Genomic DNA, 109,777 nt, shown 5'->3' with positions numbered 1-109,777 from the left:
TGGTCAGGTTGAGGTCAAGCGCCGCGCCGCCGGCCGCCACCTGCACCCGGTCGCCATGGCCATGCTGCGCCGTGACGTAGGCATTGAGCTGCTCGCCATAGCTGTAGTCATTGATCACGCCCAGGCGCACGCTGGCCAGCGAGTCCACGCCGGTAAAGCGCCACTGCGAGTCCTGCTGGGTGTAGAAGCAGTTGCGCGACATGGCCACCGGCGTGGTGGTGTACAGGAAGTCCGGCGCATCCTCGCGGCCGGCACCGACCGCGGCGTTGATCTCGCCGTGGCGCACCTGCTGCAGCACGCGCGCCCAGTTGCGTATCTCGTAACGCACGGCGATGCCGGACTCGGCGAAGATGTCGCGCGCCAGCTCGATGAAGATGCCCGGCCGCTCGGCGTCCGGCGCGCAGTTGATCGGGCACCAGAGGTCGGCGGCGATTACCAGGGTTTCGGCGCGGGCCGATGGAGCAAGGCCCACACCGGCGAGCAGCAGGGCGAACAAGGTCGGAAGACGACGACACAGATCCATGTGGCGACCTCAGGCGGGAACACGCCCCTCTTTTATCATCGTCAGCCTTCGCTGCGCACCCTCTTCACCGCATCCAGCCAGCCGGCGTAGAGCTTGCTGCGGTGCGCATCGGCCATGCGCGGGGCGAAGCGCTGCTGACGATGCCAGTGCCCGGAGATTTCCTCCAGGTCGCGGTACAGCCCGGCCTGCAGGCCGGCCAGGTAGGCCACGCCGAGCGCCGTGGTCTCGGTCACCACCGGGCGTTCCACCGGCACGCCGAGCACGTCGGCGAGGAACTGCATGACCCAGTTGTTGACCACCATGCCGCCGTCCACGCGCAGCGCGCTGGGCTCGGCGGCGCCATCCTGGCGCATCGCCTCGAGCAGGTCGCGAGTCTGGTAGCACACCGACTGCAGGCCGGCAGTGACGATCTCCTTGATCCCGGTGTCGCGGGTCAGGCCGAAGATCGCACCACGCGCCTTGGGGTCCCAGTACGGTGCGCCGAGGCCGGTGAAGGCCGGCACCAGGTACACGCCGCAGGCATCACCGGTCTGCTCGGCCAGTATCTCGGTATCGCGTGCATCGCTGATCAGCTTGATGCCGTCGCGCAGCCACTGCACGGCGGCGCCCGCGACGAAGATGCTGCCCTCCACCGCGTAGGTGACCTTGCCGTTGAGGCGGTAGCCGACCGTGGTCAGCAGGCGGTTCTTCGACACCACCGGCGTGGCGCCGGTGTTCTGGATCATGAAGCAGCCGGTGCCGTAGGTACTCTTGACCATGCCGGCATCGAAGCAGGCCTGGCCGATCAGCGCGGCCTGCTGGTCGCCGGCCATGCCCAGCACCGGGATGGCGGCGCCGAGCAGCGCGGGCGTGGTGGTACCGAAGTCGGCGGCGCAATCGAGCACCTCCGGCAGCAGGCTGCGCGGAATGCCGAACAGCTGTAGCAGCTCCTCGTCCCACTGCTGGCTGTGGATGTTGAACAGCAGCGTGCGCGAGGCGTTGCTGGCGTCGGTGCGGTGCGACTGGCCATCGGTCAGGCGCCACAGCAGGAAGCAGTCGACGGTGCCGAAGCGCAGCTCGCCGCGCTCAGCGCGCTCACGGGCGCCGGGCACGTTGTCGAGGATCCAGCGCAGCTTGGTCGCCGAGAAATACGGGTCGATCAGCAGGCCGGTCTTCTCCGCGACCTTGGCTTCGTGGCCCTCGGCCTTGAGCCCGGCGCAGTAGTCGGCGGTACGCCGGTCCTGCCAGACGATGGCCGGGTGGATCGGCGTGCCGGTGGCGGCATCCCACACCACGGTGGTCTCGCGCTGGTTGGTGATGCCGATGGCCAGCACCTCGTCGGCCTTCAGCCCCTTGCTGGCCAGCGCCTCACGGCAGACCTTGAGGGTGCTCAGCCAGAGCTCTTCGGCGTCGTGCTCGACCCAGCCATCCTGCGGGAAGTACTGCTTGAACTCCTGCTGGGCGCTGGCCAGCGGCAAGCCCTGGGCACTGAAGACGATGGCGCGCGAGCTGGTGGTGCCCTGGTCGATGGCAAGCAGGTACTGGGACATGCACTGTTCCTTGTTGTTATGTGTGATGACGCAGGCGGAGGCGATCAGCCCCGGCCGATGGCGGCGAAGCTGCCCTGGGTGTGCTGGGCCAGTACCTCGGCCGCCAGCTCCACCTCCAGGCCGCGCCGGCCGGCGCTGACGTGGATGGTCGGATGATTGCGCGCGGACTCGTCGATGAAGGTGCGCAGGCGTTTCTTCTGCCCCAGCGGGCTGATGCCACCGACCAGGTAGCCGGTGCTGCGCTGGGCCTGCTGCGGGTCGGCCATGTCGGCCTTCTTGGCGCCGGCAGCGTGGGCCAGGGCCTTGAGGTCGAGCGTGCCCGCGACCGGCACCACAGCCACCAGCAACTCGCCCTTCTCGGTGGCGGCGAGCAGGGTCTTGAACACCCGCGCTGGGTCCAGATTCAGTTTTTCCGCAGCCTCCAGGCCGTAGGACGGCGCCTTGGGGTCGTGGTGATAGCTGTGCACCTGGTGCTCGGCCTTGGCCTTTTTCAGCAGATCGATGGCAGGAGTCATGTTCGAATGTGAAAATCCGCAGACAGAATTCGCGTACCTTAACGGAAAAATCCGCCGGCAGCAGTGTTTAACGTCGCGCCGCGACGGCCCGCCAGACCACCACCGTGCATGACAGACCTGCAAGAGTCGCCAGCAGGCAGCAGCTCGCTATAATCCGCCGATCATAAAAAGGACCGCCGATGAGCCTCCCGCCCCGCCAGCAGAGCATCCTCGAACGCACCCGCGAGCGCGGCTACGTCAGCATCGACGAGCTGGCCCAGGCCTTCGCCGTCACCCCGCAGACCATCCGCCGCGACATCAACCAGCTGGCCGAACAGGGCCTGCTGCGGCGCACCCACGGCGGCGCGGCGAGCGAGGCGTCGAGCATCCAGAACACCGCCTACGCCATGCGCGCCGGGCAGATGCGTGACGAGAAGCAGCGCATCGCCGAGGCCATCGCCACGAGCATTCCCGACCACGCCTCGCTGTTCATCGGCATCGGCACCACCACCGAGGCCATCGCCCGCGCCCTGCTCGGCCACAAGCACCTCAAGGTGATCACCAACAACCTGCACGTGGCCGCCACCCTGGCCGACAAGGCCGACTTCGAAGTGCTGGTGGCCGGCGGCAGCGTGCGCAGCGACGGCGGCGTGGTGGGCCAGGCGGCGGTGGACTTCATCCAGCAGTTCCGCGTCGACTTCGCCGTGATGGGCATCAGCGGCATCGACGAGGACGGCAGCCTGCTCGACTTCGACTACCAGGAAGTGCGCGTGTCGCAGGCGATCATCGACAACGCCCGCCAGGTGCTGCTGGCCGCCGACTCCAGCAAGTTCGGCCGCAACGCCGTGGTGCGCCTGGGCTCCATCGCCCTGGTCGACCACCTGTACAGCGACGCCACTCCGGCCCCGGCCATCGTGCGCCTGCTGGCCGAGCAGAAAATCCAGCTGCACATCGTCTAAAACCGACGACAACCTCTCTCTTGCGATGACCGGCCAGTGCCAAGGCTGGCGCCGGCACACGCACTCGGCTAGCATATTTTCGAAATCGAACATTTAAAGTTCATATTACAACTTACGGTACCCTTGCATGCCGCTCAGCCAGACGCCTCCCATCGCCGAAATCTACGACCTGGCCGTAATCGGTGGCGGCATCAACGGCGCCGGTATAGCCGCAGATGCGGCCGGGCGCGGCCTCTCGGTGTTCCTCTGCGAGCGCGACGACCTGGCCCAGCACACCTCCTCGGCCAGCAGCAAACTGATCCACGGCGGCCTGCGCTATCTCGAACACTACGAGTTCCGCCTGGTGCGCGAGGCGCTGGCCGAGCGCGAAGTGCTGCTGGCCAAGGCGCCGCATATCGTCAAACCGCTGCGCTTCATCCTCCCCCACCGCCCGCACCTGCGCCCGGCCTGGATGATCCGCGCCGGCCTGTTCCTCTATGACCACCTGGGCAAGCGCGAGAAGCTGCCGGCCTCGCGCAACCTGCGCTTCGGCGCTGGCAGCCCGCTCAAGGCGGAGATGACGCGCGGTTTCGAATATTCCGACTGCTGGGTGGACGACGCCCGTCTGGTGGTGCTCAACGCCATGGCCGCCCGCGAGCGCCGCGCCCATGTGCATACCCGCACCCGCTGCGTCAGCGCGCGGCGCAGCAAGGGCCTGTGGCACCTGCACCTGGAGCGCGCCGACGGCAGCCTGTTCTCCATCCGCGCACGCGCGCTGGTAAATGCCGCCGGCCCCTGGGTCGCGCGCTTCCTGCAGGACGACCTGAAACAGAAGCCGACCTATGGCGTGCGCCTGATCCAGGGCAGCCACATCGTGGTGCCGCGCATCCATGACCAGGAGCAGGCCTACATCCTGCAGAACGAGGACCAGCGCATCGTCTTCGTCATCCCCTGGCTGGAGCGCTTCAGCCTGATCGGCACCACCGACCGCGAATACCAGGGCGATCCGGCCAGGGTGAAGATCAGCGAGGAGGAAACCGACTACCTGCTCAAGGTAGTCAACGCCCACTTCAAGCAACAGCTGTCGCGCAGCGACATCCTGCACACCTATTCCGGCGTGCGCCCGCTGTGCGACGACGAATCCGACCAGCCCTCCGCCATCACCCGCGACTACACCCTGGCTTTGGCCGGCGCACCGGGCGAAGCACCGCTGCTGTCGGTGTTCGGCGGCAAGCTGACCACCTACCGCAAGTTGGCCGAGGCGGCCATGGAGCTGCTCGCCCCGACCTTCGCCCACCTGTGCCCGGCCTGGACCGCCAAGGCGCCGCTGCCCGGTGGCGAGAACATGGACAGTCGCGAGGCGCTGGCGGACAAACTGATCGCCCGCTTCGGCTGGCTCGACCGCGAACTGGCCCTGCGCTGGGCCGGCACCTACGGCAGCCGCACCTGGCGCCTGCTCGATGGCGTGCAGCAGCAGAGCGAGCTGGGCGAGCACCTGGGCGCCGGCCTGTATACCCGCGAAGTGGATTACCTGCGCCGCGAGGAATGGGCCGTAGAGGCCGAGGACATCCTCTGGCGCCGCACCAAAGTCGGCCTGTTCATGACGCCCGGCCAACAGGCCAGGCTGCGCGACTACCTGCTCGCCTGCAGCCAGCCACAGCTCAGCGTGCCGGTCGCCTGATCACAGCGGCGACTGCAGCGCGTCGCCCTCCAGGCGCTGGGCCAGCTGCGCGTCATCCAGGCGATGGGCGCGCAGGTGCGGCAACACCGCAGCCAGCAGCGGTTCCTTGAACGCCGGCTGGAAGCGATGGGCCAGCCCGGCGATCAGCTTCAGCTCGCTGCCCTTTATATGCGCAGCCACATGCACGCCGTGCATCACCGGCAACAGCGGGTCGGCGGTGCCATGCACCACCAGGGTTGGCACCTGCAGGTGTTCGAGCATGGCGACCCGGCTCGGCTCGGCCAGGATCGCCAGAATCTGCCGCTGCACACCCTGCGGATTGAAGGCGCGGTCGTAGCTGCGTGCGGCCTCGGCCAGCAGCTGCTGGCGATCCACCGCCCGGGTCGGGCTGCCGAGCGCCGCCAGCAGATCGGCCTGCTGCTCGAGGGCCGCGGCGCGGTCGGGCGCCTCGCGGCGCGCCAGCAATTGCAGCAGATGCGCATCCGGCGCCGGCAGCCCCGGCGCGCTGGTGCTGGTCATCAGCAGGGTCAGGCTCTCCACCCGCGATGGCGCCAGGTCGGCCATGTGCTGGGCGATCATCCCGCCCATGCTCGCCCCCAGCACGTGGAAACGCTGGATGCCCAGCGCGTCCATCAGGCCCAGCGCATCGCCGGCCATGTCACGCAGCGAATAGGGTGCGTTGGCGCCCAGGCCCAGCTGATAGCGCAGCGCCTCATAGGTCAGGTTCGCCGCCGGCGCCTCACCGATCCAGGCAGACAGGCCGACGTCACGATTGTCGAAGCGAATCACCCGGAAGCCCTGCTGGCACAGGCTCGCCACCACCTCGTCGGGCCAGTGGATCAGCTGGCCACCGAGGCCCATGACCAGCAACAGCGCCGGGTCGCCGGGGCTGCCGATGCTCTGGTAGGCCAGGCGCACCTCGCCGACATCCGCCGTGGCGGTCGGCACCTGTACCTCGCATCGGTTCGCCGCATAGGACGGCAGGCCGCACAATAGCGCGGCGAGGAAGAGTAGAACTCGCATCGACAACATCCGGAACGCAGAACCCCAGTGACGCGCGAGTCTGCGGATGTTCGTTCGAGCGCGCTGCCACAGTTCGGTGACAGTTTGATGAACGGCGCCGAACGGTAGTGACTCAGGGTTTGCGCAGTTGCCGGCGTGGCCACATCAGGCTGAACCGCGCACCACCCAGGTAGGTGCCGCGCCCGACGTAGGCCCGCCCACCGTGCCAATAGACGATGCGCCGCACGATGGACAACCCCAGGCCGTGGCCACCGGAGGCGCGGGTGCGGCTGTCGTCCAAGCGCAGGAACGGCGTGAACACTCGCTCCCAGGCCTCGTCCGGCACGCCGGGGCCGTCGTCCTCGATGTCCACCCAGCAGCGCTCCGCATCGATCCGGTAGCTCACCCGCACCCGCGACTCGGCGTGGCGCATGGCGTTGCTCACCAGGTTCTGCAGGGCGCGGTGCAGGTAGCGCGGCTCGGCGTCGACCATGGCCGTGTCGTCCGGGCCATCTTGGCAGGGGCCGCGGTCCAGGCGAATCTGCGCACGCAGCGGCCCCAGCTCGCCCATCACCTGATCGATCAGCTCACGCAGGTCGACACGCTGGAAGTTCAGCTCCGGCGAGCCCTGCTCCAAACGGGCGTAGACCAGCATCTCGTCGACCAGCTTGTCGAGGTCCTGGATGTCGCCATCCATGCCCTCCAGGTACTTGTGCCGCGCCTGGTCGGTCTCGGCGTCGGCGATCATCTCCAGGCCGAAGCGCAGGCGCGCCACCGGCGTACGCAGCTCGTGGGACACGGCACGAACCATCTCGCGCTGCACGCTGACCAGGCGCTGCAACTGCTCGGCCATGGCGTTGAAGGTGGCGGCCAGGCGCCCTACCGAGTCGGCGCCCTGGGACGGCGCACGGGCGTCCAGGCGGCCGCTGGCCAGTTGGCTGGCGGCGCTCTCCAGCCCCTGCAGGCGCAGCTCCAGGCGGCGCACCAATAGATAGAGGATGAGCCCGGTCAGGCTCAGGCCGAGGACGCCGATCAGCACCAGCAGCTCGGTCGGATAGGGATTCATCTGGTAGATAGGGCCGACTTCCAGCACCCAGGGCGTACCGACCATGCCGGCGATCACGCGGATGGCGTCGCCACCCTTGCCCAGCGCCAGCACCGTATCGCCCTCGTCGACCCGGCGCTGCTGGTCCTCGTCCAGGTCGACCTTCTCCAGGGTGACCAGGCGCAGGTCGAAGCCGAACTGCTTCTCTTCCTTCAGGGCGGCCAGGCGCTTGGGCTGCTCGACGATGGGATAGCGCACCAGTTCGTCCATCAGCAGGTAGACGGTGGCGCGCGCCAGCTGCTCGCTGACCTGCTCGATTTCGGTGGTCAGCACCAACTGCTGCTGGGCGCTGACCAGGGCAAAGACCCGCGCCTCGTGCGGCCCGGCCTGCTCGACCAGCACCTGGCCATTGAGCAGGCGCCCACGGGTGCGGCCATCCAGCGGCACGTCGGCCAGCGCCTGCAGTTCCAACGGCACGCCGAGCAGGCGCGTCCAGGTGATCAGCGCGCGGCGGCGGTCGACGTCGTCCATCGGCTGCAGGCTGTCCGCCATCAGGCGGAAGGTGCCGCGCGCCAGCTGCTCGCGGTACTGGTCGCTGCGCACCTCGTTGGTCAGCTGCAGGGCGCCGACGCCGAGCAGCGCCACCAGCACCAGCGCGGCGATGATGCCGCCATAGATGCGTAGGAAGATCGAGTTCATTGCAGGGCTTGCGCCGCCTCGGCGACGAACAGGTAGCCCTTGCTGCGCACCGTCTTGATCAGGCGCGGGTGCTCGGGGTCGTCACCGATCTTCGGCCGGATGCGCGAGATGCGCACGTCGATGGAACGGTCCTGGCCGTCGTACTCGATGCCGCGCAGGGCGGTGAAGATCTCCTCGCGGGAGAGGATGCGTCCGGCGTTGGACACCAGCAGCCAGAGCAGGTCGAACTCGGCGCTGGTCAGCTCGATGCTCTCGCCACGCAGCCAGGACTCGCGCATGGCGCTGTCGATCACCAGCGGACCGAATTCCAGGCGCCGCTGGTTCTCGGCCGGCGCATCCACTACTTCGCTGCGCCGCAACAGGGCACGGATGCGCGCCAGCAGCACACGCGGGCGCACCGGCTTGCACACGTAGTCATCGGCGCCCATCTCCAGGCCGAGCACTTCGTCCATATCGTCGGTACGTGCGGTGAGCATCAGGATCGGCCCGGCGAACTGGCCACGCACCTTGCGGCAGATGGACAGGCCATCCTCACCCGGCAGCATCAGGTCGAGCACCACCAGGTCTGGCTGCTCCTGAAGGATGCGTGCCGCGGCCCGGGCACCATCGGACTCGATCGCCACCTGCAGACCATTGCTCTGCAGGTACTCCTGGGTCAGCTCCGCCAACCGCTGATCATCCTCGACGATCAGGATCTGCCAGGCCTCTTGCTCCACGACTTCTCTCCAGCGCAAACGCCATTAGTGGCGGCATTGTAACAACCGAACGTCGTTAGCACAGCGCGTGCCAAAAACACTAGATATTGTGGTAGCGTGCGCCGCGTCGCCACACCGGCAAATGTCCGCAAAGCCGTTCGCCGGCAGCGACGAACGGTAGGAGCCAGTGATCTCGGGGCCTGCCGCGCGATGCAGCAAAAAGACCCACAATTCACCCACAAGTTATCCACAGAAAGCCCCCCTGCACTTCCCTTGCAAAGCCCCCAATAGCGCATTATCTTGTATCCCCATCGCGCCTCACCCCTACATGTAGTGGGTAACCCGAGGCCAGGGACACTAAAAAGAAAGAATGCAGAGGGGCTCGATCCACGCGCTACCGGTAGCATTTCAGCCCAGTCGCCACCGCTTGCGACTGCAGGCAGCACGGACCGCGCAACCCTTCCCCCTGTATTCACAGAACGACCGCGAAGTCGCGGGTCGCGACCACTACAGATAGTGGTCATGACCAACCGGCTCCGCAGGGATTCAGTTGCCAGGACGGCCCTCGAGTCATCCTCAACTGCCGTAAGTTTTCTCGATGTCTGGCCGGACGCCGGATGTCGTGACGTTTTGCAATGGAATGAACACGCGGCACCCCTGGTGTCCAAACCAATTAGAAGTGGAGAACCTCATGCACACCGACACAACTCGCGAGAATCCGCAGTCCGTGGCACCCCAGGCCGGCGAGTCCAGCCAGGATCTGGCCGCCACCGCTCCGGGCCAGCTGCGCGTGATCAAGCGCAACGGTACTGTCGTGCCTTACACCGACGACAAGATCACCGTGGCCATCACCAAGGCGTTCCTCGCAGTTGAAGGCGGCAATGCCGCCGCCTCGTCGCGTATCCATGAGACCGTCGCGCGCCTGACCGAGCAGGTCACCGCCACCTTCAAGCGCCGCATGCCGTCCGGCGGCACCATCCACATCGAAGAGATCCAGGACCAGGTCGAACTGTCCCTGATGCGCGCCGGCGAGCAGAAGGTCGCCCGCGACTACGTGATCTACCGCGAGTCCCAGGCCGTCAAGCGCAAGAACGCCAGCGCCGATGACGTCGCCGTACCGCACCCGAGCATCCGCGTCACCAAGGCCGACGGCAGCGTGCAGCCGCTGGACATGGGCCGCCTGCAGACCATCATCCGCGAAGCCTGCGAAGGCCTGGCCGAAGTCGACGGCTCGCTGATCGAGTCCGAAACCCTGAAGAACCTGTACGACGGCGTAGCCGAGAAGGACGTCAACACCGCCCTGGTGATGACCGCCCGTACCCTGGTCGAGCGCGAGCCGAACTACTCCTACGTCACCGCCCGCCTGCTGATGGACAACATCCGCGCCGAGGCCCTGGGCTTCCTCGGCATCGCCGACAGCGCCACCCACCACGAGATGGCCGACCTTTACGCCAAGGCCCTGCCGGCCTATGTCGAGAAAGGTTCCGAGTTCGAGCTGATCGACGCCAAGCTGAAAGAGTACGACCTGGCCAAGCTGGGCGCCGCCATCAACCACGAGCGCGACCAGCAGTTCACCTACCTGGGTCTGCAGACCCTGTACGACCGCTACTTCATCCACAAGGACGGCATCCGCTTCGAACTGCCGCAGGTGTTCTTCATGCGCGTGGCCATGGGCCTGGCCATCGAAGAGCCGAAGAACCGTGAAGAACGCGCCATCGAGTTCTACAACCTGCTGTCCTCGTTCGACTACATGGCGTCGACCCCGACCCTGTTCAACGCCGGCACCCTGCGTCCGCAGCTGTCCTCCTGCTACCTGACCACCGTGCCGGACGACCTGTCGGGCATCTACGGCGCCATCCACGACAACGCCATGCTGTCGAAATTCGCCGGCGGCCTGGGCAACGACTGGACTCCGGTGCGCGCACTGGGCTCCTACATCAAGGGCACCAACGGCAAATCCCAGGGCGTCGTGCCCTTCCTGAAAGTGGTCAACGACACCGCCGTCGCCGTGAACCAGGGTGGCAAGCGCAAGGGCGCCGTCTGCGCCTACCTGGAAACCTGGCACCTGGACATCGAGGAATTCCTCGAGCTGCGCAAGAACACCGGTGACGACCGCCGCCGCACCCACGACATGAACACCGCGAACTGGATTCCGGACCTGTTCATGAAGCGCGTGTTCGACGACGGCCAGTGGACCCTGTTCTCCCCGTCCGAAGTGCCGGACCTGCACGACCTGACCGGCAAGGCCTTCGAAGAGCGCTACGAGTACTACGAAGCCCTGTCCGGCTACGGCAAGATCAAGGTCTTCAAGACCATCGCCGCCAAAGACCTGTGGCGCAAGATGCTGTCCATGCTGTTCGAAACCGGCCACCCGTGGCTGACCTTCAAGGACCCGTGCAACCTGCGCAGCCCGCAGCAGCACGTGGGCGTGGTCCACAGCTCGAACCTGTGCACCGAGATCACCCTGAACACCAACAAGGACGAGATCGCAGTCTGCAACCTGGGCTCGATCAACATGGTCAACCACATCGTCGACGGCAAGCTGGATACCGAGAAACTCGGCCGCACCGTGAAGACCGCTGTGCGCATGCTCGATAACGTCATCGACATCAACTACTACTCGGTACCGCAGGCGCGCAACTCCAACCTCAAGCACCGTCCGGTCGGCCTCGGCCTGATGGGCTTCCAGGACGCCCTGTACCTGCAGCACATCGCCTACGGCTCCGACGCGGCCATCGAGTTCGCCGACAAGTCCATGGAAGCGATCAGCTACTACGCGATCCAGGCTTCCTGCGACCTGGCCGACGAGCGCGGCGCCTACTCCACCTTCGACGGCTCGCTGTGGTCCAAGGGCATCCTGCCGCTGGATTCCCAGCAGATCCTGATCGAGGCCCGTGGCCAGAAGTACATCGACGTCGACCTCTCCGAGTCGCTGGACTGGGCCCCGATCCGCGAGCGCGTGAAGAAAGGCATCCGTAACTCGAACATCATGGCCATCGCGCCGACCGCGACCATCTCCAACATCATTGGCGTGTCGCAGTCGATCGAACCGACCTACCAGAACCTGTACGTGAAATCGAACCTCTCCGGCGAGTTCACCGTGATCAACCCCTACCTGGTTCGCGACCTGAAGAACCGCGGCCTGTGGGACAGCGTCATGGTCAACGACCTGAAGTACTACGACGGCTCCGTACAGCAGATCGAGCGCATCCCGCAGGACCTCAAGGACCTGTACGCCACCGCGTTCGAAGTGGAAACCAAGTGGATCGTCGACGCCGCCAGCCGCCGCCAGAAGTGGATCGACCAGGCTCAGTCGCTGAACCTGTACATCGCCGGCGCCTCGGGCAAGAAGCTGGACGTGACCTACCGCATGGCCTGGTACCGTGGTCTGAAAACCACCTACTACCTCCGTGCCCTGGCCGCCACCAGCACCGAGAAATCCACCATCAACACCGGCAAGCTCAACGCCGTGTCCAGTGGTGCGATCGACGAGGGCAGCTTCGCTGCTCCGGCCGGTCCGGCTCCGGTACCGAAGGCCTGTGCCATCGACCAGCCCGACTGCGAAGCTTGTCAGTAAGGGAAGTCGCGCGCATCTGAGCGGCGCCCGCGTTGTTGCCCGGCAGGTCCGCCCCCATCACGTGCACTAGCACGCTCAGGGGCTCGGACCAGCCTGGCGCCTAGCGCTCACTCGCTCAGCTACGCGCTTGCACCGGGTTGCCGAGGTTAGAAGCCACAGCAGCTCGGTTTCCCCTCACGGGGACCGGGGCTCAGCCCCAAGAACATCTCCCCTCGCCCGCCTCGCGGGCCTGGGCGCCACCAGTCGGGTGGCACTGTTTGACCCTTGCGTGCAGATCGCAACGGAACATAATCAGAATTACTGGACATTCATACAGGCCGCACAGAAACCCGGCCCGATGACCAAGCAGGAGACCACCATGCTCAGCTGGGACGAATTCGATAAAGAAGAAGGCGCCGAAGCCGCCGCCAAACCCGCCGCTGCCGTAGTCGGCGCCGCCGCCGATCAACTGGACGACGATGCCGCCGGCTCCGTCGAGGAAGCCCGCGCCGTATCGGCCGACGACTCCGACGCCGTCGCCCGCGCCAAGAAGGCCCTGAACGACCTGGACATCCAGGAAGGCCTGGACGATCTGGAAGGCTCCGCCGCCCGCGTACACGTCGGCGACAAGCAGATGATCAACGCCCGCGCCGACCTCAACCAGCTCGTACCCTTCAAGTACGACTGGGCCTGGCAGAAGTATCTGGATGGTTGCGCCAACCACTGGATGCCGCAGGAAGTGAACATGAACGCCGACATCGCTCTGTGGAAGAGCAAGGACGGCCTCAGCGAAGACGAGCGCCGCATCGTCAAACGCAACCTCGGCTTCTTCTCCACCGCCGACAGCCTGGTTGCCAACAACCTGGTGCTGGCCGTGTACCGCCTGATCACCAACCCCGAGTGCCGCCAGTACATCCTGCGCCAGGCCTTCGAGGAAGCGATCCACACCCACGCCTACCAGTACTGCATCGAATCGCTGGGCATGGATGAAGGCGAGATCTTCAACATGTACCACGAGATCCCGAGCGTGGCGAAGAAGGCCTCCTGGGGCCTGAAGTACACCCGCTCGATCTCCGATCCGAAGTTCGAAACCGGCACCCCGGAAACCGATCGCCAGTTCCTGCGCAACCTGATCGCCTACTACTGCGTTCTGGAAGGCATCTTCTTCTACTGCGGCTTCACCCAGATCCTCTCCATGGGCCGCCGCAACAAGATGACCGGCACCGCCGAGCAGTTCCAGTACATCCTGCGCGACGAGTCCATGCACCTGAACTTCGGTATCGACGTGATCAACCAGATCAAGATCGAGAACCCGCATCTGTGGGACGCCCAGATGAAGGACGAAGCGACCCAGATGATCCTGCAGGGCACCCAGCTGGAGATCGAATACGCGCGTGACACCATGCCGCGCGGCGTACTGGGCATGAACGCGGCCATGATGGAGGACTACCTCAAGTTCATCGCCAACCGTCGTCTGACCCAGATCGGCCTGAAAGAGGAATACCCGGGTACCAACAACCCGTTCCCGTGGATGAGCGAGATCATGGACCTGAAGAAGGAGAAGAACTTCTTCGAGACTCGTGTGATCGAGTATCAGACTGGTGGTGCGTTGAGCTGGGATTGATTCCTGGGTCCAGACCGTTAGGACAGATTAGAAGCGCTTTACCTGAGAATGGATGTCCGGGGTAGCGAGAGAAACTAAAAGCCCCGCCTAGTGCGGGGTTTTTTTTAAGGAAAAAAATGGCTGATCTAACAAAGAAAGTCTCGATCAAATACTCCGAAAAAAATCGCTACAGCAATTTTGGCCCCTGCCTTAGAAAAGTTCATATAGATGGATTTCGAGGCATCAACAAAATTGACCTGACGTTAGATTTCCCCATAACAGCAATCTCAGGACTGAACGGCGCAGGAAAAAGCACGCTAGGGCAGCTAGCAATTTGCGGGTACAAAAAGCCATCCACCGCAACTGAGTATAAACGTCAATACATCAAAGACTTTTTCCCAATCTCACCCGCCGACCCCAAGCCAATATCTGACGACGCAAAAGTCATCTTTCACTACGAAACAGATGACTATAAAAAAACGCAAGAAGTAACAATATCCCGTGCAAACTCAGCATGGTCAGGCTACAAACGACAACCAGAAAGGCACTGTTACTACGTAGGATTCACCGTATATATTCCTAAAGTAGAGAGGCGCGATCTTAGTGTGTATGGCGGCAGCGCACTTGAGTTCACAGAAAAAAGAGAGATTGACAAAGAAGTCATAAAGAAAATGGCCAGAATAATAGGCCACAAATATGACGACGTAACCTTTCAAGGTGTCTCACACAAAGAAAAAATATCCGAAATCGGAATAGCTTCGCGCCTTGGCTATTCGTACTCTGAAAACAATATGGGTTTTGGCGAGGGCCGGATTCTTTATACGATCGACAAGCTAGAAACCTCACCCGAACAAAGCCTTTTCATCCTAGAGGAGCCAGAAACCTCGCTACACGAGAGCGCCCAACATGAGTTCGCAAAGTACCTTATTGACGTTTGCGATAGGCGCCACCATCAAATAATACTTTCAACACACTCCAGCGTAATACTTAACGCCTTACCTCCAGACGCACGAAAGCTGATCACCCGAGATGCAAATGGCGTTGAGCTCCGAAACAAAATATCTGCCTGTCATATCAGAGCCATTCTTTCGTCGGGCCATGTCAGAAATCTAGACATTTGCGTCGAAGATATTTTTGCAAAAATCCTACTCACAGAAGCGATACGAACAAAAAGAAAAGACATACTAAAAGCAATTGCGATACATGACATTGGCGATAAAGATGCGGTCAGAGAGGCCGTACACGTTCTAAACAAAACCGGAAAGAAATCCGTCGCCGTTCGCGATGCAGATGTAGGCCCCGACATAAAAAATCATCTTCTATCATTCCCAGGGACTCAACCACCAGAAATAGAAGTTTTCACCCATGAAACTGTTAGTGCCGCGATAAAAGACAAGTACGGTATTGATATAAACTGGATACTTGATCGCGACGATATCAGCGACCACCACAAAATTGCCAAACACATAGCCCAAGAAGCAGAAACTGAAGAAGAAGTCATTCGGAGCTTCGCAATTGAGAAATATATAGGCGAAATATCTACAGAATTTGACAACTTAATCCACCAAATTCAAAAATATCTTTGAAGCTTCAAAAGGCATGTTTTCTCACCTAGCTTTTTTCGCTGAATAAAACCTCTCTTTTCGCCCTTACGGCGAGTTACTTTCTCTTGCGTGCCCAAGAGAAAGTAACCAAAGAGAAGGGCACCCCGACATCCGGGTCTGGCGGCTGCGCCGCCAGACTTCCCTCCCTCCGGTGCCGCTCCGGGGGCCGGCGCACAAGGGGCGTCCCTGCCCCTTTACGCCTCTCGCCGCATCCATGCGGCTCGTCCCCCTGCGCAACACCTCCACTCGGCCTCCTGACGGGTTCGGACTCCGAGTTGCTTGGTAGCCCTTTCCACTTTCTTGCGGACTCGCTTTTCGCTTCGCTCCCACCCGCCAGGCCTAGAAGCATTCGAACGGTCTATACCTCGCCCGATTACTCACGTGCTATACCGGCTCGGCTATCGCGCGGGGCCGCCGTGGCAGCGCGGTCCACGATGAGTCCAATAACAACAAGGGAAAGAGCAGATGAACTACTCAGCGATTGATTGGCAGCTCGACGATGGCCTGCTGAAACTGACCCTCAACCGCCCAGAGCAGATGAACGCCTTCACCATCGAAATGGCCAATGAGCTGGAGCACGCCTTCAACCGCGCCAGCCTGGACGATGAAGTTCGCGTCATTCTGGTAACCGGGGCGGGCCGCGCGTTTTGCGCAGGTATGGATCTGTCGAAGGAAGGCAACGTCTTCGGCCTGGACGAAACCCTTACGCCCAGCCTGGCGGACATGCATGAACGGCTCGATAGCGCAGATATCCATGCCGGCGTACGCGACACCGGTGGCCGTGTGACCCTGGCCATCCATGCCTGCCGCAAGCCAGTGGTCGCTGCCATCAATGGCGCTGCCGTTGGCATCGGCGCCACCATGACGCTGGCGATGGACTTTCGCCTCGCCTCGGAAAAAGCCCGCATCGGTTTCGTCTTCGGCCGCCTGGGTATCGTCCCCGAAGCCTGTTCGAGCTGGTTTCTGCCGCGTATCGTCGGCCTGCAGCAAGCGCTGGAGTGGGTCTATACCGCCGACATCTTCGACGCCCAGGAAGCCCTGCGCGGGCGCCTGGTACGCTCGGTTCATTCGCCAGAAAACCTGTTGGAAGAAGCCGAGGCCTTTGCCCTCCGGCTAGTGCAGGACCGCTCACCCGCCGCCATCGCGCTCAGTCGCCAGATGCTCTACCGCAACAGCGCGCAAGCCCATCCGCTGGAGGCGCACCGCATCGACTCGCTGGCGATGTTCTACACCAGCATCGGCGACGGCAAGGAGGGCGTGGCCGCGTTCCGCGAAAAGCGCCCGGCACAGTTCAGCGTCAAGGCTTCCAGCCTGCCGCCGTTCTATGACGAGTGGATGGCCCGAGAGGAATAGCCGCGCATATCGCTCCCAGGCAGCAGCGTGGGAGTGATCAAAACCGAAAACAGAACTAAAGCGTGCAGAGCCCACCCGGCACTGCCATCACCCAATCCCGCACCGCCCGAATGGCCGGATCATCCCGCCGGCTCTCCGGGTACACCAGAAAGAACGGCTTGCCCTCCACCTCCGGCCCGAACGGCTGCACCAACCGCCCTTCCCTCAGCTCATCCTCGATCAACTGCCGGCTCATCAGTGCCACCCCCTGCCCGCCGATTGCAGCCGAGACCGCGTGGGTCTCGTCGGAGAACACCAGCCCGGCGCTGACATCCAGCCCCGGCACCTTGGCCTGTTTCTGCCACAGCGCCCAGTCCAGCGGCGACGAGACGACAGCCTGATTACGGAAGTGGATCAGCGTGTGCCGAGGCAACTCCGCCGCATCCTGCAGGCCGAGCCGCGGGCTGCAGGCCGGGATGAAGGTGTTGTCGAACAGCTTCTCCGCCACCAACCCCGGCCAGCGGCCGTCGCCGTAGCGGATGGCGATGTCCGCGGTGACGCCATCCAGCGCCACCGGCTCGTGCGAGGCGTGGATGCGCAGGTCGATATCCGGATGGGACTCGCGCAGCAGGCAGACCCAGGACAGCAGCCAGCGCACCGCCACCGCCGGCGTGGTGCTGAGGGTGATGGCCTGGCGACAGGGCAGCGCGCTGAGGCGCATGGCCGTGGCACTGATGCTGTCGAACGCCGATTCCAGCGTCTGCTGCAGTTCGCGGCCCTGGGCGGTGAGTTCCAGCTGGCGTGGCTTGCGCAGGAACAGCGCCACGCCGAGCGACTCTTCCAGGGCGCGAATCTGGTGGCTGATCGCCGTGGCGGTCACCGAGAGTTCTTCCGCGGCCTGCTTGGCGCTCTCGTGGCGAGCGGCGGCCTCGAAGGCGCGCAGGGCCGAGAGCGAGGGTAGCCAGCGCTGACTCATGGATGAGTTCCTCTCAGGCATAGCGAAAAATAATGATCGTTTGTCGCCAATATTTGTCGGCCATAGCCTGAGTCTGCTGCGAAATACAGATGAGCACAACTTCAAGCAGGAGACTCGACATGCCGCACATACTGCACCTGGATGCCAGCGCCCGCCCCGGCCTCGCCGGCAAGGACCTGCACGGCTCGCACAGCCGCAACCTGAGCCAGCGCTTCGTCAGCCAGTGGCTGGCCCGCCGCGCGCAGGACAGCCTCACCTACCGCGACATCGGCCAGAACCCACCGACCATCATCGACCACGACTGGATCGCCGCCGCCTTCACTGCGGACGAACAACGTGAGCCGTGGATGAACGAAACCCTGCAGGAGAGCGAGCTGCTGATCGACGAGCTGCTGGCGGCGGACGTGCTGGTGATCGGCACGCCGCTGTACAACTTCAGCATGCCGGCCGCGCTCAAGGCGTGGATCGACCAGATCGTGCGCACCGACCGCACCGTGGCGTTCGACGCCAGCAACCCGCTCGACCCGTACATCCCGCTGCTGGCCGACCGGCCCCGGCATGCGGTGATCCTCACCGCCCGTGGCGGGGTCGGCTTCGATGCGGGCGGGCAGATGGCGCACATGAACCATCTGGAGAGCAGCCTGATCACCGCCCTCGGCTTCATCGGCATCACCCGCGTGCACCAGATCGCCATCGAGGGCCAGGAAGTCGGCGGCGAACTGCTGGCTGCGTCGGTGGCCCAGGCCATGAGTCAGGTGGATACGCTGGTAGCAGAACTGCAGCGGGAGCTACAGGAGCAGCGCACACCGGAGCTCGCCTGAGGCAGCGCATCGGCAAGCACCAGCTTCACCACCCGCGCCAACCTGAACACGGCTATGGCAGCTGCATATCCTCGCCAGCGGCCTGCATCTGATCAAACGTCTCATCCAGCCGCTGCAGCAGCAGCGGCGCGTTGGCGCTTTTGCGGGAAACGATCAGGCGAATGGGCAGGCTCTCTACGGTGGTGTATGGCAGCGGTGGCAGCCCGCTCTCCTCGAGGGTCTGCTCGATCGGCAGCTGGTAGTCCAGCAGATAGTCGCCCCGCCCACGGCGAAGCAACTCCAGCGCCGACGCGCGATGATGGGTACGCAGTTGGATGATCTCGTGGGCCGGATCGAGCAGCAGTTCACGGGTATGCGGCCAGTAGCTGTAACCGCTGAGCATGATCATGACCTTGCCGGCCAGCCCCTCCGGCACTTTGGGCGCGGGCGTATCAGGGCGGCGGTACAGGTTGAGCCTGACCTCGGCCAGCGCCCGGTCTGACTCCAGGACGTGGCCTCTGAGCTCCTGTTTGTTGGGTGCTCCGGCCCACAGGTCGACACGCCCCTCACGCAGCTCGTTGTATAGCCTCGCGATAGGCATGCCACGGAAGTCCGCCGTGTAGCCACTGCGCTGCAACATGCGCGTCAGCAGATCGTGGAGCGGCCCCTGCGCGCGACCGTCAGGCGTGGTGTAGATGGACGGCGGGAAATCGTAATAGCCCACGATCACCACTGGCAGATCTGCACGGCAAAAACCGCTGAGCAAGGCAAGCAACAGCACTGAACATCTGAGTTTCAACATACGTCCCGAGCCTTTGTAGGTCTTATTTTCAGGGGAGTATCGAACAGGTACCTCGGCGGAATGCTCCCGCGAGGCGAGCAGCGCGCTTCTCCACGACACCGGAAACGATCTGCACCTTGTAGATGGCGCGCGGCGGCATGACCGATGCTGCGAAGAGCGTTTTGATCCTCCCACAAGTCGCCGGAGCCGGCTACTCACTGGATTGCGCCGGCGTTTTTGCACGCCAGTTCCCCGCGCCTAGCGCGCGGATGCCCTACCCTGCGCCAAGCCCACTGCGAAACAGCCCATGATGAGCGACAGCAGCAACCTGATCCTCTTCCTCGCCACCCAGCTCGTGTTGCCGTTCGGCCTGGGCTACCTGTATTGCCGGCGCAAGGGCATCCCCAGCGATTCCTGGCAGGCTGGCGGCATTTACCTCATCGCCCTGTCGGCCGCGATACTGCTGTTCACCGGCCTGGTCGGCCTACCGACCCACGTGAAGAATGTCGGCTTCGTGAGCAACCGCCCCATGGGCCTGGCCTGCGGCGCCATCGGGATCGCTGGCGGCATGCTGATGGGTCTTCTCGCCCGCCGCTTCGAGAAGCGAAGCTGACGGCCCCTCCCATCCCGCGAAGGAACACCGTACATGGACGTTCGTTTACTGCCCCAGCTGGAGTTCGGCAACGTCCACTTCTACCGGGTCGTCACCCTGCTGTTTCTGCTGGTCATCGTCGGCATCACGCTGACGGGAGTGGCCGACGGCGAAGTCGCCCTCTTCTCGCTCCTGCCCCTCGTCGTGCTGGCCATGCTGTGTCGTTTCGGCATTGAGTGGCTCAGGGTCAGCCGATGCCAGCCGGCGTTCATCCACGACGACGAGCTGGTGCTGTGCGGCGACGACAGCAACCTCAGGGTTGAGCTGACGAAGATCAGTTCGGTCCGCTCCAGGCACAGCCTGTTCATGGTGCGGCGCTATCGCTCCTGGTCGGATCACCTGGCGTTCGTTCAGCTCACCCTGAATGACGGCACGCGCCTCTGCACCCTCGCCGAGAGCGCCATCTTCGAATTCCCGCCCGCCAAGAGCACCGTGCGAGCGCTGGAGGCGGAGATTCTCGCGGCCAAGATGAGGGACATCGCCAAGCGCCAGCCGAGTGCCGATGGCAGCAGATAACCCGCTCCGGCGCTCAGCACACTGCTGAACGCCCCCGGGGCACACTAGAGAGAAACGCCCGCCGCCTTGGCCCGCGCGGCGTGCAGCTTCTTGTAGCTCTCGACCAGACGCAGGTGCTTGTCTAGACCCTCCAGCTGCATGCTGGTCGGCGTCAGACCGAAGAAACGCACGCTGCCGTCCACCGAGCCCAGGGCCGCATCCATGCGCTCGTTGCCGAACATGCGGCGGAAGTTGGCTTCGTAGTCGGCCATGTCCAGGTCGTCGTCCAGCTGCACTTCCAGCACCACGTTGAGCGCCTGGTAGAACAGGCCGCGCTCGACGGTGTTGTCGTTGTACTGCAGGAAGGCCTCGACCAGCCCCTTGGCCTGCTCGAATTTCTTCAGCGCCACGTAGATCAGCAACTTCAGCTCGAGGATGGTCAGCTGGCCCCACACGGTGTTGTCGTCGAACTCGATGCCGATCAGCGTGGTGATGTCGGTGTAGTCGTCGACCTCGCAGTTCTCCAGACTCTTGAGCAGGGACTTGAGGCGCAGGTCGCTCAGGCTGTGCAGGTTGAGGATGTCGGAGCGGAAGATCAGCGCCTTGTTGGTGTTGTCCCAGATCAGGTCCTCCACCGGGTAGATCTCCGAGTAGCCCGGCACCAGGATGCGGCAGGCGTTGGCGCCGAGGTCGTCGTACACGGCCATGTACACCTCCTTGCCTAGGTCTTCGAGGATGCCGAACAGGGTCGCGGCTTCCTGGGCGTTGGAGTCTTCGCCCTCACCGGAGAAGTCCCACTCGACGAACTCGTAGTCGGCCTTGGCGCTGAAGAAGCGCCAGGACACCACGCCGCTGGAGTCGATGAAGTGCTCTACGAAGTTGTTCGGCTCGGTCAGCGCGTGGCTCTCGAAGGTCGGCTGCGGCAGGTCGTTGAGGCCCTCGAAGCTGCGGCCCTGGAGCAGCTCGGTGAGGCTGCGTTCCAGCGCCACCTCGAAGCTCGGGTGCGCGCCGAAGGAGGCGAACACGCCGCCGGTACGCGGGTTCATCAGGGTCACACACATCACCGGGAATTCGCCACCGAGGGAGGCGTCCTTGACCAGCACGGGGAAGCCCTGCTCCTCCAGGCCCTTGATGCCGGCGACGATGCCGGGGTACTTGGCCAGCACTTCCTGCGGCACGTCCGGCAGGGCCAGTTCGTCTTCGAGGATCTCGCGTTTGACCGCACGTTCGAAGATCTCCGACAGGCACTGCACCTGCGCCTCGGCCAGGGTGTTGCCGGCGCTCATGCCGTTGGAGAGATACAGGTTCTCGATCAGGTTGGACGGGAAGTACACCACCTCGCCGTCCGACTGGCGCACGAAGGGCAGCGAGCAGATACCGCGCGCCTTGTTGCCGGAGTTGGTGTCGTACAGGTGCGAGCCGCGCAGCTCGCCGTCCGGGTTGTAGATCTCCAGGCAGTGCTCGTCGAGGATCTCTTCCGGCAGCGCGTCCTTCGGACCCGGCTTGAACCACTGCTCGTTCGGGTAGTGGACGAAGGGCGCATTGGCGATCTCCTCGCCCCAGAACTGGTCGTTGTAGAAGAAGTTGCAGTTCAGCCGCTCGATGAACTCGCCCAGCGCCGAGGCCAGCGCGCTCTCCTTGGTCGCCCCCTTGCCGTTGGTAAAGCACAGCGGCGACTGGGCATCGCGCACATGCAGCGACCAGACGTTGGGCACGATGTTGCGCCAGGAGGCGATCTCGATCTTCATGCCCAGGCCGGCGAGGATGGCCGACATGTTGGCGATGGTCTGCTCCAGCGGCAGGTCCTTGCCGAGGATGCGCGTGCCCTCGCCTTCGGTCAGTGCCGGGATCAGCAGGGCCTGGGCGTCGGCGTCGAGGTTGTCGACTTCCTCGATGATGAAGTCTGGGCCGGTCTGCACCACCTTCTTCACGGTGCAGCGGTCGATGGAGCGCAGGATGCCAACGCGATCCTTCTCGGAAATGTCCGCCGGCAACTCGACCTGGATCTTGAAGATCTGTTTGTAACGGTCTTCCGGGTCGACGATGTTGTTCTGCGACAGGCGGATATTTTCCGTTGGGATGTTGCGCGTCTGGCAGTACAGCTTGACGAAGTAGGCCGCGCACAGCGCCGAGGACGCCAGGAAGTAGTCGAACGGCCCCGGCGCCGAGCCATCGCCCTTGTAGCGGATGGGCTGGTCGGCGATCACCGTAAAGTCATCGAATTTGGCTTCGAGACGGAGGTTGTCGAGAAAGTTGACCTTGATTTCCATGGGGTTACCAGACGCAGGCAAGACGAATGGCCGCCATTATCCGGCTTTTGCGTGGGAAGTCTTGCCCCGGCGACGGCCTGCCGCGCCAAGGGCGCTACAATGCCGGGCCAACCCGCCGCAAAGCCGTATGCCGATGTTCACCCTCAGCCACCTCAATACCCCGCCGCCCGAGTCCCTGAAGAGCCAGGTGCTGCAGATGGTGGTGGACTACTTCAGCGACCTCAGCCCGGCGCCGCTGACGCCGAGCAACCCGCTGTACCAGCTGTACCAATACGTGATCGGCTTCGAGGTGCACCTGTACCTGCAGGCCATGGGCAGCGAGCCGGACAGCAGCGCGCAGCTGATCCTGGCCCTGGACGATGAAGACCCGTCCCAGGTGCTGGGCTTTGCCCTGTACCTGCCGAGCAAGGACGATCCCGAAGCCTGCACCCTGCTGTACACCGCCGTGCAGGCCAGCCACCGCCGCCAGGGCATCGCCCGCGCCATGCTGGAGCAGATGCAACTACTCCACCCGCACGCCGCACTGACCTGCGTGGCCAGCCGGGTGCCGACCTTCACCGCCCTGGGCTTTCGCGTACTCGGCGCACGCGGCCCGCAGGTGCTGATGAACAGCCGCGACCACGCCTCGGACGGCCTGGTCGCCGTGCAGGACCTGACGCCGATCTTCCACTCCAAGGAAGTCGGGCAGATCCACACCTACCTGGTCAAACAGCACGGCCAGAAGGCCATGCGCGATGCCGAAAAGCAGCGTGACCGACTGCTCGATCAGCTAGCCCGGCAGGCGCAGGAGCTGGTGCGCGGACGCCTGATGTAGGTTCTTGCATTCGTGGCCTGGGTCGGTAAGGTGTCGCACGCTGGCACATTGATAGCGTGCCGGTCTTACCAACACTCAGGAACGAGTAATTTATGTCCAAGAAAATGATGTGTGCAGCGGCGCTCGGTGTGGCTCTGCTGTCGGGTTGTGCATCCGTACCGATGGAATCCGCCGAGAAGGATCAGGCGCTCAAAGCCTTCCCAACCCCGCCGCAGGACCAGGCTGGCCTGTATATTTTCCGTGACTCCTCGCTCGGCCCGGCGCTGAAGAAGACGGTCAAGGTCGACGGCGAAGTCATCGGCGAAACCGCGATCAACACCTACTTCTACCGCACCGTCACCCCGGGTGAGCACGTGCTGGCGACCGAGTCGGAATTCGGCGACAACAGCCTCACCCTCAATGCCGAAGCTGGCAAGAACCACTACGTGCGCCAGTACATCAAGTTCGGTGTATTCGTCGGTGGTGCCAACCTGGAACAAGTCTCCGAAGCCGAAGGCCGCAAAGCCGTGGCAGAGACCGAACTGGCCCGCTAAGCGTGCCGCACCGGAGGTGGGCGCCAGCCCACCTCTCCCGCAGCTACGACTTCCGCCCACTCACCGCCAGCACTAGACCCAGCAGACAGGCGCGCAACGACGGCCCTGACCTGTCGGAAAACAGCGCAGCCCCTAGCTAAGCTGATCGATCAGCACCGCATTGGTATAAATCAGGCTGCCGTCGCTCGCCCGATGACCGACCAGGTGGAACTGGCCTCGCCCCTCCTGGGCGCTCAGGTAGACGCGGAAGCGGCAATCGCTCAGCGGCCCACAGTCATCCGGCGGCACCAGCTGCAGGTCGGCGAGATCGGCATCGATCATCATCTCCTGCTCATGACGCTCCTGCAGGCTAGCCTCGGCCTCTTCCAGACGCAGGTGGTTGTCGCCACCAATGTAGAAATGGAACCCACCCAGCGGCGTGGAGCGCTGGGCGTTGTCGGGCTTGCACCAGCCCTCGATGGTCAGGGAACTCATGACCTACCTCCTCGCGCAGGCGCGCGGCAGTGGATCTTCGACTCTGCGACTGCACATGGCGGCCACCGTCACTCAGTAGAATCCTCAAGCGCTCTGATCGTTCCGCTTAGATTTATCGGGCTCATCGCCAGCTAGAATCCTCGGCAATCGCCGCGAAAGGAGTCCGCCATGCGTACCACATCTCCAGTAGCCCTTCTGCTCGCCCTCACCCTGGCGGGCTGCGCCGGCAGCAGCCGCGACGAGCATGTGCAGATGCGCCTGCAGGCCAGCCCGCGTAATGCCGGGCAGATCGCCCAGGCGACTCTGGTACCACGCGATGCACAGACCGACGTGACCGCCTTCGTCAGCGGCGTGCCCATGGGCATGACCCTGCCGGTGCGCCTGTACGCGTTCATCTATACCGGCCACTGCGGCCAACTGGGCGCCAAGCCCGCCTACGGGCTGAACAACACCGTGCGTACCTTCCACAAGGGCCCGCTCGACGGCTGGAACCTGTCGCGCAGCGCCAAGGTGCCACTGAGCACCCTGCAAGCCACGCCGCACGCCCTGGTGCTGCGCGCACCGTCGTCCGATGGCGGCCAGGACCTGTTCTGCGGCGACATCCCCTGATTGCCCAGGTTTGCGAGCTCCGCCCGCAGCCAACGCGCGGGTCGAGGTAAGCTGCCTGCGCCCAGCCGGCAACCCGGCTTTTCACCCTGAAGAAAGGACTCCTCATGACCCGACGCCTCGCCACGCTGGCCATCGGCCTCTGCCTGGCCACCCTCGCCCACACCGCCGCTGCGGACGAAAGCCAGGCGCACTATCGCGGAGCGATCTCCTGCATCGACCGGCTGTTCTGGGATCACGGCTACGACGACGGCGATAGTCAGCGGCTGAAGATGATCAACGAGTTCCTCGCCCACTACCGGCTCCCCGTCTACGACGAAGTCATCTACAGCCACGGCAAGGCCATCGAAGGCGACGCCGCCATGCAGGCCTACATGGCCGGCTACGACCTGTGCTCGCAAGACACCGAGTATGTGATTGCCCTGGGCAAACGCTACGGCCTGGAATTGCCCGAAGAGTAATAGTCACAGACGCAGCACAGGATTTCTCCATCATCCGACTGAGAAACGTGGCCTCTTCCAAATCAGCTAAACGATCATTGCTTTAATCTCTCCGGCTCAATAACCGCCCCCAAAGAGACCACCATGACGAAAAGGATTTCGCTACTGGCCGCACTCCTGCTACTGACTGCAGGCTGCGAAACGTCAGAGAACACGCTGATCGAGGCACAACTGAAAAAGGCCGTAATGAAGGCCGAGAACATGGCTATCGAAGACTCGGAACTGATAAGCGGTGACTGCCGAGAAAAGCCAACCACCTGGCGTGCCCCCATTAGCTCGCTGACCCAGGACATTCGCGTGCAACGCTGCAACATCGTCTACTACTACCTAGCCAGATATGCCGCCGTGGAAGGCGATGTAGCTCCCATAGCTTTCGTTCCCTCCAACACCTTCCTCGGCACGGAGAATCTGACCACCAGAGAGAAGGTCTACGCCGATTAAACACATATCCTGACAGTCACAAGGCAGCTACTCAGCATGCATTGTGATTGGTTTCTCCGTTCACCAAGCCGCAAATCAGGTTCACCACATCAGCACCATCCGGCACCTCAGGGTGCCACCCTCCCCCTTGCCCGTTACAATGCGCGCCTTGCCGTGCCACGCCTATAAAGAAGAAACACCATGTCCCTGCCCAAGAACCATCTGGAACTGCTCAGCCCTGCCCGCGATGTGACCATCGCCCGGGAGGCCATCCTGCATGGAGCCGATGCCATCTATATCGGCGGGCCGAGCTTCGGCGCGCGGCACAATGCCTGCAACGAGGTCAGCGATATCGCCGAGCTGGTGAAGTTCGCCCGCCGCTACCACGCGAGGGTGTTCACCACCCTCAACACCATCTTCCACGACGATGAGCTAGAGCAGGTGCGCACGCTGATCCACCAGCTATACGACGCCGGCGTCGATGCGTTGATCGTGCAGGACCTGGGCGTGATGGAGCTGGATATTCCGCCGATCGAGCTGCATGCCAGCACCCAGACCGACATCCGCACCCTGGACCGCGCCAGGTTCCTCGACCAGGCCGGCTTCTCCCAGCTGGTATTGGCGCGCGAGCTGAACCTGCAGGAAATCCGCAGCATCGCCGATGCCACCGATGCCTCCATCGAGTTCTTCATCCATGGCGCGCTGTGCGTGGCCTTCTCCGGCCAGTGCAACATCTCCCACGCGCAGACCGGGCGCAGTGCCAACCGTGGCGACTGCTCGCAGGCCTGCCGCCTGCCGTACACCCTGAAGGACGACCAGGGCCGCGTGGTGGCCTTCGAGAAGCACCTGCTGTCGATGAAGGACAACAACCAGAGCGCCAACCTGCGCGCGCTGGTCGAGGCCGGCGTGCGCTCGTTCAAGATCGAGGGGCGCTACAAGGACATGGGCTACGTGAAGAACATCACCGCCCACTACCGCAAGGAACTCGACGCCATCCTCGAAGACCGCCCGGACCTGGCCCGCGCCTCCAGCGGCCGCACCGCGCACTTCTTCCTGCCCGATCCGGACAAGACCTTCCACCGCGGCAGCACCGACTACTTCGTCACCGACCGCAAGGTCGACATCGGCGCCTTCGACTCGCCGACCTTCACCGGCCTGGCCGTCGGTAACGTGGAAAAGGTCAACAAGCGCGACCTGATCGCCGTCACCCATGAGCCGCTGTCCAACGGTGACGGCCTCAACGTGCTGGTCAAGCGCGAGGTGGTGGGCTTCCGCGCCAACATCGCCGAGCTGAAGAACGAATTCGAGGAAGACGGCGAGAAGCGCTACCGCTACCGCGTCGAGCCCAACGAGATGCCCGAGGGCCTGTTCCGCCTGCGCCCCAACCATCCGCTCTCCCGCAACCTCGACCACAACTGGCAGCAGGCGTTGCAGAAGACCTCCGCCGAGCGCCGCATCGGCGTGAGCTGGAAGGCCGAGCTGCGTGAAGAACGCCTGCAGCTCACTGCCACCAGCGAGGAAGGCATCAGCGCTCAGGCGGAGCTGCCCGGCCCGTTCGGCGTGGCCAACAAGCCGGAGCAGGCGCTCGACGGCCTGCGCGACCTGCTGACCCAGCTCGGCACCACCGAATACCACGCGCTGGACGTGGCGCTGGACGCCCCGCAGGCGTTCTTCGTGCCCAACTCGCAGCTCAAGGCGCTGCGTCGCGAGGCCGTCGACAAGCTCACCGAGGCACGCGTCGCCGCTCACCCGCGCGGCAGCCGCAAGGCCGAGACCACCCCGCCGCCGGTGTACCCGGAGTCGCACCTGAGCTTCCTGGCCAACGTCTACAACCAGAAGGCCCGCGACTTCTACCACCGCCACGGCGTGCAGCTGATCGACGCAGCCTACGAGGCCCATGAGGAGGAAGGCGAAGTGCCGGTGATGATCACCAAGCACTGCCTGCGTTTCTCCTTCAACCTCTGCCCCAAGCAGGCCAAAGGCGTCACCGGCGTGCGCACCAAGGTGCAGCCGATGCAGCTGATCCATGGCGACGAGGTGCTGACCCTGAAGTTCGACTGCAAGCCGTGCGAGATGCACATCATCGGCAAGATGAAGGGCCATATCCTCCACCAGCCGCAACCGGGTAGCGCGGCCCACAGCAAGATGGTCGCCAGCATCAGCCCGGAAGACCTGCTGAAGACCATCCGCAACAAGCCGACCGGCTACAGCCACTGACGGGCCGAAACCGGCGCCTCACGGAGAACGGATTCGAGGTGATGCGATGAGAGAGATGGATATCGGCCGGGTCGCCCGTGACTCCGGCCTGCCGGCCTCGACCCTGCGCTACTACGAGGAAAAGGGCCTGATCCGCTCCATCGGCCGCAACGGCCTGCGCCGGGTGTTCGACGAATCGGTACTGCAGCGCCTGGCGCTGATCGCCCTGGGCCGCACGGCCGGCTTCTCGCTCGATGCCATCGCCGAGATGCTGGCCGCCGAGGGCGGCCCGGCCATCGACCGTGAGCAGCTGGAGCGCAAGGCCGACCAGCTGGACCAGACCATCAAGCGCCTGTCCGCCATCCGCGACGGCCTGCGCCATGCTGCGGTATGCCCCGCCGAAAACCATCTGGCCTGCGCCAAGTTCCAGCGCCTGATGGGCCTCGCCGCCAAACAGGTGGCCAGGGAGAAGCCGGAGAAGTTCTGAGCCTCAGGCGCTGAGCATCTCGATCTCGCGGATCTCGAAGTCACGACGCAGGTAATCCATGCGCCGCTCGCTGAACTCGCGCATATGCGGCAGGGCCGTGTGCTCGGCGAAGGCCTCTGGCGACGCCCACACCTCGAAGAAGATGAACAGGCTCGGGTCCTGGGCATCGCGCAGCATGTGGTACTGCACACAACCGGCCTCGGCGCGGCTGGGCTCGACATAGGCGCGGAACAGCTGCTCGAAGGCCTCGGACTGCTCGGGCTTGGTATGGGCGTGAAGGATAAAGCCGTACATGGTGCGCTCCGTGGTAGGTAGGTAGTGGGCACACCCTAGCGCAATAGAGCCGCCGGCATTCATGACTTGTCAGCAACAATCATTTGCTCGCCGGCGTCTGTTTCGCCACCGCCTGGCTGCGTAACCTGCCGGCCATTCGATATGCCCGGAGGCTTCCATGAAAAAGATCCTGCTCCTCAACGGCGGCAAGCAGTTCGCCCATTCCGACGGTCGCTACAACGCCACCCTGCACGACGCTGCCGTGGCCTTCCTCGACCGCGCCGGTTTCGACATCAAGACCACCTTCATCGACGGCGGCTACGACATCGACGAAGAAGTGCAGAAGTTCCTCTGGGCCGACGTGGTGATCTACCAGATGCCCGGCTGGTGGATGGGCGCGCCCTGGACCGTGAAGAAGTACCTGGACGAGGTGTTCACCGCCGGCCACGGCAGCCTCTACGCCAACGACGGTCGTACCCGCTCTGACGCCTCGCAGAAGTACGGCAGCGGCGGCCTGATCCAGGGCAAGCAGTACATGCTGTCGCTGACCTGGAACGCCCCGCAGCAGGCCTTCGACGACCCCACCGATTTCTTCGAGGCCAAGGGCGTGGACGCGGTGTATTTCCCCTTCCACAAGGCCAACCAGTTCCTCGGCATGAGCGCCCTGCCGACCTTCCTCTGCACCGACGTGATGAAGGTGCCGAACATCGAGCGCGACGTAACGCGCTACGAGCAGCACCTGGCCGAGGTGTTCAACATCGGCTGATCACGGCGCGCCGAACAGCGCCGTCCAGTAGATGCCGGCGTCGCTCTTCGGGTCCACCGCGTAGGCGGCGCCCACTTCGCTGAACTGCGGGCTCATCAGGTTCGCGCAGTGGCCGGGGCTGGCCAGCCAGCCGGCGACCACCTTCTGTGCGTTATCCAGGCCGGCGGCGATGTTCTCGCCGACCTGCTGCCCCGCGTAGCCGGCCAGTTCGGCGCGGTCGCCGGGGGTGCGGCCATCGCGGTCGCGGTGATCGAAGTAGTTGTTGTTGGCCATGCTGCGGCTGTGGCCCTCGGCCACGCCGCCGAGGGTGGCGTTCCAAGCCAGCGGCGCGGCGACGGCGAACGATTGCTCCCCGCACTGACGCGCCTGGCCACGGGCGACGTTGATCTCCGCCAGCAGCTTCTGCCCTTCCGCCTGCCAATCACCCAGGCGTCCGCCGAGCAGCGGGCGCGCCAGCACGATGCGCCAGTCGCGGTCGGCGCGGCTCACACCAACATCGACGAACTGCGGGTCGAGCACCACGCGGCAGAAGCTCTCCTGCAACGCCTGCATGGCCGACGCCGCATCGCGCGGCCCGGAGAGGGTGATCGCCTGCACGTTGACCATGGGGTAACCGGCGCGCGCCAGGGCGTCCGCCAGGTCGGCGCTGCCAGCGGCCGGCAGCACCAGGCGGATATCGGCGGTCAGCGGCGGCAGCTCGGGCGAGGCCTGGTCCGCGCAACGCTGCACCTGGCTGCGATAGGCGTTGATCGATTCGATCAGCTGGGCCTCGTCGGCGGCCTGCACAGCCGTGGCCGACAGGCCGAATGCCAGAAGGGTGAAGCGCAGTACGGACGACATCGAATGCATTGGAATCCCCCAATTTCTTATAGGCCCATCATGCCGCGTCTAGCGGCGGCAGGAAATGCCAGGCTTGCCGGGTGAAGACCAGCAGACTACCGTCGCGTTCCCGAGCAATGGAGTGCTGCCATGGACAAGTCCTTCGCTATCAACCGCGCTAACTGGGACGAGCGCGCCGACCTGCACGCCGCCTCGCCGGATTACCAGGCGGAAATCTTCGCCAGCGATCCGGCCCACCTCTCTGGCGTGGTGCGCTTCGATCTGCCGCGCCTGGGCGATATCGCCGGCCTGCGCGCGGTGCACCTGCAATGCCATATCGGCACCGACACCCTGTCGCTGGCGCGCCTCGGCGCGCAGATGAGCGGCCTGGACTTCTCCCCCGCCTCGCTGGCCCAGGCACGCCGCCTGGCGCAGCGCGCTGGCGCACAGATCGACTACGTCGAGGCCTCGGTCTATGACGCCGCCAGCGTATTGCCGCCGGCCAGCTTCGACCTGGTCTACACCAGCATCGGCGCACTGAACTGGCTGCCGCGCATCGACGACTGGGCGCGCAACGTCGCCACCCTGCTCAAGCCGGGCGGGCGCCTGTTCCTGCGCGAAGGACATCCGCTGCTGTTCGCCCTGGACCAGGAGTGCCAGAACGAGCTGGTGATTCGCCACCCCTACTTCGAGCACGTGCAGCCGATGGTGTGGGACGACGACAGCACCTACGTGCAGACCGAGCGGGCGCTGACGGCAACCGTCACCCACGAGTGGAACCACGGGCTCGGCGAGATCGTCACCGCCCTGCTGCGCCACGGCCTGGATATCAGCGGCCTGGAGGAACACGACAGCATCCCCTGGGAGGCGCTGCCGGGGCAGATGGAGATGGGTACCGACGAGGAATGGCGGCTGCACAGCGGCCGCGAGCGTGTGCCGCTGAGTTACACGCTGCAGGCGATCAGACGTAGATGCTGATGCCGCCTTTCTCCTGCAACCAGTCGCGGTAGGTGGTCAGCGAGTTGGTCTGCTGACCATCCTTGGCGCCGACGAAGCTGGTGCTGTCGCCGAGGCCGGCGTCGATCAGCTTGTTGACTTGTTCCAGCAGCTTGGCGGCACCGTCGCGATCCATGTCGGCGACATCCGGCAGCTGGATTTTGCCGCTGCTGCCGGTACTTGTCTGATTGCCGCTGGTGGCGGTGCTGGCGCCGGATTGCAGGCTGCCGCCGCCGTTCAGCGCGCGCAGCAGGCCACCCTCGCTGCGGGCCACCATCAGGTTGGCCAGGCGACGCAGCTCGGCGATCGGATCGCTGGAGCCCTCGCTGGCCTTTTCCTGGGTGCCAGCCGAAGTGGCGGTGGTCTTGCTGGCGCTGGCGAGGTAGCTGGCCAGCGGCGAAGTGCTGTTGATGGTAGTCATGGCGGGTCCCTGCAGAAGTCCGTTGCCCCTGCGTTTGCAGAATGCGGGCCACATCGCTGCAGACCGCATTCTTGAAGGGTTCACCCTGTTTCTTCGACGGCCCGGACAGGAAAGCCCTTGCCGGTCGGGGCAAGGGCTTGCCGCCTCAGCCCGGATGGCCGTCGACCCGCGCGCTCCAGTACATCGCCGCGTAATGGCGCAGGAAGATGACGAAGGCCAGGCACCAGCCGGCCGCCGCCAGCCACAGGCCATAGACACTTACGCCGGCCAGCAGTACGCGGCATAGCGTGGCGCCGTGCAGCAGAGCAAAGGCCCAACTAATGGCGCGCGGAGGCGTCAGCGGGCGCCCGGTGTGACCGAGGCTGACGCGAGCCAGCATGGCCAGGATCAGGCCGCCCATGGCACCGACCGCCAGGGCATGGCTGGCCAGGCTCGGCTGCCGCAACAGGCCCAGGTGCCACAGCGCCATGCCCAGCGCCGCCACGGCCATCCAGGCATAGGCCAGGTGCAGTGACCAGAGCAGCGGCACACGCCAGATACCAGGGTGGTACCACAGGCGCAGGCGCCAGCCGTGCAGGCCGGCCACCGCCAGGAACAACGGCGCCAGCAGCGGCGCGGCCTGCAGATTGATGCCGGCGGCCGTCAGCGCAGCGATAACCAGCGAGCCTCCGAGCAGGCTCCACATCAACCAGGGCTTGGCCGCCGCCTGGCTGGGCAGCCCCAGGCCACGCTGGGTGAAGAACGGAATCACCCGCCCGCCGATGATGCCCATCAGCGCCGCCACCAGCCACAGCGCGGCCAGCGCGCCACGGCGTTGCAGACCGTCATCACCGAGGGCCAGGCCATACAGGGTCAGCCCCTGGCAGGCGCCGAGCAGCGCCAGCACCACGACGATCGGCGCGTTGTTCTTCTGCCGCGCCAGGAACACCAGGCGGCCGAAGGCGAACAGCAGCGCCACGGCAAAGGCCAGTTCGATGGCGGCCAGGGCGAGTAGCGGCAATGGCAGGAACCAGGCCAGACGGCCGGCGACCCAGAGGCCGAACAGTGCGACCAGGGGGCGCCCGGAGAGGCTGGGCAGGCCGGTCCAGGTCTGTACGGCGGTGAGCAGGAAGCCGGCGATGATCGCCAGGCCGAAGCCGAACAGCATCTCGTGGCGGTGCCAGGCCAGCAGGCCGCCCAGCGGCTGCAGGCTCGCATGCCCGGCCAGCGCCGCGCCCCACAGCGCTACCGCGAGCAGGGCGAACAGCGCGCCACCGAGGAAGAACGGACGAAAGCCCAGGCGCCAGATCGGCGCCACGGCCAGGGCAGTGTTGCGATCAAGCAGTTGCACAGCAGGCCTCGCCTTCCTGTTTACGCAGGTAGTGTTGGGCGATCAGGCGCATCACATAGCCGATCTTCAGCAGCGTCGGGCCGACGACCACGCCGGAGTGGGCGATCACCAGGGCCGGGATGCTCAGCTGACCCTCCATGCCGTAGCCGGCGCCGATACCCGCCAGCAGCATGAGCATGCCGGCGATCAGCAATTGCGTGGACACTTTCAGGACATTCTGCGGGCAGCTCAGGTACTCGATCATGGCGGCGTCTCCCTTGAGAGTCGGGGCGAAAAGCCCCTTTGCCATTTCCATATCAGGACTCGTGCCAGAAAATATATTCAATATAATCAATAACTTATAAATTACATGTCGAAATGACACAGCCTTCGCACAGAGTCATATCGACACGGCAAGGTCAAAACGACAGCAAAACTGGCAAAAACCGGGTTCCTGCTGGCAGCATGCAGCGACACGGACAGTCGAACGGAGCCGCAGGATGTCCAGCCTTGCCACCCTCACTACCCCGCGCCTGACCCTGCGCCCGCTGCAGCTGGCCGATGCGCCAGCCATCCAGGCGCTATTCCCGCAATGGGAGATCGTCCGCTACCTGGCCGACCGCGTGCCCTGGCCCTACCCCGCCGATGGCGCCCTGAGCTTCATGCGCGACGTGTCGCTGCCGGCCATGCGCGAGGGCCGCGAATGGCACTGGAGCATCCGCCTGACGGCGCAGCCGGAAACCCTGATCGGCGTGATCAGCCTCAGCGACGAACCGGACAACAACCGCGGCTTCTGGCTCGACCCACGCCACCAGCGCCAGGGCCTGATGCAGGAAGCCTGCGCGGCGGCCACCGCCTACTGGTTCGAGGTGCTGCAGCGCCCCGTGCTGCGTGCGCCCAAGGCCGTGCCCAACATCGCCTCCAGCCGCATCTCCGCCCGCGGCGGCATGCGCCTGGTGGAGGTGATCGAGAAAAACTACGTCAGCGGGCGCCTGCCCTCCGAGCTGTGGGAGATCACCCGCGAGGAATGGCTGGCGCACAACGCTCGCGGGAACCCTGGCGCCGCGACGGAGCCCTAACTGGGTAACCCTGCGAGAGGCCCGACCATGGCCGACGACGAACCCCTGCCCCACGACAACGACGATTCCCCCACCGGCCAGGACCTGCCGGAAGAGGTTCTGGAGAACCTCGAAGAGGTCGCGCCGCTGCCCGCCCCGGTGCCCGAACCAGGCCCGCTGCTGCCGAAATAGCCGCTTCGTTACCGCTGCGCTAGGTCGACCGGCGGTAGCCCCGTTCGTCCCTCATCCCTGAATCCACCAGCCCGGGTGCCGATAATTCGCTCGCGTGCCGAATCGCTGATTGCTGTCAGCGGCCCCTCGCGAGCGGAGACTCGATGCCGCCTGGATTCGCCCCGTCCGTGGGCGCTGTGTCACGAATTCCGGGATCACCATGACCAAGCCTTTTCTCGTTCGCCATCGGCGCCCGCTGGGTGTCGCCTCTCTTCTCGTCGTCCTGCTGCTCGCCGCCGGCGGCTACTGGTGGGCCCAGCGCCCGCAGCCTGCGCCGGCCGGCGATGTCGCCAGCCGCATGCTGGCCGAGCTGCAACATGACGCCAGCCCGTGGACGGCGCAGCGCGCCGACCTCTCGACCCTGGTCGGCGACATGCGTGGCGCGCGCATCGCCAGCGCCGCACTGAGCGACGAGGCGGTCTACGTCAGCACCCTGGATAGCCGCCGCTACTGGCTGGCCGACCAGTCCGGGCGCGTCGGCGAGATGATCCTGCGCGACTACGGCAATGGCGCCGCGCTGTTCCCGGTCGGCCTGTTCGATACCGACGGCGAGGCCCCCTGGTACCGCGATGCGCTGGCGCAATGGCCGCTGCTGTTGCTGATCCTGCTCGGTGCCGGCCTGGCCACCTGGAAACTGCGCCCGCAGACCCGACTGAAGCACCAGACCGGCGTCAGCTTCGCCGATGTGGTCGGAGCGGCAGAGGCCAAACAGGCGCTGCGCGACGTGACCCGCTACCTGCGCGACCCGGCCGCCTTCGCCGCCCTCGGCGCGCGGCCGCCGCGCGGCGTGCTGCTCACCGGCGAGCCCGGCACCGGCAAGACCCAGCTGGCCCGCGCCCTGGCCGGCGAGTGCAACGCGCATTTCATCCAGGTCACCGGCAGCGATTTCTCCTCGATGTACTTCGGCGTCGGCATCCACAAGGTCAAGACGCTGTTCCGCACCGCACGCCAGCATGCGCCCTGCATCATCTTCATCGACGAGATCGACGGCATCGGCCGGCGCGCCGAGCAGAGCCGCGCCAGCGATGCCGAGAGCAACCGCATCATCAACCAGTTCCTCACCGAGATGGACGGCTTCGCCGCCGACAGCGGCGTGCTGGTGCTCGGCGCCACCAACTTCCCCAACTCGCTGGACCCGGCCCTGCTGCGCGAAGGGCGCTTCGACCGCAGCATCGTCGTCGGCCTGCCGAGCCTTGCCGAGCGTGAGCAACTGCTGCGCCTGTACGCCGGCAAGGTGCGCGCCAGCGCCGACCTCGACTTCGCCCAGCTGGCACGCAACAGCGTCGGCCTGACCCCGGCGGCCATCGCCAGCATCGTCAACCAGGCCGCCCTGCTTGCCGCCCGCGACGCCAGCGCAGAAGTGGCCATGCGGCACTTCGTCGACGCCCTGGAAACCTGCCGCATCGGCGAGCAGCCGGCCGGCGTCAGCCCGCTCTCCGAGGCCGAGCGCACGCGCATCGCCGTGCACGAGGCCGGCCACGCGCTGGTCGCCGCGGCGCTGGGTTGCGGCCGCGTTGAGAAGGTCACCATCCTGCCGCGCGGCCAGGCCCTCGGCGTCACCCTGGTCACGCCGACCGAGGACAAGCGCCTGCACCTGGAGTCGGAGCTGCGCGCGCGCATTCAGATGCTGCTGGGCGGCCGGGTCGCCGAGCAGCTGCACTTCCGCGAGGTCTCTTCCGGCGCCGGCCAGGACCTGCACGAGGCCAGCAAGCTGGCGCTGTCCATGGTCGGCTCGCTGGGCATGGGGCCGAAGGGCTCGCTGCTCAGCCTGCAGGCGGTGCGCGAGGCGCACCTGGACAGCGACCCGCGCGAGGCGCTGGAGGCGGCGGATCAGTTGCTGCACGAGCTGAACCTGCAGTGCACCGAGCTGCTGCGCCGCCTGCGCCCGGCGCTGGAGCGCATCACCCGGTCGCTGCTGGAACACGAGACGGTGCCCGGCGAGGACGTGTTGAAGGCCATCGCACCGCTGCTCGAGGTGCCGCTGCAGGTACCGCACGGCGGCAGCGTGCCGCACCTGGAACGTGTCGCGGCCAGCGACTACAAGGGCTTCGACCCCATGTACGACCTGGCCCAGACCGACGACGAGACACCGGACGACGGGCCCTGCATGGCTTGAAGCGGTCGCATCGGAACGGCAACAGCCCCTAGAATGGGCGCCTTAACTCAAGGAGATACCACCATGCCCCGCGCATCTGCCCGTCACATCCTGGTTGCCAGCGAAGCCAAGTGCAACGAACTGAAAGCCGCCATCGAAGGTGGCGCCGACTTCGCCCAGGTCGCCAAGGACAACTCCACCTGCCCGTCCAGCCGTGACGGCGGCAACCTCGGTTCCTTCGGCCCCGGCCAGATGGTCCGCGAATTCGACCAGGTGGTGTTCAGCGCCCCGGTCGGCGTGGTCCAGGGTCCGGTGAAGACCCAGTTCGGCTACCACCTGGTGGAAGTCACCAGCCGCCAGGACTGATCCACCCGCCCGGCTCCTGGCAGGCCGGGCAAATTGCGGGAGCGTTCTGCCGCCGACGGCTGTCTTCACCTATGAAGCCGTCCCGGAGGATGCTCCCATGCCAGCCCGCTCCCCCCTCCTGCTCGCCCTGCTCCTTGCCGCGAGCGCCCACGCCGCCGAACCACTCGACAGCGCCGGGCAGATCACCGATGACCGTTACCATGCCGTGCTCGCCGGCGACTGGCGCTCGGCCGAGAATCGCCTGCGCGACCCGGGCCGGCGACCGATGGAGACCCTGCGCTTCTTCGACCTGTCTGCCAGCCAGACGGTGATCGAGATCAGCCCTGGCGACGGCTGGTACAGCGAGCTGCTCGCGCCCCTGCTGCGTGACAAGGGCCAGTACACCGTGGCGCTGGCCAGCGGTGGCGACGCACCGCTGCGCGACAAGCTGGCCAAGGCCGGCCAACCCTACGACCGGGTGAAGATCCACGACTTCGACGGCAAGACGCCGGTACTGGGCGAGCCACAGTCGGCCGACCTGGTGATGAGCTTCGACGACGCCCAGGACTGGGCCGGCGCCGGCAACGAGATCGCCATGTACGAAGCCGCGTACCAGGTGCTCAAGCCCGGCGGCAAGTTCGGCGTGGTGGCCTACCGCGCGGAGAGCGGCGCCAAGCCCGAGGCCGCCGAGCAGACCGGCTACCTGCCCACCGACCATGTGGTGCAGAAGGCCAAGGATGCCGGCTTCGTGCTCGCCACCCTGGAGCAGATGCACAGCAACCCGCGCGACGACCGCGACCGCCCGGCGCAGCAGCCCGGCCAGGAAAAGGCCAGCTACCAGGAAGTCGGCGAACCGGACCGCATGACCCTGCTGTTCGTCAAGCCGAGCGGGCCACGCCCCTGAGGCTTGCTTTTCCACACCGGGTGGGGACACTGCGCAGCTGACTTATTCAGGAAGCCCCGCATGGACCGCGCCGCAGCCCCACCCCGTTCGAAACTCCGTATTGCCCTCGCCATCCTCGCCCTGCTCGCCGCAACCGGCCTGGCCTATGGCGGCTGGCTCGTCCTGCCGGGCTTCCGCCCACTGTTCGACAGCTTCGGCGACAACATCCCCTGGCTCAGCCGCTGGGCGGTCGAGCACCCGCAGGGCATCTGGACCGCGCTACGCGGCGTGTTGGCCCTGAACTTCGCCGCGCTCTGCGCCTGGCTGTTCATCCGTCGGCGCTGGGCCTCGACCGCCCTCAGCCTGGCCACCACCTGCACCTGGCTGGCCCTGGTGCTGCTATTGGTCACGCTCTACCTGCCGATGTTCACCATCGCCGTCTGAAAGCTAAGTCGTTAGAATCACCCCCCTCAGTTCGCCCCGTCATGCGGGGCTCCGTCAGACGTAACCCGCGAGAACTCCGTCATGGGCGCACAGTGGAAAGCCAAACCTAAAGAAGCCGCAGCCAACGCCAGGGGCAAAATTTTCGGTCGCCTGGTCAAGGAGATCATGGTCGCCGCCCGTAACGGCGCCGATCCGGACACCAACGCCAAGCTGCGCGTCGCCGTCCATGCGGCCAAGAAAGCCTCGATGCCCAAGGACACCCTGGAGCGCGCGATCAAGAAAGGCGCCGGCCTGCTCGGTGAGACCGTCAACTTCGAGCGCACCACCTACGAAGGCTTCGCCCCGCACCAGGTGCCGGTGATCGTCGAGTGCCTGACCGACAACCTGAACCGCACCGTGGCGGAAATCCGCGTGCTGTTCCGCAAGGGCCAGATGGGCGCTTCCGGCTCGGTGGCCTGGGACTTCAGCCATGTCGGCATGATCGAAGCCTCCACCGACAACGGTGCCGACCCGGAGCTGGCCGCCATCGAAGCCGGTGCCCAGGACTTCGAGCCGGCCGATGAAGGCGACACCCTGTTCATCACCGAGATGACCGACCTCGACGCCGTGTGCAAGGCCCTGCCGGAGCATGGTTTCACCGTCAACTCGGCGAAGATCGGCTACATCCCGAAGAACCCGGTCAGCGGCCTGAGCGACGCGCAGATGGAAGAAGTCGAAGCCTTCCTCGAAGCCCTCGACAACCACGACGACGTGCAGAACGTCTACGTCGGCCTCGCCGGCTAATCGCCACGCGTGAGCCGCAGCCAGTTCCACCAGCAACACGCTGCACGCGCCGAGGCCGAAGCCCGGCGCCTGCTGCAGCAGCGCGCCGAACTCGGCGCGCGCTGGCTGGACTGGGTGGCCGCCGAGCTGTACCGCCTCTCCCCGCCCGAATACGCAGCCATGGTCCGCCGCGAGCTGCAACGCCTGAACGACACATGAAACTGCTCCACATCGCCGCCGTCTGCCTGTTCGACGACGCCGGCCGCCTGCTGCTGGTACGCAAGCGCAACACCCACGCCTTCATGCTGCCCGGCGGCAAGATCGAGGCGGAAGAAACGCCGCTGGCCGCCCTGCGCCGCGAACTGTACGAAGAGTTGCAGCTGAGCCTCGACGAGGCTGCCCTCACCCCGCTCGGTCGCTTCCGCGCACCGGCCGCCAACGAGGCCGATACCGAGATCGACGCCCAGATCTATCGCGCTCGCCTGCCCTACCCCGTCAGCCCCGCTGCCGAACTGGAAGAGCTGCGCTGGCATTCGCTGGACGCCAGCGCAACTGCCGACCTGGCGCCGCTGCTGCACCTGCACGTGCTACCAGTCCTACGCCACCCGACGCCTGCCTGAGCCGCCTGCGCCATTCGCAGCTATGCTCAGAGCATCACAGCGTGCAGGCTGGCGCAGCCTGGGAGGTGGAGATGACCGTCGACCCGATCCGTTCGAACTGAGTCTCCCATTTCCGAGGATTACGCCATGAGCAAAGGTCTGGATAGACACAAGGAGGCGAAGAAGAAGCCTCTGAAAAGCGCCCAGGAAAAACGCCTGGCCAAGCGCAGCAAGAAGTCCGGCTCCACCCTGCTGGGTAGTCACGCCCCCTCCAGTTGATCTTCCCCCGTTGATCCCTTCCGCACCCGGCCCACGCCGGGTGCTTCGTTTGCGCCATCGCAAAAACGGTCTGGCCAGCCGCCAGTACCCATTCGTCCAGAACCGAGCGCAACGCTGAACTTCCCGAGACAGACGGGTCGGAACCCCGACCGCTTCGTTTGCCGCAAGGAGGACCCGATGCTCGACCTGACCACCTGGAACCTGACCATCCCCGCCACCGAATCCGCCACGCTGATCAGCACCCAGCGCCTGAACAAGGGCTACAGCAGCCAGTACTTCCGCCCGCAGAACGACCGCAGCGTGCGCTTCTGGGTACCGGTCAACGGCTCGCACACGGCCAATTCGCGCTACCCGCGCAGCGAGCTGCGCGAGACCTGGCCCAACGGCGAGCTGCGCAACTGGTACCACGGCGATGCCGACAACCTGCTCAGCGCCGTGCTGACGATCAACCAGGTACCGAGCAAGAACAAGCTGGTGATCGGCCAGATCCACAGCACCAACCGCCCCGGCGATGTCGGCGAACCGCTGGTCAAGCTGCAGTACCACTTCCGCCCGGAGCTCAACAGCGGGCGCATCGAGGCGCTGGTGCGCAAGCACCCGGACGATGCCAAGGTGCAGAACATCGCTCTGGTCAACAACGTGACGCTGAACGAGCGCTTCGCCTACCGCCTGCGCCTGACCGCCAGCGGCCGCCTGGGCATCACCGTGTACAGCGACGACGACAACGGCGCCTATTACCGCCAGATCGCCTCCAGCTGGAGCCGCCAGCCGCTCTACTTCAAGGCCGGCGCCTACGCCCAGGACAACTACGGCAGCAGCGCCGAGGGCGGCCGCGCGACCTTCTACCACCTCAACAGCGAGCACCGCCGACCCTGAGCCGGCATTGACCCAGAGCAACACGGCCCGTGCCGGCCATCGCCTAGGATGGCCGGCGACACCTTGGGCCGGCTGTGCAGGCCCGTTATCCAGACAGGAGGTTTGCATGAGCATCACTTCGTCCACCATCTGCTCCGCCGCCGACGCCCTGCAGGGCCTGGTCGGACTCAACAGCAAGAACGGCCTGCACATCGTGCGCTTCAGCGAGGACTCCTTCGGCCTGGACGTGCCCGAGGAGACCATCCAGCCCTGCGCCGAGTTCGTCTGGCAGCCGCTCAAGGGCGCGCTGATGACCCTCAGCCGCGAGCGCCTGGGCCTGCTGCTGGAGCAGCGCATCGACGATCGCCTGAACATCACCGAACCGCTGCGCGTGTACCTGCACCGCTGCGACCTGCCGGAAATCATCGCCGAACGGCGCAAGACTTGACCGAAACGACCTGAGCTTCTGCGTTTTTGTCCGATATGTACGGGCGTGCCATTTCCTATGCTTGAGGCCACAACAAGAAAGGAGTGGCACGCATGTTCGATGTGGCGATCAACAACGGCCTGTTCTTCGACGGTAGTGGCGCCCCCGGCGCCATCCGCCACCTGGGCATTCGCGGCGGCAAGCTGGTGGCGATCAGCAGCGAGCCGCTAGAGGAAGGCGCGCATCAGACCATCGACGCCCGCGGCCAGTGGGTGATGCCCGGCTTCATCGACATGCACACCCACTACGACGCCGAGCTGGTGGCCGCCCCGGCCCTGCGCGAGTCGGTGCGCCACGGGGTGACCACGGTGATGATCGGCAGCTGCTCGATCAGCATGGTGCTGTCCGGCGCCGAGGACTGCTCGGACATGTTCACCCGCGTCGAGTCGGTGCCGCGCGAACACGTGCTGCCGCTGCTGCAGGCACGCAAGACCTGGAACACCCCGGCCGACTATGCGGCCTTCCTCGACAACCACCCGCTCGGGCCGAACATCTGCTCCTTCCTCGGCCATTCCGACCTGCGCGTGGCCGTGCTCGGCCTGGAGCGCGCGGTGGACGCCAGCGTGCGTCCCAGCGACGCCGAACTGCAGCAGATGGAGCGCCTGCTGGACGAGGCGCTGGACGCCGGCCTGCTCGGCCTCTCCAGCATGACCAACCCCTGGGACAAGCTGGACGGCGAGCGCCAGCGCTCCAAGTCGCTGCCCTCGGTGTACGCGCCCTGGCGCGAATACGTGCGCCTCAATCGCGTGCTGCGCAAGCGCGGGCGCATCCACCAGGGCGCGCCGAACCTGGTGACCAAGCTCAACGTGTTCGCCTTCCTGTGGGAGAGCATGGGCCTGCTGCGCAAGCCGCTGAAGACCACGCTGATCACCCTGATGGACGTCAAGGCCGATCCCTGGCTGGCGCCGATCCTCGGCCCGCTGACGCGCACCCTGAGCCGCCTGACCCGCGCCGACTTCCGCTGGCAGACCCTGCCGGTGCCCTTCGTCACCTATGCCGACGGCATGGAGTTCGTGGTCTTCGAGGAATTCCCCAGTGGCGAGGCAGCGCTGCACCTGGCCAGCCAGGACTTGCGCAGCGAGCTGTTCCGCGACCCGGAATACCGCCGGCGCTTTCGCGAGGACGTCGACAAGCGCTTCGGCCCGCGCGTCTGGCACCGCGACTTCGACGACGCCTGGATCGTCGACTGCCCGGACCAGGCGCTGGCCGGGCACAGCGTCGGCGAGCTGGCCCGCGCCCGCGGCATGCATCCCGGCGACCTGTTCCTCGACCTGCTGGTGGAGCACGGCCCGCGCCTGCGCTGGCGCACGATGATCGCCAACCACCGGCCCAAGGTCGTGGAGAAACTGGTGGCCGAGCCGGCCACGCTGATCGGCTTCGCCGACTCCGGCGCGCATATCCGCAACATGGCCTTCTACAACTTCGCCGTGCGCCTGCTCAAGCTGGTGCGCGACGGCGAGTCACGCGGCAAGCCGGCCATGCCCATCGAACAGGCCATCTGGCGCCTGACCGGCGAGCTGGGCGAGTGGTTCGGCGTCGATGCCGGCAGGCTGGCGCTGGATCGCCGCGCCGACCTGGTGATCGTCGACCCGCAGCACCTGGACGCCAGCCTGGAGGCCTACCACGAGGACGAGATGGAAGGCTTCGACGGCCTGCGGCGCATGGTCAACCGTGGCGAGGCGGTACGCGCCACGCTGATCAACGGGCGCATCGCCTATCGCGATGGCGAGTTCGCCACCGACCTCGGCCAGGCCCGCGGCTACGGCCAGTTCCTGCGCGCCAATTAGGGTTTTACTGGCTCCACGGCGCGCAAGGCATTGCGACTGTGCGCGCCGAAGTGACGGAACAGCTCGACCAGCAGCTTCTCCAGCGCCGGGTCGGGCTGCACCTGCTGCAGCTGGTTGCCCTCGCTGAAGCCCTGGGCGGCACTGCCACGGGCCATCCACTCGCCGATCAGGCCGTCGAACTCATCGGCGCGATCATGCGACTCGGCCGCCACCACCTGGGCCGCGTAGTCCACGTCGAACGGCGGGTAGGCGTCGTCGCCGGCGCGGTCGGCATAGGCGGTCAACAGCGGCGCCTGTAGTTGTCCCTCGCCGAGCAGCGCCTGCATGCGGTCGAACTGGTACTGCTCGATGGCGGTATGCCGGTCGGCCACGCGCTTGATCGCCGCCTCGCGGTCTTCCGGGTAGCCGGCCTCGGCCTTGGCCGCGATCAGCACCATGCCGCTGGTGCTCACTCCCGGCAGCACGCTGGCGTGGTAGGGCTGGGTCAGGTCCTGCAGGTAGTGCATGGCCCAGCCGAGGAAACGGTAGCCCCAATACGGATGGCCGCTGCTGAAGGCCAGGCGCGCCAGGCCGCTGTACTGGTACACGCGCCAGTGCGGCAGCGTCTGCGCCAGGTACGGCGCGGCGGTGAAGATCAGCGACGACTCGTGGTAGTAGCCGATGTGGAACGGCGCCTGCGAGGAGTATTCGAAGCGTGCATCGCCGAACGGCTGCGGCCCGAAGTTGTAGCGTTGGCCGACGGCGCCGGGGTTGTCGCTGAACAGGTTGATGTCATGGCCATAGTCCGGCTCGTCCGCGGCGCTGGCCAGCACCTGCAGCGCACTCACCTGCTCGCCATCCTTGAGCGCCAGGTAGCGCCAGTTGGTCCAGGGGCCGACCTTGTGGAACACCAGCACGTCCTGGCCGCCGAGCAGCGGCCGGCCGCCGGCATCCTGCCCAGGCAATTGCTGGATGAAGCTGGCCAGCTTGATATCCGGGTTGATGCGCAGGGCCTGGAGGAAGGCGGTGCGGCGATCGCCAGCGCCAGCGGCCTGCCAGCGCAGCTCGTCCGGGCGCGCCGGGTAGTAGGAGAAGTGCTCGCGGGCGTAGCGCTCCTGCTCGTCCAGCAACTGCTCGATGGCCGGCGCCTGGTCGCTGAGGAAGGCCTCCAGCGGCTCCACCTTGACCTCCTGGCGCAGCTCGGGCTGATCCTGCAGGGACAGCAGGCTGCCCAGCGAGTGGTTGGACCAGGCCAGGGCATGGCTGGACAGGCCGGCCAGCAGGCCGGCACAGGACAGGGCAACGAGTGACTTCACGGCGGCTCCGATGCGTGAGGCGAATCGACCAAGGCTAACCCCGGCAACGCCGGCGAGCACTGTCAGACCGCGCCAGCGGCACTCACCGATCGGGCATCAAAGTAGTACGGCAGCGGCCAGGCCACCCAGCACCAGCAGGGCCACGACCACCAGGCCGATGCCCAGGGCCGGGCTTCCAGACGTGGCGGCCGACGCCGGCGCGGCCTGCGCCTGGGCAGCGGCATGCAGCGGGTTGACCGTTGCGGCGCCGGCGCTGGCCGGGCGTGGCTTGGCCTGCGGCTTGGGCAGATCGACAGCGCGCACGAACACTGTGGCGTCCTCGCTCTCCTCCTCTGCCACCTGGGCCTCGACCTTGGGTCCGATCACCAGCAGCGTCACCGAGCCCATGCGCACCTGGTCACCGGGCTTGAGCACCGCGGCCTCGGTCTTCTCGCCGTTGACCAGCAGGCCGTTGGCCGAGGCCAGGTCCTTGACCTCCAGCACCTCGTCGCGCAGGAAGAACTCGCAGTGGCGGCGCGACAGCTGGGCGTCGCTGAAGCACAGCTCGCACTTGACCGAGCGGCCGAAGGTCATCGAGCCGCTGACGTGGAACTTCTTGCCCTCGTGCTCGCCCTGGACCACCTGCAGGAACCAGCGCTGGCCGGCCTCGGCGCGCGGCTTGGCCTTGCCCGGGTCACTCAGCAGCAGCTCGACCTCGCCCAGGCGCACGCAGTCGTCGGCGCGCAGCTGGTAGCGGCTGGCGATGCGCTCGTCGTTGACGAAGGTACCCAGCTCGCTGTCGCAGTCACTCAGGTAGTAGTGACCGTTGTCCTGGCGGATTTCGGCGTGGAAGGCGCCGATCCCGGCGTCTTCCAGGACCAGGTTGTTACGCCGGTCCTGACCCACGGTGAAGCGTTCCTCGACCAGCCAGATGGGCGCCTGGCGGCCGTCCTTGAAATGCAGCTTGAGCATGGGTGTGGGTCCTACTGACCGAAGATGTTGTTCCAGGCGCGTTTGATCGGGTTGTTGTTGCGCTCGCGTTCCTCGCGGGCCGCCCTGTCGGCAGCGGCGCGGGCATTGGCCGCGCGGGCGTCGGCCAGCAGTTGCTGGTGCTCGCCCTGCATCTGCAGCAGCTCCGGACTCTGCGGCTCGGCCTCCAGGCCACGCTCGATCATCGCCAGCGCGCCGGGGAAGTCGCTGCGCCGGTAGGCCGTGCGAGCCAGGTCGCGGTACAGCAGCGCTACGCTGTTGAGGCCGGCCAGGGCATCGGCGTTGTCCGGCGCCCAGCCGAGGATCTGCTGGTAGTAGTACACCGCGCTGTCCTCTGCGGGCAGCAGCAGGCGCTTGTCGGCGATGCTCTGCTCGGCCAGCTCCAGGTAGCGTGCGATGCGCGCCTGCAGCACCTTCTGCAGGCCGGCGAGCACGCCCGCGTGCTGCGGATCGATGGCCAGGGCCTGGCGGTAGTAGTAATCGGCGCTGTCTTCCGCCGGCTCGGTCAGTAGGCCGTCGGCCAGGCGCTGCTCGGCGAGGTCGGTGAGGACCTTGATGCGTGCCTCGCGGATGCGCTGCAGGCCGGCCAGGGCAGCGTCGTTGTCGTCGTCGATGGCCAGCACCTGGTTGAAGTACTGCTCGGCGCTGTCCTGTGCCGGCTCGATCAGCTGGCCGGCGGCGAAGCGCTGCTCGGCCTGGTCCAGCAACGCGGCAATCTCCCGCTGCTGCTTGATGTACAGGCCGGCGGAAGTCAGGGTGCCGATCAGCACCAGCACGCTCAGCACCACCAGCAGCGGCATGTTCGAGCGGCGCTTGCGCGGCGCGACGGGCGCCGGTGCGGCCGCTTCGGGCAATGTCAGCGCCGGGCGAATCTGGGTTTCGTCCAGGTCGCTGAGCTCCACCTCGTCGAGGGCGGCGAGCAACGCGCGGCAATCGGCGAAGCGCTCGTCGGGCGCCTTGGCCAGCATGCGCGACAGCACGCCACGGAAGGCACCGAGGCTGTCCGGCAGGGGTGGCGGCTCCATCTGCACGTGGTTGACCACGGTCTGGGTGTAGTTGCCGCCGCGGTAGGGATTGCTGCCGGTGAGCATCTCCAGAAGGATCACGCCCAGGCTGTAGATGTCGCTGCGCGCATCCAGAGGCTGGCACTGGGCCTGCTCCGGACTGCTGTAGGCCGGGCTGCCGACGGCGATGCCGAACTGGGTCAGCTCGCTATCGATGTCCAGGTCCTTGGCCACGCCGAAGTCGGTGAGCACCGCGGTGCCGTCGGCACGGAACAGCACGTTGGCCGGCTTCACGTCACGGTGCACCAGGCCCTTGTCGTGAACCACGGCCAGGCCGCTGGCGATCTGCCGCACGATCTGCAGGGCCCGTTCGGGGGCAAACAGCTCACCCTTGTGCCGCGCCAGGTCGCCACCGGGCAGGAACTCCATGGCCAGGTAGTAACGGCCGTCGTCCAGGCGGTCGATGTCGTGGATGGTGATGATCGACGGATGATTGAGCGAGGCGACTATGTGCGCCTCCCTGACGAAGCGCTGGCTGAAGGCCTCGTCCTCGGCGCTGTGCAGCACCTTGATCGCCACCTTGCGGCTCAGCGATTCCTGGGTGGCCAGGAACACTTCGGCCATGCCGCCCTTGCCCAGTTGGCCATGAACCCGGTAGCCGGGAATTTCAAGCAGAGTGGTGCTCATGAGGTGGTCGATCAGTGCTTGCGGGAGTTGAGCCAACGGCTAAGGAAGTTGCGAGGCTTGGCGTCGATCTTCGTCGATTGGTCCAGGCGGCGCCCCAATACTATGCAGCTGATATTGTCCTTGCCGCCCAGCTGATTGGCCAGCCCTATCAGCTCCTCGACCAGCACATCGAGCGTCGCCGCGCCGGCACACACCTGCTGGATCTGCTCATCGCTCAGCTCGCCGGTCAGGCCATCGCTGCACAGCAGCAGCAGCTCTCCGGGTGCCAGGCTGCCCTGTACACGGCCGACCTCGAGGACCTGCTCGCCCTGCCCCAGGCACTGGGTGACGATGTTGCGCCGCGGATGCACCCGCGCGTCCTCGATGCTCAGCTCGCCGGCATCGATCATCGCCTGCACCCAGCTGTGGTCGCGGGTCAGGCGGGCGATGCCCTCCAGGCTGATGCGATAGGCGCGGCTGTCGCCGATCCAGGCCACCTCGAAGTCGGCACCGGAAAAATGCGCGGCCACCACGGTACTGCCCATGGGCCGCCCGGCCTCTGCCTGGGTAGCGCCGAGGATCGCCTGGTGGGCACTGTGGATGGCGTTGGCCAGATCACTGCCGGCGACGACGGACTGGTGCAGGGTCTCCAAGGCCAGCGCACTGGCGACCTCGCCGCACTGGTGCCCGCCCATGCCATCGGCCACGGCCCAGAGACCGAGCTCGGGCCGGCACAACACGGCGTCCTCGTTATGCCCGCGAACCCGACCCGCGACGCTCTGCGCCGCGAACCCCAGGGACTGCATCGACATGGCTGTTGCTTACCTTCCAAATCTGCACTGGCGTGCATGATGCTGCGCCGTGCCGAGGCTGTCAGCCCGAAGCACGCGAACTGTTAAGCAGTCGTCAGCGGTTGCGCTGTATCTCGTAGTCGCTGCTCCCCGGATAGCGCTGCACCTCGATGCCACTGGGATACTCGATGCTCTGCCGGATGCCGCCGCTCTGGCGTACGCTGGAGCCGCCCTGGATCTGCACCTCGCGGCCATAGCCCTGTCCGGGCACCGCGTGCCCGCCGTAGACGTCGTAGCTCTGGCTGCGGCTGGACGAACTGACGCTGCCGGAAGCGCCAGGGCTGACGTATTCGATGGGGATGGGCTGGCGCGCCGGCTCACCGGCCATCGCCAGGCCGCTGAGCAGGACGCTCAGCAAGATCATGCTGCGCATGGCGGCTCTCCTCTCGTTCATTCACCTTCGATGCTACGCGCGCTCGCCACGACGCAATAGTCCTGGCCAGCTGCCACGATTGGCAGCGCGGATAACGTCGCTATCATGCGGCGCTTTTCCGGGATGCCGTATCCATGCCCCTGCGCTGTGCCCTGCTGTTGCTCTGCTGCTTCGCCCTACCCTCTCTCGCCGAACCACCCCGCACCTTCGCCGAGGCTAAGAAAGTCGCCTGGCAGCTGTACGCCAAACAATCGGTGGAGTTCTACTGCGGCTGCCGCTACAGCGGCAATCGGGTCGACCTGAAGAGCTGCGGCTACCAGCCGCGCAAGAATCCGCAGCGGGCGGCGCGCATCGAGTGGGAGCACCTGGTGCCAGCCTGGGTCATCGGCCACCAGCGGCGCTGCTGGCAAGAGGGTGGGCGCAAGCACTGTGCGCGCAGCGACGAGACCTTCCGCCGCGCCGAAGCCGATCTGTTCAACCTGGTGCCGAGCATCGGCGAGGTCAACGGCGACCGCAGCAACCTGCCCTTCGCCTGGCTGCCGCAGCAACCCAGCCAGTATGGCGCCTGCCCGATGGTGGTGGATTTCAAGGCCGGCAAGGCGATGCCCAGGCCCAAGGTGCGCGGAATGATCGCCCGCACCTACTTCTACATGAGCCAGCGCTACGGACTGCGCCTGTCGAAACAGGAACGCCAGCTGTTCGAGGCCTGGAGCCGAAACTACCCGATCGAACCCTGGGAGCGTCAGCGCAACCAGCGTATCGCCTGCGTGATGGGCTGGAGCAACCCCTTTGTCGGCAACGTAGACCTACGTGCCTGCCCGAGACCACTTACCGGAAAACGCAGAAATGATTAGGAAAATCGGAGCTTTGCCTGTACGGTATCCGCACTGTGCTGCATGTGTCACCGCAAATCGACCGGTTTAGATCTCGGTCCAACCTACCTCGGTTTCTTTACTCTTTGCACTCAGTCATGGCCTTGGGCATTTCCAACGCTGTGTTCACTTTGTTCAAGGAGATATTCCATGTCCGCACGTCAAACTGGCACCGTCAAGTGGTTCAACGATGAGAAAGGCTTCGGCTTCATCACCCCGGAAAGCGGCGCCGACCTGTTCGTTCACTACCGTTCGATCCAGAGCGCTGGCTTCAAAAGCCTGAAAGAAGGCCAGAAGGTTTCCTTCATCGCCGTTCAGGGTCAGAAAGGCATGCAAGCCGACGAAGTACAGGTCATCTAACGACCGGTACCTCGCCGCAAAGAACCGGCCTCAGGGCCGGTTTTTTTATCCCTGCAATTTTGTCAGCCGCCAGAGGAATTCCATGAGCACCAAGAAAGCCATTCAGCAGCCCAAACCGCAAGCGGCCGTAGCCACCAGCGAGTCCCTGGACGCCCAGATAGCCGCCTTCCTCAACTCCGGTGGTGAGATCCAGCAGATCGCCAAAGGCGTCAGTGGCCAGTCCTGGAGCACTCCCAGCCGCCACATCGTGATCAGCAAGAAGTAAAGGCGACACCCGACCGGCATACTGGCACTTTGCCTAACAGTTCCTTGCCGATCTGAACAAAGCCCTGCATCCTTGGCTCATAAGAACGATAAAGAGCCATGAGCCGGGGAGCCGCGCTGATGTTCAAGCGACTGCGCAACGACTTTCAGCTGTCCATCATCACCCTGATGGGCATCATCGGCGTGCTAGGCATCACGCCCTATGCGGCCTACCGACTGACCCACGGCAACTTCCTGGTGGGCATCGCCGACAGCGTCATCGTGCTGTCCACGCTCTTCGCCGTGATCTACGCCTGGCGCACCGGTGACACGGAAAAGCCCGGCCTGTATCTGGCTGGCGTGTTCACCATCAGCGCCACGCTGATCGCCATCAACCTGGGCGTCAACGGCCTGTTCTGGATCTACCCGCTGATCCTCTTCAATTTCTTCATGGTCACCCCTGGCAAAGCCATTATCGCCACCCTGCTGGTGCTAGCCGGCCTGGTCGGCCACGCCCTGTGGATACCCGGCAGCGTGTTCGAGAGCCACTACCAGATGGTCTCCTTCCTGGTGACCAACGGCATGGCCGGCGTGCTCACCTTCATCTTTGCCTACCGCACCCGCACTCAGCGCGACCAGCTGCAGGCGCTGACCATCCAGGACCCACTGACCGGCGCCGGTAATCGCCGGGCGATGAACGAAGAGCTGAAGATCGCGGTGTCCAGCCGGCGCCGCCATGGCCGCAGCTACGGCGTGCTGGCCATGGACCTGGACCACTTCAAGCAGATCAACGACCAGCACGGCCACCAGGCCGGCGACCAGGTGCTGATCGACTACGTGAAGCTGATAAAGAGCTCCTCGCGCCACGAGGATCGCCTGTTCCGCTTCGGCGGCGAAGAGTTCCTCCTGCTCCTGCCTGATACCGACCTGGCGGGGCTGGAAGCCGCCGCGCAGCACCTGCTGCACACGGTACGTGACAGCCTGCGCGGGCCCGGAGGCCCGGTCACCATGTCCATCGGCGGCGCCATGCTGCGCGCTGAAGAGCCCTGGAGCCACTGGCTGCAACGCGCCGACCAGTGCCTGTACCAGGCCAAGAGCGCCGGACGCGACCGCACCATCATCGACCGTCCGGCAGTCAGCGACCTGGCGCCCAGCCACTGACTAAAATGTAATCAGGCCAATGTCGGCCTGAGCCATCGCTCGGCCGGGGGACCGATGCGCAGAAGATGGGAGGTGTGCCATGAATCGGCATTACTACATCAGCGACAACCTAGACGATCTCGAGCAACTGGAAGGCGAGCTGGAAGCCCGCGGTATCAACAACGAGCAGATCCATGTGCTCAGTGAGCGGGACGCCGAGGTGGCCCAGCACCAGCACCTGCACGAGGTACCGTCGATCCTCAAGCAGGACGTGGTTCACTCCGGCTCGATCGGCAGCCTGGTCGGCATCGCTCTGGCAGCGCTGGTCCTGCTATTGGCCTGGCTAAACGAGTGGGCAACGACTGCGGCAGGCTGGGTGCCGTTCATGTTCCTCGCAGCGGTACTGCTCGGCTTCAGCATCTGGGAGGGCAGCCTGTTTGGCATGCAGCATCCCAATAGCGCCTTCCGCTCATTCGCCGACCGCCTGCACGAGGGCAAGCACCTGTTCTTCGTCGATGTCAGCCCGGCGCAGGAGCCGATCCTTCACCAGGTCGTGGCTTATCACCCCGATCTCGAACTGGCCGGAACCGGCCAGGCCAGCCCGGATTGGGCCGTTGCCCTGCAACATCGCTGGCATCAGTTCCGCCGCATGATGTGAGTTGTCGGGTGCACAGGATTAGAATGTGCGACCGGCCACCCATCGCACCTTCAAGGCGTCCCTGCGCACCCATGATGATTCGCCTGCTTCTGCCCCTGGTCGCCGGCCTGCTGTTCGCCGGCGTGGCCAGCGCCGCCCAGGTCAGACTGGTGACCGGTGACGACTATGCGCCGTTTACCGGGCAAAGCCTGCCGGCAGGCGGCATGCTGACCGAGCTCGTGCAACGAACACTGCAGCAGGCAGGGCACCAGACCAGCCTGGCGTGGCTGCCATGGAAGCGCGGCTACCGGGCTGCGCTCAAGGGGCAGTTCGATGCCACCTACCCCTATCTGGCGAGCGGCGAACGCGAGGCGGATTACCTGTTCTCGACGCCGCTGTATGTCACCACCCGGCACCTGTTCAGCCGGGCTGGAGATGCATGGGAGCCCGACGATAGCGCGCGACTGATGGGCAAACGCATGTGCCTGCCACTGGGCTGGCAACCCCCAGCGTCCTTCGCCAGGCTGCTGGAAGCCGGACAGTTGCACCTGCACGAACCCCAGGATCTCACGGCTTGCGCCAGGCTGGTCGAGATGGGCCGCGACGACTTCTTCATCGCCGACAGTCTGCTCGGGGAGCGCGCCATCTTCCTGTCAGGTACTGGCAGCGCCAGCTTCAATATCTCTCGCGGTAGCGTCGGCAGTAGCAGCCTGCACCTGCTGGTGCCGCGCAATCGCAGCGACGCCCAGCAGCTGATCGATCAATTCGACAGCGCCCTGCGTCAGCTGCAGGAAAGTGGCGAGTATGCGCGCATCATCGAGGCCCACCGCAAACATGCACTGAGCGGGCGCTAGGCTCGATAGCCCGCTCCTTCTAGGGAAACAGGCTACCCGCGAAATAACTGTCAGCCGCGATTGGCTGCGTCGATTATCAGCTGCTTCATCTCTGCCACCGCGCCCTTGAAACCGACGAACAAGGCATGGGCGACGATGGCGTGACCGATATTCAGCTCGTGCACACCGGCAATCGCGGCCACCGGCTCGACGTTGTGGTAGTGCAGGCCATGACCGGCGTTGACGATCAGGCCGTGGGCCAGCCCGCAGGCGACGCCATCGCGGATACGCGCCAACTCGCGGGCGGCCTCTTCCGGGGTATGCGCATCGGCGTAACGGCCGGTATGCAGCTCGATGGCCGGGGCGCCGATGCGCCGAGCCGCCTCGATCTGCCGCTCCTCGGCATCGATGAACAGCGACACCTCGCAGCCCAGCTTGGCCAGGCGCTGCACCGCTGCCTTGATGCGCTCCTCCTGCCCCGCCACGTCCAGACCGCCTTCGGTAGTCAGCTCCTGGCGGGTCTCCGGCACCAGGCAGATGTGCTCGGGGCGGATCTGCTCGGCGAAGTCGAGCATGAAGTCGGTGACGCCCATCTCGAAGTTCATGCGCGTCTGCAGCACCTCCTTGAGCAGGCGCACGTCGCGCTCCTGGATGTGCCGGCGATCCTCGCGCAGGTGCACGGTGATGCCATCGGCACCGGCCTCCTCTGCATCCAGGGCCGCCTTGACCGGATCGGGATAGCGGGTACCACGAGCCTGGCGCAGGGTCGCGACATGGTCGATGTTGACGCCGAGGAGGATGCGGTTGGCTTCAGTCACGGGCAGATTCCTTGAGAGTCATGAAGAGTTCGCGGCTGACCAGAGGTCGACCGCCCAGATGAGGAGCCAGGGCCTGGCGCATCAGGCGTTTGGCCGCAGCCAAGGCACCGGGGGACGACCAGTCCGCCTCGGCCATGGCCAGCAGATCGGAGCCCTGGAACAGACCAGGCTGCAACTGCCCCACCTGCTCCAGGCCAGCGTCCGGCTGCAGACGGTACAGGCCCTCGGCGGCAATGGGCCGCCCGGCGATATCGATATGCAGGGCGAAACCATAGCCCAGCTCGTCCAGCAGGCGCCATTCGAAGGCGCGCAGCAATGGTTCCAGCGGCGGATTGGCGGCCAATGCCTGCAGGGTCAGGGCATAGTGCTCGAACAGCGCGGGATGGGCGTCCTCGGCGGGCAGCAGGCGCAGCAGCAGTTCGTTGAGGTAGAGGCCGCTATACAGCGTCTGCCCCTGCAGCCAGGTGGCGAGACCAGCGGCCTCCAGGCGGCCGACGTTCTTCAGCTCGCCGCGCCCTCGCAGCTCCAGCTCCAGCGGGGCAAATGGCCGCGCCAGGCTGCCGGCCTTGCCACGCGCGCCGCGCAGCACAGCACGCAGCCGCCCCTCGGGAGTGAGGAAGTCGACCAGCGCGCTGGTTTCCTTGTAGGGCCGGCTGTGCAGGACGAAAGCCGGAAGCGCGCCGGTGAGCATGGGGTCAGAAGTCGGTGTAGCCCAGGGAGCGCAGCGCCCGCTCGTCGTCGGACCAGCCGCCCTTCACCTTGACCCAGAGATTGAGCATCACCTTGGAGTCGAACATGGTCTCCATGTCCTTGCGCGCATCCTGGCCGATGCGTTTGATGCGCTCACCCTTGTCGCCGATGATGATTTTCTTCTGCCCGTCGCGCTCCACCAGGATCAGGCCGTGGATGTGCAGAATGCGGCCTTCCTGCTTGAACTCTTCGATTTCCACGGTGATCTGGTACGGCAGCTCGGCACCGAGCTGGCGCATGATCTTCTCGCGGATCAGCTCCGCGGCAAGGAAGCGGCTGGAGCGGTCGGTGATCTGGTCTTCCGGGAAGAAGTGCTCGGACTCCGGCAGGCGCTCGCCAACCAGGCGTTCCAGCGTGTCGAGGTTCTGCCCGTGCAGCGCCGAAATCGGCACCACCTCGGCCTGCGGCAGCTGGGTGGCCAACCACTCCAGGTGCGGCAGCAGCTCGCTCTTGTCTTCCAGACGGTCGGCCTTGTTGACCGCCAGCAGGATCGGACACTGCACGTACTGGACTTTCTCCAGCACCATCTGGTCCTCGTCGGTCCAGCGGGTACGGTCGACCACGAACACCACCACGTCGACATCCTTGAGGGCGGTCGAGGCACTGCGATTCATGTAGCGGTTGAGCGCTTTGTCGTTGTGCTTGTGCAGACCCGGGGTATCGACGTAGACGGCCTGCACTTCACCCTCGGTCTTGATGCCGAGCATGTTGTGGCGGGTGGTCTGCGGCTTGCGCGAGGTGATCGCCAGCTTCTGCCCGAGGATATGGTTGAGCAGGGTCGACTTGCCCACATTGGGGCGGCCGACGATGGCGACATAGCCACAGCGAGTTGGGGTATCAGTCATGGCTGTTCTCCACGCCCAGAGCTATCAGCGCGGCGGCAGCGGCCACCTGCTCGGCAATACGCCGGCTGGCGCCGTGCCCCTGGGTCTTGTCGGTAAGCAGAGCGACCTCGCACTGCACGAAAAAGGTCCGGCAATGCGGCTCACCCTGGATATCCACCACCTCATATCGCGGCAGCTCGGCGGCGCGCGACTGAAGGAACTCCTGCAGACGGGTCTTGGGATCCTTGTTGGTGTCCACCAACGTCAGGCTCTCCAACTCGTTGGTCAGCCAGTCCAGTACACGCTGGCGCGCGACATCCATGCCGGCGTCCAGATAGATGGCGCCGATCAACGCCTCGAGGGCGTCGGCCAGGATGGACTCACGGCGAAAACCGCCGCTCTTCAACTCTCCCGATCCCAAACGCAAGTATTCACCCAGCTCGAAGCCCCGAGCCAGTATGGCCAAGGTCTCACCCTTCACAAGACGCGCACGCAGGCGTGAGAGTTGCCCCTCGCGCGCCTGCGGGAAACGCTCGAACAGCGCCTCACCGGCGACGAAGTTGAGGATGGCATCGCCGAGGAACTCCAAGCGCTCATTGTTACGCCCGGCAAAACTGCGGTGAGTCAGAGCCAGGAGCATCAGCTCCTGATTCTGGAAGGTATGGCCGAGCTTGCGCTCAAGGCGGGAGAGAGATTGGCTCACTGGGGACGGATTCGGAATTCTTTATCAAAGGTGGCTACGAGATCGAGGTTCTCGATCAGGTGTTCACGCTTCTCGTACTTGAGGTGCAGAAGAAACAGGTCATTCTCCTGCTTGATCTCCAGCGCTTCTTTTAGATTCAGTCGAATGCTATTGACGCCCATTCCTTTCTGAATGTGATCGTAGAAGTCTCGAACCGATCTGATCTGAGCAGGTTCGCTCTCAGTCTTGGTAATGATTTTCTGCAGGGCGTAGTAATCCATGTAATGCGGGAACAACTTGAAAGCCGTGCTGGCAAGAAAAGCCAATACAGCAAGCGTTACGATCCAGCCCAGCAACGACATGCCCTTCTGCGAGCGCGCAAATCTCATGATCGACCCCATTTATCAGAGTTATTGTGAAGCCCACGACTATATATAAGCAGGCGCTGCTCGGTTGAACAGCGCCTCGCAAATTCGGCAACTCAGCGAATCAGGCCGACGCGAGAGAAGTTCGGCAAACTGCGCAGCTTGGGATCGGGCCAGCTCATCCATACGGCAAAGGCTTTGCCGACGATGTTGCGATCCGGAACCATGCCCCATTCTTCCATGGGAATGTTCGCGTCCTGCCAGTAGCGACTGTCGTTGGAGTCGTCGCGGTTATCGCCCATCATGAAGTAGTGCCCTTGCGGCACAACCCACTCGTCACCCGGGCGCACGTTGCGGTGCAACTGCTTGCGAATGAGGTGTTCGGCCTCGCCCAGCTTCTCCCGGTACACCAGCGTGCGCCCCAGAGAGCCCGGCTCCTCGCCAAAAAACTCTTCGGCGACCGACTTGCCATTCACCAGCAGGCGCTTGTCTGCGCTGTAGCTGATCTTGTCACCCGGCAACCCCACCACTCGCTTGATGTAATTGATGCTGGGATTACTCGGATAGCGGAACACCATGACATCGCCACGCTGCGGATCACCCACCTCGACAACCTTGGTGTCGACCACCGGCAGACGAATGCCATAGGCGAACTTGTTGACCAGGATGAAATCACCCACCTCCAGCGTCGGCTTCATCGAGCCGGAGGGAATCTGGAATGGCTCCAGCAGGAAGGAGCGCAGCACCAGCACAATGGCCAGCACCGGGAAGAACGACTTGCCGTACTCGACCAGCAGCGGCTCCTTGTTCAGGCGCTGGAGCACCAGCTCGTCCGGCTGACCGACCTGGCCTTCGTAGGCCGCGATCGCCACCCGGCGCCGTGGCGCCAGGAGCAGCAGGTCAATCAGAGCCAGCACGCCGCAGACTGCGACGGCAATAACCAGAATCAGCGGGAAATTGAACGACATAGGGATCAGCTATCCACTTTGAGTACGGCGAGGAAGGCTTCCTGCGGGATTTCCACGCTGCCTACCTGTTTCATCCGTTTCTTACCGGCCTTCTGCTTCTCCAGCAGCTTCTTCTTACGGCTGACGTCGCCACCGTAGCACTTGGCCAATACGTTCTTGCGCAGCGCCTTGACCGTGGTCCGGGCGATGATCTGGCCACCGATGGCCGCCTGGATCGCCACGTCGAACATCTGCCGCGGGATCAGCTCTTTCATCTTCTCGGTCAGCACCCGGCCCTTCTGGTGGGCACGGTCACGGTGAACGATGAGCGCCAGGGCGTCGACCTTCTCGCCGTTGATCATCACATCCAGGCGCACCAGGTTGGCCGACTGGAAGCGGTCGAAGCTGTAGTCCAGCGAGGCATAGCCACGGCTCACCGACTTCAGGCGGTCGAAGAAGTCGAGCACCACTTCGTTCATCGGCAGGTCGTAGGAAACCTGTACCTGACTGCTGAGGAACTGCAGATCGCGCTGCACGCCGCGCTTCTCGATGCACAGGGTGATGACGTTACCCAGGTGCTCCTGCGGCACCAGGATGTTGGCCCGCACGATCGGCTCGCGCATATCGAGGATGCCGGCCGGATCGGGCAGTTTGGACGGGTTGTCGACGGACAGCGTCTCGCCGTTCTTCATCTCGACTTCGAAGATTACCGTCGGCGCCGTGGTGATCAGGTCCAGGTCGTACTCGCGCTCCAAGCGCTCCTGGATGATCTCCATGTGCAGCATGCCGAGGAAGCCGATACGGAAACCGAAGCCCAGAGCGTCGGAGCTCTCAGGCTCGTACTGCAGCGCAGCATCGTTCAGGGTCAGCTTCTGTAGGGCTTCGCGGAAGTCCTCGAAGTCGTCGGAGCTGACCGGGAACAGGCCGGCGTATACCTGCGGCTTGATGCGCTTGAAGCCCGGCAGCACATCCACGTCCGGGGTATTGGACAGGGTCAGGGTGTCGCCCACCGGGGCACCGTGGATATCCTTGATACCGGCAATCACGAAGCCCACTTCGCCGGCCTTGAGGTCGGCGGTCTCGGTGTGCTTCGGGGTGAACACGCCAACGCTGTCGATCTGGTGCGTCTTGCCGGTGGACTTGACCAGGATCTTGTCGCCCTTCTTCATCCGGCCATTCTTGACCCGAACCAGGGAAACAATGCCCAGATAGTTGTCGAACCAGGAATCGATGATCAGGGCCTGCAACGGCGCTTCGATGTCACCTTCCGGCGGCGGGATCACCTGGACCAGACGCTCCAGCACATCGATCACGCCCATGCCGCTCTTGGCGCTGCAAGGCACCGCGTCGGTGGCATCAATGCCGATGATGTGCTCGATCTCGTCTTTGACCCGTTCAGGCTCGGCCTGGGGCAGGTCCATCTTGTTCAGCACCGGCATGACCTCGAGGCCCTGCTCGATGGCGGTGTAGCAGTTGGCCACGGACTGGGCTTCGACGCCCTGACCGGCGTCGACTACCAGAATCGCACCCTCGCAGGCGGCCAGGGAGCGGCTCACCTCGTAGGTGAAGTCGACGTGACCGGGGGTATCGATGAAGTTCAGCTGGTAGGTCTTACCGTCCTGCGCCGGGTAGTGCAGGGTTACGCTGTGGGCCTTGATGGTGATGCCACGCTCACGCTCAAGATCCATGGAGTCGAGGACCTGGGCCTCCATCTCGCGATCGGACAAGCCGCCACAGATCTGGATGAAGCGGTCGGCCAGGGTCGACTTGCCATGATCGATGTGGGCGATGATGGAGAAATTGCGGATATGACTCAGGTCACTCACGGATCAACACTCGAAAAAGCCGCAGGCAGGCTGCCCGCCGAAAAATAGCCGGGGATTCTACCTGATCGGCGACTGACCCGTCACGAGCAGGCATGAAAAGGGCGGCCGCAGCCGCCCTTTTCGCCAACAACCCGCCTTACTCGGCCAGTTTGAAGGTAATGAAGCTGGCACGCCCCTGGCGCAGTACGCGCATGGACACGGAACGATTGACCGGCAGGGACTTGGCTACCTTGGCAAAGGTGGCAGCCGAATCGATGGCCTGGTTGTTCAGGTGCGTCACGACATCGCCTGGGCGCAGGCCGATCAGCGCCGCCGGACCGCTCTGCACTTCACGAATCACCACTCCGCCGCGCAGATCGAAGGCTTTTTTCTGCTCTGCGGTCAGTTCGGTCACAGAAACGCCGAGGCGATTGCTGCTGCGCTCTACGCCCGCCGCATCACCCGTGGCAACCGCCTCGTCACCATCCTCAGGCAATGCACCGATGGCCAGCTTGAGGGTCTTGCGCTCACCCTCGCGCACGACCTCCAGAGAAGCCTGATCCCCGGGCTTGAGCGCCCCGACCAGATGCGGCAGGTCCGCAGACATGATGATCGGCTGGCCGTTGAGGCTGAGGATCACATCGCCCACCTGTAGGCCGCCCTTGGCCGCCGGGCCATCTTCCAGCACCTGGGCCACCAGAGCCCCCGCCGGCTTATCCAGTCCGAACGATTCGGCCAGATCCTTGTTCACTTCCTGAATCACCACGCCCAGCCAGCCGCGGCTGACCTTGCCTTCGCTCTTCAGCTGATTCGCCACATCCATGGCCACATCGATCGGGATGGCAAAGGACAGCCCCATGAAGCCACCGGAGCGGGTGAAGATCTGCGAGTTGATCCCGACCACTTCACCATCCAGGTTGAACAGCGGACCGCCGGAGTTGCCCGGGTTGATCGCTACATCGGTCTGGATGAACGGCACATAGCTCTCGTTCGGCAGGCTGCGGCCCTTGGCCGAGACGATGCCGGCCGTCACCGAATGATCGAAGCCGAACGGCGAGCCAATCGCCAGCACCCACTCGCCGACCTTCAGCTTCTGCGATTTGCCCAGCTTGACGGTGGGCAGGCCCTTCCCTTCGACCTTGAGCAGTGCCACGTCGGTGCGTGGGTCGGCGCCAATCAGCTTGGCTTCCAATTCGCTGCGATCAGACAGACGCACGATGATCTCGTCCGCATCCGCCACCACATGATTGTTGGTCAGCACATAGCCGTCATCCGAGATGATGAAACCAGAGCCAAGAGACTGCGCCTCGCGTTGGCGCCCGCCGCCTGGGCTGCGGGGCATCTGCGGAATGTTGCGCTCGAAGAATTCCCGGAACATCGGCGGCAGCCCCTCCAGATCGGGCACCTGCCCCTGGGCAGCCACTTCCCGCTGCGACAGGTTCTGCCGCGTACTGATGTTCACCACGGCCGGCGAGGCCTCCTCCACCAGTTCGGTGAACTCGGGCAGCTCGGCACGAGCCAGGGACACTTGCCCCAGCAGCAACAACGCGAAAAGACCGGACAACGAGGATTTCAGGCTAAGCATCGACTTCAGCTCCATCCACTCAGAAGATCAAAAGATTGTGTAGCAGATACAGCAAGGCCGGCTCAGGGCTATCAACCGCCCGGAGCCGGCCCATGTAAACGACTGCTCACTGCGCCGTGCTCTCGACGGTCGCAGCTGTCTGCGTCTGCATCGATAGGGCAACCCGCTCAGCGGTACCCAAGGGGATCTCACCTACTACCGTAACCATCATGTCGCCGTCAGCAGTGCTCATGCGCCGGGACACCACCGCGGTCGGACCGAGCTGGCTGCGGGCATCCTCGACACGAGCGCCGTGCAATGGCTCGAGGAACACTGTGAAGCGCGCCAGCCCATCACCGTAGAGCAGGCAGGCCACCGGGTCGGCGGAGGCCGGACTGTGGCGCTGGAGCGCCTGACTGAGTTCGAAGCCGGGCGGCACCCAGCCAGCCTTCCAGGCCTCCGGCAGCTCGGCCACCTGGCTGAAGCTGACCGGCTTGCACTCGTCGCCCGGCCGCAATGCGGCCTCGTCGAACTTGTCGATCAGATTCAGGCTGACGAACTGGAAGCGCTCCAGCAGCTGCCCCTTTTCGCTGATCAGCAACGACTTGAGCGGCAATGCAGTCTCGTCGTCCAGATGCAGTTCGAAAGCGTAACGGTGCTGATCGCGCGGGATCAGCGCCAGCACGGTGGCTGCACGCCCGGCCACGCGCGAATGGCCCAGCACACGCATGTCGTAGCGCTGCTCCAGCTGAGCGGCGTTCAGATCACGCGCAGGCCATTGCACGTCCACAGCCTGCTCGGCCAGTGCACCACTCATGCACTGCGGCTTGCCATTGACACTCAGCACTTCTTGCTGCGGACCATCGAGCTGCAGCAGGCGCTCCGTCACACCATCCGCACCACCTCGATGCCAGATGCCGTGAGTGGAGAAGCTGCCATTGCGCTCGTAGACGAAAGTACCCTGAAAACTCTGCCGATCAGCCTGGGCCAATCGCTGCAACCAAGTCTCGGCAGCCTGCACTGGCAAAGCCAGACAGCTGCCGAGTAATGCGATTAAGGGGATGACGCGCATGTACCCTCTCAGCGATTTTCCAGACTAGCGGCCCGGGCGTATGGCAGGGCGGAATCGGCACCGGTGGCAGCGGCCTGCTGTGCATGCTGACGCAGGTACGACGGCAGGCGCTGCTCGTGCCAGCCGGAACTGGCCCGCTCGGCACTCTGCTGCAACGGCGTAGCCGACGACTCGGTGTAGCCCGCCAGCACCGCCGGACCTTGCACCTGAGGCAGGGTCAGGCTCGGCTGTACCTGCTGCGCCATTTGCGCACCGGTCAGTTCGTCCTGATTGTAGAAGCGCACGCCGGCCAGCACTGCCAGAGTCACCGACGCAGCTACCGCCACACGCCCGACCATGCGCCACGGGCCCTTGCTGGCAGCCGGAGTGGGCAAAGCCTCATCGGCCAGCGCGGCAGAGACGGCAGCAGCGATATCCAGGCGCGGCTCCAGCAACTCTTTATGCATCACGGCGCGAGCGATCTGGTAGCGCGACCAGGTGCCTCGCAATTGGGCATCGTCGCCAGCAGCCGCCAGCACTCGACGCAACTCCAGTTCGTCCGCTTCGTTATCCATCACCGCGGACAGCGATTCCTGCAGGGCTTCACGACTCATGGTGTTTCCTCTCTTGGCTGTCGCCGCTGTCTCACATTCAGGCTTCCTGCAGCAGCGGCTGCAGGGCTTTGTCTATGGCCTCACGAGCCCGGAAGATCCGGGAGCGCACAGTACCGACCGGGCACTGCATGACGCTGGCAATGTCCTCGTAACTCAGACCGTCGAATTCGCGCAGGGTTAATGCCGTACGCAAGTCCTCCGGTAGCTGCTGGATGGTCCGGTGCACAGTGGACTCGATCTCATCCCGCAGCATGGAACGTTCCGGTGACTCGATATCCTTGAGTGCATGATCGCCGTCGTAGAACTCCGCATCCTCGGCGCTGACGTCACTGTCCGGCGGCCTCCGGCCGCGCGATACCAGGTAATTCTTCGCCGTGTTGATGGCGATGCGGTACAGCCAGGTATAGAAAGCGCTGTCACCGCGAAAATTACCCAGCGCACGATAGGCCTTGATGAACGCTTCCTGCGCCACATCCTGGGCCTCATGGCTGTCATGAACGAAACGCACTACCAGGCCGAGAATCTTGTGCTGGTACTTGAGTACCAACAGGTCGAATGCACGCTTGTCGCCGCGCTGCACCCGCTCGACCAACTGCTGATCGTCTTCCTGGGCTAGCATGAATACTCCTCGTCCGTTCTGGAGGGGATCTGCGCCGACCAGTCTGTCGATCTGCCAAGATAGACTCGGGCGTTGTGCAAAAGTTCTCCCCTCCGAATAAGCACTGCGCAGAGCCATGCATGGCTCTCGCACACATTGCAGCGTCCCGCTGGAACGCTGCTCGAATAATCCGATCCGATACCACTGCCGCAGTCATACGACCGGCAGTTCCGGCAACTGTCGTTGGAACTTGAACGACTAAGAAAGTTCCAGAGCGCATCAGTACGTCATAAGCCTAGCTATTGTGCCGGCCACCCCCTCTATATACTAGGCGCCGCCATTTCGACTCCCCCGCGGAAGCAGCAGTAGATGAGCCAACACTATCAGCACGACGTCCTGGTCATCGGCAGTGGCGCTGCCGGCCTGACCCTGGCCCTGACCCTGCCCGAGCACCTGCGCATTGCCGTGCTCAGCAAGGGCGACCTGGCCAATGGCTCCACCTACTGGGCCCAGGGCGGCGTGGCGGCAGTGCTGGACGATGCCGACACCGTGGAGTCGCACGTTGCCGACACGCTCAATGCCGGTGGCGGCCTGTGCCGCGAAGATGCCGTGCGTTTCACCGTAGAGCACAGCCGCGAGGCCATCCAGTGGCTGATCGAGCAAGGCGTGCCCTTCACCCGTGACGAGGAACAGGACCGCGAGGACGGCGGCTTCGAGTTCCACCTCACCCGCGAAGGCGGCCACAGCCACCGGCGCATCATCCACGCCGCCGACGCCACCGGCGCGGCGATCTTCAACACCCTACTGCAACAGACCCGCAAGCGCGCCAACATCGAATTGCAGGAGCAGCGCGTGGCGGTAGACCTGATCACCGAGCGCAAACTGGGCCTGCAGGGTGAGCGCTGCGTCGGGGCCTACGTGCTCAACCGCAACAGCGGCGAAGTCGACACCTACCACGCACGCTTCGTGATTCTCGCCACCGGCGGTGCGGCCAAGGTCTACCTCTATACCAGCAACCCGGACGGGGCCAGCGGCGACGGCATCGCCATGGCCTGGCGCGCTGGCTGCCGGGTCGGCAACCTGGAATTCAACCAGTTCCACCCGACCTGCCTGTACCACCCGCAGGCCAAGAGCTTCCTGGTCACCGAGGCCCTGCGCGGCGAAGGCGCGCACCTCAAGCTGCCCAATGGCGAGCGCTTCATGGCGCGCTTCGACGCACGCGAAGAGCTGGCCCCGCGCGACATCGTCGCCCGCGCCATCGACCATGAGATGAAGCGCCTGGGCGTGGACTGCGTGTACCTGGACATCAGCCACCAGCCGGCCGAGTTCGTGAAGGCGCACTTCCCCACCGTCTACGAGCGCTGCCTGCAGTTCGGCATCGACATCACCCGCCAGCCCATCCCGGTGGTGCCGGCGGCGCACTACACCTGTGGCGGCGTAGTCGTCGACCGCCATGGGCACACCGACGTACCCGGCCTGTATGCCATCGGCGAGACCAGCTTCACCGGCCTGCATGGTGCCAACCGCATGGCCAGCAACTCTCTGCTCGAGTGTTTCGTCTACGCGCGCTCAGCGGTCGAGGACATCGTCGCCCAGCTGGACCGGGTACCGATGCCCCAGAACCTGCCGACCTGGGACGCCAGCCAGGTCACCGACTCCGACGAGGACGTGATCATCGCGCACAACTGGGACGAACTGCGGCGATTCATGTGGGACTACGTCGGCATCGTGCGCACCAACAAGCGCCTGCAGCGCGCCCAGCACCGCGTGCGTCTGCTGCTGGACGAGATCGACGAGTTCTATTCCAACTACAAGGTCAGCCGCGACCTGATCGAGCTGCGTAACCTGGCCCAGGTCGCCGAGCTGATGATCGAGTCGGCCATGCTGCGCCGCGAGAGCCGCGGCCTGCACTACACCCTGGACTATCCGGACATGCTGCCGGAGGCCCACGACACTATTCTGGCGCCGCCCACCTACGCCGGCTGAACCTCAGGCGCACCCGCAGCCGCCGGTGCATGTCGCGCGGCAACGCATCTCTCGGGATGCACAGACCGCGCACCCGCCACTCGCCGACCAGACGAAAGCGCAACACCACGACCAGCGGCAGTGCCAGGCTGTCCGGGCGCAGCTGCACGGGCTGCCAGCCATCACACCTGCTGAACAGCTGCCAGCCACTCTCGTCGCGACGCAGGCCGGTAAAGGCACGGGGATGATTCAGCAGCACCTGACGCGGCAATGCCCAGGCGGCATGCAGCAGGCAGGCGCATGCGCCGATCAGGGCGGCCCAGAGCGGTAGTTCGATGAGAAACAGGGTGATCAGCGCCAGGGACAGCGCCGACAGGTAGATCGCCAGCAGCAGGCGCGAGGCCTGCCAGTGGCATTCGAAGGCATCACTTCGGCTGGACACGATCCAGGATCATGCGAACGATGTGCCGCAGATCGGCATCTTCCGGCTCACCGCGCTGCATGAACCAGCCGAACATGTCCTGATCCTCGCACTCCAGCAGCTTGCGGTAGCGCGCCTGATCCTCGGCATCCAGGCTGGCATAGACCTCCTTGACGAAGGGCACCAGCAACACGTCCAGCTCCAGCATGCCGCGGCGGCTGTGCCAGAAGAGTCGGTTCAGTTCGGTAGCGTCGGCCATACAGCGGCTCCTGTGCAAAGGGGCGCAGTATAACGGCGCGACGCGCGCTCGGCACCCGCTGACAAGGCGCCGGGCGGCCTCTATGATGACGCCCTGACTTTTTGACCTGCGATCGCCCATGGCCGACTCCGCCTTCTTCACCCCGCTGAATCACGAATCCCTGCTCGCCGTGCGTGGCCCGGACGCCGCCAAGTTCCTCCAGGGCCAGCTCACCTGCAACCTCAATTATCTCGACGAACGGACATCCAGCCTCGGCGCGCGCTGCACGCCCAAGGGCCGCATGATCTCTAGCTTCCGCATCCTGCAGGATGGCGACGGCTACCTGCTGGCACTGGCCAGCGAGCTGTTCGAAGCGCAGCTGGCGGACCTGAAGAAATACGCGGTGTTCTCCAAGTCGACCCTCGCTGACGAATCCGCCAGCTGGGTGCGTTTCGGCCTGTCCGGCGGCGATAGCGCCCTGCTCGCCCTGGGCCTGGATCTGCCGCAGGACGCCGATAGCGTGGCGCGCGGCGATGGTCTAATCGCCATTCGCCTGCCTGGCGGCCACGCCGAGCTCTGGGCGCCAGCGGATCAGGCCGAGCGCCTGCGTGGCCAACTGGCTGCGCAGCTGCGCGAGGCGCCACTCAACGACTGGCTGCTCGGCCAGGTCCGCGCTGGCATCGGCCAGGTGTTCGGCGCCACCCGCGAGCTGTTCATCCCGCAGATGATCAACCTGCAAGCGGTCGGCGGCGTCAGCTTCAAGAAGGGCTGCTACACCGGCCAGGAGATCGTCGCGCGCATGCAGTACCTCGGCAAACTCAAGCGCCGCCTGCAGCGCCTGAGTCTGCAGGCCGATGAGCTACCCGGCATCGGGACCGAACTGTTCTCCCCAGTGCATGGCTCCAGCGTCGGCGAAGTCGTGCTGGCGGCCCAGTCCGAGCAAGGCAGCGAGCTGCTGGCCGTGCTGCAGGAAGACGCCAAGAGCGATGGCCGCATCCACTTGGGCAGCGCCGACGGCCCCGCCCTGACGCTGCTCGAATTGCCTTACCAGCTGGACGCAGATCGCGAAATCCAGCGCTGAATCAAAAAGCTGATGCGTGCTCCGGGGCAAACGCGGTACAACCCGGGGCATACCTGAACAATGGCCGCTGCAGAGCCTAAACTGAAGCAGCCGAGCGACCCGAGAACCGAAATGAGCAAGCTTGCCGAAAAAGTCCAGGAAGAACTGATCCACGCCATCGAGAACGACGAGCTGGTGCTGCCTACCCTGCCGGAGGTGGCGCTCAAGGTGCGTGAGGCGGCGGAAGATCCGAACATCAGCATTCCTGCCCTGAGCAAGGTCATCGGCAACGACGCGGCGCTGACCGCGCGCATCATCAAGGTGGTGAACAGCCCGCTGCTGCGCACCAGCAAGGAAATCACCGACCTGCAGATGGCAGTCAGCCGCCTCGGCATCAACTACACCTGCAACCTGGCCACCGGCCTGGCCATGGAACAGATGTTCCAGGCCACCAGCGACGTGGTCGACCGCAAGATGCGCGAAGTGTGGAACAAGAGCACCGAGATCGCCGGCATCTGCCACGTGCTGTGCCGCCACTACACTCGCCTGCTGCCCGACCAGGCCACCCTCGCCGGCCTGGTCCACCAGATCGGCGTACTGCCGATCCTGACCTACGCCGAAGAGAACAACGCGCTGCTGGCCGACTCGATCAGCCTCAACCACGTGATCGAGAAGATTCATCCGATCATCGGCGACAAGATCCTGCGTGCCTGGGAGTTCCCCGAGCCGATCGCCATGGTCCCCGGCCAGTACCTGGACTTCAGCCGCAACTCGGCCAAGGTCGATTACGTGGACATCGTCCAGGTCGCCACCCTGCAGAGCTACCTGGGTAGCGAGCACCCTTACACCCAGCTGGACTGGAGCCAGGTTCACGCCTTTGCCAAGCTCGGCCTCGACCCGAACGTCGACATGCAGGCAGACGAAGACCTCTCCGCCGCCATGGAGGCCGCTGCCAGCATGCTGCAATAAACTCGCAGCATGCCGAGTCCATCCTGACTAGACTGCCAGCATGCCTGCTACCGCTTGATAGCGGGCGGCGATAGAAGCCGTACGCCGCGGAGCCAATGGAATTGGCTCCGTACCGCTCAGCTCAGGGGAAGGAAACGTGCCATGCGCTTGTTGTCGCTGCTGTTCACTCTGCTCCTCCCGCTTGCCGCCACCGCCGACGAGATTCGCCTGACCAACGGCGAATGGAGCCCCTACCTCGGCCAGGACCTGCCACACCACGGCGTTGCCTCGCGCATCGTCGAAGAGGCCTTCGCCCTCGAAGGCGTGCAGGTCACCTGGGAGTTCTACCCCTGGGCTCGCGCCCTGCACAACGCCGAACTGGGCAAGAGCGACGGCAGTGCCGTATGGCTGCGCAGCCCCGAGCGCGATGAGGCGTTCTTCGTCAGCGATGCAGTGGTGGAAAGCAGCTATCACCTGTTCCATCGCAAGGACCACCCCTTCGACTGGGCCGCCGCGAAAGACCTAGCCACCCTGCGCGTGGGCGGCGCCATCAACTACGACTATGGCCCGGACTTCCAGAGTGCCGAGAGCGATGGTCTGATCCGGGTGAAGCGCCTGAGCAACGAGGAACAGGCGATGCGCATGCTGCTGGCCGGCCGCATCGACGTGCTGCCGATGGACAAGGTGGTGGCCTTCGACATGCTGCACAGCAAGTTCAGCCGCGCCGAGCGCGCGCAACTGTCCTTCCACCCCCTGCCGCTACGCAGCGACAGCCTGCACCTGATGCTCTCCCGCCAGGTACCGGGCAATGCCGAACGCATCGCCCAGTTCAACCGCGGCCTCAAGGCCCTGCAGGACAGCGGCAAGGTCAGCCAGTACCTGCTGGAAGTGCAGCAGCCGCTGAGCCTGGCCTACTGAGCCGGCGGGAAAGTCACCCGCACCAGCAGCCCACCCAGCGCGCCCTGTCCCAGCTCGATCTCGGCGCGGTGCGCGCGGCAGATCTCGCCGACGATCGCCAGCCCGAGTCCTGCCCCGGTGCCCTGGGCATTGCTGCGATAGAAGCGCTCGAACACCCGCTCACGCTCCTCCGCCGGAATGCCAGGCCCGTCGTCCTCCACCTCCAGCAGCGCCGGCGTCAGCACGCGCACCACCACGTTGCCGCCCGGCGTGTGCACCAGCGCGTTGTCCACCAGGTTGTAGATCAGCTCGTGCAGCAGCATCGGCTCGCCGCGCAGCCAGACCTCGGCGTCCGCCTCCAGCGCCAGAGTGACGCCTCGCTGGTGCGCCAGCGGCGCCAGGGCCATGCCTAGCTCGCGAGCCAGCGGGGTCAGGTCCAGGCGCCCCGCACCACCCTCGGCGACGGCCCGCGCCGCACGTTCAATGCGCGCCAGCGACAGCAGCTGGTTGGAAAGATGGGTCAGGCGGTCGGTGCTCTGCGCGGCCTTCTCCAGCGTGCTGTACCAGCGCTCGGGTTCACGCTCGCGCAGGCCCAGTTCGATACGCGCCTTGAGCGCGGCCAGCGGCGTACGCAATTCGTGGGAGGCGTCAGCGATGAACTGCGCCTGGCGCTCGAACTGCTGGCGCAGGCGCTCGGTGAAGTGGTTGAGCGAGGCCACCAGCGGGCGCAGCTCGTCCTGCACCTGCACCATCGGCAGCGGGTCCAGGTCATCCGGCTGGCGTTCCTCCACCGCCGAGCGCAGGCGCTCCAGCGGGCGCAGCGCGGCACTCACCGCCAGCCACACCAGGGCCAGGCTGACCAGCGCCAGCAGGCCCATGCGCCACAGGGTGTCGAGCAGCAGGCCCTGGGCCATGCGTACCCGTGCAATGTCGGTCTCGGCCACGCGGATCTCGGCGATGCCATTCATCCCCGGCTCGGAGACGGGCTGCAGCAGGCTGACCACGCGCACTCCGACACCATCGAACTCGCCATCGTAGAAACGCGCCAGCGCCGGGTAGTCGTCGGTCCGTGGCGTCTCGGATGGCGGGTCCGGCAGGCCTTCGTAGCCCGACACCAGGTGCCCGTCGAGGTCGCTGACCTCATAGAAGATGCGCCCCTCGAGGTCGTAGGCGAAGGGGTCCAGCGCCACATAGGGCACGTCGGCGCGCAGCTTGCCTTCCTCGGTGTAGAGGCCGTCGGCAATGGCCCGGGCCGAGGCCAGCAGAGTACGGTCGTAGGCCGCGTCGGCCGCATGCCGGCCGTTCCAATAGGCGCTCAGGCTGCCGATCAGCAGCGGAATGGCCAGCAGCGCGGCCAGGCGTCGCAGCAGCCGGCCACGCAGGCTGCCGGCACCGAACTCACTCACTGACGGCTTCCAGCAGGTAGCCCAGGCCACGGAAGGTGACGATGCGCACCGCCGCGCCCTCGAGCTTCTTGCGCAGGCGATGGATATAGATCTCGATGGCGTCCGGGCTGGCCTCCTCGTCCAAGCCGAACACCTGGTCGGCCAGCTGTTCCTTGCTCATTACCCGCCCCGGCCGGGCGATCAGCGCCTGCAGCACGGCCTGCTCGCGGGAGGTCAGGGTCAGTGGCTGCTCGTCCAGAGTGAAGCGCTGCGTGCCGAGGTCATAGACCAGTGCGCCGCAGCGCTGCTGCTGCTCGCCGCCGAGCACGCTACGGCGCAGCAGCGCCTTGACCCGCGCCTCCAGCTCGGTCAGCTCGAAGGGCTTGGCCAGGTAATCGTCGGCGCCCAGGTTGAGGCCGTGGACGCGGTCCTTCACCTCGCCGCGTGCGGTCAGCATCAGCACCGGCAGGGTCTTGCCACGGCCGCGCAGGTGGGCGAGCACCTCGAAGCCGTCGCGCCGCGGCAGGCCCACGTCGAGCACCGCCAGGGCGTAGTCCTCGGTAGCCAGGGCATGTTCGGCGGCCACCCCGTCGTGCAGCACATCGACGGTCAGGCCGGCGCCACGCAAGGCCTGGGCCACGCTTTCGGCCAGGGGCAGATGGTCCTCGACCAGCAGGATTCGCACGGCAGCACACTCCACGACCTTGTAGTTATGCAGCCGAGTTTAACCAGCAAGCGGGCGCTGTGAAGGCCGTGGCGACTTTCTTTCACGCTGAAAGCCTGGCGAAAGCTTCGCTGCCTAGGATCGCGGTCAGGGTGGCAAGAACCACCCATCAGAGTGCCGGACGCGTGGTTGCCCCGGCGCGACAAGAACAACAATCGGAGACCACCTGCATGCGCATCGCACTGCCTGCGAACCGCCTCGCCCTGGCTATTCTCGCCAGTTCTGCTGCCACGACCAGCCAAGCCGCTTTCGTCGAAGACAGCAGCGCCACCCTCACCACGACCAACATCTACCTCAATCGCGACTTCCGTGAAGGCACCGGCCAGAACAAGCGCGAGGAATGGGGCCAGGGCTTCCTGCTCGACATCCAGTCCGGCTACACCGAAGGCACCGTCGGCTTCGGCCTGGACGCCCTCGGCATGCTCGGCGTCAAGCTCGACTCCGGCGGCGGCCGCACCGGCACCGACCTGCTGCCCGTGCAGGACGACGGCGGTACCCCGGACGAGTTCGGCCGCCTGGGCCTGACCGGTAAGGTCAAGGTCTCCAAGACCGAGTTCCGCTATGGCTCGCACATCCCCGAGCTGCCGGTGGTCAAGGCCAGCGACAGCCGCCTGCTGCCGCAGGTGTTCGAGGGCGGCCTGCTCAGCTCCAGCGAGCTCGACGGCCTGAGCCTGCTCGGCGGCCGCCTGGACAAGGTGATCGACCGCGCCTCGACCAACTCCGAAGACATCATCCTCAACAGCAAGAACAGTCGTTTCGCCGGTGGCGTGACCGCCGAGCACATGGACCTGGCCGGCCTCGACTGGACCTTCGCCAAGGGCATGACCGCGCGCTACTACTACGCCGACGTCGAAGACATCTACCGCCAGCACTTCCTCGGCCTGCTGGCCAGCCAGCCGCTGGGAGGCGGCAGCCTGAGCGCCGACCTGCGCGTCTCGATCAGCGACGACAGCGGCTCGGCCAAGGCCGGCAAGGTCGACAACAACGCCTGGAACGGCCTGGTCTCCTACGCCCACAGCGGGCACAAGGTCGGCCTCGGCTACCAGCACCTGAGCGGCGACACCGGCTTCGCCTACGTCGATGGCAGCGACCCGTTCCTGGTCAACTTCGTGCAGATCAACGACTTCGCCAACGCCGAGGAACGCTCCTGGCAGGCGCGCTACGACTTCGACTTCGCCACCCTCGGCGTGCCTGGCCTGAGCTTCATGACCCGCTACATCAAGGGCGACAACGCCCAGGTGGCCGGCAGCAGCGAAGAAGGCAGCGAGTGGGAACGCAACACCGAGGTCAAGTACGTGGTGCAGAGCGGCCCGCTCAAGGACCTCTACGTGCGCCTGCGCAACGCCAGCTTCCGTTCCAGCTTCGCCCGCGATGCGGACGAGAACCGCGTGATCGTCGGCTACTCCCTGCCGATCTGGTGAGCCACAATAAAACTCCACAGGAGAAGATGATGAACACTGCCCTGTCCCGTATCGCCCTGGCGTTCGGCGCCCTCGCCCTGTCCAGCCAGCTGCTGGCCGAACCCAAGCGCCCCGAATGCATCGCCCCGGCCAAGCCCGGCGGCGGCTTCGACCTGACCTGCAAGCTGGCCCAGAGCGGCCTCAAGGACAACGGCCTGCTCAAGGCCCCGATGCGCGTCACCTACATGCCCGGCGGCGTCGGCGCCGTGGCCTACAACGCCGTGGTCGCCCAGCGCCCGAAGGACGCCGGCACCATCACCGCGTTCTCCTCCGGCTCCCTGCTCAACCTGGCCCAGGGCAAGTTCGGCCGCTATGACGAGAACGCCGTGCGCTGGCTGGCCGGCATCGGCACCGACTACGGCGCCATCAGCGTGCGCGCCGACTCGCCCTACAAGACCCTCGATGACCTGGTGCAGGCCCTGAAGAAAGACCCCGGCGGTATCGTCTTCGGCGCCGGTGCCACCATCGGCGGCCAGGACTGGATGCAGACCGCGCTGATCGCCCGCGCCGCCGGCATCGACCCGAAGGAGCTGCGCTACGTGGCCTTCGAGGGTGGCGGCGAAACCCTCACCGCCATGCTCGGCGGCCACGTACAGGTCACCTCCAGCGGCCTCGGCGAAGTCACCCCGCAGCTGGCGGCGAACAAGATCCGCATCCTCGCCGTGCTCTCCGACGAGCGCCTGCCGGGCAAGCTGGAAGGCCTGCCGACCGCCAAGGAACAGGGCTACGACATCGTCTGGCCGGTGATCCGCGGCTTCTATATGGGCCCGGAGGTCAGCGACGCCGACTTCGCCTGGTGGAAGGCACAGTTCGACACCCTGCTGGCCAGCCCGGAGTTCGCCAAGCTGCGTGAACAGCGCGACCTGTTCCCGCTGAACATGACCGGCGACGAGCTGAAGACCTACGTGTTCAAGCAGGTGCAGGACTACAAGGCCCTGGCCGGCGAATTCGGCTTAGTGCAGTAAGGCCTCCCCTCTCCCCCTAGGAGAGGGTGGCCCGCAGGGCCGGGTGAGGGAATCGCATGCCCCAAGGCATCCCTCACCCCTAGCCCCTCTCCCGGCGGGAGAGGGGAACAACCATCCTTGCTCAGGAATACCACCATGTACGTCCGCCTGTTCGCTGCGGTGTGGCTGCTCGTCTGCGCCTTTCTCGCCGTGGTCGCCTGGGGCTTCCAGGCCCCCTTCTCCTACGACCCGGTCGGCCCGCGCGCCTACCCGTTGCTGTTGCTGATTCTGATGGCCGCCTCAGCCCTGTGGCTGCTATGCAAGCCCAGTGGTGAGCCAACCCTGCCGATTTCCTGGGCCCTGGCGCGCAAGGTCTGCCTGTGCGTCGGCGCCATGCTCGCCTATGCCCTGCTGTTCGAGCCGCTGGGCTTCGTGCTGAGCACGGCGCTAGCCGGTTTCAGCCTCGGCCTGCTGTTTGGCGGCCGCCCGCTGCTCAGCGCCGTCAGCGGCAGCCTGATGGGCGTGCTGCTGTACCTGCTGTTCGACTATCTGCTGGACGTGCCGCTGCCACTCGGCGTGTTCGTCGCTTTCCTGGAGAGCTGAGATGGAAACGCTGAATTTCTTGATGCAGGGCTTCGATGTCGCCACCCGCCCGACCAACCTGCTGGTGGCGCTGTTCGGCGCCTTCGTCGGCACCGTGGTCGGCCTGCTGCCGGGCCTTGGGCCGATCAACGGCGTGGCGATCCTGCTGCCGCTGGCCTACGCCCTCGGCCTGCCGCCGGAGACCGCGCTGATCCTGCTCGCCGCCGTGTACCTGGGCTGCGAATACGGCGGGCGCATTTCCGCCATTCTGCTCAACGTGCCGGGCGACGCCGCAGCGATCATGACCACTCTCGACGGCTACCCGCTGGCCCGTCAGGGCAAGGCCGGCATCGCCCTGTCGCTGTCGGCGATGAGCTCGTTCATCGGCAGCACCATCGCCACCATCGGCGTGGTGCTGTTCGCGCCGATCCTGGCCAACTGGGCGGTGGCTTTCGGCCCGGCCGAGTACTTCGTGCTGATGGTGTTCGCCATCGCCTGCCTGGGTGGCATGGTCGGCGACAAGCCGGTTAAGACCCTGCTCGCCGCGCTGATCGGCCTGGCCCTGGCCACGGTCGGGGTGGACGCCACCACCGGCGTGTACCGTTTCACCTTCGACAGCGTCGGTCTGTCCGACGGCGTGCAGTTCGTCATCGTGGTGATCGGCCTGTTCAGCGTCAGCGAGATCCTGCTGATGCTCGAGCACACCGCCAGCGGCCAGCAGGCGGTCAAGGCCAGCGGGCGCATGCTGTTCAACGCCAAGGAATTCGCCTTCACCTGGTGGAGCAGCGTGCGCAGCTCGCTGGCCGGCTTCGTCATCGGCGTGCTGCCGGGCGCCGGGGCGACCATCGCCAGCGCCATCACCTACATGAGCGAGAAGCGCATGGCAGGTAGCTCCAGCCGCTTCGGCGAGGGCGACCTGCGCGGCGTGGCGGCACCGGAGGCGGCCAACAATGCCTCGGCCTGCGGCTCGCTGATTCCCATGCTGACCCTCGGCGTGCCCGGCTCGGGCACCACCGCGGTGATGATCGGCGCCCTGACGCTGTACAACATCACCCCCGGCCCGCTGCTGTTCGAACAGCAGCCGGACGTGGTCTGGGGCCTGATCGCCTCGCTGTTCATCGGCAACGTCATCCTGCTGGTGATGAACATCCCGCTGGTCGGCCTGTTCGCCCGCATGCTCAGCGTGCCTACCTGGATCCTGGTGCCAGCCATCACCATCATCTCGGTGGTGGGCGTGTACGCCGTGCACAGCACCACCTTCGACCTGGTGCTGATGGCCGCGCTCGGCGTGTTCGGCTACCTGCTGCGCAAGATGGACTTCCCGCTGTCGGCGCTGATCCTCGGCTTCGTCCTCGGCGAGATGATGGAGTCCAACCTGCGCCGCGCCCTGTCGATCAGCAACGGCGACCTGGCGATCCTCTGGTCCAGCCCGATCACCGTCGGCCTCTGGGCCCTGGCCGTGCTGATGCTGGCCCTGCCGGGCATCCGCTGGTGGCGCAACCGGCGCAAGCTGCAGGCCGCGCATGCCTAACTGGCTGCTGACGCCGCTGGCCGGCGCTGCCGGCGGCTGGCTGGCCAGCCTGATCGGCTGGCCACTGCCGTGGATGGTCGGCTCGCTGCTGGCGCTGATGCTGCTGCGCTGCGTCGGCGGCCTCGACCTCGGCGAGGTGCCCGGTGGGCGCAAGCTCGGCCAGTGGCTGGTCGGCACCGGCATCGGCCTGCACTTCAGCCCGGCGGTGTTGGAGCAGGTGCTCGCCCACGGCGGCGTGCTGCTGATCGGCGCCCTGGCCACCAGCCTGACCTGCCTGATCGGCATCGCCCTGCTGCGCCGCGCCGGCGTCGACCGCGCCACGGCGTTCTTCGCCAGCATGCCCGGCGGCGCCAGCGAGATGGTCAACCTCGGCCAGCGCAACGGCGCGCGAACCAGCGAGGTGGCGGCCGGGCAAAGCGTGCGCCTGCTGCTGGTGGTGCTCTGCGTGCCGGCGCTGTTCCAGTGGTGGCTGGGCGCCGCACCGGCGCTGGCGCATGCCGGCGGCGCCAGCGACCTGCCCACGCTGGCAGTGCTGCTGGCCGGCGGTGCGCTGTTCGCCCTGCTCTGGCAGCGCCTGCGCCAGCCCAACCCCTGGCTGCTCGGACCGATCCTGTTCTGCGCCATTGGCGCGGTGTGGCTGGATCGCCCGCTGAGCCTGCCAGGCGGTACCAGCGAGGTCGGCCAGTGGCTGATCGGCAGCGCCCTGGGCTGCCACTTCAGCCGCGAATTCTTCCGCCGCGCACCGCGCTTCATCGGCCTGGTGCTGCTCGCCACCCTACTGGCGATGCTCGCCGCCGCGCTGGTGGCCGAGGCGCTGAGCTGGCTGGTCGCGCTGGATCACCGTTCGCTGATGCTGGGCATGATGCCCGGCGGCATCGCCGAACTGAGCTTGACCGCCGAGGCCCTGGCCCTGTCGGTGCCGCTGATCACCGGGCTGCAGGTGCTGCGGCTGATGTGCGTGCTGTTCCTCGCCGAGCCGGCCTTCCGCCTGTGGCAACGACGACGCTAGACCCACGTTTAGGCCCGCCGCGTGCGGGCCTCTTTTTTCGCGGGCAAAAAAATGGGCGACCGAAGTCGCCCTAAATGCCTTGCGTGCACTGTTGCGGAGGGATTACTCGGCCTTGACCACGACCGGGGCCTTGGCCTTTTTGTGAGAATCCTTCCAGATGAAGAGACCGACGCCGCCGAAGAAGGCGACCATCAGTGCGACTGTGCCGATACCGGCGAGAACTACGGTGTCGAGGAACATGGCTGCCTCCTTGTGCTGAGCCTTGTCTTGATGGCTTCAGGTTAGAGGAGCTGCGGCGGCGGGAATTGACGCGGATCAATGTCCGTGAGGGTGGGCGCCGCGACAGGGCGCCGCAGGCGGGTACAACGGCGCTGAAGGGCTCAGCGCTTCTTCTTCGGCTTGCCCTTGGGCTTCTTGCCCTTGGGCAGCGGCAAGGCCTGCTCGAAGGCCTGGCGCATGTCGTCCAGCTTCTTGTCGTGCAGGTCGTGGATGCGCTTGCCGCGCTCGGCGGCGAAGTCGATCAGCTTGTCGTCGCTCATGGTCAGGACCGGATCAGGCGAAAGGTGAGGTTGATGCGTGGCGCCACCGGCTTGCGGGTCTTCGCCACCTGATGCTGCCAATGATGCTGCGTTGCGCCGGCCATGACCAGCAGCGAACCGCTATCCAGTTGCAGTGAGTGCTCGATGCGCCCCCTGCCCTTGCGTCGCAGATCGAAACGCCGGGGGCCGCCGAGGTTGAGCGAGGCGACCAGCGGGTTGGTACCCAGCTCGGCTTCGTCATCGCTGTGCCAGCCCATGGAGTCGTTGCCATCGCGGTAGAAGTTGAGCAGCACGCCGTTGAGTAGCTGGCCGGCCACCTCCTCCACCCGCCGGCGAATCTCGCTCAGCAGCGGCGTCCAGGGCAGCGGCTGATGCACCAGGCCGGAATAGCGGTAGCTCGCCTCGGGGTCGCCATACCAGGCCAGCAGGCGCGGCACCGGGATGGACTGGCCATGGATCTGCAGTTGCGGCTGCTCCCAGGGCGTCTCGGCGGCCAGTTGCTGGAACCAGATGTCGGCGGTGCCGGGATCGAGCCAGTGCGGCCGGTAATCCAGCTCGGCACCAGGCAGTTGCAGCGGTTGCGAGTCGAACAGATCCACGCCGATCAGACTTCCACGTCCACCCACAGGCCCTGGCGCGGGATTTCTTCCAGCAGCTTCTCTTCCTCGGGGCTGTTGGCCTCCAGCTCGGCCAGCTCCTCCGGGGTGTAGCCGCGGCGCTGGCGACGGCGCTGCTCCTCACGCAACAGCTCCTCGGCCTCCTGTGGGTGCCGCTTGTCCAGACCCACCTCGCTCTCGTTGGCGCTCTCGTTGGTCGGGGTCACCGGCGGGATGTCAGGGCGCGGCTTGATCACGTCCTGCTGGGCGGTAACGGGGACCAGGCTGTGAGGAATGGGCGGTAGCATTCGGGTGCCTCCTGTTGACCCTACTGTCGGCCGGTCGGTCCGCGACTTGAACGACCGCTACACTTTCGACTCAGGACGCGCGCATTGATTCAGCCACGGGCGTCGCCCTCGGCGCGGCGTTCCGCTAACATACGCGGCTTTTTTCGCAGCTGGGGCATTTCATGGCAAGTAGTGGCATTGTGCAGTATCAACCGGGACAACGCTGGATCAGCGACAGCGAGGCGGAACTCGGACTCGGCACCATCCTCACTTCCGACGGGCGCCTGCTCACCGTGCTCTACCCGGCCACTGGCGAGACCCGCCAGTACGCCCTGCGCAACGCCCCGCTGACCCGCGTGCGCTTCGCCCCGGGCGACGAGATCACCCACTACGAAGGCTGGAAGCTGACCGTCCAGGAAGTCGAGGACGTCGACGGCCTGCTGGTCTACCACGGCTTCGACGCCCAGCACGAATCCTACAGCCTGCCGGAAACCCAGCTGTCCAACTTCATCCAGTTCCGTCTGGCCAGCGACCGCCTGTTCGCCGGGCAGATCGACCCGCTGAGCTGGTTCGCCCTGCGCTACCACACCCTGGAACACCAGAGCCGCCTGCTGCAATCCAGCCTGTGGGGCCTGGGCGGCGCCCGCGCCCAGCCGATCGCGCACCAGCTGCACATTGCCCGCGAAGTCGCCGACCGCATGGCCCCGCGCGTCCTGCTGGCCGACGAAGTGGGCCTGGGCAAGACCATCGAGGCCGGCCTGGTGATCCATCGCCAGCTGCTCTCCGGCCGCGCCAGCCGCGTGCTGATCCTGGTCCCGGAGAACCTGCAGCACCAGTGGCTGGTGGAGATGCGCCGCCGCTTCAACCTGCAGGTCGCCCTGTACGACGCCGAGCGCTTCGCCGAGAGCGATGCCGACAACCCCTTCGAGGACACCCAGCTGGCGCTGGTCTCGCTGGAGTGGCTGAAGGACAGCGAGAAGGCGCAGAACGCCGCATTCGCCGCCGGTTGGGACCTGCTGGTGGTCGACGAAGCCCACCACCTGGTCTGGCACCCGGAAAAGGCCAGCGACGAGTATCGCCTGGTCGAGCAACTGGCCGAGGTCATCCCCGGCGTACTGCTGCTCACCGCCACCCCGGAGCAGCTGGGCCTGGAAAGCCACTTCGCGCGCCTGCGCCTGCTCGACCCGGACCGTTTCCATGACCTCGCCGCATTCCGCGCCGAGAGCGCCAACTACAAGCCGATCGCCGAAGCCGTGCAGGAGCTCCTCGACGAGGGCCGCCTGTCCGAGAAGGCCCACGCCACCATCAGTGGCTTCCTCGGCAACGAGGGCGAAGCGCTGCTGGCCGCCGTCACCGATGGCGACAGCGAAGCCGCGGCACGCCTGATCCGTGAGCTGCTCGACCGTCACGGCACCGGCCGCCTGCTGTTCCGTAACACCCGTGCAGCGGTGCAGGGCTTCCCGCAGCGCGAACTGCATCCCTACCCGCTGGCCAACCCGGTGGAGTACATGGAGCTGCCGGTGGGCGAGCATGCCGACCTCTATCCGGAAGTCAGCTACCAGGCGCAGGACAGCAGCGAAGAAACCCGCTGGTGGAAATTCGACCCGCGCGTGGACTGGCTGATCGACACCCTGAAGATGCTCAAGCGCGTGAAGGTGCTGGTGATCTGCGCCCACGCCGAAACCGCGCTGGATCTGGAAGACGCCCTGCGCGTGCGCTCCGGCATCCCGGCCACGGTGTTCCACGAGGGCATGAACATCCTCGAGCGCGACCGCGCCGCCGCCTACTTCGCCGACGAGGAATTCGGCGCCCAGGTACTGATCTGCTCCGAGATCGGCTCCGAAGGCCGCAACTTCCAGTTCAGCCACCACCTGGTGCTGTTCGACCTGCCGGCCCACCCGGACCTGCTCGAGCAGCGCATCGGCCGCCTCGACCGGATCGGCCAGAAGCACGTCATCCAGCTGCACGTGCCGTACCTGGAGAACAGCCCGCAGGAGCGCCTGTTCCAGTGGTACCACCAGGCGCTGAACGCCTTCCTCAATACCTGCCCGACCGGCAACGCCCTGCAGCACCACTTCGGCCCGCGCCTGCTGCCGCTGCTGGAAGACAGCGACGACAGCGTCTGGCAGGCCCTGCTCGACGAAGCCGAGGCCGAGCGCAAGCGCCTCGAAGGCGAGCTGCACAGCGGCCGCGACCGCCTGCTGGAGCTCAACTCCGGTGGCGCCGGCAATGGCCAGCAACTGGTCGAGGACATCCACGAGCAGGATGACCAGTACGCCCTGCCGATCTATATGGAAGAACTGTTCGACGCCTATGGCATCGACAGCGAGGACCATTCGGAAAACGCCCTGGTGCTGCGCCCCAGCGAGAAGATGCTCGATGCCAGCTTCCCGCTCGGCGACGACGAGGCGGTGACCGTCACCTACGACCGTAACCAGGCCCTGGCCCGCGAAGACATGCAGTTCCTCACCTGGGAACACCCCATGGTGCAGGGCGGTATGGACCTGGTGCTGTCCGGCTCGATGGGCAACACCTCGGTGGCACTGATCAAGAACAAGGCGCTCAAGCCAGGCACCGTGCTGCTCGAGCTGCTGCACGTCAGCGAAGTGGTAGCGCCCAAGGCCCTGCAGCTGGGCCGCTACCTGCCGCCGATCGCCCTGCGCAGCCTGCTCGACCCCAACGGCAACGACCTGGCCAGCAAGGTCGCCTTCGATACCCTCAACGATCAGCTGGAGCCGGTGCCACGCGCCAGCGCCAACAAGTTCGTGCAGGCGCAGCGCGACGTACTGAGCAAGCAGATCAACGCCGCCGAGGCCAAGGTGCAGCCGCGCCACGCCGCCCGCGTCGACGAGGCGCGCCAGCGCTTCACGGCCACCCTGGACGAGGAAATCGCGCGCATGACCGCGCTGCAGGCGGTCAACCCGTCGGTACGCCCGGCCGAGATCGAAGCCCTGCGCAAGCAGCGCGAGAGCGGCCTGAGCTTCCTCGACAAGGCGGGCCTGCGTCTGGAGGCGATCCGCATCCTGGTCGCCGGCTGAGAACCTGGCCTGGGCCCGCACGGGTCCTCGGCCGGAAACAAAAAAGGGGCAGCCTAGGCTGCCCCTTTTTCTTGCCTGCGAAGATCAGGCGCCCATCTTGGCGCGCATCTTCTCGCACATCTTGGTCATCTCGTCGTAGATGATCTGCGGGTTCTGCCGCTTGATCGCCCAGGCCATGCGGCCCTGCTCGTGCGGCAGGATCATGAACTCGCCCTTGGCCACTTCGTCGTAGATGTAGCCGGCGATGTCGGCGGCGCTGATCGGGCTGCCTTCCAGCAGCTTGCCGACCTGCTGCTTCATCTCCGGGGTCGGGCCACGGAAGGAGTCCAGCAGGTTGGTCTGGAAGAACGACGGGCAGACCACGTGCACGCCCACATCTTCGGGCTTGAGTTCGATCAGCAGGCTCTCGGAGAGCGCCACCACGCCGGCCTTGGCCACGTTGTAGTTGCTCATCGCCGGGCCCTGCATCAGCGCCGCCATGGAGGCGATATTGATGACCTTGCCCTTGCTCGCGCGCAGCAGCGGCAGGAAGGCCTTGCAGCCCTTGATCACGCCCATCAGGTTGATCGACAGCTGCCAGTCCCAGTCTTCCAGGCTCAGGTCGGCGAACATGCCGCCCGCCGCGACACCGGCGTTGTTGACCAGTACGTCGAGGCCGCCGAAGCGCTCCTCGCAAGCCTGCGCCACCGCGGTGAGCTGGCTGTAGTCGCGCACGTCGCAGCGCAGGGTGAAGCCATCGCCGCCGGCTTCACGGACCAGCTTCAGGGTCTCGGCCAAGCCGCTCTCGTTGACGTCGCACAGCGCCAGGCGCCAGCCTTCGCGCGCCCAGCGCAGGGCGATCTCGCGTCCCAGACCGGAACCGGCGCCGGTGATCATCATGCGATTTTGCATAGTGTTGTTGCCTTGTTCTGTGGTGAGGTTGCGGCGAGTGTAGCCAAGGCAATACGCCGCGCGGCGCAGCATCAGGCGGCTGAATGACGAGCCAGAAGACGGCCCGGTGAACCGCCTAGCGACGCCGGTATAGACGCAACAGCAACCAGCCATACACCAGCAGATTGACCACCAGCACGAGAGCCCCGAGCCAGAGCTGGATCTGCGGGGTCAGCCCGGCCGGGTAGATCAGCGGGATCAGGTAATGCTCGACGAAACCACCGGCATAACCGGCCTCCCCCGCCGCTCGTCGCAACTGGTTCTCCAGCGGCGTCAGCGGGCAGTACAGGTGCAGCAACTCCACCGCTACGCCCCAGGCCGCTGCCGGCAGATGCAGCAGGGCCAGGCGCGGCCAGCGCAGTACCAGCAGCCCACCGCCCAGTACGAAGAGAATGAATAGCAAGTGCACCAGCACCACCGCATCAGCGGCCAGTCTCAGCAACATTGCGCATGTATCGCTATTGAATTGATAGCCATTTATCCATGCCCCTCACATAGGCGCCTTATATTTATCGACATATATCAATGAGTTAGCACCATAACGCGGAAGCTAAACATTCTTATTTATATTAATTTTTATATATAATTCAACAACTTATATTTGACCAACAGCAACTTGCAGCGCAAACTTCCGAACTATCAAGTACCCACTCAGGCAACCACCACTCAGGGCGAGGCACATCATGAAAGGCGACAAGAAGGTCATTCAGCATCTGAACAAGATCCTCGGCAATGAGTTGGTGGCCATCAACCAGTACTTCCTGCACGCACGCATGTACGAAGACTGGGGCCTGGAAAAGCTCGGCAAGCACGAATACAAAGAATCCATCGACGAGATGAAGCATGCCGACAAGCTGATCAAGCGCATCCTCTTCCTCGAAGGCCTGCCCAACCTGCAAGACCTGGGCAAGCTGATGATCGGCGAGAACACCAAGGAAATGCTCGGCTGCGACCTCAAGCTCGAACAGTCCGCCATTCCCGATCTGAAAACCGCCATCGCCTACTGCGAGAGCGTCGGTGACTATGGCACCCGCGAACTACTCGAAGACATCCTCGAGTCCGAGGAAGAGCACATCGACTGGCTGGAAACCCAGCTGGGCCTGATCGAAAAAGTCGGCCTGGAAAACTACCTGCAGTCGCAGATGGAAGAGTGATCCTCCCGCAATAAAAAAGCCCCGCACTGGCGGGGCTTTTTTATTGGCGCAAGAACAGCCTGGAAACCTGTCACCTCTCATCCAGCCGTGGACTGGAAGTTGAATACCCTCCAGAGCCCCTGCCCATCCCGGCGCAATTCGACGCTGATCAGGCAGGCACCCTCGAAGCGGACGTTGATGCTGGGCACCTCCAGCTCCTGGTTGCGCAGCCAGCGACGCAGGCGGTTGCCATTGGACTGCGGCGGGTGCAGCCAGACCAACGCCAATGCTTCACGCGTGCACAACTGACGCCGGGCCATCTCGCGCAACTCGCTGGCGTTGCGTCCCGTCAGGCCGTCGGCGCCCAGGGTCAGTGCATGGGCCTGCTCGAAGCGGTCTGCCTGCAGGAGCTGCAGAAAGTCCCTCGCCACAGCCCTGGCCGGCTCATTGGCATAGGGTGCCTTGAGCCAGGCATAACCGCCCGCCATGACCAGAAGCAACGCCAGCCCTGCCGCCAGCCCCCTGCGCCCCATCACAGATCGACTCCGTCGACGTCACGGAACAACCGACCAATCCCGCGCAGCAGCCACAGCACGGCATTTATCGGCAACTCGATCAGCAGTTCCAGTACATCGAACCAGGGGCTTTCCTCTCTACTCCCTCTCGGCCAAAGCCAATAGGCGAACAGAAAGCACAGCGTCATGCCGAGCAGGCACAGCCCTAGCGGCCCACCCGAGAGCCCGTGCACCAGACAGGCGATCCCTGCCAGGAACAGCAGTGTCGCCAGCACCGCGCGCAGCGTTTCCACCAGCGATCACTCGCGAATGACGAACAGCTTGACCACGAACCACTCCGCGCCCTTGTACAGGTAGCCGAGCGGCCCATAGATGGTGGCTGGCTTCGGTGGCTCCTGCTGGTGCAGTGATACACGGATCGTCGACATCTGGACCTGATCCTTGAGGACGCGCATACGCGCCTCCATCGAGTCGATCTCCGACTGGATGCGGTTGAGCTCGGTCTCGATCAGCAGGATGTCCTTGACGTCCTTCGCCTTAGCCAGCAGATCACGGAAGCGATCACGCAGGGCCAGGTCGTTCTTCAGGCGGGTTTCCACGTCGACATACTGCTCGGTGACATCCTCGCCTTTGACGTGGCGCCGCTGAACGGTGCCACTGCGCTCGACATCGCCCAGTGCATCATTGAAGGCACCCTTGGGCACTCGGTAGACGAAACTCTGGCTCTGCCTGCCGTAGTCGCTCTTCTCCTCCACGTAGCCGCCGAGGGCGACCATGCACGCCGTCAGTTGCTCGGAAGCCTTGCCGAGATCGGCCACCTCCACGGAGAAGTCGGCGGTCCATACCAGCAGGCGGCCGCTGGTTTTGCCCTGGGTAGGCGCATAACCGGCACTTACCGGCTCGGCGGCTTCGCCACCAACAGCGCCGCCCTTGGACGAGCAGCCCAGCAACAGGCTCAGACAGATGCCAAGGGCAACAGCGCCCCAGCGGGAGAAAGACGGGTTCATCCTTGATAGTCCTCGGTGCGTCCATGTCGATGGGCGGCGATCATACCGTCGCCCATAAAAAAGGGCAGCCCGAAGGCTGCCCAGTTCACACGGAGCAATGGATCAGTGAGCCGCTGCACCACTGGCGCCGAGGCCGGTTTGCGAGCGGACGAATTGCGGGTAGAAGCGTGCGCGCTCCTCGCTTGCGGCGTGGGACTTGTCGGTGATCGAGAAGAACCAGATACCGATGAAGGCCACGGCAATGGAGAACAGCGCCGGGTACTCGTAGGGGTAGATCGGAGTCGCGTTGCCGAGGATCTGTACCCAGATGGTCGGGCCGAGAACCATCAGCACCACGGCGGTGATCAGGCCCAGCCAGCCGCCGATCATCGCGCCACGGGTAGTCAGCTTCTTCCAGTACATGGAGAGGATCAGTACCGGGAAGTTGCAGCTGGCCGCGATGGAGAAGGCCAGGCCGACCATGAAGGCGATGTTCTGCTTCTCGAACAGGATGCCCAGGCCGATGGCCAGCACACCCAGCACCACGGTGGTGATCTTCGAAACGCGCAGCTCATCCTTCTCGTTGGCCTTGCCCTTCTTGATCACGCTGGCGTACAGGTCGTGGGACACCGCCGAGGCGCCGGACAGGGTCAGACCGGCAACCACCGCGAGGATGGTGGCGAAGGCCACGGCCGAGATGAAGCCGAGGAACAGGCTGCCACCCACGGCATCGGCCAGGTGCACCGCCGCCATGTTGTTGCCGCCGATCAGGATGCCTGAGGCGTCCTTGAAGTCCGGGTTGGTGCCTACCAGCAGGATCGCGCCGAAGCCGATGATGAAGGTCAGGATGTAGAAGTAGCCGATGAAGCCAGTGGCGTAGAACACCGATTTGCGGGCTTCCTTGGCGTCGGAGACGGTGAAGAAGCGCATCAGGATGTGCGGCAGGCCGGCGGTACCGAACATCAGCGCCAGGCCGAGGGAGATCGCCGAGATCGGGTCCTTCACCAGGCCGCCGGGGCTCATGATGGCCTCGCCTTTCGGGTGAGCCTTGACTGCTTCGGTGAACAGGGTGCCGAAGTCGAAGCCGACGTGCTTCATCACCATCAGCGCCATGAACGAGGCACCGGACAGCAGCAGCACGGCCTTGATGATCTGTACCCAGGTGGTAGCCAGCATGCCGCCGAACAGCACGTAGCAAACCATCAGGATGCCGACCAGCACGACTGCGACGTGGTAGTCGAGGCCGAACAGCAGCTCGATCAGCTTGCCGGCGCCGACCATCTGCGCGATCAGGTAGAAGGCCACTACCACCAGCGAACCGCAGGCGGATAGAGTGCGGATTTCCTTCTGCTTGAGGCGGAACGAGGCGACGTCGGCGAAGGTGTACTTGCCGAGGTTGCGCAGGCGCTCTGCGATCAGGAAGAGGATGATCGGCCAGCCGACCAGGAAGCCGATCGAGTAGATCAGGCCGTCGTAACCGGAGGCGAATACCAGGGCGGAAATACCCAGGAAGGACGCCGCCGACATGTAGTCACCGGCAATCGCCAGGCCGTTCTGGAAGCCGGTGATGCCGCCACCGGCGGTGTAGAAGTCGGCAGTCGACTTGCTGCGTTTGGAGGCCCAGTAAGTGATGCACAGCGTGGCGCCGACGAACACCACGAACATGACGATAGCGGCGACGTTCAGCGGCTGGCGCTGCACTTCACCCTCGATGGCGCCGGCAGCCCAGAGCGCCGGTGCGGCGGCCAGCAGGCCGATAGCAGTGAGAAGACGCGCAATCATTTCTGCACCTCATCCAGGATTTCCTGGTTCAGACGGTCGAACTCGCCGTTGGCGCGTTTGACGTAGATACCGGTCAGCACGAAGGCGGAAAGGATCAGGCCGACCCCCATGGGGATGCCCAGGGTCATCGGCGAGTCATCGCTGATGCGGGTACCGAGCAGTTGCGGGTCGAAGGCGATCAGCAGGATGAAGGCCACATACAGGCCAAGCATGATGGCGGATAGGATCCAGGCAAAGCGGTCGCGCTTGGCGACCAGCTCCTTGAAGCGCGGACTCTGTTCAATCCGCTTGTAGACGCTGTCGTTCATTGTTGTTGTCCTCCACAGCACGATTTACGGGTGAGGCCACTCTGCGAGCGACTGCGGGGGCGAGACAGACGACCTTAGTCGTAGCCAAAGCCCCTTCTCGACCAAAGTCTTAGAGGCCGGGCAGCACGAATTTGGAATTTGGTACGGGCGTCTATACTCACAGCTTCCTGAGCCTGTAGTCCCCTGCACTCTGCCCCCGAGGTCACCTGCTATGGATTGGCTGGGTCTGCGCTTTTTCACCGCCGTACCCGACGGCGCACAAATCCTCCTGGACTGCAGCCACGTCCCAGGCCTCGTCATGCTCTCGTATGTGGTCGCCTGTCTGGCCGGCTACGCCACCCTGAGCTTCGCCGAGCGCGCCGGCCATGCCGAACGCTTCGAGGCACGGCGCAACTGGTGCGCGGTCGGTGCCCTGAGCCTCGGCGGCGGCGTGTGGAGCATGCACTTCATCGCCATGCTCGCCTTCCAGGCTCCGGTGGCGGTGAGCTACGACATACCGACGACGATCTTCTCCCTGCTGGCGGTGCTGCTGGCCGCGCTGCTGGCCATGCCCGGCCTCGCCAAATCCCACCCTACCCTACGCCAGCGCCTGCTGGCGGCACTGTGCATCGGCCTGGGCATCGCCCTGATGCACTACAGCGGCATGGCCGCCATCCGCTCGGAAGCCCAGCTGTACTACCGCCCGGAGCTGTTCGCCCTGTCCGTGGTCATCGCCATCGTCGCCAGCCTCGCCGCCCTGCAACTGTCGCTGTTCTTCCGCGGCCGCGACGGCCTGCTGCATCAACTGCTGCGCATCGCCGCCAGCCTGGTGATGGGCGGCGCAATCGTGTCCATGCACTTCACCGGCATGTGGGCGCTGGAAATGGTCGTGCCACTGGGCACGCCGCTGCAGCTGCAGAGCACCGGCAACACTCTGCAACTGGGTCTGAGCATTGGCCTGCTTGCCCTATTCGCCATCGGCGGTGGGCTGGGTGCGGCCTGGGCCGACCGCAAGCTGCAGCACAAGGAGCGCGACCTGCTGCGCGTCAACTCCCTGCTCAACCAGCTCAACCAGGCGCGCGCCTCTTTGCAGCAGGCGGCGCATTACGACCCGTTGACCAACCTGCTCAACCGCCGCTCGTTCAACGAGGTATTCGCCGAGAAGCTGCGCAGCCATGCCCAGCTGGGCCAGGCGATGGCGCTGATGTTCCTCGATATCGATCACTTCAAGCGGATCAACGACAGCCTCGGCCATGACGCCGGCGACCAGCTGCTCAAGGAAGTCGCCGAGCGCATTCGTGGCACCCTGCGCGACCAGGACGTGGTCGCGCGCTTCGGCGGCGACGAGTTCTGCATCCTGGTCAGCCTCAATCGCATCGAAGAGGCGCGCAACCTGGCGCGCCGAATCATGGCGCGGATGAAGAAGCCGATCACCCTGGCCCGCCGACACATGGTGATGACCACCAGCGTCGGCATCGCCATCTACCCGCGTGACGGGGAGACCTGCGAGGAGCTGCTCAAGCACGCCGACCTGGCCCTCTATCAATCGAAAGGCAGCGGACGCAACGCCGTGCACTTCTTCAGCGAGCACCTGCGCAACAAGGCGAGCATGGAGCTGGAGCTGGAAGAAGAGCTGCGCCAGGCCCTGAAGAAGGACCGCGGCCTGCTGCTGCATTACCAGCCGATACTCGACCTGGGCAGCGGCCATATCGGCAAGGTGGAAGCCCTGGTGCGCTGGCAGCATCCACGCCTGGGCCTGCTCTCTCCGGACCGCTTCATCGGCATCGCCGAAGCCAACGGCTTCATCGGCGAGCTGGATGCCTGGGTACTGCGCCGCGCCTGCCAGGACATGCGCCAGCTCAGCAGCAAGCACGCACAGCATGACCTGCGCGTGACGGTGAACTGCTCGGCGCTCAACCTCAGCCATGACGACCTGCCCGACGAGGTAGCCCAGGCGCTGAAGAACTCCGGCTTGCGCGCCCAGCGCCTGGAGCTGGAGGTAACCGAGAACGCCCTGATGAGCAACGTCAACCAGGCCCTCAGCCTACTGCAGCGCATTCGCGAGCTGGGCGTGAGCATCTCCATCGACGACTTCGGCACCGGCTACTCCTCCCTCGCCTACCTCAAGCGCCTGCCGCTGGACACCCTGAAGGTCGACCGCTCCTTCATGCTCGAGCTGCCTGAGGCCAACGCCGACCGGCAGATCGTCCAGGCCATCGTCGGCATGGCCCATACCCTCCATCTCAAGGTGGTCGCCGAAGGGGTGGAGAACGCGGCGCAGCTCGCCTTCCTGCGCGAATTGAACTGCGACTTCATCCAGGGCTACCTGCTCAGCAGACCAATACCGCTGGACGAGCTGGCACAGTTCCTCAGCGACTTCGAAGCGGGCCACGTCGGTAGCGAATTGCTGCCGGCCGAGCACAGGCCATCTAAAATCGATTTCCTAAAATCGATATAGCCTGACTATCAAAACCATGACCAACGTCGATTTCTCGGCAGCACTGTCGGGGACTATCTTCCACCTCAAGAAAGAACAATTCTCATTCTTCGAGGTGCATCATGCTCAAGACAGTGACCTTCACCCTCATGCACTTCTGCATCGCCTTCAGCGTCACCTACGCCCTGACCGGCAGCATCGCCGTCGGCGGGCTGGTCGCAGCGGTCGAGCCACTGTGCAACTCGGTAGGCTTCTACTTCCACGAGAAGATCTGGAAGCGTATCGAGGGCAACAAGGCCAGCGACAGCGCTATCCCCAAACACGCCTGGTTGCATCATCACGCCTGAGCGCCGCTGTCCGCGGGCGCGCGGCTCCGCTAAGATGCGCGGCTTTGCCACCTCGCATCCGCAGACGACATGACCACTAGCCCGCGCGCCCATATCCTGCCGTACCTGTTCGCCCTCCTGCTCGCCCTCGCCGCGCTTGGTGCCGCCTGGTACTGGGTTGGCAAACCGGTGATCCTCGCCGATGCTGCCACCCCCACGCACAAGCTGCAGTGCGCCTCCTACACGCCATTCGGCAAGGACCAGTCGCCCTTCGACCAGCCCTTCCAGATCCGTCCGGAGCAGGTGGAGACCGACTTCACCCAGCTGGCCAAGCGCTTCGAGTGCGTGCGCACCTACTCCATGACCGGCCTGGAGATGCTGCCGGACATCGCGCGCAAGCACGGCCTCAAGGTGCTGCTGGGCGCCTGGATCAACAGCAACCCGCTGGATAACCAGAAGGAAATCGACGCCCTGATCAAGGCGGCCAACGCCAATCCGGACGTGGTCGAGGCGGTGATCGTCGGCAACGAGTCGCTGCTGCGCAAGGAAGTCACCGGCGCCCAACTGGCGACGCTGATCGCCGAGGTCAAGGGCAAGGTCAAGCAGCCGGTCACCTATGCCGATGTCTGGGAGTTCTGGATCAAGCACCCGGAAGTGGCGCCGGCGGTGGACTTCATCACCATCCACCTGCTGCCGTACTGGGAAGACGATCCAACCGGCATCGACGCCGCGCTGAGCCAGGTCGCCAACGTGCGCCGCAGCTTCGGCACCGCCTATGCGCCGAAGGACATTCTGATCGGCGAGACCGGCTGGCCCAGCGAGGGCCGCCAGCGTGAGACGGCGCTGCCGAGCCGGGTCAACGAGGCCCTGTTCATCCGTGGCTTCGTCAAGATGGCAGAGGAAAATGGCTGGAAGTACAACCTGATCGAGGCCTTCGACCAGCCGTGGAAGCGCGACAGCGAAGGCGCGGTCGGCGGTTACTGGGGCCTGTTCGATGCCGACCGCCAGGACAAGGGCATTCTCGCCGGCCCGGTGTCCAACCTGCCGCACTGGCCGCTGTGGCTGGGCGCCAGCGGCCTGCTGCTGCTCGCCGCGCTGGTCCTTGCCGGTCGCCCGGCCTCGACTCGCTCGGCCCTACTGCTGCCGTTCACCGCCGCCCTCGGCGCCGCCAGCATCCTCGGCTGGAGTGAGCTGGCACTGATCACCAGCCGTTACTGGGGCGAATGGCTGTGGGCCGCGGCGCTGGTCGCGTTGAATCTGCTGGTATTGGCCCACGCGGTGCTGGCCCTGTCGGCCCGCAGTGGCTGGCGCGAGCGCGCCTTCGCCTGGCTGGAAGCACGCGGCGGCTGGTGGCTGGCAGCAGCCGGCTTCGCCGGTGCGGTGCTGATGCTCGGCCTGGTGTTCGACTCGCGCTACCGCAGCTTCCCCAGCCTGGCCCTGCTGCTGCCGGCGCTGGTCTACCTGTGCCGCCCGGTGCGCGGTCCGCGTCGCGAGATCGCCCTGCTGACCGCCATCCTCGGCGCCGGCATCGCCCCGCAGCTGTATCAGGAAGGTCTGCACAACCTGCAAGCCGTCGGTTGGGCACTGACCTGCGCCCTGCTGGTCATCGCCCTGTGGCGCAGCCTGCGCCACTCGCGCGGCTGAAACGGAGGGCAAGGATGCCCAGATCACTCAGATCAATACTCGCGGCGCTGCTGGCCCTCGGCCTGAGCGCCTGCGTGCCCTACCCCGCCTACCGCACCACCCAGCCCGAGGCCGAGCTACAGGTGCTGGATGAACAGGACCAGCCACTGGCCGGCGCCAGCGTCACCCTGATCGCCCGCGCCCATCCGACGCCCTTCGAGCAGTCACGCGAAACGCGCGGCACCGATGCCGAGGGAATAGCTCGCTTCGCCAGCCAGCATGAGTGGCAGGCCGAAGTCATGTTCCTGCATGGTCGTCTGGTCTACTACTGGGAATGGTGCGTGACGGCGGCCGGGTATCAGACCGCCCTCATCCCCTTCAGCACGCCGCTGCAGGTACGCCTGCAGCCCGGCGAGTCCGAGCCCTGCCCGGCACCGCGCGACTGAAGAGTTTTCAGGCCGCCGCGCGCGGCGCCCGCACCAGACGCAGGCCGGCCAGGACCAGGGCAAACACCGCCAGGCTGGCGCTGTACAGCACCAGCGCCGGGATGCCGAACAGCAGCGCCAGACCGGCCAGCACGCGACCCACCTTGCCCGGTGCGACGAAGGCCAGCACGGCCAGGACCAGAGCGGTCCAGGCGATCACACGGAAGTGGATCAAGTAGCCGAGGCTGGCGCGCGCCTGGCATTCCCAGCGCGAAGCCTGCTCGACGCAGAGGCCGACCCACTGGCCATCCTCCATCAGGGCGAAACGCACGCCATAGCTGGCCGCCAGCCACAGCGGCAATACCAGCAACAGCAGCAGAAGAGGAATATGGCGGGACATCTTGGCGCTCCGGTGGTCCGAAAAAGGCGCCCAGCTTAATCCGCTCGCGCCCGAGCGCAAGACCGGAACACTAGAATTACCGTCATGAACGCCCGCCGCCTGCTCCTCGCCCTGATCCTGCTGACGCTTCTCGCGTTCACCTGGCAGTGGCTGCGCCCAGCGCACGAGACGCCACAGGTGGCGACTCCGGACGGGGTGATCCGCCTCAAAGGCCACACCATCACCCCGCTGCAACCTTTCCAGCTCGAAGCCCTGGTGCTCGGCCGCGAAGACTATCTCTTCGACCGCGGCGCCAAGGTCTCGCCCACCGACCTGGCGCTGGGCTGGGGCCCCATGGCCGACCCGCAAGTGCTGGCCCGCATCGACATCAGCCAGGGCAACCGCTGGTATCGCTGGCGTACCGACGACTTCCCGATCCCCCGCCGTGACATCGAAACGCACAGCGCCAACATGCACCTGATTCCCGCCGACAAGACCGTGGCCCGGGCGCTGGAGCGCATCGAGCCCGGCCAGCGCATCAGCCTGGCCGGGCAACTGGTACGGGTCGATGGTGACGACGGTTTCCTCTGGCAGAGCTCGCTGACCCGCGATGACATCGGCCAGGGCGCCTGCGAGCTGATCTGGGTGCAGAGCCTCAACGCACTGGACTAAACGAAACGGCACTTCCCGACGCTTGCACTTGTCATAACGCCGGTATTCACTTCAGCAGTCCTTTGCCAAGGAATCAGGCCATGCTCCGTTTCGCCTCCTGCGCTGCCGCTCTCGGCGGCCTGTTGTTCGCTGCGTCCGCCATGGCGGCCGACATCGATATCGCCAGCTATGGCTACCCGCTGGCCAACCCCTTCGAGGCGACCATCGCCGGCACCCCACCCGAGCTGCGGCCCGAACTGCCTAGCGATGACGACATCGACCAGGCCGACTACGAGCTCAAGCTGCGCCCCGAACGCGAATTCGAGCTGCCGGACAACTTCTGGCCGGTGACCAAGCTGCGCTACCGCCTGGCCAAGCAGAAAGGCCAAGCGCCGCTGATCTTCATCATCTCCGGCACCGGCGCCAGCTATGCCAGCGGCAAGACCGACGAGCTCAAGCGCCTGTTCTACGGCGCTGGCTACCACGTCGTGCAGCTGTCCTCACCGACCAGCTACGACTTCATGAGCGCCGCATCGCGCACCGCCACCCCTGGCCTGTCGCGTCAGGATGCCGAGGACCTGTACCGGGTGATGATGGCCGTGCGCGCACAGCAGCCGGACCTCGACGTCAGCGAGTACCACCTCACCGGCTACAGCCTGGGGGCACTCAACGCGGCCTTCGTCAGCGAGCTGGACGAGCAGCTGCGCAGCTTCAACTTCAAGCGCGTGCTGCTGCTCAATCCCCCGGTCAGCCTGTACACCTCGGTGAGCAACCTGGACCGTCTGGTGCAGACACGGGTCAAGGGCGTCGACGACAGCACCAACTACTTCGAACTGATCCTCGCCAAGCTCACGCGCTACTTCGAAGAGAAGGGCCATATCGACATGAACGAGGCCATGCTCTACGACTTCCAGCAGTCCGGGCAGAAGCTCAGCAACGAGCAGCTGGCGATGCTGATCGGCAGCTCGTTCCGCTTCTCGGTGTCGGACATGGCCTTCACCGCCGACCTGATCAACCGCCGCGGCCTGATCACCCCGCGCAGCTATCCGATCAGCGAGGGCACCAGTCTCACGCCCTTCTTCAAGCGCGCACTGCAGTGCGACTTCGACTGCTACATCGTCGAGCAGCTGCTGCCCTACTGGCGCAAGAAATACGACGGCGGCAGCCTGCTCCAACTGAACGACCAGGTGAGCCTGTACGCCCTGGAGAGCTACCTCAAGAAGAGTCCCAAGGTGGCGGTAATGCATAACGCCGACGACCTGATTCTCGGCCCCGGCGACCTCGGTTTCCTGCGCCGCACCTTCGGCGAGCGCCTGACCGTCTACCCGCGCGGCGGGCACTGCGGCAACCTCAATTACCGCGTCAACAGCGACGCCATGCTGGAGTTCTTCCGTGGCTAAGTACCTGTTCCCGCTCGCCCTGTTGCTCGCCGCCAGCCTGGCCCAGGCCGACGAACACGTTGCCGACGCGGACGGCTTCACCAACCCCATGCAGCAGCTGCAGTTCAACCCTTACCTGGACCAGCGCGAGTTCGAGCGCTCGACCCTCGACGCCCTGCACGTCTACGACCCCTGGGAGTCGTGGAACCGCCGGGTCTACCACTTCAACTACCGCTTCGACGAATGGGTGTTCCTGCCGGTGGTGCGCGGCTATCGCTACGTCACCCCGGGCTTCGTGCGCAGCGGCGTGAGCAATTTCTTCGGCAACCTGGGCGATGTACCCAACCTGCTCAACAGCCTGCTGCAGTTCAAGGGCAAGCGCTCGCTGCAGACCACCGGGCGCCTGCTGGTCAACACCACGGTCGGTATCGCCGGCCTGTGGGACCCGGCCAGCCGCATCGGCCTGCCCAAGCAGAGCGAGGACTTCGGCCAGACCCTGGGCTTCTACGGCGTGCCGGACGGCCCCTACGTCATGCTGCCGCTGCTCGGCCCGTCCAACCTGCGCGACACCGGCGGCAAGGTGTTCGACTTCGTCGCCGAGAACCAGATCAACTACCTCAACGTCGCCGAGGTCAGCAGCGATCACCCCGAAATCACCGTGCTCAAGGTGGTGGACACGCGCCATACCACCAACTTCCGCTACGGCCAGCTGAACAGCCCCTTCGAGTACGAAAAGGTGCGCTACGTGTATCGCGAGTCGCGCAAGCTGCAGATCGCAGAGTGATCGATTTATACGATACATAAGCCGTAAAACTCGCAACCATTAATTCAATCAGCAGGAATAACATGGGCACATTCCAGATACGGAGGTGCCCCATGACCCAGTTCCGCCAAGTCCTCGCCCAGCACATCGGCCAGCCCGCCTCGGACGGCGCCGGCGTACGTCTGACTCGCGTCATCGGTGGCGCCGGCATCGAACGCTTCGATCCCTTCCTGATGCTCGACGAGTTCGGCTCGGAGAACCCGGACGACTACATCGCCGGCTTCCCGCCGCACCCGCACCGCGGCTTCGAGACCATCACCTACATGCTCGAAGGGCGCATGCGCCACGAGGACCACATGGGTAATGTCGGCCTGCTGGACAGCGGCGGCGTGCAATGGATGACCGCCGCCCGCGGCATCATCCATAGCGAGATGCCGGAGCAGGAAGAAGGCGTGATGCGCGGCTTCCAGCTGTGGCTCAACCTGCCGGCCAAGGACAAGCTGGGCGACGCCGGCTACCGCGACTATGCCCCGCAGGAGATCCCGCGCCTGACGACCGAGGGCGGCGTTGGCGTGACCGTGATCGCCGGCCACTTCGACGACGGCCATGTCCAGCAGGCTGGCGCCGTGCAGCGCCCGCACACCGCGCCGCAGCTGTTCGACCTGCACCTGCCGGCGGGCAGCCGCCTGGCGCCGCGCCTGGCCGATGGCCAGCGGGTGATGCTGTATGTCTACGAGGGCGAGCTGGCGGTCAACGGCCACACCGTTGGCCAGAGCCGCCTGGCGCGCCTGTCGGACAGCGGCGCCATCGAGATGGGCAGTACCGGCGGCGCGCGTGTCCTATTGATCGCTGGTACACCGCTGAACGAGCCGATCGTGCAGTACGGTCCCTTCGTGATGAACAGCCGCGAGGAGATCGAGCAGGCGCTGCGCGACTTCCGCGATGATCGCCTGACTGCCTGAGAAGCAGCACGAAGCGCTGCCCAATCAAAAGCCGGTTCGGATGCTCGTTTACCCCTGGTGAACTACGCATCCCTGCCGGCTTTTTTCTTGCGGGTTTCCTGGCCAATCAGCGCGCGGAGAGCACCGGCGCCTCTTCGGTAGCCGCCTCGGCATGGCCGAGGAAGCGGCACAGGGCGCCCTTCTGCGCCATGGCGTCCTGGTAACCCAGCTCGATCAGCTCGTTGCAGTAGCCCGGTTCGAACAGCAGGTAGCTGAGCACCCCGGCGCCGCTGGCGCGGGTCGCTCCCGGACCGCGCAGGAAGAAGCGCATGGCCTTGGGCAATTCGTGGCGATGGCGCGCGGCGATCTGGTCCAGCGGCTGGCTCGGCGAAATCACCAGCACCTCCACCGGCTTCAGACCCAGACCACGCGGATGCAAGCCGGAAGGCACCAGGCGGCTCATATGGTTGAGCCGTTCCAGGGTCTCGATGTCGCCTTCCAGGCTGTCGATGAAGGTGCTGTTGAGCATGTGCCCACTGATCTGCGCCAGGGTCGGCGGCAGGCCGCTGCGCGGACGCACCACCTGCTGGTTGACACCCTTGCCCAGCGGATTGCCACTCACCCCCACCACCAGCACGCGGTTGGCGCCCAGGTGCAACGCGGGGCTGATCGGCGCCGACTGGCGCACCGCGCCGTCGCCGAAGTACTCGCGGTTGATCTTCACCGGCGGGAAGATCAGCGGAATCGCCGCACTGGCCAACAGGTGCTCCAGGCTCAGGCGGGTCGGCACGCCGACGCGGCGGTGGCGGAACCAGGGATCGATGGTGGCGCGCCCCTGGTAGAAGGTCACCGCCTGGCCGCTCTCGTAGCCGAAGGCACTCACCGCCACCGCGCGCAACTGGCGCATGCGCACCGCCGCGGCGATGCCGGAGAAATCCAGTTCGCGACCGAGCAGGCGGCCCAGTGGCGAGCTGTCGAGCAGCGCCACCGGCAGATCCTTGCCCATGCCCAGCAGGCTGTGGCCGAAGAAACGCCCGGCCTGGCGTAGCACGCCGGACCAGTCGCTGCGATATACGTCGTTGCAGTGGAAGGCCTGCCAGACCTGATTCAGACGCTGCACCGCGCTGGCGAAATGCAGGGCGCCGCAGGCCAGGCCGACGGCGTTGATGGCACCGGCCGAGGTGCCGACGATGACCGGGAAAGGGTTACGACAGGAGTCGCCGAGCAGGTCGGCGATCGCCGCCAGCACGCCTACCTGATAGGCCGCTCGCGCCCCGCCGCCGGAGAGGATCAGCCCGGTAACGGGCTTGGCTACATCTACTGCTTCGGTCATGGGCGCTTCCGCTTTTTTCTAGCGAGTATAGGGGCCCGCTACTTCTTGCGCTTGTACAGCCTGGGCTCGCCCTCGGGCCGGGTCTTGAAGCGCCGATGCGCCCACAGGTATTGCTCGGGGCAGGCACTCACCGCCTGTTCGATCCACTGGTTGATGCGCAGGCAATCGGCCTCTTCACTCTCACCGGGGAAGTCCGCCAGCGGCGGATGGACCACCAGACGGTAGCCGGAACCATCGGCCAGGCGCTCCTGGGTGAAGGGCACCACGCGGGCCTTGCCCAGGCGAGCGAACTTGGTGGTGGCCGTCACGGTGGCTGCGGTGACGCCGAAAAGTGGCACAAAGATGCTCTGCTTGGGGCCGTAGTCCTGGTCCGGCGCATACCAGATGGCACGGCCGGCGCGCAGCACCTTGAGCATCGCGCGAATGTCCTCGCGCTCGATGGCGCTGGCGTCCTGGTTGTGGCGCTCGCGACCGCGACGCTGGACGAAGTCGAACAGCGGGTTCTTGTGTTCGCGGTACATGCCGTCGATGGTCTGGCGCTGGCCGAGCAGCGCCGCGCCGATCTCCAGCGTGGTGAAGTGCAGGGCCATGAGGATCACCCCCTGCCCTTCGCGCTGGGCCTGCTGCAGGTGCTCCAGCCCCTCGATATGCGCCAGCTTGGCCAGCCGCGCCCTGGGCCACCACCAGCTCATGGCCATCTCGAAGAAGGCGATACCGGTGGAGGCGAAGTTGTCACGCAGCAGACGCTCGCGCTCGGCCTCGCTCAGTTGCGGGAAGCACAGCTCCAGGTTGCGGCGCGCGATATGCCGGCGCGAGCCGGCCACACGGTACATCAACGCGCCCAGGCCACGCCCCAGCACCAGCAGCACCCGGTATGGCAGCTGCACGATCAGCCACAGCAGCCCCAGGCCGAACCACAGGGCCCAGAAACGCGGGTGAAGGAATGAGGCGCGAAATTGCGGGCGATCCATGAATGATTCCGGGCAAGCGAGAAAACCCGGCATTTTACAGAAGTCCGCTCGGCTTGCGGCGCTGCGGGCTTATCGTTATAAGTCGTGCCCATTCAATGCAGTGGGCAGACCATGAGCCAAGCCGATCTCCTCGACCAAGACCCCGTGTTCCAGCTCAAGGGCAGCATGCTCGCCATCACCGTGCTGGAACTGGCGCACAACGACCTGGAGCGCCTGGACCGGCAACTGGCCGACAAGGTGGCGCAGGCGCCCAACTTCTTCCAGAACATCCCGCTGGTCCTGGCCCTGGACAAGCTGCCGGAAGGCGAAGGCGAGCTCGACCTGGCCAAGCTGATGGAACTCTGCCGCAGCCACGGCCTGCGCACCCTTGCCATTCGCGCCAGCCGCGAGGACGACATCGCCGCCGCCGACGCCCTCGACATCCCGGTCCTGCCGCCCTCCGGTGCGCGGGAGAAGCTGGTCGAGCCGGTGGAATCGCGCAAGAAGGAAGAAAAACCAGCCGAACCGCAGTACAAGCCGACCAAGATCATCACCAGCGCGGTGCGCGGCGGCCAGCAGATCTACGCCCAGGGCGGCGACCTGGTGGTGATGGCGCCGGTCAGTGCCGGTGCGGAACTTCTCGCCGACGGCAATATCCATGTGTACGGCCCGCTGCGCGGGCGCGCGCTGGCCGGCGTCAAGGGTGACGCCAAGGCACGTATCTTCTGCCAGCAAATGGGCGCCGAAATGCTCTCCGTGGCCGGCCAGTACAAGACCGCAGAAGAGCTGCGCCGCGATCCTCTATGGGGCCAATCGGTGCAGGTCAGCCTGTCGGGTGACGTGTTGAACATCACCCGCCTTTAACGGATACTGCGGCCAATTTTCAGGGACCAGAAGGGCATCCGGAAGCCAGTATTTTCGGCTCGGAATTGCCCTCTTTTCATACACTTGGGGTAAATCACCTTGGCCAAGATCCTCGTAGTCACTTCCGGCAAGGGCGGCGTGGGCAAAACCACCACCAGCGCCGCCATCGGCACCGGCCTCGCCCTGCGTGGCCACAAGACCGTCATCGTCGACTTCGACGTGGGCCTGCGTAACCTGGACCTGATCATGGGTTGCGAGCGCCGCGTGGTGTACGACTTCGTCAACGTGATCAACGGCGAAGCGACCCTGACCCAGGCCCTGATCAAGGACAAGCGCCTCGAGAACCTGTACGTGCTGGCCGCCAGCCAGACCCGTGACAAGGATGCGCTGACCAAAGAAGGCGTGGGCAAGGTCATCGAAGAGCTGTCGCAGAACTTCGAATACGTGATCTGCGACTCCCCGGCCGGCATCGAGACCGGCGCGCACATGGCCATGTACTTCGCCGACGAGGCCATCGTCGTGACCAACCCGGAAGTTTCCTCGGTACGCGACTCCGACCGCATGCTCGGCCTGCTGGCCAGCAAGTCGCGCCGTGCCGAACAAGGCCAGGAGCCGATCCGCGAGCGCCTGCTGCTGACCCGCTACAACCCGGAGCGCGTCACCAAGGGCGAAATGCTCGGCGTGGAAGACGTCGAGGAGATCCTCGCCATCAACCTGCTGGGCGTGATCCCCGAGTCCCAGGCTGTGCTCAAGGCTTCCAACCAGGGCGTGCCGGTCATCCTCGATGACCAGAGCGACGCGGGCCAGGCCTACAGCGACGCCGTCGACCGCCTGCTCGGCAAGGAAGTGCCGCACCGCTTCCTCGACGTGCAGAAGAAAGGACTCATGCAACGCCTGTTTGGAGCGCGCTAATGAATATTTTCGACTTCTTTCGTGAACGCAAAAAGGAAACCCCTGCGTCGATCGCGAAAGAGCGTCTGTCGATCATCGTCGCCCACGAGCGCGGCCAGCGCAGCCAGCCGGACTACCTGCCGGAACTGCAGAAAGAGCTGGTCGAGGTGATCCGCAAGTACGTCAAGATCGAGCAGGACCAGGTGCACGTGGCGCTGGAAAACCAGGGCAGCTGCTCCATCCTGGAACTCAACATCACCCTGCCGGATCGTTGATCGGCGCTGGGTAAGCACGACGGCGGCCTCGGCCGCCGTCGTCATTTGTGGAAACGCCATGCCGCTGTCGAATATCCAGATCCTCCACCAGGACGATGCCCTGCTGGTGATCAACAAGCCCACCCTGCTGCTCTCGGTGCCCGGTCGTGCCGAGGACAACAAGGACTGCCTGGTGACCCGCCTGCAGGAAAACGGCTACCCCGAAGCGCGCATCGTGCATCGCCTGGACTGGGAAACCTCCGGCATCATCGTGCTGGCCCGCGATGCGGACAGCCACCGAGAGCTATCCCGCCAGTTCCACGACCGCGAGACCGAGAAGGCCTACACCGCCCTGTGCTGGGGCCAGCCGGAGCTGGACAGCGGCAGCATCGACCTGCCCCTGCGCTACGACCCGCCGACCAAGCCGCGCCACGTGGTCGACCACGAACAGGGCAAGCACGCCCTGACCTTCTGGAAGGTGCTGGAGCGCTGCGGCGACTGGGCCCGCGTGGAGCTGACGCCGATCACCGGCCGCTCGCACCAGTTGCGCGTGCACATGCTCTCCATTGGTCATCCGCTGCTCGGCGATGGCCTGTACGCCCACGAACAGGCCCTGGCCGCATGGCCGCGCCTGTGCCTGCATGCCAGCATGCTCAGCCTGACCCATCCCACCAGCGGTCAGCGCATGCGCTTCGAGTGTCCCGCACCATTCTGAGAGCCGGGACCCTACGGCGATTGGCGCCAGTGCGATAAACTCGCGCCATCGCTGTCCGGAGTCCGTTATGCGCGCAGAGCTGAACCAGGGCCTGATCGATTTTCTCAAGGCCTCGCCCACCCCCTTCCACGCCACCCGCAGCCTGGCCAAGCGCCTGCATGCCGCCGGCTTCCGTCCGCTGGACGAGCGCGAGCCCTGGTATACCGAGCCGGGCGGGCGCTACTACGTGACGCGCAACGACTCCTCGATCATCGCCTTCCGCCTGGGCAACCGCGCGCCGCTGGAAGGCGGTATGCGCCTGGTCGGCGCGCACACCGACAGCCCGTGCCTGCGCGTCAAACCGCAGCCCGAACTGCAGCGCCACGGTTTCTTCCAGCTCGGCGTGGAAGTCTACGGCGGCGCCCTCCTCGCCCCCTGGTTCGACCGCGACCTGTCGCTGGCCGGCCGCGTGACCTTCCGCGAAGGCGGCAAAGTGCAGAGCCTGCTGATCGACTTCCAGCAGCCAATCGCCGTGATCCCCAACCTGGCCATCCACCTCAACCGCGAGGCCAACCAGGGCTGGGCGATCAATGCACAGAACGAGCTGCCACCGATTCTCGCCCAGGTCAGCGGCGACGAGCGCGCCGACTTCCGCGCGCTGCTCGCCGACCGCCTGGCCGAGGAGCACGGCATCAGCGCCGACGCGGTGCTGGACTACGAGCTGAGCTTCTACGACACCCAGGGCGCGGCCGTCATCGGTCTCAGCCAGGACTTCATCGCCGGCGCGCGCCTGGACAACCTGCTGTCCTGCTACGCCGGCCTGCAGGCACTGATCGAGGCCGAAGGCGACGAGACCTGCGTGCTGGTCTGCACCGACCACGAGGAGATCGGCTCCTGCTCCGCCTGCGGCGCCGACGGCCCGTTCCTCGAGCAGGTACTGCGCCGCGTGCTGCCGGAAGGCGACGCCTTCGTGCGCATCATCCAGAAATCCCTGCTGGTATCGGCCGACAACGCCCATGGCGTGCACCCCAACTACGCCGACAAGCACGATGGCAACCATGGCCCGAAGCTCAACGCCGGCCCGGTGATCAAGGTCAACAGCAACCAGCGCTACGCCACCAACAGCGAGACCGCCGGATTCTTCCGCTACCTGTGCCTGGCCGAGGAAGTGCCGGTGCAGAGCTTCGTGGTGCGCAGCGACATGGGCTGCGGCTCGACCATCGGCCCGATCACCGCCAGCCAGCTGGGCGTGCGCACCGTGGATATCGGCCTGCCGACCTTCGCCATGCACTCCATCCGCGAGCTAGCCGGCAGCCATGACCTGGCCCACCTGGTGCGCGTGCTGAGCGCCTTCTACGCCAGCGCCGAGCTGGCCTGATCCGATCGGGGGCATGACGCCCCCGCCTCTCATAACGCCCAGGAGGTGGCCTGATGGCCCTGGCGATCTTCGATCTCGATGAAACCCTGATTCACGGTGACTGCGCCTCGATCTGGGCAGCCCACATGGCCGACCTCGGCTGGGTCGACCGCGACTCGTTCGTACCCCGCGAGCAGGAACTGATGGCGCTCTACAGCGACGGCCAGCTGTCGATGGAGGACTACATGACCTTCACCTTGGCGCCGCTGGTAGGCCGCACTCCGGAAGAGGTGGAGTTCGTCGTCGGTCCCTTCGTCGAGGACCTGATCGAGCCGATAATCTTCAGCGATGCCATGCGCTGTCTGGCCGCCCACCGCGCCGCTGGCGACCGTCTGCTGGTGATCTCCGCCTCGGCCCATTTCCTGGTCAGCGCTATCGCCGAACGCCTCGGCATCGAGGAAGTGCTGGCCATCGACTGCGAACTGCAGCATGGCTGCTACAGCGGCAAGACCAGCGGCGTGCTGACCTACCGCGAGGGCAAGGTCGCCCGCCTGCAGGACTGGCTCCAGGCCGAGGGTGAGAGCCTCGACGGCGCGCACTTCTATTCGGACTCGCGCAATGACCTGCCGCTGCTGTCGCTGGTGGCCAACCCGCACGCGGTCAACCCGGATCAGATCCTGCGCGAGCACGCCGAGCGCGAGGGCTGGGACATCCTCGCCTGGCGCTGACTCAGACCAGGCTGTCGTCGACCAGCAGCACCAGCTTGCCCGCCACCTGGTTGCTGGCCAGCTCGGCGAAGGCGGCCTCGGCATCACCACGCGCATAGGCGCGCTCCAGCTGCGGCTTCAGGCGCCCCTCGGCGAACAGCGGCCAGACATGCTGTTGCAGGCTGGCCAGCAGTTCGGCCTTGAACTGCTCGTCGCGGTTACGCAGGGTCGAGCCGGTCAGCTGGATGCGCTTGCCGAGCAGCACAGCCATGTTCAGGTTCGCGTTGCTGCCACCCATCAGACCGATGTTCACCCAGCGCCCGTCGAGCGCCAGCAACTGCTGATTGAGCTCGGCGTAGCTGGCGCCTACCGGATCGAGAATGACATCGAAGGGGCCGAAATCGCGCAGACTCTCCAGCCCATCGCCGCGAATCGCCCCGCCCTGCGCACCCAGCCCTTCGCAATAGGCCAGGCGCTCAGCGGAACCGACGCTGACCCAGCAAGGGTTGCCGAACGCCTTGCACAACTGGATCGCAGCCGAGCCCACGCCGCTGGCACCGGCATGCAGCAGCACCTTCTCACCGGGTTTCAACGCAGCCAGCTCGAACAGGTTGAGCCAGGCAGTGGCGTACACCTCGGGCAGCGCCGCTGCCTCGGCAAGCGACAATCCTTCTGGCACCGGCAGGGCATGGCGGGCATCGACCACCACCTCCTCGGCCATGCCACCGCCAGCCAGCAGCGCGCAAACGCGCTCGCCGACCTTCCAATGGCTGCCGGCGCCCGACTCCACTACCACGCCGGAACATTCCAGGCCGAGGATGTCGCTGGCCCCTGGTGGCGGCGGGTAATGTCCGGCGCGCTGCAACAGGTCGGCGCGGTTCAACCCGGCCGCCGCCACCCGAATCCGGACCTGGCCCACATCGCAGACAGGAGCCGGCCGCTCGCCCCACTCCAACTGCCCCTCGACGCCTTGCAATGCCTTCATGCTGCCTCCATAGTGAGTGAGACCCCGGCATAGACAGCACGCGGCTTTGCGCCTGATGCCGGGCTTTTGCATTTTGTCGCCTGGCCCGAACGGAACCCGGCGCTCTACTAGACGGCCTAATATGCGTTATCACCTGCCTTCGCGTCGAACCAACATGCAGCGTTTCCTCCCCGCTACCGCCCTGGCCCTGTTACTCGGCCTGCACGCCCTGCCCGCCGCCGCCAAGGCCGCCGCGGAGAACTGGGCCTACCTGCAACCGGATCGCGAGCAGGTGATCGCCAGCCTCAACGTGGTCGAGCTGCTCAAGCGCCACCACTACAACAAGCCGCCACTCGATGACGCCCGCTCGGCGAAGATCTACGAGGGCTACCTGAAGATGCTCGACCCGGCGCGCAGCTACTTCACCGCCGCCGACATCGCCCAGTTCGACCGCTGGCAGAAGAAGTTCGACGACCTGCTCAAGAGCGGCGACCTGGAACCCGGCTTCGTCATCTACCGCACCTACCTGCAACGCGCCGAGGAACGCCTCGACTACGTCGACTCGCTGCTCAAGGCCGGCGTCGACAAGTTCGACTTCAATGCCGACGAGAGCCTGCTGGTGGACCGCGAGAAGGCCCCCTGGGTCAAGGACAAGGCCGAGCTGGACGACCTCTGGCGCAAGCGTGTGAAGGACGAGGTGCTGCGCCTGAAGATCGCCGGCAAGGAACCCAAGGACATCCAGGACCTGCTGCAGAAGCGCTACAACAACCAGCGCAAGCGCCTCGAGCAGACCCGCGGCGAAGACGTGTTCCAGGCCTACATCAACGCCTTCGCACAGACCTACGACCCGCACACCAACTACCTCTCCCCGGACAACGCGGAGAACTTCGACATCAACATGAGTCTGTCGCTGGAAGGCATCGGTGCCGTCCTGCAGACCGACAACGAATACGTCAAGGTGGTGCGCCTGGTTCCGGCCGGCCCTGCCGAGAAGAGCAAGCAGGTCGCGCCGGCCGACAAGATCATCGGCGTGGCCCAAGGTGACAAGGACATGGTCGACGTGATCGGCTGGCGCCTGGACGAAGTGGTCAAGCTGATTCGCGGACCGAAAGGCTCCAAGGTACGCCTGGAGGTGATCCCGGCCAGCAACGCACCCAACGATCAGACCAGCAAGGTGGTCACCATCGTCCGCGAAGCGGTCAAGCTGGAGGAGCAAGCGGCGCAGAAGTCGGTGCTCAAGCTGCAGCACGAGGGTCGCGAGTACAAGCTCGGCGTGATCAAGGTCCCGGCCTTCTACCTCGACTTCAAGGCCTACCGCGCCCAGGACCCGAACTACAAGAGCACCACCCGAGACGTGAAGCGCCTGCTGGGTGAGCTGAAGCAGGAGAAAGTCGACGGCGTAGTGATCGACCTGCGCGACAACGGCGGCGGCTCCCTACAGGAAGCCACCGAGCTGACCGGCCTGTTCATCGACCAGGGCCCGACCGTGCTGGTCCGCAACAGCGACGGCCGCGTCGACGTGCTGGCCGACGAGGAGCCCGGCGTGTTCTACAACGGCCCGATGGCCGTGCTGGTGGATCGCCTGTCCGCTTCCGCCTCGGAGATCTTCGCCGGTGCCATGCAGGACTACCATCGCGCACTGATCCTCGGTGGCCAGACCTTCGGCAAGGGCACCGTGCAGACCATCCAGCCGCTCAACCATGGCGAGCTGAAGCTGACCCTGGCCAAGTTCTACCGGGTTTCCGGGCAGAGCACCCAACACCAGGGCGTACTGCCGGACATCGCCTACCCCAACATCGTGGACACCAAGCAGATCGGCGAGAGCGCCCTGCCCGAGGCCATGCCGTGGGACAGCATCAAGCCGGCGGTAAATCCGGACAGCAACCCCTACAAGCCGTTCCTCTCCGAGCTGAAGGCACGTCATGAGTCGCGCACCGCGAGCAACCCGGACTTCGTCTTCACCCGCGAGCGCCTGGCTCTAGCACAGAAGCTGATGGCCGAGACCAGCGTCAGCCTCAACGAGCAGGCGCGCCGCAGCCAGCATGCCGATATCGAGGCCAAGCAACTGGCGTTGGAAAACGCCAAGCGCAAGGCCAAGGGCGAAGAGCTGCTCAAGGAAATCAAGGACGAGGACGAAGACGCGGCGCCGGTCGAGCCGGAGAAGACCAAGCCGGAAGACGACGCCTACCTGACCGAGAGCGGCCACATCCTGCTCGACTACCTAGGCCTGGAAGCTCGCGTAGCCAAGCACTAACGCCTGAGCGTAATCAAACAGTCATCGGACTGTCGTGAAATAGGGGCCGGTAGCGATACCGGCCCCTTTTCTTTTGGCAGAACGAGACACCCCCATGACCGTCACCGAGCAGTTGAGCGCTCTGGAATCCATCCTCGCTCACGGCGACCTGCACAGTCTGTTCCAGCCCATCATCAGCCTCTCCGAGCGACGCATCCTCGGTTACGAGGCGCTGACCCGCGGTCCGTCCAACAGCTCCCTGCACGCCCCTATCGCCCTGTTCAGCGTGGCCCGCAACGCCGGCCGCCTGAGCGAACTAGAACTCAGCGCCCGCAAGTGCGCCCTGCGCCGCTTCCGCGACCAGCAACTCGGCGGCAAGCTGTTCCTCAACGTATCACCGGAGTCGCTGCTGGAAGCCAGCCACCAGCCCGGGCGCACCCTGCGCCTACTGCAGGAGTTCGGCATCTCGCCGGACCGGGTGGTGATCGAGCTCACCGAGCAAGCACCGATCGACGACTTCGCCCTGCTCGATACCGCCCTGCACCACTACCGCGCCATGGGCTTCTCCATCGCCCTGGATGACCTCGGCGCCGGCTACTCGAGCCTGCGCCTGTGGTCCGAGTTGCGCCCCGATTACGTGAAGATCGACCGCCACTTCATCGACGGCATCCACCAGGACGCAGTGAAGCGCGAGTTCGTCGATTCAATCCTGAAGATGGCCAAGGCTTCCCGCGCTCAGGTGATCGCCGAGGGCATCGAGCTGGCCGAGGAGCTGGCGACCCTGGTCGAGATGGGCGTCGATCTGGTCCAGGGCTACCTGCTGTGCCGTCCGCAGGAACAGCCACCGCGCGATGCGCAGAAGCTGCTGCCACGCCTGGACAGCCCGAACACACCGCTGAGCGAAGACGGCGGTGATCTCTCCGCACTGCTCAACGAGCAGCCGGCGGTGACCAGCGCCACCCCCATCGCCGTGGTACTGGAAGCCTTCCGCGCCCAGGCCAACCTCAACTCGCTGACGGTGCTGGATGACCACGAGCAGCCGGTCGGCATCGTCCATCGCCACTCGCTGTCCGATGCGCTGCTGAAGCCGTTCGCCACCGATCTGTTCGCGCGCAAGCCGATCAGCCGCCTGATGAGCAGCGACTTCCTCGCCGTGGACATCGGCCAATCGCTGCAGCAGGTCAGCCGCCTGCTCACCAGCCGCGCCCGGCAGCGCATGGAGGAAGATTTCATCATCACCTGCCAGGGGCGTTATCGCGGCCTGGGCCGGGTCATCGACGTGCTCCGCTTGATCACCGAACTGCGCATCCAGCAGGCTCGCCACGCCAACCCGCTGACCCTGCTGCCCGGTAACGTGCCGATCCAGCAGTGCCTCGGCCGCCTGCTGCAGCAGGGCCGCGAGGCAGCGGTGTGCTATGTGGATATCGACAGCTTCAAGCCGTTCAACGACCTCTACGGCTACGCCCGTGGCGACGAGGTTCTGCTGTGCCTGGCGCAGTGTTTGAACGAGAGGGTCGACCCCAGCCGCGACTTCGTCGGCCACATCGGCGGCGACGACTTCCTCTTGGTGCTGGGCCCGGACAACTGGCGCGAGCGGCTCAACCAGCTACTGGAAGACTTCCAGGCGCAATGCCGGCGCTTCTATCGCGAGGAGCACCTGCAGGCCGGCTGTTTCGTCAGCCACAACCGCCAGGGCAAGCGCGAGGAATTCCCGCTGCTGTCGCTCTCCATTGGAGTAGTGCATCTGCATCCGCAAAACTGCGCGCAGCTGGATGCCAGCCAACTGGCCGGCCTGGCCTCAGAGGCCAAGCGCCACGCCAAGAATGTGCCCGGCTACAGCCTGCACATCCTCGATACGCTCAGCCTCTCGGCTTGAAGCCGAGGGTCTCTGCCCGCTGGGCCAGCGCATCGGCCCGGACTGGATCTGGAGACAACCCAGGCCCGCCCTCGCGATACAGCTGGGCCAGGCGCTGCGCCGCCAATGGATGGTCAGCATCGGCCGCCATCTGCCACCAGCGCGCGGCCTCGGCGGCATCCGGCGCCTGCCGACTGTCGCCGGCAAGGCACTGCACGCCGAGCTGGTAGGCCGACTTGCCATCGCCACCCTGCGCCGCCAGACGCAGCAGGCGCAGCCCCTCTTCTCGAGCGCCGAAGCCCTGACCGCGAAACAGCAGGATGTGGCCGTAGAAACTCTGCGCAGGCACATGCCCAAGCGCAGCCATGCGCGCGTACTGGCCCTGCATCCAGTGCCAGGCCCGAGGCTGCTGCATCAGCCAGCGCCAGTGGAACAGGCGCCGCGCCAACCAGTAGCCCAGGCGCGCACGCAGGCGCCAGAGCATCATGGTTCCTCGGGGTAGCTGAACTCGAAGACCCGGGCCACCTCTGCCGCATGCCAGGAGGCTGCAGCGATACCGTCGGAAGGACCGGAGAAACGCCCCAGGCGCGCCACGCACTCGAAGAAGCCGATACGTGGCAGGCGGCTGGCCCCCTGGCTGATCACCAGAGCGCTGCGCAGTGGCCGCTCGGCGCGGGCGTCGAGGGCGGCCAGATGTTCGAGGGCGGCAGTCAGAGTCTGCATGGCCGGCGTGGGCAGCTGCAGGCGCTCGACGAGCGCACGGTAGGTCAGCAGGTGGCGTTGGCGGCGGGCATCCTCCAGCTCACCGAGCAGAGCCTGCCAATGCTGGCGCTGGATACGCACGCTCACGACGGCTGCTCCCACCCACCGATTTCCAGCACATGCGCCAGCGAACGCTGGATGGCGCTGTCCGGCTCACGCTCGCCGGTCTCGATCAGATTCAGGTAGTGCGGGCTGATGCCCACGGCGCGGGCCAGATCGCCCTGGGACATGCCCTTGGCCTCGCGCAGGCTGGCCAGTTGGTCGAACCGCGAACTAGGTTTCGAGGCCGGCGCGGCGGCGGTTGCCGGCATCTGGCCGGCTGCCTTCAGCAGTGCCTGGTACTCGGCCCAGGGCAGCACGGCGTACTCCGCTTCGCCATCGCGCGTGATCACTTGCACACTCATACAGCTCTCCGTGGACAACAGTGCCGAGACACTCGGCACCTCCCTTGCTGGCGCTCATCTTAACAGCGCGGATAGCTGCAGAGCGTGACCCATGCTGACTCGTCAGACAAGAGTCGGCAGCAGCCAGGGAGATGCATTGGAGCGCCACGAGGAGAGCGCCCCAGCACGACTACGAACAGCAATCAGGGAACAGGCAGTGCTTCCACCTGTTTGAGAGCCTCGGGCGACTGCGCCTCGCGCCAGGCGCGATAGGCATCCAGCTCGCCCTCCCAGGTGCGCAGCACCCAGGCCAGCACCGCCAGGTCGTCCAGCAGGCCCACGCCGAGCAGCCAGTCCGGCGCCATGTCCAGTGGCATCACGAAGTACACCAACGCCGCCACGACCGCGATCAGCGCCTGGCTGCCGATGGCTCGATACTCACCGCGCCACCAGGCGGCGCAGAGTCCCTGCAACAGACTCAGATCACCGCGCAAGCGGGCGAAGCGTGCACCACCCTCGCCTTTTCGAGCGACCGCCAATAGCAACGCAGGCAGTCGACCACGCGCCAGAATCCGCTGTGCCAGACGAAGGTAACGCACACCATTGCCGGGAAAAGTCATCGCTCAAACTCCGCTATTGCCCATGCCTGCTGGGCTGCATTCAGTTATCCACCATAGCTGTGGATAACCCTGTGAACAGTTCTTTGATGCCTCGAGCAAACGCCCACCACATGCGGCTCCGCTACAGATCGGGCACTTTTTGCTCACATGCAAAAAACCATATAAATCAGCTGGTTACGATATGAGCATTGCTCAGGAAAGCTGTAACACGCGGAACAGGAAAAGTAACCGGCGCAATGTGCATAACCGTAACACCACAACCACTGTCACCTTCGTTCAGACCGACCAGTCGCCCCCCTGGTTCTACAAACGAAAACGCCCCGGCGAGCGGGGCGTTCTGTATAGCGACAGGTGTTACTGAGCGGGAGCAGCCGGATCCTTGATGGCCAGCAGTTCCAGATCGAACACCAGTACCGAGTTGGCTGGAATCGCCGGGCTCGGACTCTGCGCGCCATAGGCCAGCTCGCTGGGGATGTACAGCTTGTACTTCTCGCCTACGTGCATCAGTTGCAGGCCTTCGACCCAACCCGGGATCACGCCGCTGACCGGCAGATCGATCGGGCTGCCACGCTCGACCGAGCTGTCGAACACGGTACCGTCGGTGAGCTTGCCCTCGTAGTGCACGGTCACCACGTCGGCGGCTTTCGGCTGAGCGCCATCGGCCTTCTTGATCACTTCATACTGCAGGCCGGAGGCGGTGGTCACCACGCCTTCCTTCTTGCCGTTTTCCTCGAGGAACTTCTTGCCGGCCTGGGCCGATTCCTCGTTGAGCTTGGCCATGCGCTCCTCGGCGCGCTTCTGCAGGAAGGCGAAGGCCTCGGCCAGCTCCTCGTCCTTCAGCTTCTGCTCTTTCTTGCCGATGGCATCCTCGATGCCCATGGCCACGGCCTTGGAGTCCAGGTCAGCCAGGCCTTCCTGGGACAGGCTCTTGCCCATGTTCAGACCGATGCCGTAGGAAGCCTTCTGCGCCGGGGTCTTGAGTTCCACTTCGCTGGTTTGTGCATCGCAACCGGCCAGAACCAGGCCGACCAGGGCAACCGCCGCAGCAAGACGATGTTGTTTCATGCTTGTTCCTTGTAGAAGCCACGAAGGGCAGAAAGAGAGGGCGAGCTTAGCAGCACGCAACGAGCAATGGCTATGGCACAGTAGGAGCCGCGAAAAGCGGATAAGTTCAGCGATTGCGGGGCATATCGAGGAGGGTTTTGCCTGCGCGTGAAAAATCGCGGGCAAAAAAAAACGACCTTTCGGTCGTTTTCTTCAAGCCTCGGTCTTCAGTCTAACCAAGGCTTTATATATGGCGCAGCGGACGGGACTCGAACCCGCGACCCCCGGCGTGACAGGCCGGTATTCTAAC

119 protein-coding genes (1 of these 119 cut by a window edge) are annotated in these 109,777 nt (G+C 65.1%); 64 read left to right on the top strand and 55 right to left on the bottom strand.

Going from position 1 to position 109,777, the window contains the following annotated elements; translation table 11 throughout:
- The 3 genes in view from PTT45_RS08730 to ybaK are tightly spaced (at most 44 nt apart) and all read right to left on the bottom strand, a layout consistent with a single transcriptional unit that may run on beyond the window.
- On the bottom strand, window positions 1-523 hold the 5' portion of the coding sequence (locus tag PTT45_RS08730; protein WP_273812717.1) for a substrate-binding periplasmic protein. It extends 257 nt beyond the left edge of the window; the window shows 523 of its 780 coding nt (coding positions 1-523); it begins with the start codon at window positions 521-523; its stop codon lies beyond the left edge, outside the window.
- A 41-nt stretch (window positions 524-564) separates the two neighbouring features.
- Window positions 565-2,052 (bottom strand): glycerol kinase GlpK, encoded by a 1,488-nt coding sequence (gene glpK, locus PTT45_RS08725; protein WP_273812716.1) that lies wholly within the window; start codon window positions 2,050-2,052, stop codon window positions 565-567.
- Between the two features lie 44 nt (window positions 2,053-2,096).
- Window positions 2,097-2,567: a Cys-tRNA(Pro) deacylase gene (ybaK, locus tag PTT45_RS08720; protein WP_273812715.1), complete on the bottom strand. Its 471-nt coding sequence runs from the start codon at window positions 2,565-2,567 to the stop codon at window positions 2,097-2,099.
- A gap of 179 nt (window positions 2,568-2,746) precedes the next feature.
- On the opposite strand from ybaK, the gene PTT45_RS08715 reads away from it, so the two are divergent.
- Both PTT45_RS08715 and glpD read left to right on the top strand, forming a co-directional pair.
- Window positions 2,747-3,505, top strand: a complete 759-nt coding sequence (locus tag PTT45_RS08715; protein WP_273812714.1) for a DeoR/GlpR family DNA-binding transcription regulator — start codon at window positions 2,747-2,749, stop codon at window positions 3,503-3,505.
- 127 nt (window positions 3,506-3,632) lie between these two features.
- Window positions 3,633-5,165, top strand: a complete 1,533-nt coding sequence (glpD, locus tag PTT45_RS08710; RefSeq protein ID WP_273812713.1) for a glycerol-3-phosphate dehydrogenase — start codon at window positions 3,633-3,635, stop codon at window positions 5,163-5,165.
- On the opposite strand, the gene PTT45_RS08705 is transcribed toward glpD, so the two are convergent.
- From PTT45_RS08705 to PTT45_RS08695, 3 genes are all read right to left on the bottom strand, one after another.
- Window positions 5,166-6,188, bottom strand: a complete 1,023-nt coding sequence (locus PTT45_RS08705) for an alpha/beta fold hydrolase (RefSeq protein WP_273812712.1) — start codon at window positions 6,186-6,188, stop codon at window positions 5,166-5,168.
- Window positions 6,189-6,300: 112 nt separating this feature from the next.
- Window positions 6,301-7,911, bottom strand: coding sequence for an ATP-binding protein (locus PTT45_RS08700; RefSeq protein WP_273812711.1), 1,611 nt, complete (start codon window positions 7,909-7,911; stop codon window positions 6,301-6,303).
- The gene (locus PTT45_RS08695; protein WP_273812709.1) at window positions 7,908-8,627 is read right to left on the bottom strand and encodes a winged helix-turn-helix domain-containing protein; all 720 of its coding nucleotides are present in this window, start codon (window positions 8,625-8,627) and stop codon (window positions 7,908-7,910) included. Before PTT45_RS08695 ends, PTT45_RS08700 begins: the two co-directional genes overlap by 4 nt.
- 670 nt (window positions 8,628-9,297) lie before the next feature.
- Between PTT45_RS08695 and PTT45_RS08690 the strand changes: the two genes are divergently transcribed.
- From PTT45_RS08690 to PTT45_RS08675, 4 genes are all read left to right on the top strand, one after another.
- The gene (locus tag PTT45_RS08690; protein WP_273812708.1) at window positions 9,298-12,183 is read left to right on the top strand and encodes a ribonucleoside-diphosphate reductase subunit alpha; all 2,886 of its coding nucleotides are present in this window, start codon (window positions 9,298-9,300) and stop codon (window positions 12,181-12,183) included.
- A gap of 358 nt (window positions 12,184-12,541) precedes the next feature.
- Window positions 12,542-13,786, top strand: coding sequence for a ribonucleotide-diphosphate reductase subunit beta (locus PTT45_RS08685; protein WP_273812808.1), 1,245 nt, complete (start codon window positions 12,542-12,544; stop codon window positions 13,784-13,786).
- A gap of 116 nt (window positions 13,787-13,902) precedes the next feature.
- Window positions 13,903-15,351: an ATP-dependent nuclease gene (locus PTT45_RS08680; protein ID WP_273812707.1), complete on the top strand. Its 1,449-nt coding sequence runs from the start codon at window positions 13,903-13,905 to the stop codon at window positions 15,349-15,351.
- Window positions 15,352-15,834: 483 nt separating this feature from the next.
- A complete protein-coding gene (locus tag PTT45_RS08675) occupies window positions 15,835-16,722 on the top strand; it encodes a crotonase/enoyl-CoA hydratase family protein (RefSeq protein ID WP_273812705.1) in 888 nt (295 codons plus the stop codon).
- Window positions 16,723-16,777: 55 nt separating this feature from the next.
- Here PTT45_RS08675 and PTT45_RS08670 read toward each other — a convergent pair whose 3' ends face one another.
- Complete coding sequence (locus PTT45_RS08670; RefSeq protein ID WP_273812703.1) at window positions 16,778-17,677, bottom strand: LysR substrate-binding domain-containing protein; 900 nt, start codon at window positions 17,675-17,677, stop codon at window positions 16,778-16,780.
- Window positions 17,678-17,796: 119 nt separating this feature from the next.
- Here PTT45_RS08670 and PTT45_RS08665 point away from each other — a divergent pair, with 119 nt between their 5' ends.
- The gene (locus tag PTT45_RS08665) at window positions 17,797-18,498 is read left to right on the top strand and encodes an FMN-dependent NADH-azoreductase (RefSeq protein WP_273812702.1); all 702 of its coding nucleotides are present in this window, start codon (window positions 17,797-17,799) and stop codon (window positions 18,496-18,498) included.
- A gap of 52 nt (window positions 18,499-18,550) precedes the next feature.
- Here the strand turns inward: PTT45_RS08665 and PTT45_RS08660 are convergent, their stop codons facing one another.
- On the bottom strand, window positions 18,551-19,279 hold the full coding sequence (locus PTT45_RS08660) for a substrate-binding periplasmic protein (protein WP_273812700.1): 729 nt from the start codon (window positions 19,277-19,279) through the stop codon (window positions 18,551-18,553).
- A gap of 289 nt (window positions 19,280-19,568) precedes the next feature.
- Between PTT45_RS08660 and PTT45_RS08655 the strand changes: the two genes are divergently transcribed.
- A complete protein-coding gene (locus tag PTT45_RS08655) occupies window positions 19,569-19,871 on the top strand; it encodes a hypothetical protein (RefSeq protein WP_273812699.1) in 303 nt (100 codons plus the stop codon).
- A gap of 33 nt (window positions 19,872-19,904) precedes the next feature.
- On the top strand, window positions 19,905-20,426 hold the full coding sequence (locus PTT45_RS08650; protein WP_273812698.1) for a hypothetical protein: 522 nt from the start codon (window positions 19,905-19,907) through the stop codon (window positions 20,424-20,426).
- 44 nt (window positions 20,427-20,470) lie between these two features.
- On the opposite strand, the gene PTT45_RS08645 is transcribed toward PTT45_RS08650, so the two are convergent.
- Complete coding sequence (locus tag PTT45_RS08645; protein WP_273812697.1) at window positions 20,471-22,675, bottom strand: OsmC domain/YcaO domain-containing protein; 2,205 nt, start codon at window positions 22,673-22,675, stop codon at window positions 20,471-20,473.
- A 133-nt stretch (window positions 22,676-22,808) separates the two neighbouring features.
- Between PTT45_RS08645 and PTT45_RS08640 the strand changes: the two genes are divergently transcribed.
- Together PTT45_RS08640 and PTT45_RS08635 are read left to right on the top strand one after the other, a co-directional pair.
- Window positions 22,809-23,489 carry a GNAT family N-acetyltransferase gene (locus tag PTT45_RS08640; protein WP_273812807.1) on the top strand — a complete coding sequence of 227 codons (681 nt, stop codon included), beginning with the start codon at window positions 22,809-22,811 and terminating at the stop codon, window positions 23,487-23,489.
- Between the two features lie 92 nt (window positions 23,490-23,581).
- The gene (locus tag PTT45_RS08635; protein WP_273812696.1) at window positions 23,582-24,022 is read left to right on the top strand and encodes a DUF2846 domain-containing protein; all 441 of its coding nucleotides are present in this window, start codon (window positions 23,582-23,584) and stop codon (window positions 24,020-24,022) included.
- A gap of 132 nt (window positions 24,023-24,154) precedes the next feature.
- On the opposite strand, the gene PTT45_RS08630 is transcribed toward PTT45_RS08635, so the two are convergent.
- On the bottom strand, window positions 24,155-24,496 hold the full coding sequence (locus PTT45_RS08630; protein WP_273812695.1) for a hypothetical protein: 342 nt from the start codon (window positions 24,494-24,496) through the stop codon (window positions 24,155-24,157).
- Window positions 24,497-24,664: 168 nt separating this feature from the next.
- Here PTT45_RS08630 and PTT45_RS08625 point away from each other — a divergent pair, with 168 nt between their 5' ends.
- The 5 genes from PTT45_RS08625 (at window position 24,665) to PTT45_RS08605 (ending at window position 28,705) form a co-directional block, all read left to right on the top strand.
- On the top strand, window positions 24,665-25,105 hold the full coding sequence (locus tag PTT45_RS08625) for a hypothetical protein (RefSeq protein WP_273812694.1): 441 nt from the start codon (window positions 24,665-24,667) through the stop codon (window positions 25,103-25,105).
- Window positions 25,106-25,209: 104 nt separating this feature from the next.
- A complete protein-coding gene (locus PTT45_RS08620; protein ID WP_273812692.1) occupies window positions 25,210-25,563 on the top strand; it encodes a hypothetical protein in 354 nt (117 codons plus the stop codon).
- A gap of 123 nt (window positions 25,564-25,686) precedes the next feature.
- The gene (locus tag PTT45_RS08615) at window positions 25,687-26,043 is read left to right on the top strand and encodes a hypothetical protein (RefSeq protein WP_273812691.1); all 357 of its coding nucleotides are present in this window, start codon (window positions 25,687-25,689) and stop codon (window positions 26,041-26,043) included.
- 180 nt (window positions 26,044-26,223) lie between these two features.
- Window positions 26,224-28,239, top strand: a complete 2,016-nt coding sequence (locus PTT45_RS08610; RefSeq protein WP_273812690.1) for a peptidase U32 family protein — start codon at window positions 26,224-26,226, stop codon at window positions 28,237-28,239.
- A gap of 46 nt (window positions 28,240-28,285) precedes the next feature.
- Window positions 28,286-28,705: a helix-turn-helix domain-containing protein gene (locus tag PTT45_RS08605; protein WP_273812689.1), complete on the top strand. Its 420-nt coding sequence runs from the start codon at window positions 28,286-28,288 to the stop codon at window positions 28,703-28,705.
- Between the two features lie 3 nt (window positions 28,706-28,708).
- Here the strand turns inward: PTT45_RS08605 and PTT45_RS08600 are convergent, their stop codons facing one another.
- Window positions 28,709-28,999: a putative quinol monooxygenase gene (locus PTT45_RS08600; protein ID WP_273812688.1), complete on the bottom strand. Its 291-nt coding sequence runs from the start codon at window positions 28,997-28,999 to the stop codon at window positions 28,709-28,711.
- Between the two features lie 157 nt (window positions 29,000-29,156).
- Here PTT45_RS08600 and PTT45_RS08595 point away from each other — a divergent pair, with 157 nt between their 5' ends.
- Window positions 29,157-29,744, top strand: a complete 588-nt coding sequence (locus tag PTT45_RS08595; protein WP_273812687.1) for an NAD(P)H-dependent oxidoreductase — start codon at window positions 29,157-29,159, stop codon at window positions 29,742-29,744.
- Here PTT45_RS08595 and PTT45_RS08590 read toward each other — a convergent pair whose 3' ends face one another.
- The gene (locus tag PTT45_RS08590) at window positions 29,745-30,584 is read right to left on the bottom strand and encodes a CAP domain-containing protein (RefSeq protein ID WP_443218162.1); all 840 of its coding nucleotides are present in this window, start codon (window positions 30,582-30,584) and stop codon (window positions 29,745-29,747) included.
- A gap of 129 nt (window positions 30,585-30,713) precedes the next feature.
- Here PTT45_RS08590 and PTT45_RS08585 point away from each other — a divergent pair, with 129 nt between their 5' ends.
- Complete coding sequence (locus PTT45_RS08585) at window positions 30,714-31,541, top strand: class I SAM-dependent methyltransferase (RefSeq protein ID WP_273812684.1); 828 nt, start codon at window positions 30,714-30,716, stop codon at window positions 31,539-31,541.
- On the opposite strand, the gene PTT45_RS08580 is transcribed toward PTT45_RS08585, so the two are convergent.
- The 3 genes from PTT45_RS08580 to PTT45_RS08570 form a co-directional block, all read right to left on the bottom strand.
- Window positions 31,525-31,980: a hypothetical protein gene (locus tag PTT45_RS08580; RefSeq protein WP_273812683.1), complete on the bottom strand. Its 456-nt coding sequence runs from the start codon at window positions 31,978-31,980 to the stop codon at window positions 31,525-31,527. The two genes, PTT45_RS08585 and PTT45_RS08580, sit on opposite strands and share 17 nt — an antisense overlap.
- Window positions 31,981-32,125: 145 nt before the next feature.
- Window positions 32,126-33,310, bottom strand: coding sequence for an NnrS family protein (locus PTT45_RS08575; RefSeq protein WP_273812682.1), 1,185 nt, complete (start codon window positions 33,308-33,310; stop codon window positions 32,126-32,128).
- Window positions 33,297-33,554, bottom strand: coding sequence for a transmembrane sensor/regulator PpyR (locus tag PTT45_RS08570; protein WP_273812681.1), 258 nt, complete (start codon window positions 33,552-33,554; stop codon window positions 33,297-33,299). Before PTT45_RS08570 ends, PTT45_RS08575 begins: the two co-directional genes overlap by 14 nt.
- Before the next feature lie 235 nt (window positions 33,555-33,789).
- Between PTT45_RS08570 and PTT45_RS08565 the strand changes: the two genes are divergently transcribed.
- The 13 genes from PTT45_RS08565 (at window position 33,790) to PTT45_RS08505 (ending at window position 43,114) form a co-directional block, all read left to right on the top strand.
- A complete protein-coding gene (locus PTT45_RS08565) occupies window positions 33,790-34,368 on the top strand; it encodes a GNAT family N-acetyltransferase (RefSeq protein ID WP_273812680.1) in 579 nt (192 codons plus the stop codon).
- A 27-nt stretch (window positions 34,369-34,395) separates the two neighbouring features.
- Entirely contained in the window at window positions 34,396-34,539 is a 144-nt protein-coding gene (locus tag PTT45_RS08560; protein WP_273812679.1) for a hypothetical protein, read from the top strand.
- Window positions 34,540-34,738: 199 nt separating this feature from the next.
- Window positions 34,739-36,694, top strand: coding sequence for an AAA family ATPase (locus tag PTT45_RS08555; protein WP_273812677.1), 1,956 nt, complete (start codon window positions 34,739-34,741; stop codon window positions 36,692-36,694).
- A 63-nt stretch (window positions 36,695-36,757) separates the two neighbouring features.
- Entirely contained in the window at window positions 36,758-37,039 is a 282-nt protein-coding gene (locus PTT45_RS08550) for a peptidylprolyl isomerase (RefSeq protein WP_273812676.1), read from the top strand.
- A gap of 97 nt (window positions 37,040-37,136) precedes the next feature.
- Window positions 37,137-37,922 carry a class I SAM-dependent methyltransferase gene (locus PTT45_RS08545; RefSeq protein ID WP_273812675.1) on the top strand — a complete coding sequence of 262 codons (786 nt, stop codon included), beginning with the start codon at window positions 37,137-37,139 and terminating at the stop codon, window positions 37,920-37,922.
- 60 nt (window positions 37,923-37,982) lie between these two features.
- Window positions 37,983-38,345, top strand: a complete 363-nt coding sequence (locus PTT45_RS08540) for a hypothetical protein (RefSeq protein ID WP_273812674.1) — start codon at window positions 37,983-37,985, stop codon at window positions 38,343-38,345.
- A gap of 81 nt (window positions 38,346-38,426) precedes the next feature.
- Complete coding sequence (locus PTT45_RS08535) at window positions 38,427-39,128, top strand: YebC/PmpR family DNA-binding transcriptional regulator (protein ID WP_273812673.1); 702 nt, start codon at window positions 38,427-38,429, stop codon at window positions 39,126-39,128.
- 9 nt (window positions 39,129-39,137) lie between these two features.
- The gene (locus tag PTT45_RS08530; RefSeq protein WP_273812672.1) at window positions 39,138-39,326 is read left to right on the top strand and encodes a hypothetical protein; all 189 of its coding nucleotides are present in this window, start codon (window positions 39,138-39,140) and stop codon (window positions 39,324-39,326) included.
- Window positions 39,323-39,727 carry an NUDIX hydrolase gene (locus PTT45_RS08525; RefSeq protein ID WP_273812671.1) on the top strand — a complete coding sequence of 135 codons (405 nt, stop codon included), beginning with the start codon at window positions 39,323-39,325 and terminating at the stop codon, window positions 39,725-39,727. The genes PTT45_RS08530 and PTT45_RS08525 overlap by 4 nt, the downstream gene beginning before the upstream one ends.
- Before the next feature lie 126 nt (window positions 39,728-39,853).
- A complete protein-coding gene (locus tag PTT45_RS08520; RefSeq protein WP_273812670.1) occupies window positions 39,854-39,985 on the top strand; it encodes a hypothetical protein in 132 nt (43 codons plus the stop codon).
- Between the two features lie 177 nt (window positions 39,986-40,162).
- Window positions 40,163-40,861, top strand: a complete 699-nt coding sequence (locus tag PTT45_RS08515) for a polysaccharide lyase family 7 protein (protein WP_273812669.1) — start codon at window positions 40,163-40,165, stop codon at window positions 40,859-40,861.
- 106 nt (window positions 40,862-40,967) lie between these two features.
- Window positions 40,968-41,288 (top strand): DUF2025 family protein, encoded by a 321-nt coding sequence (locus PTT45_RS08510; RefSeq protein WP_043309387.1) that lies wholly within the window; start codon window positions 40,968-40,970, stop codon window positions 41,286-41,288.
- Between the two features lie 92 nt (window positions 41,289-41,380).
- Window positions 41,381-43,114 (top strand): N-acyl-D-amino-acid deacylase family protein, encoded by a 1,734-nt coding sequence (locus PTT45_RS08505; RefSeq protein WP_273812668.1) that lies wholly within the window; start codon window positions 41,381-41,383, stop codon window positions 43,112-43,114.
- Here PTT45_RS08505 and PTT45_RS08500 read toward each other — a convergent pair.
- The 5 genes from PTT45_RS08500 to PTT45_RS08480 all read right to left on the bottom strand — a co-directional run bounded on the left by PTT45_RS08500 (window position 43,111) and on the right by PTT45_RS08480 (window position 48,272).
- On the bottom strand, window positions 43,111-44,409 hold the full coding sequence (locus PTT45_RS08500; RefSeq protein ID WP_273812667.1) for a phospholipase: 1,299 nt from the start codon (window positions 44,407-44,409) through the stop codon (window positions 43,111-43,113). The genes PTT45_RS08505 and PTT45_RS08500 overlap by 4 nt on opposite strands.
- Before the next feature lie 96 nt (window positions 44,410-44,505).
- Complete coding sequence (locus PTT45_RS08495) at window positions 44,506-45,360, bottom strand: FHA domain-containing protein (RefSeq protein ID WP_273812666.1); 855 nt, start codon at window positions 45,358-45,360, stop codon at window positions 44,506-44,508.
- An 11-nt stretch (window positions 45,361-45,371) separates the two neighbouring features.
- Window positions 45,372-47,069 carry a protein kinase domain-containing protein gene (locus PTT45_RS08490; RefSeq protein ID WP_273812665.1) on the bottom strand — a complete coding sequence of 566 codons (1,698 nt, stop codon included), beginning with the start codon at window positions 47,067-47,069 and terminating at the stop codon, window positions 45,372-45,374.
- A gap of 11 nt (window positions 47,070-47,080) precedes the next feature.
- On the bottom strand, window positions 47,081-47,860 hold the full coding sequence (locus PTT45_RS08485) for a PP2C family protein-serine/threonine phosphatase (protein ID WP_273812664.1): 780 nt from the start codon (window positions 47,858-47,860) through the stop codon (window positions 47,081-47,083).
- A gap of 94 nt (window positions 47,861-47,954) precedes the next feature.
- Entirely contained in the window at window positions 47,955-48,272 is a 318-nt protein-coding gene (locus PTT45_RS08480) for a hypothetical protein (RefSeq protein WP_273812663.1), read from the bottom strand.
- A 134-nt stretch (window positions 48,273-48,406) separates the two neighbouring features.
- On the opposite strand from PTT45_RS08480, the gene PTT45_RS08475 reads away from it, so the two are divergent.
- The 6 genes from PTT45_RS08475 (at window position 48,407) to PTT45_RS08450 (ending at window position 52,378) form a co-directional block, all read left to right on the top strand.
- The gene (locus tag PTT45_RS08475; protein ID WP_273812661.1) at window positions 48,407-49,126 is read left to right on the top strand and encodes an endonuclease I family protein; all 720 of its coding nucleotides are present in this window, start codon (window positions 48,407-48,409) and stop codon (window positions 49,124-49,126) included.
- A 168-nt stretch (window positions 49,127-49,294) separates the two neighbouring features.
- A complete protein-coding gene (locus PTT45_RS08470; RefSeq protein ID WP_043309394.1) occupies window positions 49,295-49,504 on the top strand; it encodes a cold-shock protein in 210 nt (69 codons plus the stop codon).
- 82 nt (window positions 49,505-49,586) lie between these two features.
- Window positions 49,587-49,769 carry a hypothetical protein gene (locus tag PTT45_RS08465; RefSeq protein WP_273812660.1) on the top strand — a complete coding sequence of 61 codons (183 nt, stop codon included), beginning with the start codon at window positions 49,587-49,589 and terminating at the stop codon, window positions 49,767-49,769.
- Window positions 49,770-49,867: 98 nt separating this feature from the next.
- Window positions 49,868-50,908, top strand: coding sequence for a GGDEF domain-containing protein (locus PTT45_RS08460; RefSeq protein WP_273812658.1), 1,041 nt, complete (start codon window positions 49,868-49,870; stop codon window positions 50,906-50,908).
- 79 nt (window positions 50,909-50,987) lie between these two features.
- Window positions 50,988-51,545, top strand: a complete 558-nt coding sequence (locus tag PTT45_RS08455; protein ID WP_273812656.1) for a magnesium transporter — start codon at window positions 50,988-50,990, stop codon at window positions 51,543-51,545.
- A 71-nt stretch (window positions 51,546-51,616) separates the two neighbouring features.
- A complete protein-coding gene (locus tag PTT45_RS08450) occupies window positions 51,617-52,378 on the top strand; it encodes a substrate-binding periplasmic protein (protein WP_273812655.1) in 762 nt (253 codons plus the stop codon).
- A gap of 50 nt (window positions 52,379-52,428) precedes the next feature.
- Here PTT45_RS08450 and pdxJ read toward each other — a convergent pair whose 3' ends face one another.
- The 11 genes from pdxJ to rpoE all read right to left on the bottom strand — a co-directional run bounded on the left by pdxJ (window position 52,429) and on the right by rpoE (window position 62,396).
- Complete coding sequence (pdxJ, locus tag PTT45_RS08445; RefSeq protein ID WP_273812654.1) at window positions 52,429-53,175, bottom strand: pyridoxine 5'-phosphate synthase; 747 nt, start codon at window positions 53,173-53,175, stop codon at window positions 52,429-52,431.
- Window positions 53,168-53,866 (bottom strand): DNA repair protein RecO, encoded by a 699-nt coding sequence (gene recO / locus PTT45_RS08440; RefSeq protein ID WP_273812653.1) that lies wholly within the window; start codon window positions 53,864-53,866, stop codon window positions 53,168-53,170. Before recO ends, pdxJ begins: the two co-directional genes overlap by 8 nt.
- A 4-nt stretch (window positions 53,867-53,870) precedes the next feature.
- Window positions 53,871-54,770: a GTPase Era gene (gene era / locus PTT45_RS08435; RefSeq protein WP_273812651.1), complete on the bottom strand. Its 900-nt coding sequence runs from the start codon at window positions 54,768-54,770 to the stop codon at window positions 53,871-53,873.
- Window positions 54,763-55,452: a ribonuclease III gene (gene rnc / locus PTT45_RS08430; protein WP_273812648.1), complete on the bottom strand. Its 690-nt coding sequence runs from the start codon at window positions 55,450-55,452 to the stop codon at window positions 54,763-54,765. Before rnc ends, era begins: the two co-directional genes overlap by 8 nt.
- A complete protein-coding gene (locus PTT45_RS08425) occupies window positions 55,449-55,820 on the bottom strand; it encodes a DUF4845 domain-containing protein (protein ID WP_273812646.1) in 372 nt (123 codons plus the stop codon). Before PTT45_RS08425 ends, rnc begins: the two co-directional genes overlap by 4 nt.
- A 92-nt stretch (window positions 55,821-55,912) precedes the next feature.
- Window positions 55,913-56,764, bottom strand: a complete 852-nt coding sequence (gene lepB, locus PTT45_RS08420) for a signal peptidase I (RefSeq protein WP_273812644.1) — start codon at window positions 56,762-56,764, stop codon at window positions 55,913-55,915.
- A 5-nt stretch (window positions 56,765-56,769) separates the two neighbouring features.
- On the bottom strand, window positions 56,770-58,569 hold the full coding sequence (gene lepA / locus PTT45_RS08415) for a translation elongation factor 4 (protein ID WP_273812643.1): 1,800 nt from the start codon (window positions 58,567-58,569) through the stop codon (window positions 56,770-56,772).
- Window positions 58,570-58,705: 136 nt separating this feature from the next.
- Entirely contained in the window at window positions 58,706-60,133 is a 1,428-nt protein-coding gene (locus PTT45_RS08410; RefSeq protein ID WP_273812642.1) for a DegQ family serine endoprotease, read from the bottom strand.
- 106 nt (window positions 60,134-60,239) lie between these two features.
- Window positions 60,240-61,184 (bottom strand): MucB/RseB C-terminal domain-containing protein, encoded by a 945-nt coding sequence (locus PTT45_RS08405; RefSeq protein WP_273812640.1) that lies wholly within the window; start codon window positions 61,182-61,184, stop codon window positions 60,240-60,242.
- Window positions 61,185-61,192: 8 nt separating this feature from the next.
- Window positions 61,193-61,777: a sigma-E factor negative regulatory protein gene (locus tag PTT45_RS08400; RefSeq protein ID WP_273812639.1), complete on the bottom strand. Its 585-nt coding sequence runs from the start codon at window positions 61,775-61,777 to the stop codon at window positions 61,193-61,195.
- 37 nt (window positions 61,778-61,814) lie between these two features.
- Window positions 61,815-62,396 (bottom strand): RNA polymerase sigma factor RpoE, encoded by a 582-nt coding sequence (gene rpoE, locus PTT45_RS08395; protein ID WP_043309407.1) that lies wholly within the window; start codon window positions 62,394-62,396, stop codon window positions 61,815-61,817.
- A 348-nt stretch (window positions 62,397-62,744) separates the two neighbouring features.
- Here rpoE and nadB point away from each other — a divergent pair, with 348 nt between their 5' ends.
- Window positions 62,745-64,361 (top strand): L-aspartate oxidase, encoded by a 1,617-nt coding sequence (gene nadB / locus PTT45_RS08390; RefSeq protein WP_273812637.1) that lies wholly within the window; start codon window positions 62,745-62,747, stop codon window positions 64,359-64,361.
- On the opposite strand, the gene PTT45_RS08385 is transcribed toward nadB, so the two are convergent.
- The gene (locus tag PTT45_RS08385) at window positions 64,330-64,782 is read right to left on the bottom strand and encodes a protein YgfX (RefSeq protein WP_273812636.1); all 453 of its coding nucleotides are present in this window, start codon (window positions 64,780-64,782) and stop codon (window positions 64,330-64,332) included. The genes nadB and PTT45_RS08385 overlap by 32 nt on opposite strands.
- On the bottom strand, window positions 64,766-65,020 hold the full coding sequence (locus PTT45_RS08380) for an FAD assembly factor SdhE (RefSeq protein ID WP_273812635.1): 255 nt from the start codon (window positions 65,018-65,020) through the stop codon (window positions 64,766-64,768). The genes PTT45_RS08385 and PTT45_RS08380 overlap by 17 nt, the downstream gene beginning before the upstream one ends.
- Window positions 65,021-65,138: 118 nt before the next feature.
- On the opposite strand from PTT45_RS08380, the gene ygfZ reads away from it, so the two are divergent.
- The 3 genes from ygfZ (at window position 65,139) to PTT45_RS08365 (ending at window position 67,925) form a co-directional block, all read left to right on the top strand.
- Window positions 65,139-66,080 (top strand): CAF17-like 4Fe-4S cluster assembly/insertion protein YgfZ, encoded by a 942-nt coding sequence (gene ygfZ, locus PTT45_RS08375; RefSeq protein WP_273812634.1) that lies wholly within the window; start codon window positions 65,139-65,141, stop codon window positions 66,078-66,080.
- 111 nt (window positions 66,081-66,191) lie between these two features.
- Complete coding sequence (locus PTT45_RS08370) at window positions 66,192-67,028, top strand: HDOD domain-containing protein (protein WP_273812633.1); 837 nt, start codon at window positions 66,192-66,194, stop codon at window positions 67,026-67,028.
- A gap of 141 nt (window positions 67,029-67,169) precedes the next feature.
- On the top strand, window positions 67,170-67,925 hold the full coding sequence (locus PTT45_RS08365) for a substrate-binding periplasmic protein (RefSeq protein WP_273812632.1): 756 nt from the start codon (window positions 67,170-67,172) through the stop codon (window positions 67,923-67,925).
- Here the strand turns inward: PTT45_RS08365 and PTT45_RS08360 are convergent.
- Together PTT45_RS08360 and PTT45_RS08355 are read right to left on the bottom strand one after the other, a co-directional pair.
- Window positions 67,919-69,310, bottom strand: a complete 1,392-nt coding sequence (locus PTT45_RS08360) for a sensor histidine kinase (RefSeq protein WP_273812631.1) — start codon at window positions 69,308-69,310, stop codon at window positions 67,919-67,921. The two genes, PTT45_RS08365 and PTT45_RS08360, sit on opposite strands and share 7 nt — an antisense overlap.
- Window positions 69,303-69,974: a response regulator gene (locus tag PTT45_RS08355; RefSeq protein WP_273812629.1), complete on the bottom strand. Its 672-nt coding sequence runs from the start codon at window positions 69,972-69,974 to the stop codon at window positions 69,303-69,305. The genes PTT45_RS08360 and PTT45_RS08355 overlap by 8 nt, the downstream gene beginning before the upstream one ends.
- Window positions 69,975-70,183: 209 nt before the next feature.
- Here PTT45_RS08355 and PTT45_RS08350 point away from each other — a divergent pair, with 209 nt between their 5' ends.
- The 5 genes from PTT45_RS08350 to PTT45_RS08330 all read left to right on the top strand — a co-directional run bounded on the left by PTT45_RS08350 (window position 70,184) and on the right by PTT45_RS08330 (window position 75,539).
- Window positions 70,184-71,434, top strand: a complete 1,251-nt coding sequence (locus PTT45_RS08350; RefSeq protein ID WP_273812628.1) for an OprD family porin — start codon at window positions 70,184-70,186, stop codon at window positions 71,432-71,434.
- A 29-nt stretch (window positions 71,435-71,463) separates the two neighbouring features.
- The gene (locus PTT45_RS08345) at window positions 71,464-72,438 is read left to right on the top strand and encodes a Bug family tripartite tricarboxylate transporter substrate binding protein (RefSeq protein WP_273812627.1); all 975 of its coding nucleotides are present in this window, start codon (window positions 71,464-71,466) and stop codon (window positions 72,436-72,438) included.
- Window positions 72,439-72,573: 135 nt separating this feature from the next.
- Complete coding sequence (locus tag PTT45_RS08340) at window positions 72,574-73,020, top strand: tripartite tricarboxylate transporter TctB family protein (protein ID WP_273812626.1); 447 nt, start codon at window positions 72,574-72,576, stop codon at window positions 73,018-73,020.
- Window position 73,021: 1 nt separating this feature from the next.
- Complete coding sequence (locus PTT45_RS08335) at window positions 73,022-74,530, top strand: tripartite tricarboxylate transporter permease (RefSeq protein WP_273812625.1); 1,509 nt, start codon at window positions 73,022-73,024, stop codon at window positions 74,528-74,530.
- Entirely contained in the window at window positions 74,523-75,539 is a 1,017-nt protein-coding gene (locus tag PTT45_RS08330) for an AbrB family transcriptional regulator (RefSeq protein WP_273812623.1), read from the top strand. The genes PTT45_RS08335 and PTT45_RS08330 overlap by 8 nt, the downstream gene beginning before the upstream one ends.
- Before the next feature lie 102 nt (window positions 75,540-75,641).
- Here PTT45_RS08330 and ccoM read toward each other — a convergent pair whose 3' ends face one another.
- The 4 genes from ccoM to PTT45_RS08310 all read right to left on the bottom strand — a co-directional run bounded on the left by ccoM (window position 75,642) and on the right by PTT45_RS08310 (window position 76,982).
- Window positions 75,642-75,779 carry a cytochrome c oxidase subunit CcoM gene (gene ccoM / locus PTT45_RS08325; protein WP_273812622.1) on the bottom strand — a complete coding sequence of 46 codons (138 nt, stop codon included), beginning with the start codon at window positions 75,777-75,779 and terminating at the stop codon, window positions 75,642-75,644.
- 140 nt (window positions 75,780-75,919) lie between these two features.
- A complete protein-coding gene (locus tag PTT45_RS08320) occupies window positions 75,920-76,078 on the bottom strand; it encodes a hypothetical protein (protein WP_273812621.1) in 159 nt (52 codons plus the stop codon).
- A gap of 2 nt (window positions 76,079-76,080) precedes the next feature.
- On the bottom strand, window positions 76,081-76,677 hold the full coding sequence (locus PTT45_RS08315) for an alpha-ketoglutarate-dependent dioxygenase AlkB family protein (protein WP_273812620.1): 597 nt from the start codon (window positions 76,675-76,677) through the stop codon (window positions 76,081-76,083).
- Between the two features lie 5 nt (window positions 76,678-76,682).
- Window positions 76,683-76,982 (bottom strand): aspartate-semialdehyde dehydrogenase, encoded by a 300-nt coding sequence (locus tag PTT45_RS08310; RefSeq protein ID WP_273812619.1) that lies wholly within the window; start codon window positions 76,980-76,982, stop codon window positions 76,683-76,685.
- Window positions 76,983-77,143: 161 nt separating this feature from the next.
- Here PTT45_RS08310 and rapA point away from each other — a divergent pair, with 161 nt between their 5' ends.
- Window positions 77,144-79,999, top strand: a complete 2,856-nt coding sequence (gene rapA, locus PTT45_RS08305) for an RNA polymerase-associated protein RapA (RefSeq protein ID WP_273812618.1) — start codon at window positions 77,144-77,146, stop codon at window positions 79,997-79,999.
- Between the two features lie 84 nt (window positions 80,000-80,083).
- Here rapA and PTT45_RS08300 read toward each other — a convergent pair whose 3' ends face one another.
- Together PTT45_RS08300 and PTT45_RS08295 are read right to left on the bottom strand one after the other, a co-directional pair.
- Complete coding sequence (locus PTT45_RS08300) at window positions 80,084-80,890, bottom strand: SDR family oxidoreductase (protein ID WP_273812617.1); 807 nt, start codon at window positions 80,888-80,890, stop codon at window positions 80,084-80,086.
- Between the two features lie 115 nt (window positions 80,891-81,005).
- The gene (locus PTT45_RS08295; protein ID WP_273812616.1) at window positions 81,006-81,374 is read right to left on the bottom strand and encodes a DUF2784 domain-containing protein; all 369 of its coding nucleotides are present in this window, start codon (window positions 81,372-81,374) and stop codon (window positions 81,006-81,008) included.
- Window positions 81,375-81,612: 238 nt separating this feature from the next.
- On the opposite strand from PTT45_RS08295, the gene bfr reads away from it, so the two are divergent.
- A complete protein-coding gene (gene bfr / locus PTT45_RS08290; protein WP_273812615.1) occupies window positions 81,613-82,083 on the top strand; it encodes a bacterioferritin in 471 nt (156 codons plus the stop codon).
- Window positions 82,084-82,160: 77 nt separating this feature from the next.
- Here bfr and PTT45_RS08285 read toward each other — a convergent pair whose 3' ends face one another.
- The 5 genes from PTT45_RS08285 to PTT45_RS08265 form a co-directional block, all read right to left on the bottom strand.
- Entirely contained in the window at window positions 82,161-82,598 is a 438-nt protein-coding gene (locus PTT45_RS08285) for a hypothetical protein (RefSeq protein ID WP_273812614.1), read from the bottom strand.
- Window positions 82,595-82,870, bottom strand: a complete 276-nt coding sequence (locus PTT45_RS08280) for a hypothetical protein (RefSeq protein ID WP_273812612.1) — start codon at window positions 82,868-82,870, stop codon at window positions 82,595-82,597. Before PTT45_RS08280 ends, PTT45_RS08285 begins: the two co-directional genes overlap by 4 nt.
- A 6-nt stretch (window positions 82,871-82,876) precedes the next feature.
- Window positions 82,877-83,584: a DUF4349 domain-containing protein gene (locus PTT45_RS08275; RefSeq protein ID WP_273812611.1), complete on the bottom strand. Its 708-nt coding sequence runs from the start codon at window positions 83,582-83,584 to the stop codon at window positions 82,877-82,879.
- Window positions 83,585-83,686: 102 nt separating this feature from the next.
- A complete protein-coding gene (locus PTT45_RS08270; protein ID WP_273812609.1) occupies window positions 83,687-85,345 on the bottom strand; it encodes a cation acetate symporter in 1,659 nt (552 codons plus the stop codon).
- A complete protein-coding gene (locus tag PTT45_RS08265; protein WP_273812608.1) occupies window positions 85,342-85,653 on the bottom strand; it encodes a DUF485 domain-containing protein in 312 nt (103 codons plus the stop codon). The genes PTT45_RS08270 and PTT45_RS08265 overlap by 4 nt, the downstream gene beginning before the upstream one ends.
- A 211-nt stretch (window positions 85,654-85,864) precedes the next feature.
- Between PTT45_RS08265 and PTT45_RS08260 the strand changes: the two genes are divergently transcribed.
- From PTT45_RS08260 to PTT45_RS08245, 4 genes are all read left to right on the top strand, one after another.
- A complete protein-coding gene (locus PTT45_RS08260) occupies window positions 85,865-88,090 on the top strand; it encodes a putative bifunctional diguanylate cyclase/phosphodiesterase (RefSeq protein ID WP_273812607.1) in 2,226 nt (741 codons plus the stop codon).
- A gap of 101 nt (window positions 88,091-88,191) precedes the next feature.
- Window positions 88,192-88,416: a DUF2061 domain-containing protein gene (locus tag PTT45_RS08255; protein ID WP_273812606.1), complete on the top strand. Its 225-nt coding sequence runs from the start codon at window positions 88,192-88,194 to the stop codon at window positions 88,414-88,416.
- Between the two features lie 69 nt (window positions 88,417-88,485).
- Window positions 88,486-90,039 carry a glycoside hydrolase family 17 protein gene (locus tag PTT45_RS08250; RefSeq protein WP_273812605.1) on the top strand — a complete coding sequence of 518 codons (1,554 nt, stop codon included), beginning with the start codon at window positions 88,486-88,488 and terminating at the stop codon, window positions 90,037-90,039.
- Window positions 90,040-90,053: 14 nt separating this feature from the next.
- Complete coding sequence (locus PTT45_RS08245; protein WP_273812604.1) at window positions 90,054-90,464, top strand: carboxypeptidase-like regulatory domain-containing protein; 411 nt, start codon at window positions 90,054-90,056, stop codon at window positions 90,462-90,464.
- A gap of 7 nt (window positions 90,465-90,471) precedes the next feature.
- On the opposite strand, the gene PTT45_RS08240 is transcribed toward PTT45_RS08245, so the two are convergent.
- The gene (locus tag PTT45_RS08240) at window positions 90,472-90,843 is read right to left on the bottom strand and encodes a hypothetical protein (protein ID WP_273812603.1); all 372 of its coding nucleotides are present in this window, start codon (window positions 90,841-90,843) and stop codon (window positions 90,472-90,474) included.
- Window positions 90,844-90,927: 84 nt separating this feature from the next.
- On the opposite strand from PTT45_RS08240, the gene PTT45_RS08235 reads away from it, so the two are divergent.
- From PTT45_RS08235 to PTT45_RS08220, 4 genes are all read left to right on the top strand, one after another.
- A complete protein-coding gene (locus tag PTT45_RS08235) occupies window positions 90,928-91,494 on the top strand; it encodes a hypothetical protein (RefSeq protein WP_273812602.1) in 567 nt (188 codons plus the stop codon).
- An 80-nt stretch (window positions 91,495-91,574) separates the two neighbouring features.
- Entirely contained in the window at window positions 91,575-92,873 is a 1,299-nt protein-coding gene (locus tag PTT45_RS08230) for a serine/threonine protein kinase (RefSeq protein WP_273812601.1), read from the top strand.
- Entirely contained in the window at window positions 92,866-93,636 is a 771-nt protein-coding gene (locus PTT45_RS08225; RefSeq protein ID WP_273812600.1) for an MlaA family lipoprotein, read from the top strand. The genes PTT45_RS08230 and PTT45_RS08225 overlap by 8 nt, the downstream gene beginning before the upstream one ends.
- 92 nt (window positions 93,637-93,728) lie before the next feature.
- Window positions 93,729-94,577, top strand: a complete 849-nt coding sequence (locus tag PTT45_RS08220) for a pirin family protein (protein WP_273812599.1) — start codon at window positions 93,729-93,731, stop codon at window positions 94,575-94,577.
- A 106-nt stretch (window positions 94,578-94,683) separates the two neighbouring features.
- On the opposite strand, the gene PTT45_RS08215 is transcribed toward PTT45_RS08220, so the two are convergent.
- Both PTT45_RS08215 and PTT45_RS08210 read right to left on the bottom strand, forming a co-directional pair.
- Window positions 94,684-95,889: a patatin-like phospholipase family protein gene (locus PTT45_RS08215; protein ID WP_273812598.1), complete on the bottom strand. Its 1,206-nt coding sequence runs from the start codon at window positions 95,887-95,889 to the stop codon at window positions 94,684-94,686.
- 38 nt (window positions 95,890-95,927) lie between these two features.
- A complete protein-coding gene (locus PTT45_RS08210; RefSeq protein WP_273812597.1) occupies window positions 95,928-96,860 on the bottom strand; it encodes a lipid A biosynthesis lauroyl acyltransferase in 933 nt (310 codons plus the stop codon).
- A gap of 111 nt (window positions 96,861-96,971) precedes the next feature.
- On the opposite strand from PTT45_RS08210, the gene minC reads away from it, so the two are divergent.
- The 6 genes from minC (at window position 96,972) to PTT45_RS08180 (ending at window position 101,627) form a co-directional block, all read left to right on the top strand.
- Window positions 96,972-97,703, top strand: coding sequence for a septum site-determining protein MinC (minC, locus tag PTT45_RS08205; protein WP_273812596.1), 732 nt, complete (start codon window positions 96,972-96,974; stop codon window positions 97,701-97,703).
- A 99-nt stretch (window positions 97,704-97,802) separates the two neighbouring features.
- A complete protein-coding gene (minD, locus tag PTT45_RS08200) occupies window positions 97,803-98,615 on the top strand; it encodes a septum site-determining protein MinD (RefSeq protein WP_043309451.1) in 813 nt (270 codons plus the stop codon).
- Window positions 98,615-98,869 carry a cell division topological specificity factor MinE gene (gene minE, locus PTT45_RS08195; protein ID WP_043309452.1) on the top strand — a complete coding sequence of 85 codons (255 nt, stop codon included), beginning with the start codon at window positions 98,615-98,617 and terminating at the stop codon, window positions 98,867-98,869. Before minD ends, minE begins: the two co-directional genes overlap by 1 nt.
- A gap of 58 nt (window positions 98,870-98,927) precedes the next feature.
- Window positions 98,928-99,563 carry an RluA family pseudouridine synthase gene (locus PTT45_RS08190; protein WP_273812595.1) on the top strand — a complete coding sequence of 212 codons (636 nt, stop codon included), beginning with the start codon at window positions 98,928-98,930 and terminating at the stop codon, window positions 99,561-99,563.
- A 67-nt stretch (window positions 99,564-99,630) separates the two neighbouring features.
- Window positions 99,631-100,920: a M18 family aminopeptidase gene (locus tag PTT45_RS08185; RefSeq protein WP_273812594.1), complete on the top strand. Its 1,290-nt coding sequence runs from the start codon at window positions 99,631-99,633 to the stop codon at window positions 100,918-100,920.
- A gap of 53 nt (window positions 100,921-100,973) precedes the next feature.
- Window positions 100,974-101,627 (top strand): HAD family hydrolase, encoded by a 654-nt coding sequence (locus PTT45_RS08180; RefSeq protein WP_273812593.1) that lies wholly within the window; start codon window positions 100,974-100,976, stop codon window positions 101,625-101,627.
- 1 nt (window position 101,628) lies between these two features.
- Here PTT45_RS08180 and PTT45_RS08175 read toward each other — a convergent pair whose 3' ends face one another.
- The gene (locus PTT45_RS08175; RefSeq protein WP_273812592.1) at window positions 101,629-102,591 is read right to left on the bottom strand and encodes an NAD(P)H-quinone oxidoreductase; all 963 of its coding nucleotides are present in this window, start codon (window positions 102,589-102,591) and stop codon (window positions 101,629-101,631) included.
- Window positions 102,592-102,745: 154 nt separating this feature from the next.
- Between PTT45_RS08175 and PTT45_RS08170 the strand changes: the two genes are divergently transcribed.
- Both PTT45_RS08170 and PTT45_RS08165 read left to right on the top strand, forming a co-directional pair.
- A complete protein-coding gene (locus PTT45_RS08170; RefSeq protein ID WP_273812591.1) occupies window positions 102,746-104,824 on the top strand; it encodes a carboxy terminal-processing peptidase in 2,079 nt (692 codons plus the stop codon).
- A gap of 94 nt (window positions 104,825-104,918) precedes the next feature.
- Complete coding sequence (locus PTT45_RS08165; RefSeq protein ID WP_273812590.1) at window positions 104,919-106,679, top strand: bifunctional diguanylate cyclase/phosphodiesterase; 1,761 nt, start codon at window positions 104,919-104,921, stop codon at window positions 106,677-106,679.
- On the opposite strand, the gene PTT45_RS08160 is transcribed toward PTT45_RS08165, so the two are convergent.
- From PTT45_RS08160 to PTT45_RS08140, 5 genes are all read right to left on the bottom strand, one after another.
- Window positions 106,663-107,142, bottom strand: coding sequence for a tetratricopeptide repeat protein (locus tag PTT45_RS08160; RefSeq protein ID WP_273812806.1), 480 nt, complete (start codon window positions 107,140-107,142; stop codon window positions 106,663-106,665). The genes PTT45_RS08165 and PTT45_RS08160 overlap by 17 nt on opposite strands.
- Window positions 107,142-107,507 carry a hypothetical protein gene (locus PTT45_RS08155; protein WP_043309460.1) on the bottom strand — a complete coding sequence of 122 codons (366 nt, stop codon included), beginning with the start codon at window positions 107,505-107,507 and terminating at the stop codon, window positions 107,142-107,144. Before PTT45_RS08155 ends, PTT45_RS08160 begins: the two co-directional genes overlap by 1 nt.
- On the bottom strand, window positions 107,504-107,824 hold the full coding sequence (locus PTT45_RS08150; RefSeq protein ID WP_273812589.1) for a helix-turn-helix domain-containing protein: 321 nt from the start codon (window positions 107,822-107,824) through the stop codon (window positions 107,504-107,506). Before PTT45_RS08150 ends, PTT45_RS08155 begins: the two co-directional genes overlap by 4 nt.
- 182 nt (window positions 107,825-108,006) lie before the next feature.
- Window positions 108,007-108,423, bottom strand: coding sequence for a YkvA family protein (locus tag PTT45_RS08145; protein ID WP_273812588.1), 417 nt, complete (start codon window positions 108,421-108,423; stop codon window positions 108,007-108,009).
- Between the two features lie 354 nt (window positions 108,424-108,777).
- Window positions 108,778-109,488, bottom strand: coding sequence for an FKBP-type peptidyl-prolyl cis-trans isomerase (locus PTT45_RS08140; RefSeq protein WP_273812587.1), 711 nt, complete (start codon window positions 109,486-109,488; stop codon window positions 108,778-108,780).
- Between the last annotated feature and the right edge of the window lie 289 nt (window positions 109,489-109,777).

Source organism: Pseudomonas sp. Gutcm_11s, assembly GCF_028649395.1.
Taxonomy (GTDB): Bacteria; Pseudomonadota; Gammaproteobacteria; order Pseudomonadales; family Pseudomonadaceae; genus Aquipseudomonas.
The sequence above is the reverse complement of the archived record's forward strand: the minus strand, read 5'-3'. Positions and strand labels throughout refer to the sequence as shown.

Bases quoted from the DNA above. Each gene is read 5' to 3' on its own strand.
- glpK (WP_273812716.1), bottom strand. From the start codon at position 2,052: ATGTCCCAGTACCTGCTTGCCATCGACCAGGGCACCACCAGCTCGCGC.
- ybaK (WP_273812715.1), bottom strand. From the start codon at position 2,567: ATGACTCCTGCCATCGATCTGCTGAAAAAGGCCAAGGCCGAGCACCAG.
- PTT45_RS08715 (WP_273812714.1), top strand. From the start codon at position 2,747: ATGAGCCTCCCGCCCCGCCAGCAGAGCATCCTCGAACGCACCCGCGAG.
- glpD (WP_273812713.1), top strand. From the start codon at position 3,633: ATGCCGCTCAGCCAGACGCCTCCCATCGCCGAAATCTACGACCTGGCC.
- PTT45_RS08705 (WP_273812712.1), bottom strand. From the start codon at position 6,188: ATGCGAGTTCTACTCTTCCTCGCCGCGCTATTGTGCGGCCTGCCGTCC.
- PTT45_RS08700 (WP_273812711.1), bottom strand. From the start codon at position 7,911: ATGAACTCGATCTTCCTACGCATCTATGGCGGCATCATCGCCGCGCTG.
- PTT45_RS08690 (WP_273812708.1), top strand. From the start codon at position 9,298: ATGCACACCGACACAACTCGCGAGAATCCGCAGTCCGTGGCACCCCAG.
- PTT45_RS08685 (WP_273812808.1), top strand. From the start codon at position 12,542: ATGCTCAGCTGGGACGAATTCGATAAAGAAGAAGGCGCCGAAGCCGCC.
- PTT45_RS08680 (WP_273812707.1), top strand. From the start codon at position 13,903: ATGGCTGATCTAACAAAGAAAGTCTCGATCAAATACTCCGAAAAAAAT.
- PTT45_RS08675 (WP_273812705.1), top strand. From the start codon at position 15,835: ATGAACTACTCAGCGATTGATTGGCAGCTCGACGATGGCCTGCTGAAA.
- PTT45_RS08670 (WP_273812703.1), bottom strand. From the start codon at position 17,677: ATGAGTCAGCGCTGGCTACCCTCGCTCTCGGCCCTGCGCGCCTTCGAG.
- PTT45_RS08665 (WP_273812702.1), top strand. From the start codon at position 17,797: ATGCCGCACATACTGCACCTGGATGCCAGCGCCCGCCCCGGCCTCGCC.
- PTT45_RS08660 (WP_273812700.1), bottom strand. From the start codon at position 19,279: ATGTTGAAACTCAGATGTTCAGTGCTGTTGCTTGCCTTGCTCAGCGGT.
- PTT45_RS08655 (WP_273812699.1), top strand. From the start codon at position 19,569: ATGAGCGACAGCAGCAACCTGATCCTCTTCCTCGCCACCCAGCTCGTG.
- PTT45_RS08650 (WP_273812698.1), top strand. From the start codon at position 19,905: ATGGACGTTCGTTTACTGCCCCAGCTGGAGTTCGGCAACGTCCACTTC.
- PTT45_RS08645 (WP_273812697.1), bottom strand. From the start codon at position 22,675: ATGGAAATCAAGGTCAACTTTCTCGACAACCTCCGTCTCGAAGCCAAA.
- PTT45_RS08640 (WP_273812807.1), top strand. From the start codon at position 22,809: ATGTTCACCCTCAGCCACCTCAATACCCCGCCGCCCGAGTCCCTGAAG.
- PTT45_RS08635 (WP_273812696.1), top strand. From the start codon at position 23,582: ATGTCCAAGAAAATGATGTGTGCAGCGGCGCTCGGTGTGGCTCTGCTG.
- PTT45_RS08630 (WP_273812695.1), bottom strand. From the start codon at position 24,496: ATGAGTTCCCTGACCATCGAGGGCTGGTGCAAGCCCGACAACGCCCAG.
- PTT45_RS08625 (WP_273812694.1), top strand. From the start codon at position 24,665: ATGCGTACCACATCTCCAGTAGCCCTTCTGCTCGCCCTCACCCTGGCG.
- PTT45_RS08620 (WP_273812692.1), top strand. From the start codon at position 25,210: ATGACCCGACGCCTCGCCACGCTGGCCATCGGCCTCTGCCTGGCCACC.
- PTT45_RS08615 (WP_273812691.1), top strand. From the start codon at position 25,687: ATGACGAAAAGGATTTCGCTACTGGCCGCACTCCTGCTACTGACTGCA.
- PTT45_RS08610 (WP_273812690.1), top strand. From the start codon at position 26,224: ATGTCCCTGCCCAAGAACCATCTGGAACTGCTCAGCCCTGCCCGCGAT.
- PTT45_RS08605 (WP_273812689.1), top strand. From the start codon at position 28,286: ATGAGAGAGATGGATATCGGCCGGGTCGCCCGTGACTCCGGCCTGCCG.
- PTT45_RS08600 (WP_273812688.1), bottom strand. From the start codon at position 28,999: ATGTACGGCTTTATCCTTCACGCCCATACCAAGCCCGAGCAGTCCGAG.
- PTT45_RS08595 (WP_273812687.1), top strand. From the start codon at position 29,157: ATGAAAAAGATCCTGCTCCTCAACGGCGGCAAGCAGTTCGCCCATTCC.
- PTT45_RS08590 (WP_443218162.1), bottom strand. From the start codon at position 30,584: ATGTCGTCCGTACTGCGCTTCACCCTTCTGGCATTCGGCCTGTCGGCC.
- PTT45_RS08585 (WP_273812684.1), top strand. From the start codon at position 30,714: ATGGACAAGTCCTTCGCTATCAACCGCGCTAACTGGGACGAGCGCGCC.
- PTT45_RS08580 (WP_273812683.1), bottom strand. From the start codon at position 31,980: ATGACTACCATCAACAGCACTTCGCCGCTGGCCAGCTACCTCGCCAGC.
- PTT45_RS08570 (WP_273812681.1), bottom strand. From the start codon at position 33,554: ATGATCGAGTACCTGAGCTGCCCGCAGAATGTCCTGAAAGTGTCCACG.
- PTT45_RS08565 (WP_273812680.1), top strand. From the start codon at position 33,790: ATGTCCAGCCTTGCCACCCTCACTACCCCGCGCCTGACCCTGCGCCCG.
- PTT45_RS08560 (WP_273812679.1), top strand. From the start codon at position 34,396: ATGGCCGACGACGAACCCCTGCCCCACGACAACGACGATTCCCCCACC.
- PTT45_RS08555 (WP_273812677.1), top strand. From the start codon at position 34,739: ATGACCAAGCCTTTTCTCGTTCGCCATCGGCGCCCGCTGGGTGTCGCC.
- PTT45_RS08550 (WP_273812676.1), top strand. From the start codon at position 36,758: ATGCCCCGCGCATCTGCCCGTCACATCCTGGTTGCCAGCGAAGCCAAG.
- PTT45_RS08545 (WP_273812675.1), top strand. From the start codon at position 37,137: ATGCCAGCCCGCTCCCCCCTCCTGCTCGCCCTGCTCCTTGCCGCGAGC.
- PTT45_RS08540 (WP_273812674.1), top strand. From the start codon at position 37,983: ATGGACCGCGCCGCAGCCCCACCCCGTTCGAAACTCCGTATTGCCCTC.
- PTT45_RS08535 (WP_273812673.1), top strand. From the start codon at position 38,427: ATGGGCGCACAGTGGAAAGCCAAACCTAAAGAAGCCGCAGCCAACGCC.
- PTT45_RS08525 (WP_273812671.1), top strand. From the start codon at position 39,323: ATGAAACTGCTCCACATCGCCGCCGTCTGCCTGTTCGACGACGCCGGC.
- PTT45_RS08520 (WP_273812670.1), top strand. From the start codon at position 39,854: ATGAGCAAAGGTCTGGATAGACACAAGGAGGCGAAGAAGAAGCCTCTG.
- PTT45_RS08515 (WP_273812669.1), top strand. From the start codon at position 40,163: ATGCTCGACCTGACCACCTGGAACCTGACCATCCCCGCCACCGAATCC.
- PTT45_RS08510 (WP_043309387.1), top strand. From the start codon at position 40,968: ATGAGCATCACTTCGTCCACCATCTGCTCCGCCGCCGACGCCCTGCAG.
- PTT45_RS08505 (WP_273812668.1), top strand. From the start codon at position 41,381: ATGTTCGATGTGGCGATCAACAACGGCCTGTTCTTCGACGGTAGTGGC.
- PTT45_RS08495 (WP_273812666.1), bottom strand. From the start codon at position 45,360: ATGCTCAAGCTGCATTTCAAGGACGGCCGCCAGGCGCCCATCTGGCTG.
- PTT45_RS08490 (WP_273812665.1), bottom strand. From the start codon at position 47,069: ATGAGCACCACTCTGCTTGAAATTCCCGGCTACCGGGTTCATGGCCAA.
- PTT45_RS08485 (WP_273812664.1), bottom strand. From the start codon at position 47,860: ATGTCGATGCAGTCCCTGGGGTTCGCGGCGCAGAGCGTCGCGGGTCGG.
- PTT45_RS08480 (WP_273812663.1), bottom strand. From the start codon at position 48,272: ATGCGCAGCATGATCTTGCTGAGCGTCCTGCTCAGCGGCCTGGCGATG.
- PTT45_RS08475 (WP_273812661.1), top strand. From the start codon at position 48,407: ATGCCCCTGCGCTGTGCCCTGCTGTTGCTCTGCTGCTTCGCCCTACCC.
- PTT45_RS08470 (WP_043309394.1), top strand. From the start codon at position 49,295: ATGTCCGCACGTCAAACTGGCACCGTCAAGTGGTTCAACGATGAGAAA.
- PTT45_RS08465 (WP_273812660.1), top strand. From the start codon at position 49,587: ATGAGCACCAAGAAAGCCATTCAGCAGCCCAAACCGCAAGCGGCCGTA.
- PTT45_RS08460 (WP_273812658.1), top strand. From the start codon at position 49,868: ATGAGCCGGGGAGCCGCGCTGATGTTCAAGCGACTGCGCAACGACTTT.
- PTT45_RS08455 (WP_273812656.1), top strand. From the start codon at position 50,988: ATGAATCGGCATTACTACATCAGCGACAACCTAGACGATCTCGAGCAA.
- PTT45_RS08450 (WP_273812655.1), top strand. From the start codon at position 51,617: ATGATGATTCGCCTGCTTCTGCCCCTGGTCGCCGGCCTGCTGTTCGCC.
- recO (WP_273812653.1), bottom strand. From the start codon at position 53,866: ATGCTCACCGGCGCGCTTCCGGCTTTCGTCCTGCACAGCCGGCCCTAC.
- era (WP_273812651.1), bottom strand. From the start codon at position 54,770: ATGACTGATACCCCAACTCGCTGTGGCTATGTCGCCATCGTCGGCCGC.
- PTT45_RS08425 (WP_273812646.1), bottom strand. From the start codon at position 55,820: ATGAGATTTGCGCGCTCGCAGAAGGGCATGTCGTTGCTGGGCTGGATC.
- lepB (WP_273812644.1), bottom strand. From the start codon at position 56,764: ATGTCGTTCAATTTCCCGCTGATTCTGGTTATTGCCGTCGCAGTCTGC.
- PTT45_RS08410 (WP_273812642.1), bottom strand. From the start codon at position 60,133: ATGCTTAGCCTGAAATCCTCGTTGTCCGGTCTTTTCGCGTTGTTGCTG.
- PTT45_RS08405 (WP_273812640.1), bottom strand. From the start codon at position 61,184: ATGCGCGTCATCCCCTTAATCGCATTACTCGGCAGCTGTCTGGCTTTG.
- PTT45_RS08400 (WP_273812639.1), bottom strand. From the start codon at position 61,777: ATGAGTCGTGAAGCCCTGCAGGAATCGCTGTCCGCGGTGATGGATAAC.
- rpoE (WP_043309407.1), bottom strand. From the start codon at position 62,396: ATGCTAGCCCAGGAAGACGATCAGCAGTTGGTCGAGCGGGTGCAGCGC.
- nadB (WP_273812637.1), top strand. From the start codon at position 62,745: ATGAGCCAACACTATCAGCACGACGTCCTGGTCATCGGCAGTGGCGCT.
- PTT45_RS08380 (WP_273812635.1), bottom strand. From the start codon at position 65,020: ATGGCCGACGCTACCGAACTGAACCGACTCTTCTGGCACAGCCGCCGC.
- ygfZ (WP_273812634.1), top strand. From the start codon at position 65,139: ATGGCCGACTCCGCCTTCTTCACCCCGCTGAATCACGAATCCCTGCTC.
- PTT45_RS08370 (WP_273812633.1), top strand. From the start codon at position 66,192: ATGAGCAAGCTTGCCGAAAAAGTCCAGGAAGAACTGATCCACGCCATC.
- PTT45_RS08365 (WP_273812632.1), top strand. From the start codon at position 67,170: ATGCGCTTGTTGTCGCTGCTGTTCACTCTGCTCCTCCCGCTTGCCGCC.
- PTT45_RS08350 (WP_273812628.1), top strand. From the start codon at position 70,184: ATGCGCATCGCACTGCCTGCGAACCGCCTCGCCCTGGCTATTCTCGCC.
- PTT45_RS08345 (WP_273812627.1), top strand. From the start codon at position 71,464: ATGAACACTGCCCTGTCCCGTATCGCCCTGGCGTTCGGCGCCCTCGCC.
- PTT45_RS08340 (WP_273812626.1), top strand. From the start codon at position 72,574: ATGTACGTCCGCCTGTTCGCTGCGGTGTGGCTGCTCGTCTGCGCCTTT.
- PTT45_RS08335 (WP_273812625.1), top strand. From the start codon at position 73,022: ATGGAAACGCTGAATTTCTTGATGCAGGGCTTCGATGTCGCCACCCGC.
- PTT45_RS08330 (WP_273812623.1), top strand. From the start codon at position 74,523: ATGCCTAACTGGCTGCTGACGCCGCTGGCCGGCGCTGCCGGCGGCTGG.
- ccoM (WP_273812622.1), bottom strand. From the start codon at position 75,779: ATGTTCCTCGACACCGTAGTTCTCGCCGGTATCGGCACAGTCGCACTG.
- PTT45_RS08320 (WP_273812621.1), bottom strand. From the start codon at position 76,078: ATGAGCGACGACAAGCTGATCGACTTCGCCGCCGAGCGCGGCAAGCGC.
- PTT45_RS08310 (WP_273812619.1), bottom strand. From the start codon at position 76,982: ATGCTACCGCCCATTCCTCACAGCCTGGTCCCCGTTACCGCCCAGCAG.
- rapA (WP_273812618.1), top strand. From the start codon at position 77,144: ATGGCAAGTAGTGGCATTGTGCAGTATCAACCGGGACAACGCTGGATC.
- PTT45_RS08300 (WP_273812617.1), bottom strand. From the start codon at position 80,890: ATGCAAAATCGCATGATGATCACCGGCGCCGGTTCCGGTCTGGGACGC.
- PTT45_RS08295 (WP_273812616.1), bottom strand. From the start codon at position 81,374: ATGTTGCTGAGACTGGCCGCTGATGCGGTGGTGCTGGTGCACTTGCTA.
- bfr (WP_273812615.1), top strand. From the start codon at position 81,613: ATGAAAGGCGACAAGAAGGTCATTCAGCATCTGAACAAGATCCTCGGC.
- PTT45_RS08275 (WP_273812611.1), bottom strand. From the start codon at position 83,584: ATGAACCCGTCTTTCTCCCGCTGGGGCGCTGTTGCCCTTGGCATCTGT.
- PTT45_RS08270 (WP_273812609.1), bottom strand. From the start codon at position 85,345: ATGATTGCGCGTCTTCTCACTGCTATCGGCCTGCTGGCCGCCGCACCG.
- PTT45_RS08265 (WP_273812608.1), bottom strand. From the start codon at position 85,653: ATGAACGACAGCGTCTACAAGCGGATTGAACAGAGTCCGCGCTTCAAG.
- PTT45_RS08260 (WP_273812607.1), top strand. From the start codon at position 85,865: ATGGATTGGCTGGGTCTGCGCTTTTTCACCGCCGTACCCGACGGCGCA.
- PTT45_RS08255 (WP_273812606.1), top strand. From the start codon at position 88,192: ATGCTCAAGACAGTGACCTTCACCCTCATGCACTTCTGCATCGCCTTC.
- PTT45_RS08250 (WP_273812605.1), top strand. From the start codon at position 88,486: ATGACCACTAGCCCGCGCGCCCATATCCTGCCGTACCTGTTCGCCCTC.
- PTT45_RS08245 (WP_273812604.1), top strand. From the start codon at position 90,054: ATGCCCAGATCACTCAGATCAATACTCGCGGCGCTGCTGGCCCTCGGC.
- PTT45_RS08240 (WP_273812603.1), bottom strand. From the start codon at position 90,843: ATGTCCCGCCATATTCCTCTTCTGCTGCTGTTGCTGGTATTGCCGCTG.
- PTT45_RS08235 (WP_273812602.1), top strand. From the start codon at position 90,928: ATGAACGCCCGCCGCCTGCTCCTCGCCCTGATCCTGCTGACGCTTCTC.
- PTT45_RS08230 (WP_273812601.1), top strand. From the start codon at position 91,575: ATGCTCCGTTTCGCCTCCTGCGCTGCCGCTCTCGGCGGCCTGTTGTTC.
- PTT45_RS08220 (WP_273812599.1), top strand. From the start codon at position 93,729: ATGACCCAGTTCCGCCAAGTCCTCGCCCAGCACATCGGCCAGCCCGCC.
- PTT45_RS08215 (WP_273812598.1), bottom strand. From the start codon at position 95,889: ATGACCGAAGCAGTAGATGTAGCCAAGCCCGTTACCGGGCTGATCCTC.
- PTT45_RS08210 (WP_273812597.1), bottom strand. From the start codon at position 96,860: ATGGATCGCCCGCAATTTCGCGCCTCATTCCTTCACCCGCGTTTCTGG.
- minC (WP_273812596.1), top strand. From the start codon at position 96,972: ATGAGCCAAGCCGATCTCCTCGACCAAGACCCCGTGTTCCAGCTCAAG.
- minE (WP_043309452.1), top strand. From the start codon at position 98,615: ATGAATATTTTCGACTTCTTTCGTGAACGCAAAAAGGAAACCCCTGCG.
- PTT45_RS08190 (WP_273812595.1), top strand. From the start codon at position 98,928: ATGCCGCTGTCGAATATCCAGATCCTCCACCAGGACGATGCCCTGCTG.
- PTT45_RS08185 (WP_273812594.1), top strand. From the start codon at position 99,631: ATGCGCGCAGAGCTGAACCAGGGCCTGATCGATTTTCTCAAGGCCTCG.
- PTT45_RS08180 (WP_273812593.1), top strand. From the start codon at position 100,974: ATGGCCCTGGCGATCTTCGATCTCGATGAAACCCTGATTCACGGTGAC.
- PTT45_RS08175 (WP_273812592.1), bottom strand. From the start codon at position 102,591: ATGAAGGCATTGCAAGGCGTCGAGGGGCAGTTGGAGTGGGGCGAGCGG.
- PTT45_RS08170 (WP_273812591.1), top strand. From the start codon at position 102,746: ATGCAGCGTTTCCTCCCCGCTACCGCCCTGGCCCTGTTACTCGGCCTG.
- PTT45_RS08165 (WP_273812590.1), top strand. From the start codon at position 104,919: ATGACCGTCACCGAGCAGTTGAGCGCTCTGGAATCCATCCTCGCTCAC.
- PTT45_RS08160 (WP_273812806.1), bottom strand. From the start codon at position 107,142: ATGCTCTGGCGCCTGCGTGCGCGCCTGGGCTACTGGTTGGCGCGGCGC.
- PTT45_RS08150 (WP_273812589.1), bottom strand. From the start codon at position 107,824: ATGAGTGTGCAAGTGATCACGCGCGATGGCGAAGCGGAGTACGCCGTG.
- PTT45_RS08145 (WP_273812588.1), bottom strand. From the start codon at position 108,423: ATGACTTTTCCCGGCAATGGTGTGCGTTACCTTCGTCTGGCACAGCGG.
- PTT45_RS08140 (WP_273812587.1), bottom strand. From the start codon at position 109,488: ATGAAACAACATCGTCTTGCTGCGGCGGTTGCCCTGGTCGGCCTGGTT.